The following is a 115,343-nucleotide window of genomic DNA, read 5'->3' on the forward strand; positions in this document are numbered from 1 at the left end:
AAACAGCAGAAACAAATATCCTCAATCTCTCCTTAATTGTGATAAATAAAAAAAGCCGATCAAGAGATCGGCCGTTAAATAAACGTATTTATAGAGATGCTTTAATCCGAAATGTGGGTAATAGCAAAAATAATGATGATAGCGGAATTATTATATCGTGATGGCTTACGGTGTTTCTTATCAATTAGTGCTAAAAATGAACTCCAGTTAATTCTTTGATTTTAATGTATTTTTTATTTTATCTTGATTTTTGGTGCTATAAATAATGTATTTTATAGTTCTGTGAAAGTTCGCTCGTATTTACATTATGAAACCCTTAGTTGCTGTATTGAAACATGTTCGGCTATTTAGTAGCATTTTCTGTATAGATTAATATTATTCTTATTACCACAATAGCAATACCCAATTGGGATAAATTGCTCGTCAGAGCAGTGGCGATAATAAGACATAATTACCGAGGATAATAACGATGAAACTTCGAGTTCTTTCTCTGCTGGTTCCAGCATTATTAGTAGCGGGTACCGCAGGCGCAGCTGAAATTTACAACAAAGACGGTAATAAACTGGATCTGTACGGAAAAATTGATGGCCTTCATTATTTTTCTGATAACAACGGTGTGGATGGCGATCAGTCTTACATGCGTTTTGGCCTGAAAGGCGAAACCCAAATTAGCGATCAACTGACTGGTTACGGCCAGTGGGAATATCAGGCAAACCTGAACAAAGCTGAAAGTGAAGATAACAAAAACTTCACTCGTGTCGGCTTTGCCGGTTTGAAGTTCGCTGACTTCGGTTCACTGGATTATGGCCGTAACTACGGCGTGGTTTATGACGTCACTTCCTGGACTGACGTACTGCCAGAATTCGGTGGCGACACTTACGGCCCGGATAACTTCCTGTCTCAGCGTGGCAACGGCATCCTAACCTACCGTAACAACAATTTCTTCGGTTTGGTTGATGGCCTGAACTTCGCTATGCAGTATCAAGGCAAAAACGGCAGTGGCACCGAAACCAATAATGGCCGTGATGTTCAGGGTCAAAATGGCGACGGCTACGGTATGTCCGTGTCCTACGATCTGGGCTGGGGCGTAAGCGCATCTGCGGCGTTCGCTAGTTCGAAACGGACTGACGACCAGAACGCTCCAGGTATCTATGGTCACGGCGACCGTGCGGATGCCTATACCGGTGGCCTGAAATATGACGCGAATAACGTTTATCTGGCGGCAAACTACACCCAAACTTACAACTTGACTCGTTTTGGTGATTTCAAAAACACCAGCGCTGACGCGGCTTACGGCTTCGCTAACAAAGCGCAAAACATTGAGTTAGTGGCTCAGTATCAATTTGATTTTGGTCTGCGTCCTTCCTTGGCTTACCTGCAATCCAAAGGTAAAGACATGGGTAACTACGGCGACCAGGATTTGGTTAAGTATGTTGACGTCGGCGCGACCTACTTCTTCAACAAAAACATGTCTACCTACGTTGATTACAAAATCAACCTGTTGGATGACACTGCCTTCACCAAAAATGCCGGTATCAACACTGATGATGTCGTCGCGGTTGGTTTGGTTTACCAGTTCTAATCCCGATGGTTCTGGGCAAGATCTGATGCAGAACGCGGCCAAATGGCCGCGTTTTTTACATACGCGCTCGGTGAGTCGGATTGGTTGAGGACATGCGTTGGGGCTGTAGGCGAAAATTTGGGGATAAACGGGTTCTTCAGCGCATTTTTATCGTTCCCGCTAAGATTTAGTCCGGTTTTGAACAAGATGGAATAAGTAAAAGAGTGAAGCGCTGCAACAGCAACGGGTTCAGTCACAAAAACAGAATTAATTTTGTTCAATCTGACTTTTTTTAATCAGATTCAGAACGAAGTTTGACCAAACGAATTAAATTCCCATTTTTTTTAAATGAAACACTAGACATATCATCGCGCTAAGATGATAATGCCGCCCATTGGAAGGATGGCTGAGTGGTTTAAGGCAGCGGTCTTGAAAACCGTCGACTGTAACAGGTCCTAGAGTTCGAATCTCTATCCTTCCGCCAAATTCGCCGGCATAGCTCAGTTGGTAGAGCAACTGACTTGTAATCAGTAGGTCCCGAGTTCGACTCTTGGTGCCGGCACCAGCAGTAAGAAAAAAGACATCTTCGGATGTCTTTTTTTTCGCCCAAAATTCACCTCCTGACCTTTGCCAACCTTCGGCTCTATCGAGCTAATCTCGGAAAGTCTTTATACTGAGCCATCGCCTATCGTGGGCATTATGCGGAATCACCTATGTTTCCCCCGTTAAAGACTCAGCGTTGTCGATTGCGAAAAATTCGCCCTACGGATATTAAACAGGTTTTTGCCGCACTGTCTGATCCGGCGGTAATTACCCACTACGGCGTGGCTTATTCCTCTCTGGCCGCCACGCAGATTCAGATGGATTGGTTTAGTAATATCTATGCGCAGCAGAGCGGTATCTGGTGGGGCATTTGCATTGCCGGAAACGATCGGGAAATTATCGGAGCCTGCGGGTTTAATCAATGGAATCACGACGTTCGCTCGCTGGAACTGGGCTATTGGCTACTGCCAGAATACTGGGGGCAGGGATTGACTCGCGAGTGCGTCAATATCATTTCCAGCCATGCCTTTACAGAAATGGGGATTCATCGTATTGAAGCCGTGGTCGAGCCGGAAAACCGCGCCAGTTGGCGACTATTGGAAAAATGTGGCTTTCATCATGAAGGCACGCGGCGGGAGTGCGAAATCAAAGATGGCAGGTTTATTAGCCTGAAAATTTACAGTCGCCTGGCAACCGATGAATATCCGGTAGGATTGCCCTGAGAAATGAAACGAAAGCATTGCTCGTTGTTGAACGCTGTATAAAGAAACTAAACATAACAAATTAATCATAAAAAACTGATCATAAGAAACTGAAGCCGCGAGCAGCCGTTTTAGCGATGCTGTCCTCGCAGATATGAAGCAGTCCGATCATTGATGGATTTTTGCTAATGAGTAAAAAGGGCATCGGTGAGATGCCCTTATGCCTACGAGTTATTGATCCGATAATGATTGGATCGTGATTTTAGCGACCATTGCTGGCTAAATCGGCTACCAGCTGGTTCACACCATCACTCATATTGGTGAATTTGGTCAGCTGTGTGCGCGTTACCACGACGAAAACACCGATGTTTTTTTCAGGAATCATCGCCATATAGGTAATAAAACCGCCGCCGCCGCCGGTTTTTTGAATAATTCCCGGCAAGCCATTTCTCGGAGCCATATACACCCAGCCTAAACCCAAGGCATCAGCCTGACCCGGTACGTCCATTCCTTTTAATGAAACCAGCTCATGCCGCTGGAAATACATCTTTTGTTCACGTTTCGCCGTGGCTTTTCTTGGACTGTTTTGCGTAGACAGGAACTGCTGCATCCAGCGTTGCATATCTTCTGGAGTGGAGTAAATTCCGCCGCTGCCTGCCGCCGCCGTAGTATTACGACAGGCACTTCCACCAACGCCAACCATCAGTCGATCGCATTGTTCAGCCGTCGGCGTCAGGGTGGTATTTTTCATACCCAGCGGGCCGGTGATTTTTTCTCGCAGCAGCGTGGTGTAAGGTTTTCCAGCCGCTTTAGAAAGCGCATCCGCCAGCAGGTCATAGGCCAGATTTGAATAAGCCGCCCGGACACCCGGCGGTACCGTAACTTTGGCGGTTTTCAGCCATTGCCAACGGTCGCTCTTAGTCGGCCAGGTAAATACCGGCCTTTTTTGCGGGCCACCGGGCTGTTCACGAGGAAATCCACTGGTGTGGCTAGCTAAGCTCAACAAGGTGACCGGCTGTTTAGCGTTATAGCCGGGGACATAGGCGCCTTTGGGGGCATATTTTTTTAGCGGATCGGTGAGCTTCAGTTTCCCTTCTTCAGCCAGTTTCACCATGATTTCGCTAGTCATTAATTTTGTAATAGAAGCAATACGGATCAGTGAGTCCTGACGTGGGCGGATGTTATTGCCCGGTCGGGTTTCGCCAAAACTACGATTGACCACCTGATTGTTATCTATCACCACCAGCGCCATTCCCATTGCGCCACTGTTATAAAAAATATGCTCGGCGTGTTGATCCACAACTTGTGCCGTTAAACGTTCCGTTTGTGCATAACTGTGTACCGGCAGAGTGAACAGAGCCGCCACCAGTAAGGAAGTAGAGAAAGCTTTCAACTGTTTTTATCCATTTTCAAAAGCAGAAGGGAAATTCACCCTGCTATATTAGTCAGTTATTGTCAGAAGAAAATGAAGAAAGGTGCAGTAGCGCAATATATTTATCGTGGTTGAATATATAGAAAGTCGGCAATGGCCATGTCACCCGAGCTTTTTTTACTGCAAATCAACACAACATGTTGATATTAAATAAATAAAATTTTCAAGGCCTGTATTCAGTTCTGAAAACGGTATCGGATTTTATTCGCACCATGAGCGCGCTGGTGTTTACCCGCAGAATTTACTTCAACGAAGGGAAGGGCGTTATCAAGGAGGAAACTTTGTACTACAGCCGGTTAGGCCGGAAGAATATACCGTATTGCTGAATGACCATGGTTCCCGCCTGTGGTGGCATCAATGGCCGCACCTGATTTCGACAAGAGGCCGGTATGGCTAACGGGTTCGTAAGCCCCTCATTCTTTAGGATGAAAGTCACCGCCCTTAATCAGCGACGGTTATCCTTGTGTCATTGGCTTTCCGCTATCGGTTTAATTAATATTGCGGCCGTTTCTTTAACACCCAACGGATTATTCCCCCAGCATTGCTCATATTGCCAACCGGTAAGCTCTTCAGCCACCGCGCGAGCGTGGGGAGGAATATCGGCTATAGCGCCACCGGCTTTGATGCGGGCAATCTCTTCTAACAAGATAGCGTGGTTTTTTCCTGTCTAATTTCATTTGCGTGGTATAAAAAATGGCGACCAACGCTAGCGCAATCACTCCAACAGCAAATACCCCAACAATGGCCTGAACCGCGATTTCTGGTTGTTCTGATTGGCCGGAAACAAAGCCGAAACTGCTGAGCCTCCAGCCCATGGAAAACACAATCACCGAACGCACCATCTTGCCGGCAAAAGTCATGGCACCGGCGTAAATCCCCTCGCGGCGGCGTCCGGTCAGCACTGCATCTACGTCGGCTAAAAAGGTATAAACCGTCCACGGAATGTAGTAAATGCCACCGGTACTCAGGGCGAATACGGCGGTAATGGCGAACAATACAACCACCGTGGTGGTTTCGGACCAACCGGTAAAATACAGCGCGGCGTAGGCGATTACGCTAACAATCACAACCCGTAATGCGATACGGAAAGGGCGGGCAAAGCCGATTTTGACGCAAACACCGATAAATATGGCGGTTGATATCAGTTGCATAATCGAACTGAAACTGTTGAGTTGAGAAACCAGTGTGGCATCTTGCCCCAGACCAAAAATAATAAAGTAGGTAAATGCTGAAGCGAATAACCATTCTGCACCGAAGCCAAACAGATACATTCCTAAATGCTTGCGGAAAATGCGCAGATGGACAGTGGACGCCATATCAACGCAGAGTTTTTTCAGCGCTTGTCCCAAGCTATTGGTGGTTTCTCTAAGAACTTCACTGGCCGGTCGTTCCCAGGAAGAAGAATACAGCGGGATCATTGCACTACACATAATCAAACCGTAGGCGATACCGGTATAAAGAAACGGCGTTGGCGAATCTTTCCCGTAGATAGCAATAAACTGGCCGGGGATAAAAGCCGACAGAAAGTTGGCCACTTTGCCAAAAATTGCTTTAGAACCAGTGAGTTTGGATCGTTTGGCAAAATCTGTCGTCATTTCGGTAGCCAGCGTTTCATAAGGCACCATAATTGAGGTATAGATAAGCTCGAACAGCGCGTAGGTCAGCAGGTAATACCAGAAACCAAAACCGCTCATCCACAATAAGGGATAAACCAATACTAGCGGGATACCGAGCAGGATAAAAAAGCGACGGCGGCCAAATAGACGACCCAGACGAGTGTTATAGAAATTATCCGTGATGTAGCCCATAACTGGGTTACTAATGGCATCCAGAATGCTGGCGATGGAGAAAATCGTCGCTGCTTCGACCACCGTTAACCCACAGAATATGCTATAGAAATACATCAACCAAGCGCCGCTTATAGCCAATGCGCCGCTGCCTAAGAGGTTGGCACTGCCGTAAGCCAAGGTATGCCGCGCTGAAATTTGTCTGTTCATTCTTATCGTCGAAAAAAATAAAACAATATTTTATTTATAGTGTTTTATTGTTTCTTTTATATGAGTTTACTTTGGTCAAAAATGAGTCAAGGATCACGAAACAGTGTTTTGAGTTTGAAAGAGACGAGTAACCTGATAAAAGTTGATATAAATCAACCTAGGCTATAGGCATGAAAAACATGGGTGACATCATATCGATGTGCCCAACGCGGCGTTAGAAAAGTACAGGCTAATGAGTGATGGCTATTTTTTCGCCGCAATACGGTGATGAACGCGGTAATTTTGAGAAATTGGATCGTGATTTTTAGTCAGGTTCCAATTAGCCAACCGATGGTTGGAGCGGGTAGAAATAACGTTAGCTGACGCTGCCTATGAGGCTGTAAGCCACATTTGAGGAAAGACATGGCCAGAAAAAATCCGTATTACGATGCCAGCAAGCCGCATCACACCGAATTCGGGTTTCAGAATCTGGAGCCGGTGGCCCATCATTCGCGGGATCTCAAACGTTGGCGCGAAGAACGGAAACGTCAATCATTGCCTAAGCCGCCGTCACAGGGGTATCCGGCGTTTATTGCCCAATGGTGGCAACAGGCCGAGTTTAGTGGTGAAGATGATGCTGCGTGGTGGTTAGGTCATGCCTGTGTCTTATTGCGTATCGGTGGGCGGACAGTGCTGTTTGATCCAGTGCTGTCATCGAGAGCCTCCCCACTGCATTTCTATGGCCCACATCGTAAAACGCCAGTCCCGACCAAGGTTGAAGGATTACCGAATATTGATGTGATTGTAATTTCGCATAATCATTACGATCATCTGGATGCCAGAACTGTCGCCCAGTTATTAAGACATTCTCCGCAGGTCAGTTTTATGGTTCCTCTAGGTTTAAAACCTTGGTTGCTGAATCACGGTGCCAAAATTATTCATGAATTGGATTGGTGGGAAAGTTATCAAATCGCCGATACCGAGTTTCATTGTGTTCCGGCTCGCCACTGGAGTATGCGCACGCCTTGGGATCGCAACCATTCGTTATGGTCTGGCTGGGTAGTGAAACAGCAGGGGATTAATTTTTACTTTTCTGGTGATACCGGCTATTGCCCGCAGTTGGTTGAAATTGGTGAACGGCTTGGTCCTTTTAACTATGCGGCTTTACCGATTGGAGCCTATGCGCCGAGATGGTTTATGCTGGCGCAGCATATGGATCCGCAGCAGTCGGTTCAGCTTTACCAGCAATTAAACGAACCTGTTACCATTCCAATTCACTGGGGCGTTTTTGAGTTAGCCGACGAATCCTTAGATGAACCGCCGGAACAGTTAGCGTTGGCGCTGGCTGCCGCTGATTGTGATAAAGACCACTTTAAACCGATTAAAATTGGCGGCCGTATCCCGTTAATAGCCTAACTCATTGAGGTCATAGCCAATGGCTTAGCGCGCTGTGGTTCCTTCAGATAACCAGGGTGAAGCAGTACTCCAGAAAATTACATTCGCACCTAAATAGTTCTCTGCATAATCGGTAAACTCAGCTTTGGTAAAGGGTTTGCCGGTTTTAGCATTGGTGTAGGTGAGGGTGGGTTCCTGGACGGCCATTCCAACCAGACTAAGCTTGCCTTTGTATTGATTAAAGAACGGATAGGCATTTTTCATCTGCGCTTTTTTATTTGGTACGATATCTGGCCCGCCCAGCCCCACCTTGTTTTTCGCAGCGAATTCAAACAGGCGTGACATGTATTGATGATCATTATTCCATTCACAAGGCCAAAAATTGACGTATTGCACCACATGAGATTTAGAGAAGACTTTACGGGCAAAGGCCATATTCTCCATCTCTGCGGCAAAGTATTTATCGCAGCTAAAGCCGGATTTATCCCTTTTAATATCGGGGTCAATGGCGGTTTCTGGCAGATTGACGCCAAATACCCGGCCGTCGAATTTTGTAGCTAATGCCGCCAGTAGTTTTTGATAGCGTTGTTGTACCGCCGGATTCCACTGCTGGGTTACCCAACCTGAACCCGCAGGCTTATTTTCGCCGGGATTATCATATTGCGGTACGATACCGCCGTTATAGCGCGGATCTTTCATTAGATAGGCAGGAACGTTTTTAGCTTGAGGCTCAAAGAAACGATCCTGAATTTGAATAAAAAGTTTCTTATTTAAACTATTAAGGTAGGCAAGGTCACGCTCGATCTGTGAAAAATCATACTGATCTTTGTCGGTTTCTAGCGCCTTCCAATTATAGACAATTTGTACTCCGCCAATATCAGGCCGCTGAATCAGAGAGGAAATAGTCGTTAAATCGTCTGAACCGGTATACAGAAAGTTTTGCGGTACAGCGCCAGTGGCAGCATAGGAAAATAACGTTATTAGCAGACCGGCGTGTAATAAAATATTTCCTGCTAGTTTCATATTCTTCCTTAAATAAGTTGGGCTAATTATTTTTCGCGAGTTAACGGCGATAACATTCGCAGCAATACATTCGCAGTAATAAAGGTAACGCAATTAAACACAGAGTAATTAAACGTAAAGTAATAAAACTGGCTGATAGCGTACACGGCTAGGTACCGGTATTCAGCCCTCGTAGCGCTCGAATAGCCTTAGGCTCAAGATAGACTACTGTTCTATGACTGCTAATAATACGGCTTACAATGACGTTGCGTGGCCCGGTTTGCCACGCCTCGCTGCGGTAGAACTGTGCCTGTTTGCGCTCAAGCTCTGCGAGATTGGCGTATGAGCGAATCAGATAATAACTGTCTTCCAGTTCTACGCCTTTGCCATAAGCCACTACGTCCATACCGGCTTTCTGATGCAGTGGAATACTAATATCCTGCATAACCCGATGGAATATATTGCCGCTATCGGGCTGTAATTTATATAGAAGAATTTCGACCGTTCGATACATGTCTATCTCCGGATAGATGCAGATCGACGGAGATTAGCTTTCCATAGTCAGCCATTCGTCCGCTTCTTCAAACATCTCTTCGATCAATCTGTTCAGAGCAGATTTTTCCAACTTGGTCACGCCCGATACGTTGAGACCGTTGGCCTGCATGGCCTTAACGTGGACGTCAGCCTCTGGATGAATCCGATGCACACGTTTGGTCAACTCTTCTTTGATCAAATCAGTGGCGTTGGTCAGACCGCCGACGTTTCTTTTGTCATAAATCAATTCAATACGCATATCTTCCCCTAAAAATGTCAGGATAACCCATTCAAAAACAACTGGGTTAATATACAGTATTGGCGCGTTGACACCAAGCCGGTTTTTTCTGCTGCCAGGAATTTAGGACAGTATGTAAGACTGAACCTAGCGATATGTCAGGGTAAAACTCGCTACGCTATTGGCCGCCCCCGGCGTGATTTTGACCCCGGTTTGGTAATAACGAGCAGTCATCGGGATTTCATTAGCTCCAACCGTGGTGCTATCGAGTAAATTCGTGGGCGCGCCCAGCGGAAGGGGATTGCCATCATACAGGATCTGAATTCCCAGACCGCTAGCCACCTGTTCTCCTGTATTGCCGTTTAACGGCAATACATTGTCGCTACTGCCGGAAGTCCCCAGAGTGAGTGAAACTTTGGTGTCAACTTGGCAGTCCAGCCCGATGGTAAATGGGACGGAGCGGCCATAGCTGCCGGGGCCGGAGAAAGAATGACTATTGACGGTACCCATAGGAACCTGAATGGACGGCGTGGTGGTGTTACAGCCGTTGACCTGAATATCTACCGCTGGGAAGGATATTTGACCTAAACCCTTGCCATTTGTGATACCCAGACAGGTGTAACTCACACTGACCGGGTTATATGCCGGCAACGTGCCAGAGGTTATATCGGCATATTTCACCAGGAAATATTCCAGATTGGTGCGCATCAAATAGCCTTCATAGGTGTACTGTGGTGCGTAAACATCTAGCAATCCGTCTCTACCGTCGGTTCTGTACGCGATGCCGACGCCTTCCTTTGAAGTTTTATACACTGGCATTGAATCGTAATAGATGCCCGTCCATTTAGTGGATGTTCGTGGTTGAAGAACGAAGTTCCCCGGTGCGCCGAACGAGTTGTTTTTTACTACTTTTACCGCATAGCTATAAACGCCAGAGGCAAGTAATGAGCCTATCGGGGCATTCATTGGAACGGTAACGGGTCCCTGGCTGGTACTGGGGTAGATATCCCACACCGCCCAGCATTCAGCTTCGGCATAACTTTTGGGTGTGAAAACCAACGTCAGCAGAAGAATGAGATAAATCCCTTTTTGTCTTATGGACAACATTTTCAATCTATTCAGCATAAATTTCTCCTGCTCCATGAGAGAGTTTCCCTCATTAAGATAACGGGGGAATAGTGGTTAGCGTTTTCTTTTCCACTTAACCTTCCCCGTCATCTCTCCATTGTGGCCAATAAATATTATAAATTTCAATCAATTAGTTTTTTTTGGCCGGATTTTAGCCAGCTTATCCAGTCGCGTATATTCCGGATTTAAATATCAATAATGGCGGCTTATTTTTCGCTGCGGCTGAAACTCTGGATCGGGCTGATGAGTAATACGGTTACGAATATCTCTTCTGAATATTTCGATAGTCCACATCCACACCACGTGACCGAACGTTTCGGATAAAAGCTCTTCAAAAGGCAGGTGCCACAGCGGTGGGCCCCAGCCGAAAAGTGGTAACAGCACGCCGTGGAAACCTAAAGTGACCAGAATGGCAAAAGCCGCGCCCTGCCAGAGTTTGATCGTCGGGAATATTTCAGCCACTAAGCAATAGAACAGGGCAAACAAGATGGAAAATAGCTGATGAACGCCCGCCACGCCCCAGTTAATAATATGGCCTGAATATTGATAGATCATATCGTTGACCTTGAAACCCAAATCTTGCAGCATCTCCGCCGGCGGAATGGCTCTGTCCGCTGTCCTTGGGGGAAAAGGGATCTCCGCTCCCCATTTGACGAAACTGGCAATATTCCCGCCTAAAAAACCGGCCCATAGGGCGGCGCTATAGTTCCTGTATTTTTTCTGTGTAGTAGCAAAACGTAATTCCATAAATATTCCTTGTTTAAAACGGCCAATACTTCGGTTTTTAGGCTGAATATTTTATTAAATTATATAATTTAATAAGTTAGAGCCTGTTGAATCACCCTTATTTAGAGAAAAGCGAAGATCGCCGGATGAGAAATAGTGTTCCGAGTGATGAAAAAATCGCTTTTATCTATCATCTTTTATCTATCATGCTGTGTTGCTCCTGTCCTCAATTTCCCGAAATGACAATATCTATCTGAAAAATATGAACTTTATATCAGTAATTCTCTCGTAGTGATTGACCAATCATCTGCTACCTGTAATTCAGCGTAATATTGGCCGTGCTGCTGGCTCGACCTGCGTTGATAAACTCTTCTTTCTGGTAATAACGGGCGGACAGTAGAATCTGCGCGCAGCCTGTTTCCGAGAATGAAATACCGCTAAACAGGTCCCCTAACGTGATAGGTTGCCCGCGGTATAACAGTTGAATGCCTATTCCTTGCGCCGTACCATTGCCGCTATCTAATGCCAGCAGGTCAGGCGAACCTTCAATGCCAGCGCCGCCGATCGCTATTTTGATTTTGTCCGTGGCGGTACAGTTGAGTGGGATTGAAAACGCCACTTCATTTGCAGTGCTATTCAGGCCGGAAAAGGCGCTTATTTTTACCCGTTCCAAAGGAATATGTAGCTTTGCCTTCTGAACGCCACAGGCTCGTACTCGAACTGAAGCCCCGTACATCAACCCATTCCAGTCGTAAAGGCCGTTTCCCCCGCTGGCGAAGCAGGAATAACCGATGTTGAATAATTTATGGCGTAATAGCTTTCCCCCCGAAATTGGCCCGTACTTAACCAGGTAATAATCAAGATTTGAGGATATGGCATCGCCCCTCAGGTTTTTACTGTTATGGGTTATTTGCCGCGTTTCGGCGCCACCTTTTGTTGGCGTCACGGTATAGGCCACGCCAACGCCCTCCAGATTGGTTTTAAATACACTGATTCCGCGATATTTAAGCCCGGTAAACTGAGTTAGCGGATTGATAGTGATAACAAAATCTCCCGCTGAACCCGCATACGAATTATCCATAATACGCGCCGCAATATGGGTTTGCCCTTGAGCCAGCAGGCTGCCTATGGGCGCACTTTTATCCACGTATACCGGTTTGGGAAAAACCAGAATCGGGGCGTGAGTGAGGAAAGAACGACATCCGGCCGCTCCCTCCCGCATTTCCCACATCATCAACATGAAAAATAAGGTGATATAGCCTAAATAGCGCGGTAATCTCCGAGCCCTCATCCTTGCTCCTTGCCTCAAAATGGCGGCCGCATACGTTTGACCGTCCTTTACTTAGCTATGTCATTACCGCTTTACAGCTGGCCTGTAGGGTCAGTACCGATGAACCGTTATCGTCAGAAGTTTCTGGTAGGATGTAGTCCGCCACGCACTTCTGCGGTGTGCCGTTGCTGTCCCATTCCACCAGTAAACTTCCCTTATCAGGGATACCGCTCAAATAAACCTCCGCATTATTGGCGACAATTCCGCTATTGATTGATAGGTCGTCATTATGTTTTAGCGATGCGTTGGCGCCGAACGGAATGGTTTTTCCATCGAAGTTCAGTTTGATTAACGCTCGTTTTCCCACGCGGGTTTTGAAATCAGCCAGTACAACGGCACCTTTGGTCGGCACCACGGTTTTGACACTGGTATCAATATCAATGTTTTCGCCCAAGGTTTGGGTGTCCAGCGCAATTCGGTTTTTACGATAAGTACTGACATAAGGAACGACCGCGTACCCTCGCCAGTCGGTATAGACGCCGCTGCTATTTTGCACCTTCACTCCGCTGGCTCCCGGCGCTTTAACCAATGCCAGTGTCTCACCTTGGGATTGCGAGAAAGTGACACCGAATGGATGCGCAACCACGCCTCCGCGCAGGTTATAGTTCAGGCGGCGGGAATCGTTGTCATAGCTGTAACCAGAGCCGATTTCGCCATAGGTGCCGCGATAGTTGGCGTTAAGGTTGCCGCTGGCACCGTTGCCCTGATTAGTATAATTCTGCTGAATGTTGTAATTCAGGTTGTTGTCCGCCAGCGCGGTGCCGCTCAAACCGAGCTGCTGGGTGGTACGCCCGGATTTGCTGTGGTTGACGTTGTAGGTAGACCAGCTGTTAGCTAACCAACGATCGAGAGGAACCTGCACGCTGAAAGCTAACACACTGTCGCTATTACCTACGCCCGGTGTCTGGGTGTGGCTATATGACAGACTGTAGTTAATGCCTCTATGATTCAGGTTATAACCGGTGCTGATATTGCGTTCATAACCAGATTGCCACCAATAATCCTGCTGATACCCAGAGATATAAAGATGACCGTATCCGCCCATAGACTGATTAAGGTTGAGCTGTATTTTGCTGCGTTTATTGTAGTTTGGGCGCCAGCCGTTGACATTTTCCCGATATTCATTAGTTTCACTTAAGGTATAAAAACCTTCAGTGGAATAGCGATAACCCGCCAAAGTAAAATTGGTATTAGTGGTACTAATATCTTTGGAATACTGGAACCGATAAGACTGCCCCTGGGTTTTTTTTCCTCCTCTATGAGAAGTATTAGCCTGAGTGGCATCGAGAGATATCGATCCTATATCGCCGAACCCATGACCGACTCCTAGCACGCCGGACGTGTATTTCTCTGCAGCCAATACTCCCCCGTACAAAGTGGTGTCTGCGGGCAACCCGTAAATCAGGGTTGACTGGGCAAAGTTCGGCGTTGCCGCAAAAGGGGTGGTAGTGCGATATTTCCCTGCCGTAACGGCATATTTCAACTGGCCTTCGCGCTGCATAATAGGCACGGCGGAGAAAGGCTGCACAAAGCTACGCTCAGTACCATCCGCTTCCCGAATAGTGACGTCCAACCCACCGCTGGATGAGGTTGGGTAGAGGTCGGTAATGGCAAAACTTCCGGGAGGAACATAGGTTTGGTAGATGATATAGCCGTTTTGTCGAATGATGACCTGAGCGTTACTCTGTGCGATACCGCGGACTACCGGGGCAAAACCGCGGCGGCTATCTGGCAGCATATTGGTATCGGAGGCTAACTGGACTCCGCGAAATTGAACGCTATCAAATACTTCGCCGGGCGTCGAACTGTCACCCAGGGTCAGTGCGCCTTTCAGCGGCTGAATATCCCGTTGTACGTAGGTATTAATGTTCTTCCACTCACGCCCACTCTTATTATTATCGGTGTAGGTGGAGTAGTTACGTAACCGCCAGGCACCTAAATTGGCTCCGCTACGCAAGTTAAGATAATAGTTACTGTTAGTCCCTTCACTACGCGAATCCCAGGTGTTAGAACCGGTAAAGCTGTAGTTAACCAGCGCGGCGGGAATCCCCTGATTCCATAACTTTGGGTCAATGGCATCGCGCGCTTCATTATTAAGCGCCGCTTGTGGAATGCTGATATCCAACCGCTGGCGGTTAAAGTTGAAACGAGTGAACGCTTCGGGAATATGTTGATCTAAATTGCTGAATGCTTGAGTCGGCGGTAACGTTTTAAGTGATGAAAAAGCCTCAATATTGACACCCATCGCAGCCAATTCTTTTGTGGTTAATTCCGGCAGAAGCTTGCCGTTACGATCCACAAAGGTCACCGAGCGTTCATCGACTTTGCTGTCGTTTAGGTAAATATCCACCCGATAGGTTCCGGGAATTTGCGAACCGGTGGTAGAAAACTGACCCAGACTGACGTTCTGAGGTGTACCTTCTTTCAATTCAAGCGCATAAGGATTGAAATAGTCTGCTGCCGAAACGTTGACTATCGGTGCAGCAGACGCGACAGAGACTAGAGTCCAAAGGATATGCCGGGTGAGTCCCGCTGGCTTGCAATGTTTTTCCATAACAAAATTCCTCCATTTGGGGCCGAAAAAAGCGTACGGATACCCCTTACCCGGTATGGATGGGCAAGATGTCATTTCAGTCAGGATTAGGTTTTGCGAATTAGAGAGAAACGGTCTCTTTGGCTGAAATGCCACCGTAATCGGTAATCGCCTGCCAGCTTATCTGCCCTGATGCGCCTGAAGGTAACGGCCAGCTGCGGCTGCTTTTCGGAGCGATCATATCCGCTTCTTTTATCTCTGATTTCCCAACGTTAAGTTCATAGAACGAAACGTAATAGGGCGTGGGATTAACCACTTCCAATTGATTACCTTTACGCTTGAACTGGAGAGATTTATAGGCATTTGCAGCCTGATTTCTCAGCAGCCCGGTTGGACGATAAAATAATTTGATACGCGATTGAACCGTGATTTGTAGCTGATTCTCATCGGTTTTATGCGTTGCCGGGATAGATTTAACGCTGAGCCAGAATACCGACTCGCGATCTTGCGGTAAGTTACCGCCGGCCCGAACAATACGCAGCGTATTCTCTTGCTCGGCATCCAATCGAAACAATGGTGGAGTGACGATAAAGGGAATCTTAGTCGTGTTTGATGCATCCAGATTATCGATCCAGGATTGAATCAGGTAAGGCCGATCCTTTTCCGGGTTGGTTACTGATAAAGAAGCCTCTTTTTTACTGCCATCGTATATGACGCGTGTGCTACCTATAACAATCCCAGCCTGAGCCTGATAGGTAATCGTTAGCAGGCAACATACAGAAATAAAAGAACGTATCCATGACATACCAGAATTCCTCATAACTAACTGCCCAGCAGATTCTCTGCCGGTAAAGATATTTTTCATGTAAAAATAAGCATCCTTGCCTCGCCCTTGAAACATGGGTGATCCTTTTGTTTGTATTTTTTAAATTTAATTAACCCTAACTAAAGCAGCGCTATTAGTTATAGGAAATACTAAACTGAGTGACTGCATTAGCTGGGCCGGTCGTGACAGTGGCATTGGTTGACATATATTTGGCAATGTAGCTAAAGACGGGATTCACACCTTTCGTCACGGCTTTTTGCGCGGAAGGAGCCGTCATGGGAATCAGAGTTGTACCGTCTGCTTCATAAATTGCGATACCCAACCCAGTAGCTACGCCAGTTTCAGTGGTCAACGCGAGCAGATTGGTATTATTTTCTGCAAAAGGACCATCAAACTTTACCAAGGCCTTTGTCACTGAATCTGGACAAGAGGTCAGGGTGATATCGAATTTTGCCGGCATGGCAGTGGCACCGACCGCTGGGAAAGCCTTGGCGCTGACATTACCTAAAGCAACCGTCTGGCTGGCGCTCGCTGTGCTAACGGTACAAGCTTCAGCAATAACTGTACCGGTGAAATTGATGGTGCCGTCTGCTGCATTTGCAGCATGAGAGAAAGAAGCAAATGCTGCGCTAGCGAGTAAAATAGTTGCGCGTAATTTAGTGTTCATAAAGGTCTCTCCATTTAAATAAATCACCCTAATTTACATCCTAATTTAGGGGCATTTTCTCAGCATTTAATCTCAGTGAAATAATAGGAGCCTTGTCTACTTAATAGTATTTGTAATAAAAATACTATTAATTTTTTTTGACTACCTATTCTCCGACTTACGTTGATATGACTCTGCGTAGGGTAGTTTCCATTTTCTCACGACGTAACATTTTTAACAATCACGTCACATTTGCAGTGTCATATTAACGGAGCATAGGTTTACACAAAAGATCAAAATGTAAAAACTTTATATCTTTTTTAAGTAAAATTAAGAATAAAAAACTGTTTTTATCAAATAACGCTGTTCCAATGAGGTCTCACACAGTTACATTTTGAAATATTGAGGTGATTATTCTGACTTAATTCAAATAAGCATTATTTATTAACGAATTATTATTAAATATTTGTCATTCCGATTGAATGAATTTATGGCGAATATTTAGACACCATGCAAAAAAAGTCTTAATGGATTTTAGTGGATTTAATGAACTTAAAAGAATAATTCCCCGTGCAGAGATCTCCGTTCTGATTAATTGATTTCGTATCTTCGCGATATAAAAACGGAGAAACTTGAGAATAAGATGTGATCTCAATTCTATTTTCCATAGCACGCTTTTCTGCCTAAAACTATTAAATAAATCATCTTGTTGATTTAATAGATAGGAGTGGGTTGTTAGTCATATATTTTGAATATTCTTCAAAATACCGAACTTAACAGGAAAAAAAATGAGTATGGGCGGATGAGTTAATCCAATGTCATTCGTAAACAGAGTTATGTGATTTTGAGTTTACAGGATGTTTGTCTCAATGAGAGTCGTTTTCATTGCAACCGATTATTTACACAAAGAGAGTATGGTTATCGTTCGCTTTTTCTAAGATTAATCTTAGATATCTATATAAAACAATCGCCATATTTAATTAATTCAATTAGTTACATTAATGAGCGTTAATTCAAAGGTTACAGGGAGGGCAATCCAGCCCAATCAGAAGAATCGGCCATAATATTGCTGCATAATCAGCACGATTGCCCAGATAATTTGATTGGATAAATATGCACTACGCAAAATGACCTCAATAGCTTGCCATCTTAAAGAAACCGGTTTCGGTAATTTCAATCGTCAGCGACTCACTATTGAATAGAAGTCGTTTACCAGTGCCTGAATCGGAGGCTGAGTGCATCATTTGACTGAAATGTAAGGTTACGGATGCCGAATCGCTCGCAGTAGCATGTTCTTTTCATCACACAAATAAACCTTGGGTAAAATGCGTTTTTTTTATACATTTCTGCTCTGTTGAATTGCTTCTGGTAGAAGTGAGGAAGTCGGCGCGAGATTCTGTCCGATACGGGTGCAAACCCTCAGATGAGGGAGTGTTAGCTTAAAAATTGTTCTACGTAGGCTTAACGCTGGCGAGAGGTTGTGAAAAAATCAGCAAACCAATCATCAAAAAGTTATTTGGCTAAGTCTCCTGTAGAGGCTGAAAAGCGCGTAGGCGAGTTTTGGCAAAATCTGCGTGTAACTTCTGCCAATCTTCTCCCAGATTCTTCGTAACGTCACCGGTGATAAAAGTGCTTACATATCAATACTTTAATTTATTTTTTCGACTTTATCTTGTCGCGTTTATCTAAGGTTTAATAATTTATGTTAAGAGTTGGCAAATTTTTTAGCACTAAATTCTGCTAAATATAGATTCATAGTTTATTTGACTGGCATGTTAAGTAACGGCTAATCGGGGTGTGTTTAGTAGCCACCGAGAGGGCTTATTCACTACGGGAACATTTAGGAGCCATAGAGATTTTTCTAACTCCATAAATGCGAGCTTCGGATAAAAGGTTATTTTCCTCTACTTCTCTACAAAAGTTCAAAAAACCATTGTCTGGTATAAAACCGGTGTAAATAACTACCTGAACATGTATTGGTGGTTTTATTACTTTATCTCTAAATTGAGATGTAGCGCATCGTATTGGCCTTGACTGAGTGTGGTTAATGCGAAACGCATAAGTCTTGAAAGTATCTTATGTGGGCTTAGAGGCGCTGTAAGCGAATGTTTGGCTGGTATTCACTCAAACTCTGACTATCGAAATACCTTCTTAAGGTTTTGCTAATGAATGTGGGGAAATGAGAACTTATTTCTCTTAGATTAAAAAGTATATTAGCACCACCGTAGCGAATATTTGTTCATTTTCAGCGCGTTAACGTTCGGTTCTGATTGCGCTGAAGCTCTAAGAGCGAAAATTGCAGCGAACTTGTTAGATTACTTTATTTTACCGTCTCGGTAGCGGTTATTTATTACCCGTCTATGGCCAGTGTTATACACAGGGAAAATAGAAGAACAGAATGTAGACATACCTGCCCGGAACTGAATATTGCGCGGCTATGCTCTGCTATTGTGAAGGTTTGTTATTTTTGTGGCGTATTGTGAGTATCCCAGATCCACAGGTGATCATGGGAATCTGGCTAATGACTGATGCAGCGGCTAGACGTGTGGCGTGGGTTGTCTATTGATGCTGACCTGAAGTTGGGGGCGTTATCCTACTCGCCATCTGAAATTTACATCGGTGTCTGGTTGCTAATTTCTTTGGCTGGCGGGCAAATTCTGGCGGCCATACTAACCTAACTGGGCACCTAGTGGCGGTGGGCATTACCTTTACGATTTTAGCGATTACCTGTTGTAACCTGCGGATCGTATCCAGGAGCTATTTTATCGTCGACCATCTTTAAGCCTAGGCAACTTTATCGACTTCAGGCTTTTCAATATCAATAGTGGGGATGAGGTGCAGGTAGAGTATTTCGCGTTACTGGATTCGGTCATTCCAATGTTTAAGTCTGATCAAACCGATCTTTTGCCGGTTGAACAGCCAGAGATTAAGTCATCATTAACTGGGGAGGGGCACGGTATAATTCAGAATGTCTGATGAAGGTTGGTTGACTCTACATGACGAGAAATTGCAGGGATAGCGAGCGAATACCGCTATTTTACCAATAGTATTGACCGGCGTTATTTGTGAAAGGCGTAAAAAAACCAACCACAATGGGTTGGTTTTAAAAAGATTCTTTGGTCGGCATGAGAGGATTTGAACCTCCGACCCCCGACACCCCATGACGGTGCGCTACCAGGCTGCGCTACATGCCGACGCAGTAAATTTATACTACATTTTCTCTCCGATATTGCAAGAGTCGGGCGTAACGTTCGCTTGATTATTAATCAGTTAGGCTAATGTCACCTAGTTGGCAATAAAGCGTTTTACGTCGGTTAGCACCTGCAATAACAGCGCCAGCTGCGGTTTCTCATCTTTCACTTCATGGCCTTGCAGGTCAAAGGTTCGATAATTTCCACTGTTGTCGAGCACAATAGTTTGGGTTGGCGTAGTAATAACCAGCATGCCGTTTTCACCGGTAGCAAGCCAATTATGAATCCGCTGAGCGGCAAATAAATCCTCACCCTGCGAGTAATCTTCTGGCGAAGTGCGTACATGCAGTAAACGCTGCATCAGCGTCGTCATAACATCTTCATGGCTGGTCAGTTTATTCACTTTTTGTGCTGGAGTACTCGGCCAGTGAATAATCAGCGGAACCTGTAATTGGTGACGGTTAAAGTTGCTGCCAGCCCCCCAATCACCGTTGCCACTATCATTAAATTCTACGCCGTGAGACGCGGTGATCACCACCACGGTTTTATCCAGCAACCCTTTGGTTTTCAAGGTATCAATGATAGTCGCAATTTGCTGATCGACGTTTTTGGCACCGTCCTGATAATGGCTGATAAAGTCATTTGGCGCGGCCGGATTGCCACCTTCCACCGGGTCCTGCGATTCTTGTGAACCAATCAGGTTAACGTAGGAGAACCAAGGCGCCGGGCTGGATAAATTATTCAACCATTGTTGCCATTCCAGCGTTGTCGCGCTGTCGCTCTGACGTTTTGGCTCCGGTAACGAAAAATCGGACAAAAGAGCCTGGCGATAGAGCGCCGACTGGAAGCCGTCAGAGGAGAACAGGCCGAACTGGTAGCCTTGATTACCCAAGGCATTAATAAAGGCCGAAGGTTCACGGGCGGCCAAAATGCCGTCCAAATACGTCGGGGAAATCCCGTAAAACAGACCAAATAGGCCGGTTTCTTTCCGGTTTCCCGCGCTGTAATGACGATTGAACTGAATATTATATTGAGCAAAATCATTCAGAGCTGGCATGTCCTGCTTCAAACTATCAGGGCGAATCCCGTCCACGACGATCATCAGTAGGTTATAGCCGCTGCCCTTATCGCTAAAGGTAATGGTATTGAGCGGATATTCCACGGTAACGGCTTCGGGATTTCCTTGTTCGATAATGCGGCGTTGATATTCCTGTTGATCCAGCAGGCCGTGTTTCTCCAGAAACTTACGCGCCGTCATAGGATAGGAAAGCGGCAGATTGGCACGCTGCATGGTGATTGGCCGATAGAAATTGGCGTCCGCCCAGATATAAATCAGGTGGGAGGCGAAAAACGCAGAAATAAACACGGCAACCAGCGGTTTAACGAACTTTTGCCGGTTCAGGCTACGCAGCTTTTGCCAGCACCAGGTGCCAAAAAGCATCTCAACCAAAAAGATAATAGGCACAGAAACAAAGATTAACTGCCAGTCCCTGGCCAACTCGCTTTGATCGGGGTTAACCACCAGCTCCCACACCACCGGATTGAGGTGCAAGTGGAAACGGGTAAAAACCTCACTGTCCACCAGTAATAGGGTCAGACCTGTAGTGGCAAATGCGGCGGAAAGGAACCTGAGTAACCGCTGCGACATCACGACAAAGGTGAGTGGGAAAATCACCAATAGATAGGCAGCGAATACGATAAAACTGAAATGCCCTAGCCAACTGACCAGGGCATAGGTACGGCCAACCAAAGAGGCTGGCCAATCGGAAACAAATAGATAGCGGCTGCCCAGCACCAGGCTAAACAGAATATTGAATAAGGCGAACCAGTGCCCCCAACTGATCATTTGGGACACTTTTTCACGATAGCGCTGACGATTTGTCACCATATAGAGATAGCAGTCTTAATTAAGTAATTAATGAGCTTTATCTTCACGTACCGAAGCCTGAAGAGCCTCGGCGAAAGATCGCGCCAATACCTTGCGTTGCGCTGGGGCAATGCTGGTATTGAGCAGATTTGTAACCATATTCCCCAAAACCATCAAGGAAAGATCGGTTGGGGTGCGGTGTTTTTCCAGTACTTGAACCAGTTCAGAAAGCAACTGTTCAACGTGTTCGTCACTGTAACGAGATGATTGTGGCATAAAAAGTGTGCTCAACGCCTGACAAAGTCCCACATCTTACCGTATAGAGCCGCGCTTTTCCGCTACTTTATAGCATTAAGAATCAATTGCAGAGGATTCGGCGTTCACGCCGCTTTTGAGTTGCGGCATCAGAGCATCGGTGTTTGAATACGCCCCTAGCTAAAAGGAGTATTTATCATGAGCCTTGATATCGACCAAATTGCTTTACATCAATTGATCAAACGTGACGAACAGACCCTGGATGTGATGTTGCGGGACTCTTTACTGCCGACTAATGCGGTAGTTGAAGAAATGATGACGGAACTGCATCGTGTTTATAGCGCCAAAAGCAAGGCGTATGGTTTGTTTAATGAGCAAAGCGAGTTGGCCGATGCCTTAAAACGCTGCCGTAAAGGAGACGAAGATTTTCTCGCCTTTAGCCGCGCGGCTACCGTGCGTCTGCGGGATGAACTGGCGAAATATCCTTTTGCCGAAGGCGGCGTGGTGTTGTTTTGTCAGTATCGCTATCTGGCGGTTGAGTATTTATTGATCTCAGTGCTAAGCAGTTGCAACAGCATGCGGGTTGATGAGCAGCTAGATTTGAGCACAACTCATTATCTGGATATCAATCGCGCTGATATTGTGGCTCGCATTGATCTGACCGAATGGGAAACCAATCCGGAGTCCAGCCGTTATCTGACCTTCCTGAAAGGGCGCGTTGGTCGTAAGGTTTCTGACTTCTTTATGGATTTCCTGTCTGCCGCCGAAGGCCTGGACACCAAGGCGCAAAACCGCGGTTTACTGCAAGCCCTTGATGACTATTGCGCCGATGCGCAGTTGGATAAAAATGAGCGTCAGGCATATCGTCAACAGGCTTATAGTTATTGCAACGAACAGTTGCAGGCCGGCGAAGAAATTGCGTTGCAGGAACTGGCTCAGGAATTGCCTAAACTGGGTGAGAAGGACTTTAAAGAGTTCTCCACCGAGCAGGGTTATGCGCTGGAAGAGACGTTCCCTGCCGATCGTAGCACTTTGCGACAGCTGACCAAATTTTCCGGCAGCGGCGGTGGTTTAAGCATTAACTTCGATGCATTATTGCTGGGCGAACGTATTTTCTGGGATCCGGCCACCGATACGTTAACGATTAAAGGCACGCCGCCGAATTTACGCGATCAGTTACAGCGGCGTTTGAGCGGCGGCGACAAATCCTAAAATAGCCGCTCACTGCTCAAGTGTTATCGACGTAACGCCACGGAGTCTGGAAACCTTTAACATTGGTTTCTAAACTCGGTGGCGTTATTTTTTTATTACATATCCATGAGGTGAGTTTATTGTTTGTTTTCTATGGTTAAATTTAAGTGAGCTTAAATCTTTATTATTACTTTTCATTAAATCCTATTAGTTAATAATTTTATTGGTGGCTTCATGGTAATTCCGGATGCCATTGTTTATTTATTCTAATTTGTTTTTTATTTCACTCAAGCATAGTCTTATTGCTCACCATGGTGATGTTTATTTTCATTTAACTTAACTTAATTTAATTACCGAGGATTTAAATATGAAGACAATTGAAGCTACTGAGTTAAATCTTATTTCAGGCGCATTAGCAGGAGATGTACCAACTCCTGCGATGGATATGACAATTGCTATCACCACGGCGACTGCGGCCGGTGCTACAACTGGCGCATTGTTTGGGCCGATTGGTGTAGCCGTTGGCTCTGCAATTGGTGCGGCAACTGGTGCTATTGCATCAATGGGATGGTAACAGTTTTATTAAAATACTTAATGCTATTGTTTTTTAAATAGACATTTAGTTTGTTATACCGGCTTCTCTGTTATTTATAGCAGAGAAGCTTTAATGCATGTAAAAATAATAAATCAGAAGTGAGGTAAATATTGCCTATTGGCTGATCTTTCGGGTGGTGTAGTATTTATTTCTTGAGTAGCACGCTATTTTAATTGGCTTTGTATGTGTTTTCGATCGAATCATTAATAGCCAGCAGCAGAAGGTAATAAAAATAGCAGCTAATAAAAATGCCAGTCAGAGTAAACCGACTGGCATCTCCCATCGCATCAGCGATGCTTTCTCATTTTCGGCGTCCCGAAATATCGATATCGCAGATTAAACGCGAACGAAATCGATATGAGTCAGTTTTGGTTTGAAAGCGTGACGCTGAACAGCCTGAACCTGAACTTTAACTTCTTTACCATCGATAACCAAAGAGATTGGCTCGTTGTAAAAACCTGGTTTGACTTCCATGTTTTTAGTGGTGTCATGGTCCAGAGCGATAGAAACCGCTGCTTCCTCGCCACCGTAAACGATAGCTGGGAATTTATTTGCTGCACGCAGGCGGCGGCTCGCACCCTTACCCTGGTCGTTACGTACTTCTGCATTGATAGTGATCATTTTGTTTTCTCTTAAAAGAAAATTTACCCTGCTACAGGCGACCCAGCAACAGGTTCGATAGTCGGCTTACTTTGGGCGAACCCAGAGTAAAGCGGGCGGCATTCTAGCGAAATATCGACCAGACAGCAAACAAAACCGCAAATAACTCAGGGCAGAAAGGCGCTAGCCAAGGGCGTTTGCCAGGCGAAAACGCCCCTGATAATCAAAAACCTTTTCGCGAATTTGCCACCCTTGGCCCCGTTTCCGGGCAACGACAAAATCGGGGTGACGCAGTAGCGCCTGCTGGGCGATCACGTCCGTCGCCGTTTGCCATTTTAAGGGGATTCCCGGCGCGCGTTGATGGGGACGCAGAAATATTTGCTCAAAGGCCATACGCTGTGCGGACGTGGTGAGGCGAAAGCGTTCGCTGGTACTGGTGCCGTCTTCATCGTAATAAGTGATTTTCAGCCATTCTCCTTTGGCATCCTTGCCTGATTCCAGCGCCATTCCTCCACAGCGCAGAACCAGTGCATCTTTCAGTCTTAGCGCGGCTTTGAGCATATCATCGGGATCGACCAGCACTTCCTGGCACTGATGACAGCGTCGGGCGGCAATGTCATTTTCTGCTCCGCAATGTGGACAGCTTTTAAACCGGAAACGATAGTCACATTGAGCGCGCTGGCCTTCATCATCTTCAAACCAGCCCTGACAGCGGCGGCCATAGTGTTCGATAATATCGCCGGATTCAGTGCATTTCCCCCAAAATACATTGGCAAAACCGCAGTCTGGGCAAAAGACCTGTACCGGCTGGCTGTCGCCATGAGGTTTACTGGTACCCACTTCGGGAGTGAACAGATCGTGTGGATTACCGGCGTAGTCGAGAATCAAGCAGTCTTCCTTTCCCGGTGATAATCGTAACCCGCGGCCGACGATTTGCTGATACAGGCTGACGGATTCGGTTGGGCGCAGAATGGCGATCAAATCCACGTGGGGCGCGTCAAAACCGGTAGTCAGTACCGCCACATTCACCAGATAACGTAATTCTTGTTGTTTAAACGCATTAATTAACGCGTCGCGTTCGGCGGCGGGGGTGACGGCGCTAATCAATGCCGCCTGTCCCGCGGGGAGCAGCCCGTACACCTCTTTAGCGTGCTCTACCGTAGCGGCAAAAATCATCACGCCTTTGCGAGTGGCTCCATATTCGACGATTTGGCTGACAATATGCGGCGTAATACGGCTTTGCTGTTTGATTTCCCGATCCAGGTCTTCCTCGCGAAACAGACCCTTGCTATTACTGGTCAGACGGCTGAAATCATACTGCACCACCGGCATATCCAGCCGTTCTGGCGGTACCAGGAAACCGTTTTTGATCATGTAGCGCAGGGGCAATTCATAGATGCAATCGCGGAATAAACTATTTTCATCACCACGGGTAATGCCGTGATAGTGGAATTGATAAATCCAGCCTTTGCCCAGACGATAGGGCGTTGCGGTCAAACCCAGTAAGCGAAGCTTCGGATTGTTTTTCCGTAAATGCTGAATGATTTGCTGATATTGGCTGTCGTCTTCATCGCTGATTCGATGGCATTCATCAATGATTAACAGGGAAAAGGCACTATCGAATAGTGAGAGATTACGTGCTACGGACTGCACGCTGCCAAAGACGACTTTGCCTTCGCTTTGTCGTTGCTGTAAACCTGCGGCAAAAATATCGGCATCCAGACCGTAAGCACAATATTTAGCGTGGTTTTGTGCCACTAGCTCTTTAACGTGGGCCAGAACCAATACTCGCCCGCGAGCCAGTTTAGCCAGCTCGGCAATGACCAAACTTTTACCCGCGCCGGTGGGCAGCACAATCAGAGCCGGTTCCGGGTGGCGGCGAAAGTGAGCAATAGTGGCGTCAACCGCTTCTTGCTGATAGGGGCGGAGTGTAAAAGCCATTGCTTAGGCTACCCCAAGCGGAACGGTGGTCATTTGCAACATATCCTTAAGGTTTTTAGCGAAATCTATCCGGTTAAACTCGACATTATTTTCTATTATTATGCCTATTCGGTGCCATAGGTGCGAGAACCTCTCGGTCGGGTGTAACTGTTCCTAGGATGATAGGACAACCCCCGTTATACTGATGTGTCTCATAGGCAGCAAATGATGTTCCTCCTACACGATTTTTACTGCTTCATTTAATTTCCAGCGTTGCTACTCCTCAAAGTGGCAAGGCAACGTGTTGATTAGCAACACGACCAGACAAACAGGCAAAGTAGATTCAATGCGATTGGACAAGTTTTTATCTCAGCAATTAGGGGTTAGCCGTGCGTTGGTTGCGCGCGAGCTACGGGCAAAACGTGTGACCGTGGACGGCGAAATCGTCAAAACCGGCGCGATGAAGCTGACGCCAGAACAGGAAGTGATGTTTGATGGCAATCTGCTGCAACAGCAGGTGGGGCCGCGTTACTTTATGCTGAACAAGCCTCAGGGCTATGTCTGCTCCACCGACGATCCCGATCATCCAACCGTGCTGTATTTCCTCGATGAGCCGGTGGCCTATAAATTGCATGCGGCGGGGCGTTTGGATATCGACACCACCGGTTTGGTTTTGATGACTGACGATGGTCAATGGTCACATAGAATTACCTCACCAAAGCACCACTGCGAGAAAACCTATCTGGTGACGCTGGAGCATCCGGTGGCTGAAGATACCGCCGAGCAGTTTGCCGTGGGCGTACAATTGCATAACGAGGCTACCTTGACCAAACCGGCGCAGCTGGAAGTGATAGAGCCGCAATTGGTTCGTTTAACGATCAGTGAAGGGCGTTACCATCAGGTAAAACGCATGTTTGGTGCGGTAGGTAATCGCGTAGCCGCGTTACACCGCGAACGTATTGGTGCCATTGTGATGGATGAAGATCTGGCACCCGGCGAATACCGCCCGTTGACTGAAGAAGAAATTGCCAGCGTTGGCGCTCCGCATCTGAGTTAACAGCGCCATCGTTTATCAAAGCGATTATGTGTGAACCTAAGAGGGAATCCCTTGATTTTAGGGATTCCCAACGTCTCGGGCGTTGCCAAAACGAACCATTTCCCCCGCCATCGTGGTACGACTGCTCTGTTCGATCTGAATAATTTATTTGGAACGAACGGCTGTTGAAGGAGTTGCAAAGCGTGCAAGAAAAACGAACATCTCATATTGGTTTGATCTTAATTCTGGGTTTGCTTTCCATGCTGATGCCGTTGGCCATCGATATGTACTTGCCCAGTATGCCGATTATCGCCAGAGAGTTTGGCGTGGAGGATGGTCGCGTACAAATGACGCTGAGCGCTTATGTGCTCGGGTTTGCTATTGGTCAAATGTTCTATGGCCCGATGGCAGACAGTATTGGCCGTAAGCCGGTTATCCTGTGGGGAACGGTAATTTTTGCTCTGGCAGGCGTAGCCTGCGCCATGGCGCAATCGGTAGAGCAACTGGTCAATATGCGCTTCCTGCACGGTTTATCCGCCGCTGCGGCCAGCGTCGTGATCAACGCATTGATGCGAGATATGTTCACGAAAGATGAATTCTCTAGAATGATGTCATTTGTGGTGTTGGTGATGACCATCGCGCCGCTATTGGCACCAATTATTGGTGGCGCTTTGCTGGTGTGGTTTAGCTGGCACGCCATTTTCTGGAGTATGGCCGGCGCAGCGCTGGTTGGTGCGGTGCTGGTAGCGTTCTTTATTAAAGAAACGCTACCGCGAGAACGGCGACAAAAGTTCCACCTTCGCACCACAATTGGCAACTTTGGTTCACTGTTCCGTCATAAACGCGTACTGAGCTATATGCTGGCCAGCGGATTTTCCTTCGCCGGTATGTTCTCTTTCCTCAGCGCCGGGCCTTTTGTTTACATTGATCTTAACGGAGTGTCCCCGCAGAACTTCGGTTATTACTTTGCGCTGAATATTGTCTTTCTATTCCTGATGACGTTGATCAATAGCCGAAATGTGCGGCGCGTCGGAGCCATTAAGATGTTCCGTTTCGGCCTGTTTGTGCAGTTGGTTATGGGCATCGGTTTAGTGGCCGTGTCAGCTTTGGGACTGGGATTCTGGGCGCTGGTGTTGTGCGTGGCAGCCTACGTGGGCTGTATCGCAATGATTACATCCAACGCCATGGCGGTCATTCTGGATGATTTCCCGCACATGGCAGGGACGGCTTCATCTCTGGCTGGCACCTTGCGTTTTGGTATCGGCGCGTTGGTCGGAACCATTTTGTCATTGGCTCCTTCCCGCAGTGCCTGGCCAATGGTTAGCTCAATGGCTTTCTGTATCATTGCGGCAGTATTCTTCTATCTGTACGCCAGTCGTCCGGGCAAAAAGGCGGCCTGATTTGGTTTATCACGCTGCCGGTTGTTTCGCCGGCAGCGTGATAAACCACTTTACCTCAATGATTTTTCCCCGCTCGGCTTTCCCTTTTTTGTTCTTCTGCACCAAATATTTATTTTACTGATAACTTTATATATTCAATCACCTTCTGAAATGACCCAATCAGAAATAAGGTGATATTAGTAAGCGCGCTTATTATCATGTTGATTACTTGTTAATGTTGGCTTGAAATAAGTTAAAATAAGGAAAATAACATTTCGAAGAATATGCGGTTTTCGCGATTATTTTCCATGCATTAAATCCTCACTTAATAATATATTTATCAATGAGATGTCGGTGTTTTCTTCCTGGTTTTCGGCGGGGAGGTGTTCCTTATTTGTAAAATATTAACGAAAAGTAGGTAACCGACTTGCAAGAAAAATGGTTGAGAAGACATGCGGAAAGGTATACATATAACGAAAAAATGAGATCTAAATCTCAAACTCGCTTTTTGGGTTAGTGTAGGGAAGCGGGAAAGACGTCAGAAATGGCCAAATAAATAACCTTGTTAGTGATAGGTTTATGTATTGTTATAAATTTACACTTTGATGAGGTTCTAATCAGGCATAATGGCGCTTTAGCGGCTATAACTTAGTTAGCATGTGACTTTGTTGTGCTTTTGTAATAGTTATTGTTAATTTTTTACTAGGAAAGACGCGTGAATAATATTCAACTTTCGGTGGTTCATCGCCTGCCGCAAAGTTACCGCTGGCTGTCAGGCTTTACCGGTGTCAAGGTTGAACCGATTCCGCTAGCGACGATAGATGAAAAGAACAACCTGATGGGGTTGAAATTACTGAGTCATGACGGTAGCGCCGCCAGGCAGGTAATGCAGCGCCTGCACCTTTCGTTGCAAGAAATTCAGGTTGATTCTGCTATTGTCGAATGGGAAGGGGAGCCTTGCCTGTTTGTACACTGTCATGATGAAAGCGCCGCTATGTGCCGCTTGAAAAATGTCGGTGTTGCCATCGCAGAAAAAATGACAGCTCTCTATCCTTTCTAATCCTCCGCGGCAGAACTGTCTCTGAGAAATTTTTGCATGCTCAAGGTTCCTGCGGCTTTTAATCGGCTAGTTGCAATAACTGTCGGGTATAAGGCTGCGCCGGTGCGGTGAGTACCCGTTGGCAATCCCCTTGTTCTATCACTTCTCCCTGTTTCAGTACGATCAGCTGGTGGCACAGTGATTTCACTACCTGCAAATCGTGGCTGATAAACAGATAGCTTAATTGATACCGTTGCTGAAGCGATTTGAGTAGCGCCAGAATCTGTGCCTGCACCGATTTATCCAGCGATGAGGTTGGTTCATCGAGAATCAATAGCTGAGGCTGCAATATCAGCGCTCTGGCAATGGCAATGCGTTGACGTTGCCCGCCGGAAAACTCAGTGGGATAGCGGTGGCGAGTGGTCGGGTCTAATCCCACTTCTTCCATGGCGGCAATCACACGCTGTTCCCGCTCGGCGGCGCTGAGCTTCTGATGAACCTCCAGCCCTTCAGCGATAATTTGCCAGACCGCCAGACGGGGATTGAGCGCCGAGTAAGGATCCTGAAATACCACCTGAATACGGCTGCGGAAAGGCAGCATCTGCTTGTTATTAAAGCTATGTAGTGGTTGACCGTCGAAACAGATCTCCCCGCTGGACGGTAATAAACGCAGCAATGCCAGCCCAGTGGTGCTTTTTCCCGATCCTGACTCGCCGACCAAACCGAGACTTTCCCCCGGACGTAAATCAAAGCTGATACCTTTCACCGCGTAGTGATGGCCAACCGTTCGACGCAGTAACCCTTTTTTGATAGGAAAACCTACCTGAAGATTTTTGACGCGCAGCAGGGGCGCTGCCATCGGCGGTAGCGGTATTGGCTCGCCTTGAGGCTCGGCGTCGAGCAATTGCCGTGTGTATGGGTGCTGAGGGTGACTAAACAGCGTCTGGCGGTCACTCAGCTCCACTCTGCGCCCTTCGCGCATCACCGCCACGTTATCGGCCAGACGGCGCACGATATTCAGGTTATGAGTGATAAACAGCAAACTCATTCCCATTTCTTGCTTTAACTCTTTCAGCAAACTTAAAATCTGCGCCTGTACCGACACGTCGAGGGCGGTAGTGGGTTCATCAGCAATCAACAGCTTAGGCTGGGTGAGTACCGCCATAGCGATCATCACTCGTTGCTGTTCGCCCCCGGAAAGTTGATGAGGGAAATCTCCGAGCCGCCCTTTGGCATGGCGAATACCGACGCGATCCAGACAGCTGATAATCTCTGCACGCGCGCTTTCCCGCCCCATTCCGCGGTGGAGGGACAACACTTCCGCCAGCTGTTTTTCGATAGTATGCAGCGGATTCAGCGAGACCATGGGTTCCTGAAAAATCATAGCGATCTGGTTACCGCGAATTTTGCGCAGCGTATTTTCATCGGCATGGAGCAGCGATTGACCGGAAAATAGAATGTCTCCGCTCGGATAAACCACCGGCGGTGAAGGTAGTAAACGAAGTACCGACAGGGCGGTGACGCTCTTGCCCGATCCGGATTCGCCGACCAGTGCCAGAGTTTCACCGGCTTCTACCTGCAGGGAAAGCTGGCTGACAACCTGACGTTCCTGTTGGTTCTGGCGGAAAGCAATACTGAGATCCTGAATATCCAGCAGAGGAGTCGCCATATCAATACGCCTTACTTGGGTCGAAAGCGTCACGCACCGCTTCGCCGATGAAAATTAATAGGGAAAGCAGCATCGCCAACGCGATAAATGCGGTTAATCCTAACCAAGGGGCTTGCAGATTGTTTTTCCCTTCCAACAAGAGCCCTCCCAACGATGGTGAGCCGATCGGCAGGCCAAATCCGAGAAAATCCAGTGAGGTTAGCGTGGTAATAGACCCACAAAGAATAAACGGCAGGAATGTCAGAGTTGCTACCATCGCATTTGGTAGCATATGGCGCGACATAATCACCCGATCGCGCACGCCCATCGCGCGGGCTGCCCGAATATAATCGTAGTTGCGGGCACGTAAAAACTCGGCGCGCACCACGCCAACCAGCGCCATCCAGCCGAATAAAACGGTAATCGCCAGCAGCCACCAGAAATTGGGTTGAATAATGCTGGACAGCAAAATCACTAAAAATAACGTTGGCATACCTGACCAAACTTCAATAAATCGTTGCCCCCATAAATCGATTTTTCCACCGTAATAGCCCTGCACCGCCCCGACGCAAATGCCTATCACGCTGGAAAATAGCGTCAGGGTTATGCCAAACAGCATGGAAATACGAAAGCCATAGATAACCTTAGCCAATACGTCACCGCCGTTGCTGTCCGTGCCTAATAAATTGTGGCGATCGGGCGGAGAAGGGAAGGGAACCTGCGTGGAGAAGTTTATGGTGTTATTACCAAAGCGAATCGGCGCCCATATTGCCCAGCCGTGGTCTTCGATACGGCCTATTACGTAAGGGTCTTGATAGTCGGCGGCGGTAGTTAGAATACCGCCAAAGGCGGTTTCATCGTAGTTCACCATAAAGGGCATATAGAGTTTGCCCTGATAGCTGACCAGCAGGGGCTTATCGTTAGCAATAAGTTCTGCGAATAAACTGATGATAAACAGCGTCAAAAAAATCCACAGTGACCAATAACCGCGTCGGTTGTGTTTGAAACGCGCCCAACGGGCACGATTGATGGCGCTGAGTGGTTTCATTGGCGGCCCTCGAAATCAATGCGTGGGTCAACCAGCGTGTACGTAATGTCACTGATAATATTCAGTAATAAGCCAATTAGCGTGAAAATATACAGAGTGCCAAACATGACCGGATAATCTCGTTGTAGCGTGGCGTCGTAGCCCAATAGGCCCAGACCATTCAGAGAAAACATCACTTCTATCAATAGTGAACCGGTGAAGAACATACTGATAAAGGTGGCGGGGAAACCGGCGATAACTAATAACATCGCATTGCGGAACACGTGACGATACAGAATTTTATCTTCGCTCAAACCTTTGGCGCGAGCGGTTACCACGTACTGCTTTCGAATTTCATCCAGAAAGGAATTCTTGGTCAACATGGTCAGAGTCGCAAAGCCGCCGATCACGGTAGCCAGCACCGGCAGTGTGATATGCCACAGATAATCAGTAATCTTCCCGTACCAAGGTAGGGTATCAAAATTACTGGATACCAGGCCGCGCAGCGGGAACCAATCGAAATAACTACCGCCGGCAAATACCACGATCAGCAAAATAGCGAACAGGAAGGAGGGAATGGCATAACCGATAATAATTAGCGTGCTGCTCCAAGTATCGAAGGCCGATCCGCTGCGCACCGCTTTTTTAATTCCCAACGGAATGGATACCAGGTAAATAATCAGGGTGCTCCATAACCCCAGGGTTATCGACACGGGCAGGCTGCTTTTTATCAACCCCATCACGGTTTCGCCGCGAAACAGGCTGTCGCCAAAATCAAAGCGGGCATAGCGCCAGAGCATATCGAAATAACGTTCATGCAGAGGCTTATCGAAACCGAAGCGCTGTTTAATTTCCGCTATGACTTCTGGGTCGAGTCCGCGTGAGCCGCGATATTGTCCTTCCCCTAATGGCCCGGCGTTCACGCCGACTTTCGCGCCGCCCAGATTCCCGTCTGAAGCACTGTTCAAACCGCTGTGCTGGCCAAATTCGATATTAGCTATGGCCTGATCCACCGGCCCGCCGGGAGCGATTTGCACAATAAAGAAATTGATAGTGATGATCGCCCACAGCGTTGGGATAACCAATAATAAACGACGTAATAAATAAGCGCCCATATGTTGCTCCTTAGCGCCGTTCAGCCGGCAAATGAGCCGCTTTATTTACGTCGAACCACCAGCTATCAAAGCCCAGAGAATAGGTTGGGCGCACCGCAGGCATAGAGAATTTATCCCAATAAGCAAAACGGGTGTGATTGGAATACCACATAGGAATCATAAAGTTATTCCATGTCAGCACTCGATCCAGCGCGCGACCAAGGGAGAGTAGGGCCTCCGGTTGCCCCTGATGGCTAATAATTTGCTGAATCAGAGAATCAATAGCCGGATCGCTGACGCCCGGACGGTTATACGTAGAATCAATATATTCTGAGCTCCAATATAGCCGCAGATAAGTGCTTGGGTAAGTGAAGGCGGGATAAACCGCCGGGAGCATATCGAAATCGCGGCTGCGCAGGCGGCTAAGGTACTGTGAACTATCTACCTCGCGAATATTCATGGTGATGCCCAAACGTTGCAGGTTATGTTTGAACGGCAGCACGTATTGGAAATTGCTGCCGCTGAGTAACAGCATTTCGAAGACAAAAGGTTGCCCCGTTTTGCTATTAATCAACCGCTGGTTTTTCACTTCCCAGCCGGCTTGCTGCAAGAGTTCGCGCGCTTTCAGCAGGTTATCCCGATCGTTGCCACTACCGTCGCTGGAAGGTGGTTGATAGATTTTGCTGAAAACTTCGTCGGGTATCTTGCCTTTTAGCGGTGCTAGCCAGGCTAATTCCGCGCTATCGGGATAACCGGTAGCCGCATAGTCGGTATTTTGGAAAAAACTGTTGGTGCGTTGGTAACTGTTGAAATAGAAAGCTTTATTCATCCAGTCGAAATCAAAGGCTAGGGTGAGCGCCTGACGTACGCGCCGATCGCTAAATAGCGGACGTTGGATATTAAAAGCCATCCAACGGGTATTTTGTGCCGATTTATCCTCTAAATCCTGCTTAATGATGTAGTTTTTGGCGAAATTGCTACCAACATACTGCGATGCCCAGCTTTTGGGCGACGTTTCTTCCCGCAGGTCAAAGGCACCGGATTTAAAGGCTTCCAGTGCGACTTTATCGTCTAAATAATAATCGTAACGGATGGAGTCAAAATTATACATTCCGCGATTGACGGGCAAATTGGCCGCCCAATAGTCGCGCACTCGTTGATAGGTAATATATTGGCCAATGCGGTAATCGCCAATGCGGTAAGGGCCGCTGCCTAGCGGCGGCTTGCTTAACGGCTCTCCCAGTTTACGGTTCTGCCAGTCGTGCGCGGGTAAAACCGGCAGCCCCAACATACTCAGCAACTTATCTTTACCCGGCTCTGGGAACTCAATGCGCACCGTCAGGCGGGAAATGGCTTTAACCTTCACGTCTTTATAAGCGATGCGAAATTGAGGAACGCCTTCGGTCATTAACTTATTAAAGGTAAATTCGACGTCGTTGGCGGTAATAGGAACATTGTCGTGGAAGCGAGCGTGAGGGTTGATATCAATTTCGACCCAGCGCATATCCGCAGGGTAGCGAGCAGATTCGGCAATCAGCGGATAATAGCTGCCGATTTCATCGTCAGAGCTGGTAAACAGGCTATCGTACAGGCGTTCAAAGCCAACCGCAGGCACGCCGCGTAGGGCAAAGCGGTTAAAGTTATCAAAGGTGCCAATGGCGGACAGCGTAATATTGCCGCCTTTGGGTGCCGCCGGATTAACATAATCAAAATGAGTGAAATCAGCGGAATATTTTGGCTCGCCCAAAATTGAGAATGCCACGCCTTCGTTTAGCGTTTCTGCATGCAATCCTAGACTGAAAGTAGCAAATATTAGTGCGGTGAATGCCCGTAATAGCATGATAACGGTGAACCCCTGCGACAAACCTACATAGCAACTGTTTCAAGTAAAACTACCAGCTGTCCGGGTACGAAGGCAAACATTAAAGAAATTTGTTTTCATTACAAAACTTCAGCAATTTCTCCAGCGTTAACGGCCTGCTGAGTAAATAACCTTGCAGGAAGTGAACGCCGTGAGCAATCAGATATTGTGCCTGTTGCTCGGTCTCAATTCCTTCGGCCACGGTTTCAATTTTCAAATTCTTCGCCAGTATCAATACGGAGTCTAAAACGGGCGCGGTAAGGGTTTCAAATCCGATATTATTGATAAATGCCCGATCGATCTTAATATAGTCTAGCGTGAAGCGTTCCAGATAAATTAGCGCGCTGTGTCCGGTACCAAAATCATCTACGGCAATTTTCACGCCGTGCTCACGCAGCCAGGCGAATTGGGAAATAGCTTGTTCTTCTTCTACCATCCCACGTTCGGTTATTTCAAATATAGGGTCGAAGGTATCTAAGGGTAACCGCGCTAACAAACTTAAAACATCCTCACGGAATGTCGGCTCACCTAAATGAAGTGGTGAAATATTAAACGCCAGTTTGGTGCCGGTGGGAATGGAACCAACCATTCTGGCCGCATCCGCAATAATTAAATCAAACAAATGCTGGGTTAGTTGTTGTATCAAACCCTGAGTTTCGACAACGGGAATAAACAAATCCGGCGGAATACGACCCTCAGTCGGGTGCTCCCAACGCACCAGCGCTTCCAGCCCGGACATTTTACGGCTGGTTGCTTCGAATACCGGTTGATATTCGATAAAGAATTCACCGCGCTTCATACCGCGCAGAATCTCGGCCTCGGGGTTTTGGCGGTTGGACATAATGTAATAGGCAGAAATTCCGACAAAGGCGGCCAATAATAATCCGCCAAGTAAAATTATCCGAATATCACTGGCTGTGAAATTGACGCTATACAATAGTAACTTGATGGGATAACCCGGAATCTGGATCTCGCGAGAGGCTGTGTCGGGCAGTTGTTCAATTGGAATGACTTTGGCATTAAAGGTTGTCACGGCCTGGTTGCCAATAATAATCGCCATACCGTTGACGCCCTTATCATTAAAGTTAAGCAATAAATAAGGACGCAGGTTTAACTCTAAAGTTGTCAATACGCCGGTATTTCCGCGGCCAGGCTGACGTAGCCAAACGGCGACCGCCGGTTTATCTGGCAGAATAGGCGTACCCTGCTGAAGCTTGAAATCCAGAGTCTGGTATAAATTAAGTTTTGGGTAAATAGCGTTACTGCTGACATGCATTTCGCCGGTAGCCGACGAGCAATAAGTGAAACCATTTCGTACCAGTAAGAATGTCCGCACGCCGTTCGTAAACGCTGCCTTATATTGCAGTGCAGGCTCCGCTAACTTGCAGGATTTCTCCGTTAATGGAATCAGCTGAGACATGGTGGTGGTTAAGTCATTTAAGAAATGCGAGGAGTAAGCGACTATTTGCTCGCTCTGGGCAGATAATCTTTTCTCACTGTTACGATAAAGAAAAGACAGAGTAACGGTAACAAAACAAATAAAGAATATCAGAGAAATAGTGGCACTTTTTTTAATCAGGCGGCGCGGGGATACAATATTGCGAAAGAACGCATTTTTTGAACCCATGATAACGCGACTCCCTGACCCGATGAAAAAAGTAATTATAAGTATAAATATCTTAGCGGTGAAGCGCTACTGGTTTGGTATTAGCCTCGATGCTTCAGAGCTGATATTAGACTAATAAATAAAATTTAATATTTTAAACTGACTTAATGGCAAAAATGTATTAAATAGACTTAATAATGTCTAACTTTAATTATTAATATGATTTTTACCTAAGCTAAGTTGGAACAATATGCTGCGGTTGGTTTAATCAACATCAAACAAGGAAACAGAGTAAGCCTTAGCTGTTTCTCGTCGGCGATTCTACAAGAGAATGAGGGATTGTGAACCCCATTGAGCAGAAAAAGGACGTTTCCTACAGCATAAGGGAACTAATCTGAAGGCGTTGCAGGTTCAACAGCAAAAAACGCTGCGACAAGGGCAGCGTTTTATCACTTCGTTTGGCATTTCTGAGCAAGCAGGGAACTGTCTCAATTAGCTTTGCGTGCGGTTACTCAGTACGCGGCGGCCATCTTGATAACGCTTATTCCAGTAAGTATCGGTCAGGTTCGAAATTGTCACACCGACACTGGTCGAAGCGTGGACAAATTTATCGTTACCCAGATAAATACCTACATGGCGTCCTGTCGAACCTGCGCGGAACAGCACAAGATCACCGGGGCGCAGTTTTGTACGCTGGATTTTTTTACCAATATCCTGCTGCTCTGAGGTTGAGCGCGGTAAATCCATGCCAAATTGTTCGCGGAAAGTCAGTTGTACAAAAGCGGAACAATCAATACCGCGTTTGCTGCTGCCGCCTAAGCGATAGCGAACCCCTTTCCAACCTGCGTACTGTTCTAAAATCTTTGACTTGATGTCAACGTTGCGAACCATCGCTTCGAATTCATCCTGAGAGGCTTGCAGTAAAAGACCGTTTTTATCATTAACTGCACGCATCTCAGTTTGCGTATTTTGTAGATTCGAAGCGTTGTTCGAGCTACACGCGGATAACATGACCGCGGCAGCTACTGCAGGTATTAACCGCAGAATGTATCTCATAATAGGTTGAGACTTGACCATTGTTATTGTTTTCCCTTGCTGTCCTTACGACGGATATCGCCACTAAAAAATGCCAAACGAAGTGAGACTAGGGTTCACACATCGATCAGACAATAACTTAAACGAATAAATGTGCAGAGACGCACAATTTTTATTGGATTAAGCGCAAAATGCTGATATTCGAGCGCAAACTTTTTCGAGGTTACCGGATTGACTTATAAAAGGCGAGTATTTTTGCACAGATTCTTATAAGAAATCCTGATGTAACATAATGTTATATTTTATTCCTTACTCGATTAGCAATCAGATACATCAAAAACCAGTTTAACTTATTGTTTTAAAGGTAAATAACTGGCTTATCATTGCTCTCCTCGTCATGACGAACTTTTGTACACTAATATAGCTCTCTAAAAATTATGCATGAATATGTACCAAAACAATTTGGGCAAGGGAAAAGTAAATCATGACCAGCAAGGCATTTAACTTGTAAACAAAAGCAGGTCTTTTTGGGAGTATTCCTAATTTATTGCCTCTGGAGGTATCTGACGAATCTTCTATTTGCGCATTGCGTGCATTGTTTATCCTGATATGGGTAACCTGATATAGATAAATAGCGCTGAGTATCCTTGGAAGGATATGTGCGTTCTAATGGCTAATTAGGCTGTCAGTAAAAGTGTAATGTGATTTGTGTCACCCTTTTAGGGTTTAATAACCACTTAATCAACTTCAGTCATAACCGTGGTTATCTGCGCAGGTTGCAGTTTTTCTATCACCTTGTTTCAGCGCTCAACGGTTTAATATTTGGAATATGATAACGAACATATTGGTTTATCTTTAAGGCGATCGATGCGATTTTCGTCGAAATAGCGGTTCTAAAATAGAAGAAATTTTTAATTCGACTCCTTTCTAACTTTGTTGTTCTTTGCACTGCTCTACCAAATAAAAAATGTACCGTTGAGCTGGGGAAATGTCTTGCGGTTTGGGTGTGACTCGCAGTGAATTTGTCACCAACGCTGGTAGCCATGGTGGGGAAGATACTTTGGTCAAGGTGATTAATTTTTTCGAAAAGAATCAATCCATTAATTAACCAACCGAGAGCCGTATGCTGTCACATAATCAAACCTTAAAACGTCAAGATGATCTCCATAAATTGCTGAAGGATCACTACTCGTTATTTATTCAAGGGATTAGCGAGACACGGCACATTTCTCCTCGTACAGTGCGACGGAATATCCGCTCCCTGGTCATAAAGTATCCGAACATTAACAGGTTCTATGGTCGGGTTGCTATAGATGCATGTGTCCCTGGAAGATTTTCCTCAGAGTCAAATCATCCTTATTAGGGGAAATATAGGGAATAGCTGCGAGTTTACCTATGGGGAAGAAACCATCTGGTAAATTGGCCGCTATAAGTTTGATGTGTCTTTTATTTCAAACGAGCACTTTGACTTGGTACACGGAGTTTCCGTGCCCCGTCTTGATAACGTAAGAATGAAGCAGCAGCTAATGCTTTGTTCAGAAAAAAGTTATTTGATTGCAGAAGGGATTAAGTTCAATAAGTTCTCATTCCATAAGGTTGCCGATTTGACGCAGTTTGACGGCGTGATAACCGATGGCGCTATTCCAAAAAAGACGATTGATATGTCGATCAGCAAAAATACGGAAATAGATTTAATCGAGATCTAACGGGGAGCGGCGACTCCCCGTGGCGTGGAAATACGTATCAGAGCCGTGGACGCTGTGCGCTCGGCAGACGTTGATTTATCCAGTCAATGATTCGATCGCTGGCTGGCGTGAGTAATATCCAACTGGCACCGACCAATACAACGGAAAGCGCGCCGACGGCAATATCAGTAAACCAATGGGCGCCGATCATTATTCTTGGCAGAGAGAACACGATGGCGATAATCAACGCAATGGCAAAAGCCCCGCGTGAGAAATAGCGCAGCATGAAGCAGGCGAATATGATTAACATCATGCCATGGTCGCCGGGGAAGCTATCGCTGGAGGCGTCTTTGGTTGGGATACCAATAAGCTCGCTAACGCGGTTGATATTCTCAAATACCAGCGTCGGGCTTGGGCGTTTAACCGGTAATAAATGTCCGAGCTGGTTAAGAAATACGGCCGTCAGTAACATCACAAAACCCATTACGATTAAACGACGGCGTCCTGCCGGATTTTCTTTTAAGAAAAAATACATGTACAGCGTGCCCATGCACAGCAGAGAAATAACGTCGAAGGCACGGTTATTGGTTACCGCCACCACATGTAGGAAGGTTGGGCTGGAAAGCAGGCGCTCATTGAAGTAATGGAAAATGGCGGAATCGGGGCCGAACCACCAACCATGATTTTCAGGTAAGTACCAGGATAGGAACAGGGCTATACCCAATAGGTTGAGCATCAAGATTGTCGGTAAATTGCGGCGGGTCATGCGAAGGCCTATATATAATTAGATGTTTAAAACAGTAACGCAGATAAAAATACGTCGGGCATTATACCTACTTATGTAAACGAATATTCAACAAATTGCCCTGTAGCTTATTCCAGTCGTTGTCTCCGGAAGAAATCACTTCAATTCGACTGTCTGGCGGCGGAGTGGGGCGGGTCTCAATTTGTAAATCATTTCCCTGCCGATTAACCACCAACGCGCCTTCGGGAATACGCATCACGCCTTTAACACGTTCTACCGGACTCAAACGAACCCATTCAAGCAACGGCACGGTGTCAAATATCGCCTCGCTGTTAAATACCCAACCGCAGCTAGTATAACCTTGCCCCTGGTTAAGCGCTCTGCGCCAGGGTTCGCTACCGTTCAGGTTTAATGCAGCCAGGCCTTTTTTTGGGGATGATTCTCCGTGATGATGGCGTGCATCCGGCAGTTGGGTCTTATTGGTATGCAGAATATCCAATACGGAAATAGCTATTTTTCCCGAATCAGAGAAATATAGCGGACGCTGCGAATTCTGAGCTTGCTGCCATTTTGCCAATGCCTGACGGTCGGTATCGATATAAGTATCTTGCTTACTGGCAATAATGACATCCGCTGCGGCTAGCTGGTCGCGGAAATTCTCGTTTTCAGTGTAGCGTTCATCATGTAATTGGCGGGCATCCAGCAGGCACAGCGTGGCGCTAAGACTAATCCAGGGCTGATAAATATCGGCGGTTAACAGAGACAAAATTTGCTTTGGATGACCCAAACCGGTGGGTTCGATTAATAACCGATCCGGTTTGGCCTGCTGTAGCAGCATATTCAATCCCACTTGCATAGGTAAACCATTCACGCAGCACATACAGCCGCCGGGGATTTCTTTTAGTATCGCGCCACTATCGGATAATAACGCGCCATCGATGCCAATTTCTCCAAACTCATTAACTAGCACCGCCCATTTTTCATGTTCGGGTTTTTGCGCCAATAACTGGCGAATCAGGGTGGTTTTACCGCTGCCAAGAAAACCGGTAATCAGATTGGTTTTTGTCACCACATGCTCCCAGTAAAAAAACGTTGCGTTAAGCATACCGAAAAATAAAGGCAGCGGAACTGTCACATCATGCGCTTAAAAATATAATTTATTAAGTAGCTTAATAATCAATCAGTTATTAAGACAACTCTTAATGCAGAGCCTGAATAGGCTAACGACTGACGTTGATAATTTAACTATTTTAATGGGTTATGCGCCGATTAAGGTAGTAAATAATGCCTTATCAACACCATTGTTTTGAGCGAAATCCTCTACTCTTTAATTGAGTCTTAGCGGATTTTGAGGTGAACATGGGTCAATATCGAGTACTCAGCGTCGCACTGGTTTTATTTTCATGGACCGCATTGGCTTATGGCACAGCCACCAGCGGTATCGTTCGCTTTACTGGCTCCATTGTAGATGCACCCTGCCAGATTGATTTTTCTGCACAAACTCTGGCAACCCGATGTTATAGCAACGGAAAAAACCTTTCTCAACGTCAAGTTATCACGACGGGCATGAACACAACTTCCAACTTACCGGGGAATCTGGGCACTTCAGAAGTTCAATGGCTGAATAAAGAACGCAATCTGGCTATTGTCACCATTAATTATCGCTGAAAGAATAGCTATTGCTAAAAGAACAGTCGTAGCTAAAAGAATAATTATCTCTGACAAACCAACGCTTATCCATTCAACGCTAGCAGCCCGATTTAATTAAATCGGGCTAATCTGTAGCATAATTCTTTGCCTTTCTGTGAGCCTCTGCGCAGCTCTGCCGATTTTTCTGTCGGACCAGATGTTATACTTCCAGTCACATATAGGGATATTATCGGTTAAACCCACCTTTTTGGTCAGGCCAATTCAGCTTGGTACTGTTAAACAGGCTAGATTCAGGTAATAAAATAATGCGTTTATACCAAGAAGTCGGCGGGAAACTGCGCGATGCACTGAATGCGGGTGAATATATCGCAGGCGATCGCCTACCGCCAGAGCGAGATATTGCAGAAACATTTCAGGTCAGCCGCAGTGTGGTGCGGGAAGCGCTCATTATGCTTGAGCTGGAACAACGGGTGGAAGTCCGGAAAGGCTCGGGCGTGTATGTGCTTAGCAAACCAGAAAAAAATGCTGATGATGAGCAGCCCGAAATTATTGATAGTGGGTATGGACCGTTTGAATTGCTACAGGCCAGGCAACTGCTGGAAAGTGAAGTTGCCGCTTTTGCTGCATTGCAGGCCACCAAGGCCGATATTCTCAAAATGCGGCAGGCGATAGAGCAGGAAAGGCTGTCGCTAGAAGCCGGACAAATAGATGAAAGTGCCGATGAGCTTTTTCATAATCTTCTGGCGCAATCGACACAAAATAGCGTATTGGCCAGTATGGTGCGGGAAGCTTGGCAGGCGAGGGATACCAGCGTGATGTGGCAGGGCGTTCACCTGCACGTTGCCGATTTCAGCTACCGTTGGCAATGGCTGGAGGATCATCAAAAGATCTTGCAAGCGGTGTTACGGCGGGACAGCAAGGCGGCCAAACAGGCTATGTGGCAGCATTTGGAAAACGTGAAGAATATTTTGTTAGAAATTTCCGATTCCGATCATCCTGATTTTGACGGTTTTTTGTTTGAATCGGTGCCAACATTATCAGATAACGGATAAATAACGGGCAGGGATAAGTTGGGGATAGATGGTGTGAATAAAATTAATAGCGCGGCTAAACAATAGCGGCTAAACAATAAATGGGAATGCTTTGCGACAATGCCACTGATCGCCTTAGACGGCCAGTGGCATTGGATTGATCAGGCTTTCTCTAACAGGACGCGCACCGTTTCTTTGGCGCCATTTTGTTGTAACTGAACATAAGCCTGAGTGACGGCAGCGACAAATTCAGCCCGCTGCGGCAGCTCTTCGCCGAAGATGCTTTTTAGTGCCAGCAAAGCCTGCACTCGTTCTGCGCCGTCTCTGGTTTCCGCGACGCAGGCTTTAAAACTTTCCAGCATTGGATCGCGAATATCAATTTCCTGACCTGCATCGTCAATACCGCCGACATAACGCATCCAGCCTGCAATGCCCAGCGCCAGACAGGCGTAAGGTCCGCCGTTTTTCAGATGCCAACGCACGGAATCCAGCATTCGCTGCGGCAGTTTTTGGCTGCCGTCCATCGCGATTTGCCAGGTGCGGTGTTTCAGCGAAGGATTGCGGTAACGTTCGATAAGGCTATCTGCATATGCACCTAGATCGGTATTTTCGACGCTAAGCGTTGGTGCCTGTTCTGCCATCATCAACTGACGAGCGGCACGCACATAGTTGGCATCGGTCATACAATCGCTAATATGTTGATAACCCGCCAGATAACCTAAGTAAGCCAAGAAAGAATGGCTGCCGTTCAGCATGCGCAATTTCATTTCTTCAAAGGGCAGTACATCAGCCACTAACTGAGCGCCGACGGCCTGCCAGTTTGGGTGTCCGGCAACAAATTTATCTTCGATAACCCATTGAATAAATGGCTCGCAGGCTATGCCGCAGGGATCGGCTACGCCCAGTTCGGCGGCGATTTCATGCAGCGTTTCATTGGTTGCGGCCGGTACGATGCGATCCACCATGGTATTGGGGAAAGTGACGTTCTGGCGGATCCATTCGGCCAGTTCCGGATCGCGAACGGCGGCGAGGCTCAGTACCGTACTGCGAGCCACATCGCCATTTTCTGGAATGTTATCGCAAGAAAGTACGGTGAAAGGCGGCAAACCGCGTAAACGACGCAGGCGCAGCGCTTCAACCAGCACGCCGGGTGCAGAGGTTGGCGCTTCCGGTACGGCCAGATCGGCCTGAACCATCGGATGATTGAGATCTAACTGACCGCTGCCGGGTTCAATGCAGTAGCCTTTTTCAGTGATAGTCAGGGAGACAATGGCGACCTGGGGTTCAGCCAATTTATCCAACACCGCCATGATACCGTCTAAACGGGCATGCAGAGATTCGCGTACTGCGCCAACCACTATGGCCTGATTGCCTTCGGCACCTTTTTCCAGCACGGAATACAGATGGTCTTGCTTACGTAAGTCCTGAATCAGGGTATCCCCGCCGAACAGACTGACTTCACAAATCCCCCAGTCACCGCCCAGCTGATTCAGCACCCGATCGGTCAATAACGCCTGATGAGCGCGATGGAAGGCACCGAAACCCAGGTGAACGATACGGCTTTTCAACTGGCTACGATCGTAAGTCGGAAGGCGGACGGCGCCGGGAAGCGGGCTATTGGCAAGGGTCTTCATACATAAGCTCCAGAATGGTTTACCTTCCCAAATGTTCGCCTGAGCGTCTGGGAACCGGTATCAAATATAGGCAAGCTGGAAAGGTGTTGGACCAGTTTGGTAAGTCTGCTTCTCTGGGCTAACCCTCTCTATCAGGGAGAGGTTTTTCCGCTGCTTGTCATGATTAGCGGCTTGCAGTGTAAAGCGATATGATAGAAATTAAAATTGGTTAGTCCAAAATTGGTCATATTCGTGAGGTGGATCAACCAATATACTTTTGCTTTTTGACACTTTTTCACTAAAGAGTAAGGTTAAAGCTGAGTGATATCTATTGATAATCGGTATAACAACATTTCGGTAAAAGGTTAGATACGTGAAATTATGACCGCTTGGATACCGGATTGAGCTTTAGATGATGAATAACCGTGAAAAAGAAGACAGTTTGACTCCCGCATCGCAGTTATTGCCGATGGTGCAGTAACACGGGGTAATTCAATGATGACAATGACGCAGGTGAGAAGGTAAAGCAGATGGAACAAACATGGCGTTGGTATGGCCCGAATGACCCAGTTTCGCTGGATGACATCCGTCAGGCTGGGGCAACAGGCGTAGTAACTGCACTGCACCATATTCCAAACGGCGAAGTGTGGCCGGTGGAAGAAATTAAACAACGTCAGGCAGAACTGGCGGCGAAAAGTCTGGTGTGGTCGGTAGTAGAAAGTGTGCCGGTACATGAAGAGATCAAAACTCATTCAGGTGAAGTCGATAGGCACATTGCCAACTACCAGCAGACGCTGCGGAATCTGGCTGCCTGCGGTATCGATACCGTGTGTTACAACTTCATGCCGGTGCTGGACTGGACTCGTACCGATCTGGAATACACGCTGCCAGACGGTTCTAAAGCGCTGCGTTTTGACCAGATTGCCTTTGTAACCTTCGAACTACACATTCTGAAACGTCCGGGCGCGGCTAAAGACTATACGGCGGAAGAACAGGCGCAGGCAGCGGATTATTTCGATTCGATGACCGAGGCGGAAATTGCCCGGCTGACCGGCAATATTATTGCGGGTCTACCGGGAGCCGAAGAAGGCTATACTCTGGACCAGTTCCGCGCTCGTCTGGCTGAATACGACGGCATCGACAAAGCCAAATTGCGTGAGAATATGGCCTATTTCCTGCGTGCAATTGTGCCGGTGGCGGAGCAGGTAGGTTTACGTATGGCGGTGCATCCGGACGATCCTCCGCGTCCGATTCTTGGCCTGCCGCGCATTGTTTCCACCATTGAAGATATGCAGTGGCTGAAAGAGACCGTAGACAGTATTCACAACGGTTTTACCATGTGCACCGGTTCCTACGGCGTGCGGGCGGATAACGATCTGGTCAAGATGATCGAAACCTTTGGCGATCGCATTCATTTCACGCATTTGCGTTCAACCTGTCGTGAAGGTAATCCGAAAACCTTCCACGAAGGCGGACATTTGCAGGGCGACGTAGATATGTATGAAGTCGTGAAGGCGATTCTGACGGAAGAACAGCGCCGTCAGCGAGCAGGGGATCGGCGTCCTATTCCGATGCGTCCGGATCACGGCCACCAAATGCTGGATGATTTGCACAAGAAAACCAATCCGGGCTACTCGGCAATTGGGCGTTTGAAAGGTTTGGCTGAAGTGCGCGGCTTAGAGTTAGCGCTGAAGCGAGCGTTTTTCCCTGAATTGCGTTAATTCAGTGAAATGATGGTTAGTGGAATAATGATGGTTAAGGGCCGGTTTTACCGGCTCTTAACGTTGAATCAGCAAAGATTAATCTGCGCGCCCCATATAACGGCGTTCTGCGATATGAATGCGGATTTTCTCACCCGGGCTGATGTACTCGGGCACCTGAATTGACAGGCCGGTACTCATGATTGCCGGTTTGTTACGAGCACTGGCTGAAGCGCCCTTGATGCTCGGCGCGGTTTCCACAATTTCCATATCGACCGTCTGCGGCAATTCGAGCGCCAGCAACTGGCCTTCCATCGTCAATACTTGCATTCCCGGCATACCACCTTCAGGAATAAACAGCAGTTCTTCTTCGATCTGCTCTTTTTTGAAGTTGTACGGCGTATAGTCTTCTTCATCCATAAAGACATATTCGTCGCCGTCAATATAAGAGAAGTTGACCGCGCGGCGGGTTAGAGTGATGGTGTCGAGAATATCATCGCCCTTAAAACGCTCTTCCACTTTCAAACCGGTACGCACGTCTGAAAAACGCATTTTGTATAAAGTACTCGCACCACGGGCGCTTGGGCTTTGTACATCAATATCTTTCACCAACAGCAATTTGCCGTTGTAGTTGACTGCCATACCGCGCTTAATTTCGTTAGCTCTTGCCATAAAAATAACCTGCCAATCAGGATTGAAGATAAGTTGCGACAAATTACCCGTGCTGCGGGCTACAGGCAAGCAGATAGCGTAAAAAGAATGAGGAAAAAGCGCGAAAACCTGGCTTGGAACAAGCAATGATTCGATGGCGGATTATTGCGGGAAAAAGAATGTGCCGCCGGAGAGGAATTGGCCCGGCGGCGCAGAAGATTGGAACCTATTGATAGACCGGCAGTAAGCCCATTAATGCACAGATATGAGCCACGGCGTTAATCAGGCCAAAGGCGATGATAAAGCCGATCATCAGGCTGCCGCCCGGTGCTCGGTAAGTGGCCTGCGGGAAGCGGCGGCGAGTTGCGCGCGCCATCAGTGCCGGAACAATAACGGCCCAAATAGTGGCGGCCAGACCGGCAAAACCAATGGCGTACAGGAAACCATTCGGAAACAGTAAGGCACCGATGGTGGGTGGCACAAAGGTCACTAACGCTGATTTTGCCCGGCCAATGCCGTCATCGGCGAATTTAAAGAAATCGGCGATATAGTCGAACAGTCCCAGTGATACCCCGAGGAAGGAACTGGCCAGCGCCATATAGGAGAAGGCATTCAGCAATTGACCGGTCAATGGGCCTGCGGAAACCGTATCCATCTGTTTTAACAGGCTGCCAATGTTGCCGCCGTCGGCAATCACCAGTTTGAAAGCATCGCGCGCGATGTTGCCCTGAATCACATACTGCCACAGGATATAAATCGCCAGAGCAATCAGCGTGCCGAATAACAGACTGCGCACCACGGATTTACTGTCTTTGCGATAATACTTCACCAAACCGGGCACGTTGCCGTGATAGCCAAATGAGGTCAGCAGATAAGGCAGAGCCGCGAGCGCGTAGGGCAGATAGCTGGCGTCGCTTTGGCTATGGTTAAACAGTACGTCGGCTTTTACATGGGTATACATATCACCAACGGACATAACGAATGTGATTACCATCCCGCCAATCAATATGGTACTCAAACGGTCTACCGCGCGAGTAGATAACCAAACGATAAAGGCCACCAGCACCGCGAAGACTAAGCCTGACGTGGTTTGCCCCACGCCGATAATGCCGTCCAGAGTGTGGGCGATAATGGAGCCACCCGCCGAGATATAGGCGTAAGTCAGGATATACAGCACAAAGGTAATGGACAGGCCGTTGATTGAGCTCCACATGCGCCCCAGCAAGTCCTGCACCACCGTATGGAAACTGGCGCCAGTCGGGTAGTTGAGGTTAGCTTCCAGGATCATCAGGCCGGAAATCAGCATACATGCCCAAGTGTAGATCAGCAGCGCGACAGAACCGCTAAACCAAACGCCGGCGGTCACGATAGGAATAGAGAACATTCCTGCGCCGACGGCGGTACCTGCTACGATCATCGCGCCGCCGAGAACCGACGGACGGGATAGGGACTGAGTAGAGTCCATTGACATGCATTGCTCCTGAAAGACCCGCTGAGGGTAAGGTTCTTTTGTACTAGCTCAATGGTACAGTGGTGGCGGGGCGCTGTAAATAGCTGAATATACTTAGACTGAATAATTAGCCGGTTAATACTTCGGCCATCAGCGTCATTAATATCGCTATATGATGCTTATAGTTTAGACTTTGGTTAAATAATCGACAGGTCGATTGAGTGATTCATCTCAGTTATTGAGGCGGAATCATCCGGGGGAAGGATAGTGCTGGTAGTTATTGACGGCGATTGCTATTGTCCGCCATCTACTCTGCCAGCCCACCGGAGAATCACTGATGGACTGTCGCTCAGATTGCGGTGCTTGTTGTATTGCCCCCTCGATTTCCAGCCCCATTCCGGGTATGCCTTTCGGCAAATCTGCCAATACCCGTTGTATTCATTTAGCCATTGATATGCGTTGCGCCATTTTCCACTCTCCGCAGCGGCCTAAAGTGTGTGCCAGCCTGCAGGCTCGACGGGATATGTGTTTTACCCACCGCGATGAGGCTTTGGTGTATCTGATTCAGTTGGAAGCCGCCACCGCGCCATAATGGGCAATAGCGCCTGGTTTTGGGCATAAAAAAGGCGATATTGAATATCGCCTTTCATGTTTTATCTGCGGAGCCAGAGGTACATCCTCTGGCTTCATGTTGTCACCATTAAGCGCCTTCTGGCACCGCATGTGCGGTATTTTTTAGCACCTGACCGGTATATTTCTCAATTTCCAACTGCGCCATCTGGCCACAGTTACCCTGAGCCAGACTGGATGAGCCGATATCGAAAGTCAGGCAGTTGATATTGCCGTTTTTACAGATAGAGCCCGGTTCCGCCGGTTCTGCCGGATCGAACCACGCTCCCTCACTGACGCGAATCACGCCCGGACGAACGTCTTCGGTCACCACTGCGCCCACCAGGATCTGACCGCGATCGTTAAAGGCACGAACCAGATCGCCGTTGGTAATACCGCGTGCGCTAGCATCCTGCGGGTTGATCAGAATAGCTTCACGATCGGCTACCGCATATTTTTTCCGCAGCGGGGTGTTATCCAACTGGGAGTGCAACCGGTTGATCGGATGAGCGGTATTGAGCGACAACGGGTATTTTTTCGCTTCCGGCCCGCGATACCACTCGTATGGCGGCATCCAGGTAGGAATTCCCCGACAATCGGCATAACCCATTTTGGCAATGGTATCTGAATAAATCTCGATCTTGCCGGATGGCGTCCCCAGCGGGTTTAACAGTGGATTTTCCCGATAATCGGCAAAACGAATCCATTGTTTATTGGCCTCTGGAATCGGGAAGCGAACGTAGTTATTCGACTGCCAGAACATATCAAACGGCGGCAGAGCGACTCGCGCCGTTCTGGCCTGAGATTTCATATCGTCGTACATGGATTTGAGCCACTGGGTTTCGTCTTTGCCGTCGGTAAAGGCATCGAGAACGCCCAGTCTGGCGGCCATGGCAGCGAAGATATCAAAATCGTTACGAGATTCATGCTGCGGCGGTACGCATTGATGCATCGGGAAAACATACAGTTGCGAGTAATCGCCGCCCATTTCCAGATCGTTACGTTCGTAGCTGGTGGTGGCAGGTAGCACGATGTCGGCGTACTTGGCGGTTGCGGTCCAGTAAGGTTCGTTCACCACGATGGTTTCCGGATGCTGCCAGGCTTTGATCAGCTTATTGGTATCCTGATGCTGGTGGAAGGTGTTACCGCCAGCCACGTAGACCATTTTCACATCGGGATAAGTTACCTTGGTGCCATTAAAATCAATGGTTTTACCTGGATTAGCCAGACATTCCGCAATACGCGCCACCGGAATTGGAGCCGGTGAGTTCTTCGGCGCATTACCGGCGGAAATCCCCGGTAAAATGCCGCCTTTGGCCGTTGGGCTACCGCCGGAAGAGTAGTGATAGCTGAAACCGAACCCGCCGCCCGGCAGGCCGATTTGGCCGAGCATTGCCGCCACGGTCACCAGCAACCAGTGCTGTTGTTCTCCGTGATGCTGACGCTGAATGCCCCAGCCGCCCATGATCATGGTGCGCTGTTTGGCCATATCCCGCGCTAGCTGACGCAGAACTTCAGCATCTACGCCACTGATATCAGCGGCCCATTCGGCATTTTTCGGTTGACCGTCATTTTCACCTAACAGGTAGGACTGGAATTTATCAAAGCCGACGGTGTAGGTCTTAACGAAGTCCGGGTCATACAATTTTTCAGTCAATAAGGTATGGGCGATACCGATCAGCATCGCGCTATCGGTATAAGGGCGCGGAGCGATCCATTGAGCGTTAGTGAATTTGGCGCTGTCGTTATACACCGGATCGATGCTGATAACTTTGGTGCCTTTTTTCTTCAGCGCTTCAAAACCGGTCTGGCCCACGTGATCCGGAATGTTCCAGCTATTTTTTAGCGTGATCATCGGGTTACAACCCCACAGGATCACTAGCTCGCTGTTTTCTACCACGTTTGGCCAGGCGGTTTGCTGCTCGTAAACCTCCATAGAGCCGACGACGTGGGACATAATCACTTGCGCGGCGCCGGTAGAATAGTCACCGGCATAGCCGAGGAAACCGCCGGTCAGGTTCATCAGGCGTTGTAACAGGGTGCGGCTGTTGTGCAGCATTCCCACGCTTTTCCAGCCGTAAGAACCGGCGTACAGTGCCTGCGGGCCGTGATCTTTCTGTACGCGGGTAATTTCGCCACACACCAGTTCAATCGCTTTATCCCAACTGACACGAACCCACTCATCGCGGCCACGTAGCTCAGTACGGCTACCCGGCCCGCCTTCCAGCCAGCTTTTACGCACCATAGGATATTTGATGCGGTTTTCCGCGTGCACCTGATAAGGTGCCATGGTGATCAGATCGTTAGGGTAGGGATCGTCTTTTACCGGCTGAACGGCGACCATACGGCCATTTTCGACAATAGCTTCAAACGCACCCCAGTGAGCGCCGGTCAGAATGCCTTTCTGTGCCTGGCGCAATGCCAAAAATTGAGGCAACGCCTGGCTAATAGCCTCTGCCAGCGCAGATTTAGGCCACAGGCCGGCCACTAAAGGTAACGCCGCTAACGCGCTGGTGCCCATCAGGAAACGGCGGCGGCTCATTTGTAACGGTTTTTGTTCGTATTTGCTCATTTTCGCCTCTCGTTTACGACTTGGCCGGCATATCACTGGCATGTTTTTGTACGTATTGTGTCAGTACGCGTAGCTGTTCCTGAGTCAGGGAAGTACGCGGTGCCATGCCTTTAATCACGCCAATCCACTGGTTAGCATTGAAACGATCCAGTGCAGTCAAACCGTGGCAACCGGTGCAGTTGGAAGACATCATATCGGCGGCGTAGCGCCAGATTTTTTGTTGATCGTCAACCAGCTGTTTCTTCGGTAACCAGACTTGTAGCGCCACCTGATGCCAGATCAGACCGGTTTCAGCATCGGTTTGTGAGGACGTGGTTTTCAGCGCTTTCTGCGCTTCTTCGCCCAGTAATACGCTGAGGATGCGTTTACCCTGAGCAGCGTAGAAGACTTCCGCTACGCCATCTTGCTGCCAGCCTTCCACGTCGACTAGCACCTGATCGCCTTGCTGTTTCACGACCTTAACTTCGGTAGATGGCATCAGATTACCGGCGTTATGGCTGTCACCCGCCTGCATAAAGAAAGGTTCGGTGGCAATGGTGTATAACGTGGTTGCGTCAGCCGGTGTTTGTGCTGCGGCGGTGGCTAGCTCGGCAGCCCCAGCTTGAGTCAGCTCGCTCATATCCGGCAGGATGTGGGCCACGCCTTTGTGGCAATCAATACAGGTTTCCCCGTTTTTGATGGCGACCGGATGCTGAACGCGGGCTTCAGCACTTTGCGCGGTGATGTCCATGGCGTCATAATTATGGCAGGAGCGGCAGGTGGCGGAGTCGTTCTCTTTGAGGGTTTTCCACACCGATTGCGCCATCGCCAGCTTATGGGCTTCGTACTTCTCTGGCGTGCTGATGGTCCCGACCATTTCGCCGTAGATATCTTTCACCGCCCGGATTTTAGTCCACAGGTAATCCAGTGGCTCATGGGGAACGTGGCAATCAGCACATTCGGCGCGGATGCCTTTCGGGTTCTGGAAGTGGACGCTGCCCTGATACTCGGCCAAAGGCTGCTGCATGGTATGGCAGGAAACGCAGAAGGTAGTATCACTGGTTTTATGGAAAACGGTGGCAGTACCAGCCAGAAGTGCAGCGCCAAGAATGATGCCGATCAGTAATAGCCATAGCCATCCCCACCGACGTCGTTTACCGAGTTCAGTCTGTTTTTTGCTCATATTACACCCATGTTATGTGTCTAATTGTTTTGGTAACGCTAGATTGGCGAACGTTGGGCAAGACAAAATCCGTTGCCCATAAAAATAGTGCGTCTATTGTAAATGGATTTTTTGCTGAAAACTAACCAGATAGAGGTATTTGCAAGATTAGATCAAATTTGCTGAGTATAAATACAGGAAACGCACAATTTTTTACCAAGCATAGACAATAAATACTTGAAATGCTTGGTTATATAACTTTTTATATAGCGCTATTTTTTAGTTGGAAGAGGTATAAAAACGGCGAGTTAACCAGAGATGAATGGCATTTTTACTTGCCTCAAAGTGTGGTTCGGGCAGTTCATTGGGGGGGCACCAAATCCATTGGCTACATTTCTCCGGCTCTTTATTTTCCACCTCGCCGCCGGGATACTCGGCCAGTAAACATACCGAAACCGTATGTTTGCCTTCGGCCTGCCAGGTGGCGATATTATTGGTCAGAGCAATAACCTGTGGCTGCTGAATCAGCAGACCGGTTTCTTCAGCCACTTCCCGCTGCGCGCACTGTTCAAAGGATTCACCAGCCTCTACATGCCCGCCGGGAATCGACCAGTAGGGTGCATGCTTACCGCAGCGTTTTCCCAGTAATACCGAACCTTGAGGGTTAACTATGATGACGCCAACGCCCACAACCACAGCCATATTTTTTCTCCATCAGCAAATCGTCAGCAAAGTATGCCATTTCTGCCTTAAACCCTACCAGTGAAAGCGTCTCCAGAGGTAAAATGTGCGTGACATCAAAAATCTGCTATGACAATTCGAAGAAAACTTGCATAAACCCAAATGTAGAAACACACTATTGAAACGTTTCAGCGTTATCTGCTTCACTGGGTGATAAAGGGTAACGCTCCTTTTTCTCATAAAAGCTGAAACGATTCAATTTCAGTAAGAGAGGAGACTTATGTTCCAGTTGTCACTGAAGGATATCCATTTGGCTGCCAACGCGGCCGATAAAAACGAAGCCATCAAGCAGGTAGCCGCAGCGCTGACCGACGCCGGTTGTGTCGATGCCGCCTATGTTGATGGGATGCTACAGCGCGAGCTGCAAACTTCTACTTACTTGGGTAACGGTATCGCCATTCCTCACGGCACCACCGATACCCGCGATCTGGTGCGCAACACAGGCGTGCAGGTATTTCAGTTTCCGCAGGGTATCGCTTGGGGCGAAGATCAAACCGCTTATATCGTCATAGGTATCGCGGCGCGTTCCGATGAGCATCTGGCGCTGCTACGCCAGCTGACTCACGTACTGAGTGACGATACGGTAGCGGCTCAGTTGGCAAAAACGACCTCACCAGAGGAATTGTGCAGCCTGTTGATGGGTGAGAAAAAAGCGGCTGAATTCCATTTCGATACTTCATTAATCGCCCTGGACATAGCGGCAGATAACCTGATTACCCTTCAGGCGCTGAACGCCGGTCGTTTACAGCAAATTGGTGCGGTTGATGCCAGCTTCGTTAGCGATGTGATTACTCGTTCGCCGCTGAATCTGGGGCAGGGGATCTGGCTGAGCGACAGCAGCGAAGGCAATCTGGTCAGTGCGGCAACCCTCAGCCGTCCGGCGGTGCCTTTTGAGCATAACGGTGAAAAAGTGGCGCTGTTGCTGACGCTGTCCGTAGCCGACCAACAGCCGCTGAACATGCTGAATTATTTAAGTGATTTACTGTTGGCGAAAAAAGCTGACGCCTTGCTGAACGCCGATGCCGCCACCGTGCTGGCATTGCTGACCAGCGAATATGTAGAACAGAGTCAGGTGTTAAGCGCGGAGTTTGTCATCCGCAACGAACATGGGCTGCATGCGCGCCCAGGGACAATGTTAGTGAATACAATCAAACAGTTTACCAGTGAAATTACCGTTACCAATCTGGACGGCACAGGTAAACCGGCAAATGGACGTAGTCTGATGAAAGTTGTGGCATTGGGTGTGAAAAAAGGGAATCGTCTGCGCTTTACCGCCAGCGGTGAAGATGCGCAGGCTGCGCTGGATGCCATTGGCACCGCGATCTCAGCCGGTCTTGGGGAGGGCGCAGCATGAGCAGAAGAGTCGCGACTATCACCCTAAATCCAGCCTACGACCTGGTCGGTTTTTGCCCAGAAATTGAACGTGGCGAAGTGAATCTGGTAAAAACTGCCGGTCTGCACGCCGCCGGTAAAGGCATTAACGTTGCCAAGGTACTGAAAGATTTAGGTATCGACGTTACCGTGGGCGGTTTCCTCGGTAAAGACAATCAGGATGGATTCCAGCATTTATTCAGCAATTTAGGTATCGCTAACCGTTTTCAGGTAGTGCCGGGGCGTACCCGTATTAATGTAAAACTGACCGAAAAAGACGGCGAAGTGACAGATTTCAACTTCTCCGGTTTCGACGTTAGCAAGCAGGATTGGGATCGTTTTGTGGTGGATTCCCTGAGCTGGCTGGGTCAGTTCGATATGGTTGCCGTAAGCGGTAGCCTGCCAGCAGGCGTTAATCCCGATGATTTTACCGATTGGATGTCGCGCCTGCGCAGCCAGTGTCCGTGCATTATTTTTGATAGCAGCCGCGAAGCGCTGGTTGCCGGTTTGAAAGCGTCGCCGTGGTTGGTGAAACCTAACCGCCGCGAGTTGGAAATCTGGGCCGGTCGTCCGTTGCCCGCTTTATCTGACGTCGTCGAGGCCGCACATGCCTTGCGCGATCAGGGAATTGCTCACGTGGTGATTTCTCTGGGTGCGGAAGGGGCGCTGTGGGTGAATGCTTCCGGAGCCTGGTTGGCCAAGCCGCCTGCCTGTGAAGTGGTTAGCACCGTGGGTGCCGGTGACTCTATGGTGGGCGGTTTGATCTATGGCCTGCTGATGCGCGAATCCAGTGAACATACGCTGCGATTGGCAACGGCAGTTGCTGCTTTGGCCGTCAGCCAGAGCAACGTTGGCGTTACCGATCGTCCGCAGTTGGCCGCAATGATGGCTCGTGTGGATCTGAAACCTTTTAATTGATATTCGGAGGCGAAATGAAAACGCTACTGATACTAGACAGCGCGCATGGACAGGCCAGCGGCCATCTGGCGACGTTAATGCTGGGCGCCGCGGCCAGCAAAGCCGGTCTTACATGGGTTGATAAAGCGGAAGACGCGGAGCTGGTGATTGTTACCGGTTCGGCAATACCGGCCGACGGCGCATTAAACGGCAAAAAAGTGTATCTCGGCGACCTGGCTAAAGCGGTTCGCGATCCGGATGCTTTTCTGGCAGATGCCATTGCAAAAGCGCAACCTTATCAGGCTAGCGTTGAAGCTCCTGCGGCAGCATCAGCCAAAGGGCCAAAACGTATTGTGGCGGTTACTGCCTGTCCAACCGGCGTGGCGCACACCTTTATGGCTGCTGAAGCTATTGAAAGTGAAGCTAAAAAACGCGGCTGGTGGGTGAAGGTCGAAACCCGTGGCTCCGTAGGCGCTGGCAATGCGATTACGCCGGAGGAAGTGGCGGCGGCTGATTTAGTGATTGTGGCAGCCGATATTGAAGTGGATCTGGATAAATTTGCCGGTAAACCGATGTATCGCACTTCTACCGGTCTGGCGTTGAAGAAAACCGTGCAGGAATTGGATAAAGCTTTGGTTGAGGCTGAAGTGTATCAGCCGAAATCTGCCGGTAGCGCCAATACCGGCGTGAAAAAATCTGAGGGCGGTGGTGCTTATCGCCACCTGTTGACCGGTGTTTCTTACATGCTGCCGATGGTGGTTGCCGGTGGTTTGTGTATCGCGCTGTCCTTCGTATTCGGTATTAAAGCCTTTGAAGAAAAAGGGACGTTGGCTGCGGCCCTGATGCAAATCGGTGGTGGCTCTGCCTTTGCCCTGATGGTGCCGGTATTGGCCGGTTTTATTGCCTTCTCCATCGCTGACCGCCCAGGTTTAACGCCGGGTCTGATAGGCGGGATGCTGGCCGTCAGCACTGGCGCCGGTTTCCTCGGTGGGATTATCGCCGGTTTCCTCGCCGGTTATGTGGCTAAAGCCATCAGTACCAAACTGCGTTTACCGCAAAGTATGGAGGCGCTTAAGCCGATACTGATTATCCCACTGGTGGCCAGCCTGATAGTTGGTTTAGTGATGATTTATGTGGTCGGTACGCCGGTGGCAAAAATCATGAGTGGCCTGACTGCCTGGCTGCAATCCATGGGGACGGCCAATGCGGTGCTGCTGGGAGCCATTCTGGGTGCCATGATGTGTACCGATATGGGGGGGCCGGTGAACAAAGCCGCTTACGCCTTTGGTGTAGCACTGCTGAGCTCGTCAGTTTATGCACCAATGGCTGCCATCATGGCAGCGGGAATGGTGCCACCACTGGCAATGGGTCTGGCAACTCTGCTGGCACGTCATAAGTTCGACAAAGGCCAGCAGGAAGGGGGCAAAGCGGCGCTGGTACTGGGTCTGTGCTTTATCTCTGAAGGTGCGATTCCCTTCGCCGCTCGCGACCCAATGCGTGTGTTGCCGTGCTGTATCGCTGGTGGCGCGCTGACCGGTGCACTTTCTATGGCATTCGGCGCACAACTGATGGCACCTCACGGTGGTCTGTTCGTGCTGCTGATCCCTGGGGCGATTCATCCGGTACTGCTGTATCTGGTGGCGATCATCGCCGGTACTGTTTTGGCCGGTGGCTTGTACGCGATGCTGAAACGCCCTGATGCTGCATTGGTGAAAGTGGCTTAATGCATTATTAGCAACACTTAAATAGCATTAAAATAAATTATCGATACCAGTCAGTTAACCCTGACTGGTATTTTTTTATTGGAAATATAGAGTTTTATATTTCAGACGGTTAATTTGTTACTGGCCCATTTATTAACTCGCCGTATGTATTGTTAGTCGAATAATAAATCTGACTTTGTTCAGTGTTTTTGACGTTTGATCAGAAGAATCGCAGCCCAATTCGTTATACCTCATCACTTATTTCGTCACCTTACTACGTTTTGTTTAATAAGGAGGGCGGGATGAATGGCTCTATTGTGTTAAACAAGCGTTAGAATTTGCTGACCATTAATGATGAATAATACGTCTTATCAATAAATAAGGTGTTATTACCGGAACACCTGTATCACCGCGCCGATGACGTGATTTCCCGCGATGATCTGCTCAGTACTTGCCGGCTGGATCGCGTGGTTTCGCCGGTATTTTTTCCGGGTACCATCAAACATATTCGCGATGTATTGCGCAAAACTACCTAGGCTGAAGTCATTACCCAGGCTGAAGTAATAAAGACGCATAAAAGGGGAGAGAAAGTCTATTTGAGTGGATTATCGGATAGCGGGCAGCTGCAATGGGGTAAGAATGCCAGCCAGCAGTATTGGGGGAGCGGCTCTCAACGGCGAAAAAGGCGCTGCCGAGCTGTATCTACTCAGTGGAGCTTGCCACTACAGCAAAATGCCCGTCGGGGTTAAACCCGCAGGCATACTTTAGATAATGGTGATGACTAGATTTCTTCCTGTGATTTCAGCCAGGCGATTTCTTCCGGCCAGATATCCGGGTTAACGGTTTCCAGAATCAGCGGAATATTGTCAAAACGCGGATCGCGCATAATGTAGCTGAAGACGGTTTTCCCGATGTTACCTTCGCCCAGACTGTGGTGGCGGTCGACCCGACTGTTAAATTCGCTTTTGGCATCATTCAAATGCATTCCACGTAAATATTCGAAACCGACGATCTCACCCAGCGCGGCAAAAGTATTCTGACAGTCTTCTTCTGTACGCAAATCATAGCCAGCGGCAAAGGCGTGGCAGGTATCAATACATACGCCGACGCGGCTTTTATCTTCTACACCGTCGATAATGGCGGCCAGATGTTCAAATTTGAACCCGAGATTACTGCCCTGACCAGCGGTGTTCTCGATGACGGCAGCCACGCCCTGAGTTGCATCCAGCGCGATATTGATCGATTCGGCAATGCGCGCCAGACAGCGGTCTTCATCGATTTGCATTAAATGGCTACCGGGGTGAAAGTTCAGCAAGGTCAGCCCCAGTTGCTGACAGCGCGTCAGCTCGTCGATGAAGGCTTCGCGAGATTTCTCCAGCGCTTCCGTGACCGGGTGGCCAAGGTTAATCAGGTAACTGTCGTGAGGCAAAATATGGGCGGGACTGTAGTTAAATTTCTCACAGGCTCGTTTGAATTTTTCAATCACATCTTCAGGAAGCGGAGCTGCACGCCATTGGCGCTGATTTTTAGTAAACAGGGCAAATGCGGTAGCCCCGATTTCGTTCGCCCGAATGACGGCTTGATCTACGCCGCCCGCAGCGCTGACATGTGCACCGACAAATTTCATTCAATTCTCCTTTAATCACTCGCTCATTATGACATTGATAACGACTTGATTGAATGGCTGAAGGCAGATTGCGGATAAAGGAATAAAAAACCCTCTGCCGAAGACCGGCAGAGGGTAGGATGTGACTTCAATGGGGAAATCAGCCAAGCCAATGTTGAACCAACAGATTAATGCCACCGCCGCCGATAATCAGCCAGACAAACAGCATGAGCGCCAGTAATAAAGGCTTCATTCCAGCCTGACGAATCGAGCCGATATGCGTGGTCAACCCTAGCGCGGCCATGGCCATTGCCAGCAAAATAGTGTCCAGCGTAATCAAATGGCTAACGACGGTTTCTGGCAGTAAATGCAGCGAATTGAAACCGGCCATGGCGATGAAAATCACCGCAAACCACGGAATGGTAATGGCACTTTTTTGATTCTGCGAACCGGATTCTGGCTGGCGACTGCGGCTGAGATAGGCTGACAGCACGAGCAGGAAAGGAGCCAGCATCATAACGCGAATCATTTTGGTGATGACTGCGGCATTTTCCGCATCCGAGCCGATAGCATGGCCAGCCGCGACGACCTGAGCCACTTCATGAATAGTTGAACCGGCAAAAATCCCAAAGGTTTCCTGACCGATCGGTAGCCATTGGTAGTGCAGATTTAGCTGATAAAACCACGGATAAATGAAAATGCACAAAGTACCGAAGATCACCACGGTTGCGACCGCCACCGCCACTTTACTGGCATCGGCTTTTAGCACCGGTTCGGTTGCCATCACCGCCGCAGCGCCGCAAATACTGCTACCGGCACCAATCAGCATCACGGTTTGCTGATCCAGCCCGAAAACTTTACGACCCAGCCAGCAAGCCAGCAGGAAGGTGGAGCTTAACGTCATCAGATCGATAAGCATGCCGGTTGCACCTACGTCAGCGACTTGCTGGAAGGTCAGACGAAAGCCATACAAAATGATACCCAGACGTAAAAGTTGTTGTTTTGCCAACAGCACGCCCGGTGAACAAGAAGGTTGTAGCCAGGGATACAGGGTATTGCCCACTAAAATACCGAACAATATGGCTAACGTGAGCGCCCCTAATCCCAGATTGATAAACCACGGCATATCGCCCACGTGAATCGCGGCGGCGGTCAGTGCTCCGGTTAGTACCAATCCGGGAACAAAACGCATCAGTGCCGCGGGCTGCGGCCGTTGTAGAGTCTGAATCTGGTGAGTTGCCATCGTTATCTCCTACATCCTGTAAACACGCCGAGATAGTACAGGATGTCAGAAGATTAGATAAATTGATTATATGGTTATAACTTATTTGTATAAGTGGTAAGGCGCGCGTTTTTCAACCGGAAAATAGATAAGCCGAAGTGGCCTACCCCAGTTTGAGCGCTTTCGTTGATTAATTATCCTATTGATAGAGTGTCAACTGCGGCTCGGGCGTGAGTCCCCATGCCTTTGGTCGAATGTTTGTCGGTTCATACTTTTTCCGAATATATAATCAAAAAAATGGTTACGACCTACTATCGCCTTACTGTTTATGCGTGAAAATAAATTCGCTGGTATACTGAGCATTGTAATTAGAGGTTTAACGTTTGAATGAAAAATACTAAAAAATATGAAAAATCGCTGCTGGCAATTATGTTGTTCACGGCAGTGTTATATCTTTTGATGCCTCCTGCGCTTATCGCCTATTTTTTCGGACTCTATAATCTGAATCCTTTTTCAATTGGCAACCTGCCGCATTTCAATCCGTTTAACACCGAACGTGGGTTGCCGCTGCACCAAATCTACTGTTATCTGCTGCTAGCCTGGCTGTTGCTGAATGGTCTGATAATTTTGGTTATCAACTTAATTCATCTGGTTTTTTTTCGATCTGGTGATGATGAATAACCACTGCATTAGCATTTATCAGTATTTTATTCGGCAATACCCGGCGCTTTTCTATAAAGGTGTTACCCTTAATACGATAATTATCAGCGGTAATACGGCACTAACTCGTAGCCACGCATCTTTATAACATTGTAAATTATAGGGTTGTGTTAAAACGCGGCGTTCAAAGCCAGCGTATTGAGGGCAGGGCTGCCAATTTCAATTACAGAGACTGTTATGCATATCACCTTGCGTCAGCTTGAAGTATTTACTGAGGTATTGAAAAGTGGTTCTACGACCCAGGCTTCGGTGGTTTTGGCATTGTCACAATCTGCTGTTAGCGCTGCGTTAGCTGATTTAGAAGGTCAATTAGGCGTGCAATTGTTCGACCGGGTGGGGAAACGCCTGGTGATAAACGAGCATGGGCGCCTGCTCTATCCTAAGGCTGTAGCCTTATTAGAGCAGACCAGTGAGATAGAAGAACTCTTCCGACAGGATGTTGGGTCACTCCGCATCGCTGCCAGTAGCACCATTGGCAATTATATGCTGCCCGCTATGTTGGCGCGCTATCGTCATGATTTTCCTGCAACTCCGTTAGAACTGAATATTGGCAACAGCCTGGATGTCATTACCGCCGTGGCTGATTTCCGTAGCGATCTTGGACTGATCGAAGGGCCGTGCCATATGCCTGAATTGGTCACCCAAACCTGGCTCAGTGACGAGCTGGTGGTGTTTGCTTCTCCAGATAATCCATTGTGCCATAAGCCGATTACGTTGGATGAACTGGCTGACGCCGTATGGATTTTGCGTGAGCGAGGTTCGGGAACGCGTGAGGTGTTGGATCACTTGCTGCTGACCCATTTGCCACACTTCACTTTACTGATGGAATTGGGCAATTCGGAAGCGATAAAGCATGCGGTGCGCTATGGCATGGGCATTAGCTGTCTTTCCCGACGAGTCATCGCCGAGCAGCTCGCGAACGGCAGTTTGGTGGAGATATCACTGCCGCTACCGCCGTTGGTGCGGACGCTATATCTGGTTCATCATCGGCAAAAGCATCTGTCCAACGCGCTGCAACGTTTCCTGAGTTACTGTACTGAGACAGAGTAATCCCGATTTCGGGTTATGGATATTCCAGAGGTTCCCCCGTGATTGTGTTGATATTTTAGACAAAACCGCCTTTTTCATTAGGATTTCACTAATAATCTGATGGCGATCATGAAGGTATCTTATATCAGCGCATTCAGACTACCCACGCTGGCGGGATTTGTTACAATTCCGCCTCGTTTTTTTCAGGGCAGATTAGGTAAGAATGGCTCAGACAGATAATAAAATCCCCGTGCAGCATGGCGCGCAGAGATTACGCCGCGAGCTGAAATCGCGGCATTTAGCCATGATCGCTATCGGTGGCTCTATTGGTACCGGCCTGTTTGTCGCCTCGGGCGCTACGGTTTCGCAGGCAGGGCCAGGCGGAGCATTGCTCTCGTACGCACTGATCGGCTTGATGGTGTATTTCCTGATGACCAGCCTGGGCGAATTAGCTGCCTTTATGCCGGTTTCAGGCTCATTTTCCACCTACGGTTCCAAATATGTAGAAGAAGGTTTCGGCTTCGCGCTGGGCTGGAACTATTGGTATAACTGGGCGGTCACTATCGCCGTGGATCTGGTTGCGGCGCAGTTAGTCATGAACTATTGGTTCCCGGAAACTCCCGGATGGATCTGGAGCGCACTGTTCCTGGGGCTGATGTTCCTGCTGAATTACATTTCCGTTAAAGGTTTTGGCGAAGCGGAATATTGGTTCTCACTGATTAAAGTCACTACGGTTATCGTGTTCATCATCATCGGCGTACTGATGATTGTGGGCATCATGAAAGGTGGTGAAAGTGCGGGTTGGCACAACTGGACGATTGGCGATGCACCGTTTGCCGGTGGCTTCTCTGCGATGATTGGCGTGGCGATGATTGTCGGTTTCTCTTTCCAGGGCACCGAATTGATCGGTATTGCTGCCGGTGAATCGAAAGATCCGGGTAAAAATATCCCGAGAGCCATTCGCAAAGTGTTCTGGCGTATTCTGCTGTTCTATATTCTGGCAATTCTGATTATCAGCCTCATTATTCCTTATACCGATCCGAACCTGTTGCGCAACGATGTCAAAGACATCAGCGTCAGTCCGTTCACTCTGGTATTCCAGAACGCCGGCCTGCTATCCGCTGCGGCGGTGATGAATGCGGTCATTCTGACGGCGGTATTGTCTGCGGGTAACTCGGGTATGTACGCTTCGACCCGTATGCTGTTCACGTTGGCCTCGGAAGGTAAAGCGCCGCGTATCTTCGCCAAACTGTCCAAAGGCGGTGTGCCGCGTAACGCGCTGTATGCCACCACGGTGGTCGCTGGTTTGTGCTTCCTGAGCTCAATGTTCGGTAACCAAACGGTTTATCTGTGGTTACTGAATACTTCAGGTATGACCGGCTTTATCGCTTGGTTGGGGATTGCTATCAGTCATTACCGTTTCCGTCGCGGTTATATGAAGCAGGGCCGTGATCTTAACGATTTGCCATACCAGTCCGGGTTTTTCCCGCTGGGGCCAATTTTCGCCTTCGTGCTGTGCCTGATTATCACTCTGGGCCAGAACTATCAGGCGTTCCTGCAAGATCGCATCGACTGGTACGGCGTGACCGCAACCTATATCGGCATTCCACTGTTCCTGGTTATCTGGTTTGGCTACAAGCTGACTCGTGGAACCAAAGTAGTAAAATACGATGAAATGGAATTCCCGAAATGGAAAGATGAACATTAAGGTTTATTGTTTGCTTCGCTGAAAGCGTTCGGCAATATAAATTAATGTGATAGAAGGGCGATTATTTAATCGCCCTTTTTTAATGGGAATAATTCTCACCTTATTGTTTTTATGAAATCTTGGGCAAAAATTTTCGTGAAGATTGGTCGGATCTGTTTATTTAAGCTGACGGAAATGAAACGGGTAGGTTAATTTATTTTTATAAAATAGGTATTTACAAAAGATTACATTCAATAACCTTTAGCAATCTTATTGATAAGTATTATCGTTTGTTTTATTGTTAGCGCCATCTTATAAAGACGACCAAGGATATCTGCGTGAAATCTGTATCACGGAAAATGGCTAAAGGTGTAAGTATCAGTCTTTTGATGGGCAGCACATTAATGGCGGGTTTTAGCGCCTGGGCTGAAAATATTACTGATATGGCAGGGCGTTCGGTAGAAATTCCGGCCAAAGTCGATCGCATTTTATTAGGTGAAGGACGCTTATTCTACGCAGTCTCTCTGCTGGAAGGCAAAAAGCCCTTCGACCGAATTGTCGGCTGGCAGGGTGACTTCCGTAAACTGGATACCCAAACCTACGCCGTTTATAAAGCCAAATTCCCGCAGGTTGATAATATTCCGTTGATAGGCAATACCACTGCCGACAGTATCAGCCCGGAAAAAGTCCTGACGCTGAATCCCGATATCGCTATTTTTGGTTTATCTGGTCACGGACCGGGTAAAAACAGCGAATTGGTCAACCAGTTAGAGAAAGCCGGTGTGCCGGTGGTGTTCGTTGATTTCCGCACTTCTCCGCTGAAAAATACCCTGCCAAGTATGCGTGTATTGGGGAAAGTGTTGCACCGCGAACAGCAAGCCAATGATTACATCAAATTCTATGAAGATAATGTCCGTAAAGTGACTGACATTACCAACACCGTTCCCGCCGAGAAAAAACCAAGCGTGTTCATCGAGCTGCGTGCTGGCGCGATGGAAGAGTGCTGCGGCACTGCCGGTAAAGGTAACATGGGTGACTTTATCGATCAGGCCGGCGGTAATAACATCGCTAAAAACCTGCTGCCGGGAGCACTGGGTACGGTAAATCTGGAGAAAGTGCTTTCGGCTAATCCTGATATCTATATTGCTAGTGGTGGTAAAGCGCCGGACAATAACGCACCGGGCATATCTTTGGGGGCGCAAGTAACCCAAGAACAGGCTCAGGCAAGTCTGCAAAAGATTCTGGATCGTAAAGGCATCAATACCCTAAGTGCGGTAAAAGAGGGGCGAAGCTACGGTATCTGGCACAATTTCTACAACTCTCCTTATAACGTTTTAGCGATTCAGAGTTTTGCTAAATGGTTCTATCCGGAACAATTTGCCGACCTCGATCCAAATAAAACCATGGACAGCCTGTATTCTCAGTTCCTGGCTATTGAGCCAACCGGGACATATTGGGTTGATTCAAAGAAATAGTCTGTAACAGGTAACTGAAACAATGAGTGTAACTGCGGAACCCTTACCAAAAGTGAAAAGTCAGACTGATACCGGCGTCATGGGGCGCTATCAAAACATAGTGCGCCATCGATTGTTAATTTTGGCGGTATTGGCTTTGGCAATCCTCGGCTGCCTGCTGTTGGATTTCACCATGGGACCTTCCGGGTTATCACTCTCCTCCCTGTGGCAGACGCTGGTTGACCCTGCCAGCGCCGATGCGGGCACCCGAGTTATCGTGTGGGATATTCGTTTGCCTTATGCATTGATGGCGGTAGTGATCGGGCTTTCCCTCGGTTTGGCCGGTGCTGAAATGCAAACCATCCTGAATAACCCGCTGGCGAGTCCCTTTACTCTTGGGGTTTCCTCAGCGGCGGCTTTCGGCGCTGCGCTGGCGATAGTCTCCGGCATTGGCATTCCGGGGGTTCCGGATCAGTGGTTTATCTCGGTTAACGCCTTTATCTTTGCGTTGTTCGCGGCGTTGATGCTGGACGGCATTACGCGTTGGACGCGGGTGGCGACCTCCGGCGTGGTGTTATTTGGTATCGCGCTGGTATTCACCTTTAACGCATTGGTTTCCATGATGCAGTTCATCGCCAGCGAAGATACGCTGCAAGGGCTGGTATTCTGGACCATGGGCAGCCTGGCGCGAGCCTCTTGGACCAAACTGGGCATTATGCTCGGCATTTTTGCTCTGATGTTGCCTCTTTCCATGATGAGTTCATGGAAACTGACCGCGCTGCGTTTGGGCGAAGATCGCGCCATTAGCTTTGGTATTGATGTGCGTCGCCTGCGTTTAGGCACTTTGTTGCGCATCAGTATGTTATCGGCTCTGGCGGTGGCATTCGTCGGCCCGATAGGCTTTATCGGTCTGGTTGCACCGCACATTGCCCGTATGATTTTCGGTGAAGATCACCGCTTTTATCTGCCAGCCAGCGCCCTGATTGGCGCATTGGTATTGTCTATGGCTTCCGTCGCATCGAAAAACCTGATTCCGGGCGTTATTATTCCCGTCGGCATCGTTACATCGCTGGTGGGCGTGCCGTTCTTCCTGAGTATTATTTTGCGCCATCGGGGGAATGTATGAATTCAGGTTTACGTATTGAGCATTTTAATGCCGGCTATCCAAAACGTCCGGTTATTCAGAATCTGAGCGTACCTTTGCTGCCGCGTGGCAAGATCACCGTGTTGCTGGGGCCAAACGGCAGCGGGAAGTCCACGTTATTGCGTTCTTTAGCCGGTTTGAACCGAGCGGAAGGGCAGCTATGGCTGGATGGTAAAGATTTGATGCAAATGCCTTTTGCGCAACGAGCCGAACAAGTGGTGTATTTGCCGCAGTCGTTACCGGCCGGCGTGCATTTGCACGTATTGGAATCGATTATTGTCGCGCAGCGGGCGTCCGGTGGCCGTAGTCATGCCAGCAGCGAAGCGGAAGTCATGGCGTTGCTGGAGCAACTGGGTATTTCCCATCTGGCTTTAAGTTATCTGGATCAACTTTCCGGCGGTCAGAAGCAGTTAGTGGGTTTGGCTCAGTCGTTGATCCGCCAGCCATCGCTGTTATTGCTGGATGAACCGCTGAGCGCCTTGGATCTTAACTACCAATTCCACGTTATGGACCTGGTGCGGCAGGAAACCCAAAAGCGCAACATTATTACCGTTGTGGTGGTGCACGATATCAATATCGCTTTGCGTCACGGTGACCACGTTTTGATGTTGCAAAACGGTAATCTGATTGCCGATGGCGTACCGGAAGACGTGATTACTCCAGCTAGTCTGGCGAAGGTGTATGGCGTTAAAGGGCGAATTGAACGCTGTTCCCAAGGCACACCTCAAGTATTAATTGATGGATTAGTCACCGAACCGACAATTTAATTATATATTCTCACCGCCTTATTAAATTATTTCACATAAATAAGGCGGTGATATTAAGCCGTGCCCCGAAGTTATTATAAAAATAAAATTCAAGTGGAAATTCCGGAAGCAGTATTTCTGTTTCAATGAGCAATGACTCTAAATATATAAAAATAATATTTATACATTTCAATACCTCATGGAGAATGGTAATGGCAGTCTTTAGCAAAACGAAAACAGCGGTATTGATTACTGCTGCGATATTATCTGCCCAATCGCAGGCAGATAATAAAAATACCGCATCGACAGATACTCTGGTTGTTACCGCAACCGGTTTCCAGCAGCGTATTCAGGATTCGGCCGCGTCTATCTCTGTAGTCACGCGTCAACAGATTGAGAATAAAGCCTATCGTGATGTGACCGATGCGTTGAAAGACGTTCCTGGCGTAGTTGTCACCGGCGGCGGCAGTAAAACTGATATCAGCATTCGTGGTATGGCGGCGAAATATACTCTGATTCTGGTGAACGGTAAACGGGTGGATACTCGCAGTACGCGCCCGAACAGCGATGGCTCCGGTATTGAGCAGGGCTGGTTACCACCGTTATCTGCCATTGAGCGCATTGAAGTGGTGCGCGGGCCGATGTCTTCCCTGTATGGCTCCGATGCCATGGGCGGGGTTATCAACATTATTACCCGTAAAGTTGGCAAAGAGTGGTCCGGTTCCCTGCGTGCGGATGCCACCTTGCAGGAAGATTCTAAATCCGGCGATATGTTCCAGACTAACGCCTATGCCTCCGGCCCGTTAATCGACGGTTTATTAGGATTAAAAGTCAGCGGTCTGCTTTCACATCGCAGCGAAGATAAAATCATTGACGGTTATAATGAACAGAGAATGCGTAATGGTGCTGCGACATTTAGTTTAACACCGGATGATAAAAACGAATTTGATTTTGAATTGGGTCATTATGTTCAAGATAGAAATGTGACGCCGGGTTATTCTGTCAAGAAAACAGATAAAAATAACGACGTTCAGTATGACCGAAATAACTATTCTATTACACATAATGGTTATTATGATTTCGGTAATTCAACCAGCTATGTTCAACGTGATGAAACGCGTAATCCATCGCGGAAAATGAAAAGCGTCGATAATGTCTTTAATACCCAAACGTCTTTCCTGCTAGATAATCACACATTAATTCTGGGCGGCCAATATCGCTTTGAAGAATTGTATGATGACAATAATCAGCTCAGCACGGCTAAAGATCTCAAGAAATTAAGCCGCTGGAGTTGGGCGCTGTTTGTCGAAGACGAATGGCAAATGACCAACGATTTCGCTCTGACCGGCGGTATTCGTATGGATCAGGATCAGAACTACGGGACTCACTGGACGCCGCGCTTGTATGGTGTATGGCATCTGGCTGAGGAATGGACGCTGAAAGGCGGCGTTTCTGCTGGTTATCGCTCACCTGATTTGCGTCAGGCAACGGATAATTGGGGACAATTAACGGGCGGTGGTAATGGTGCTCCGGCAATAATCATGGGGAACTCCAGCCTAAAACCGGAAAAAAGCGTGAGTGAAGAGATTGGCGTCCTTTGGGATAACCAGGATGATCTCAATGCCGGTATTACCGTCTTTAATACCCATTTCCGCGATAAAATAACGGAAAGTAGACAGTGTACTGATGTTGATGCAAGTGGCGAACCGAGTGGTGCGGCTTCTGGCCAGTGTAGGGTCAATGGTGAAAACTTCCAGTATATCAATGAGCGTCTTAACGTTGATGAAGCGACCATGCGCGGCGTTGAGGCGACATTCAATTGGGATATCAGCAAGGATTGGACTTTAGGTTCTAGCTATACATTTACTCAATCTAAGCAAAAAAGCGGCAAATTCTCTGGTCAACCGTTAAACCAAATGCCTAAACATATGGTAAACGCTACGCTGGACTGGAAAACGAGCGAAGACCTAGCGACCTGGATTCGGGCTAATTACCGTAGTAAAACCTCTGAATATCTGGATCGTACCAACCTGAAAGGCCGCACGCCGTCTTATACCTTTGTAGACCTAGGTGCTAACTATAAGCTCACTAAAGAACTCCGTTTAATGGGCGGTGTATACAACGTATTGGATAAGCGCGTTGATACCACGGTTAGCGACAAAGTGCTGGACGGTCGTCGTTATATGGTTGGTGTTAATTACGATTTCTGATTTTTTCTTAATTAAAGCGATTGATGAAGCCACTGAAAAGTGGCTTTTTTTATTCAATCTTGTCGTGGGGGAGCAGGTTGATGAATTTCTCGATTTTGCTTCCTTCGTGCTTTTTATGGTTTTCAAAATATGAACTTTGAACTTTGAACTTTGAACTTTGAACTTTGAACTTTGAACTTTGAAATCGGATCAGGTTTCAGTTGATATTTGCTTTGTGAATATTTCACTTCTACAGCCTCAACCAAGTCAAAGCGCGCAGGCGCGAGTCTTAACCATCCGCGCCTCCGCACAAAGCCGCTTGCTTTACAGGACACCTCGTTCATCACACCGGCTGACGGGCGCCTCCCTGCTAATGGCGTCTCGCTCCGCCGTCCACGGCGGGTTGCCCTATCCTCTGTTCTTCATTCAGCAGGCTGCGATGTGCTCTTATCTTAAAGGCCGAATTAAAAACACAGAAAACCGAACTATAAAGCTTTCAAAACATGATCCTGCCTGAATTATCGAAAACCCTCACCGCTTTTGTATATACGTCAACGCCAACGCTAGCGCCAAAACCAACCCTTTAATAATATCCATTGCATAGTAAGGCACTGAAAGCATCACCAAGCCATTTTGCAGCACGCCGAGAATCACCGCGCCAATCAGGGTGCCAAAGGCGTTTGGTTTGCCTGAGCCTGCCAGTGAAAAACCGATATAGGCCGCGGCCACCGCGTCCATCAGGTAACCGCTACCGGCGTTAACCTGTGAAGAACCGATGCGGGAAGCGAGCAAAATGCCGCCCAACGCAGCCAGCTGTGAGGAAAGCACATAGGCCAAAACCCGATAACGAACCGTGCGAATACCGGACAACCGTGCCGCTTCAGGATTGCCGCCAATGGCATACATACGACGGCCATGCTTGGTTAGCGATAGATAAAGCTGCACCACTAATGTCACAATGAGCATAATAATCACGATGACAGGGACTTGCCCCAACGCCGAAAACATCTCCGGAATCAGCCCTTCGGCCATATCGCCACTCGGCAACAGCATATTCTGGGTGATAGAACCGCCGTAGCTGTAGGTCATCGCCACGCCTTGAATGACAAATAAGCTGGCTAGCGTCGCCAACATATCGGGGATCTTCAGTACCACAATCAGGAAAGCGTTAAACAACCCGACCAAACCGCACACCAGCAAAGTCACAATGATAGCGCCGGTGGTACCGAAGCCGTACCAGACAAACAGCGACACCACTACTGCGTTGGCCAGTGAAGCGGTAGAGCCAACGGAAAGATCGAAACCGCCGATAGATAGTGATATCGATACGCCGATGGCGATCACCGTGACAATAGCGATAGATCGTAAAATATTGATGATATTGTTCGGATCAAGGAAGTTATCCGAAGCCAGACCAAACAGGGCGATCAACGCAACAACGGTAAGTAACATCCCCCACTTATACAGAAAATCAAATAGCTGATGACGCCAGGGCTGCACATTAGGTAGGGGCGAATCTTTACTCACGCGGGTGTTCCTCCGGTTGAAAATAGTAATAGCGTTTCTTCGTTAATTTCTGCGGCGTTCAGCTCGGCCACGATGCGACCATCCCACAGCACGCAAATTCGGTCACATAGGCCTACCAGTTCGGAGAATTCACCCGAGGCATAGATAATGCCTTTGCCCTGACGCGCCAAATCGTCGATCAGGCCGAATAGTTCCTGTTTGGCTTTGATATCAACGCCTTTGGTCGGTTCATCGAAAATCAGTATCTGTGCGTCTCCCCGTAGCCATTTACCGATAGCCACTTTTTGTTGATTGCCTCCGGAGAGTCGAGCCAATTTCTGCTGCGGCGCAGAGGTACGTATCCCTAAGCGCTGAATCAGTGTTTTAGCCCAGTTTAATTCCTGTCGGCGGCTGAAAATGCTCCAGCGGGAGAAACTGTCGTCGGCGCATACACTCAGATTCATAGGAATGCTTTCGTGAATAAAAATGCCTTCTTTGCGCCGTTCTTCCGGCACCAGCGCCAATCCTTGCGTCACTGAACGATCCGGCGAATGCGGTTGCCAGCGCTGACCACGTAATTCCGCCTGTTTCACCGTACAGGGCATCGCGCCAAACAGCGCTTTGCACAACTCGGTTTTTCCTGCGCCTGCCAAACCGGCAATGCCTAAAATTTCCCCTTGATTTAGCTGGAGGCTGATATCGCGCAGTTTATGTGGATCACGCAATCCACTGACGCTCAAAAGGGTTTTATCGCTGCAGGGCGGGCGGCGGGGAGGGAATATATCGTCTAGCTGATGACCCAGCATTTTCTCGACGATTTGCTCACTGCTCAGCCCGGCCATAGCGCCGTGGCTGATAAATCGCCCGTCTCGCAACACGGTAATCTGATCGCAAATCTCGCGTAATTCATGGATGCGGTGAGAAATAAATACGATAGCAATACCTTCCGATTTCAGGCGGCGTACCACCGTAAACAGACGGGCGCTTTCTTCCTGATCCAGCGGAGCCGTTGGCTCATCCAGAATCAAAAAACGACAGTGGTGGGAAAGGGCGCGCGCTAGCAGCACCTGCTGTTTTTCTGCCAGGGTGCAGGATTCCAAGCGCTGGCGAACGTTCAGCGGTAAACCCAATTGTTGGAGCAACTGCTCAGCCTGACGATAAAGCCGCGGCCAGTTGAACAGGTGGCCCGATTCTGCCAGCGTTGCCAGCATAATATTTTCTGCTACCGACAAGCTTGGCACCAAAGCAACATCTACCTCTTGCTGCACCACGTGAATTCCGAGCTGTTTAGCCTGAAGCGGCGAATGAATATCTACCCGCTGTCCGTCTATGAAAATTTCACCACTGTAGTGACCGTGCGCACCGGAAAGGATCGCCATTAGCGTTGATTTTCCCGCTCCGTTGGCTCCTACCAGTGCATGGGTTGATCCGCCTTCCAGCGAGAAATCGACCTGCTGTAAGGCATGAAAACCGGAAAACGAGAGTGAAATATTGCGCATTTCCAGGCGAGAAGGGGTGAGGGTAGGCATAAGTTTCTGTAACGGCCCCGCTAAATAGGTGAATACCGCCCAATAGTTAGCTTTATCGGTGGGGTAATAAAAACGTTTCGTCAGGCGAAAATCGTAAAAAAAACGTCAAAAAATGCGCTTGTTCTCGGTGTTTTTTAACATGTTTTAAATCATTAGTAATGAACTAATAGGGTTAAGCTATAGCAAATAATTATTAAACATCTTTGGCTTAGCCATTAAGATGAATCAGACCGGACAGGATTAAGACAGGTTAGAAAGTAATAATAATCGCCGTTGATAACAACTGAAAAAAAATTCATAACATCAGCAAGGAAATGGCATGAGTGCGAACACAATCCGCGTGCAGGTAGGGCCTGCCAACTATTATTCTTTTACCGGTGCTATCGATAAGCTGAGTGAATTCTATCCACAGCCCGTATTGGAAAAAGCGCTGTGGATTTATGGTGAACGAGCATTAAACGCCGCGCAGGATTATCTGCCAGCGGAATTTCATTCCGCCAATGCTATTAAGGCGCGCTTTAACAGCCATTGCAGTGAATCCACCGTGGCAGAACTGGTCAGTGTGGCCGGTTCCGAGCGCCAGGTGGTGATCGGCGTTGGCGGTGGTGGCGTCCTGGATACCGCTAAAGTGGTAGCACGACGCTTAGGCCTACCGCTGGTGGTCATTCCTACCATTGCCGCGACCTGCGCCGCCTGGACGCCTCTATCCGTGTGGTATACCGAGCAGGGGCAGGCGCTGAATTATGAAATTTTCAATGATGCTAACCATTTGGTTTTGGTTGAACCGCGTATTATTTTGCAGGCTCCTGTGGCCTATCTGCTGGCCGGTATCGGCGATACCTTGGCTAAATGGTATGAAGCCGTTGTATTAAGCAGCGATCCTAAATCCTTACCGTTGACGGTGCGTCTGGGTCTACAGGCGGCGCTGGATGTGCGTAATGTTCTATTGGAACAGAGCGAGGCGGCATTGCAGGCAGTCGCGCGGCGCGAATTAACGCAGGATTTCCTCGATGTAGTTGACGCAATTATTGCCGGTGGCGGCATGGTGGGGGGATTAGGCGAGCGTTTCACCCGCGTGGCGGCGGCGCATGCGGTACACAACGGATTGACGGTATTGCCGCAAACCGCACGTTTCCTGCATGGAACAAAAGTGGCCTACGGAATTCTGGTACAAACCGCTTTGCTGGGGCAGGAACAGGCGTTGAAAGACCTGATTGCTGCCTTTAAAGTCTGGGGCTTACCAACCCATCTGGCCGCGCTAGACGTCAATATTCGCGACCGTGATGCCATTGAACAAGTGATTACCCGAATTCTTAAGCCGGGAGAGTCCATCCACGCACTGCCAATTAGCCTGAATAAACAGAAAATACGGGCGGCAATTGAGCAGGTAGACATCGCTGCGCAGGCCTTATAAGGCGTGGTAAGGGCTTTTTTTCTTCGCAGAGCGAAATAAACTGGTTTGGGATGGTTTTAACGTCTTGTCTTTTCATCTCGGATTAGGGCAGAATACGCGCCAAGAAATAGCCGACGTTTTAAATAACTCGTCGGTTATTTTTTTGCATTCGTGTTTTCACAAATCAAGAGGCCGGGCATCGATCCGGATAGATAAATAGGTCCGCGTGCGATTATTCACACCATGAAATCGCCGTTATGAGGAAAGAAAGATGGGGCAATTGTTCACTTTAGCGTCGGTGCCTACCGGCATGCGCTGCACACGCAGCGATTATGGGGCAGCAGGCATTTTTTCAACCCGCTATTCCGCTTTCATTACCCCACTTGCGTATCCCAGGCAGATACGAAGTTTCCCCGTCACCTCTCGACTTTGTGGTACAAACACAAATCTGGTCGAAGGTATGGGGAGGCTGAATCATGTCGCTTAATACAGCTGTTCAGGTCGGCACCAATCAGACAGGCACCAACAATCGCGTCCAACTCAGAAAAACTCTGACGTTGGTTCAAGTGGTTATGATGGGGCTTGCTTATCTGCAGCCGATGACCATTTTTGATACTTTTGGTATTGTTTCAGGCTTGACCGATGGTCACGTCGCGACTTCTTACGCCATCGCTTTGATCGCGGTTCTCTTTACCGCCGTTAGCTATGGCAAATTGGTGAAACGCTTCCCGTCCGCGGGCTCGGCCTACACCTACGCGCAGAAATCCATTAGCCCACACGTTGGCTTTATGGTGGGTTGGTCGTCATTGCTGGACTATCTGTTCATGCCAATGATCAACATTCTGCTGGCAAAAATTTATCTGGAAGCCATCTTCCCCGGCGTGCCTTCGTGGATCTTCGTTGGGGCGTTGGTCAGCCTGATGACCTTGTTCAACCTGCGCGGCATCAACGTGGTTGCTAACCTGAACTCCATCATTGTGGTGGTACAGGTAGCGATTATGGTGGTATTCGTCGGGCTATTGATTCATGGCGTTTATCAGGGTGAAGGTGCGGGTACATTAGTTAGCACCAAGCCGTTCTATTCAGAGAACGCCCATTTGGTGCCGATGATAACCGGTGCGACGATACTCTGTTTCTCATTCCTTGGGTTTGACGGTATCAGCTCATTGTCTGAAGAAACGCCAAATGCCGGCAAAGTGATTCCGAAAGCCATTTTCCTGACGGCGTTAATCGGCGGCATTATCTTTATCGCGGTATCTTATTTCTTGCAGTTATATTTCCCGGACATCTCGCGCTTCAGCGATCCTGATGCGTCACAGCCGGAAATCATGCTGTTCGTGGCCGGTAAGTTCTTCCAGTCTGTGATTCTGTGCTTCTCTTGCGTCACGGTACTGGCTTCAGGCATGGCGGCGCACGCCGGGGTTTCCCGACTGCTGTACGTCATGGGCCGCGATGGTGTATTCCCAGAGAAAGTGTTCGGTTACGTGCATCCGAAATGGCGTACTCCGGCCATCAATGTGCTGTTGGTCGGTGGCGTAGCGTTGTCTGCGGTGTCTTTCGACCTGGTTACCGCAACGGCGTTGATTAACTTTGGTGCGCTGGTGGCGTTTACCTTTGTTAACCTGTCGGTTATCTCCCAGTTCTATATCCGGGAGCGCCTGAACCGTACCCTTAAGGATCACATCAACTACCTGATTCTGCCGGTAATTGGTGCAGGTACCGTCGGCGTGCTGTGGATGAACCTGGAAAGCAGCTCAATGACCTTAGGTCTGGTTTGGGGGGCGATTGGTCTGGCGTATATGCTGTGGAAAACCCGTGTTTTCCGTCAGGCATTACCGCAGTTCAATGAAGAACTTGCACGATAATAAAACTTGATTGATTTGTGATGAAAAGCGGAGCCGATTGGCTCCGTTTTTTTGTCCGCAATCTGCGGGTAAAAAGAATTGGCCGTTGGAATAGGGCGAAATACGCTGTTTTATTATCAGTGCTGATCTGCACGACTCGGCAACCTGATGTTCAATATTGGTGTTATCGGCGGACTGAATAGCACCGCCGGGTAATCATTTTGGCGAGAAGTTAACTCACTAATTCGCGAGCATAATCGTACAATGATTTTAATAGCTCCAATTTATCTTTATCACTTTCATACAGATTGTAGAATTGCTCCAATTGCTGCACATACTCCTGTACCCGCTCAGGGCTTAGCACTTCGCGGCGATGGTTAAGCCAGCGCTGCTGCTCGCTGTCATCCAGAGTATTGGGGTAGTTTCTGGCGCGAAAACGGAACAGCAACTCATCCAAACGTCGATCCTGAAAACTCAGATCCAGCGCAGGCAGATTTTGCGGCGCAGTTTGCTGAATAATCTTCATTGCCGCTCGATCGGCGTCACTAAAGAAGCCGTCATAAAGCTGGGCATCCACATCGTTGGATGCAGCAAAAGGCGGGGCTTCAGCAAACAGGGCAACTACTTTTTCGCGTATCTGCGGGTTTTGTCGCAATAATTGCAAATTTTGCAGGCAACGTTGGCGATCGATACCTAAACGTTCGGCATTCTCTGCCAGCAGAGTTTTCGCTGGAGCCAGCACTGGACACTTATTGATATGCACCAGTTTGATTGGCACAGACGATTGATTGGCAGAAAGCTGGTCTCGACGAGTATATAAGCGTTCACGCAAGGCGTCGGTATCCAGTTCCAGCAGCGGCGACATATCTCCGGCCAGATCGCACATGATGACGGCGTTTTTGTTATCCGGGTGCCAGGCCAGAGGTGCAACCCAGCTGGTGTTACCTCGCGCAGCACCAAACATGCCGGAAACGTGCACCAGCGGAGTCATCTCGGCAATGTCGATTAACGAATTGATTTTATGCTTATTACGATGCTGATAGAGATAATCAAACAACCGAGGTTGCGCCTGCTTAACCAGTTTTGCCATCGCAATGGTGGCATGTACGTCAGACATCGCGTCATGAGCCTGTAAATGTTCTACGCCATTGGCTTTGGTCAGATGTTCCAGTTTAAAGCTCGGCAGGCCGTCGTCATTTTCCGGCCAGATAATGCCTTCCGGACGCAAGGCATAACATGCGCGCATAACATCCAGTAAATCCCAACGAGAATTACCATTTTGCCAGCTGTAGGCGTAAGGATCGTAGAAGTTGCGATAAAAGATATTACGGCTGACTTCATCATCAAATCGAATATTGTTGTAACCCAAAATACAGGTTCCGGGCACGCTAAAAGCCTGATGAATCCGTTGGGAAAACTCAGCCTCGTTGACGCCTTTGGCCAGCGCGGTTTGCGGCGTAATGCCGGTAATCATCACCGCCTCGGGCTGTGGCAGATAATCGTCCGCCGGAGTGCAATACACCACCAATGGCTCTTCGATGATATTGAAATCCAGATCGGTTCGCACACCAGCAAACTGCGCCGGACGATCCAGCGCTGGATGTTGACCAAAAGTCTCGTAATCATGGACGTAAAACGTCGGTGATGAGGTTGGTTTTGCCATTCTTTTGTATTGACCTTTATTGACTCTGGCTTAGGGGCTGAGATTTACCCACGGCAGCCACTCACTTTGTAACAAGAATATCATCTCAGCATAGTTTTCACGTCAGTTTTATCATCACTAAAACCGAGGGGATCTCGGGTTACCCTAGTTAGATAAGATGAGAACGACCCCGCATGTGAATCGGAACATAATGATATTTATACTTAAAAAAATATTGAATCATTTATAAATTAAATAACTTTGACTTTAATGATTCATTAAACGAGTTATTTAACTTCCGTTTACTCAGCCCTTTATACAATGCTCGACATAAAATACTTAATAGGGTTTGAAACGGTGAAAACACTTTTATTGACCGGGGCAACGGGCTTTCTGGGCGGGGCAGTGCTGGAAAAGCTTCTGATAGAAAATTCGGATTTTAATTATTTATTATTGGTTCGGGCTAATACACCAGAGCAAGGCTTAGCCCGTATCAAACATAATTTAGAAAAATTTTATCTTTCGCCCCAAAATCTGAATAAAGTTACAGAACGACATATATTATTAGGTGATTTGGCTGAGCCAGAAAGTTTTATTTCCGATCCTCGGTTGGATGAGGTTACTCATGTTATCAACTGTGCGGCGGTAGCCTCTTTTGGCAATAATCCGTTAATCTGGAAGGTTAACGTTGAAGGCACACTGGCCTTTGCCAAACGTATGGCTCAGGTGACAGGTTTAAAACGCTTTGTACACGTTGGTACGGCGATGTCTTGTACGCCGGATGCAGGAAGTCTGGTTGATGAGCAGGTATTATCTCCGGCCAGTGAGGCGCATTTAGTCGAATACACCAAATCCAAATCAACCATTGAAAATCTGCTTTCAGAACAATGTCCTGATTTACCGCTGGTGTTCGCCCGACCGTCTATTGTTGTTGGCCATACCCGCTTAGGCTGCCAGCCTTCCAGCAGTATATTCTGGGTCTTCCGTATGGCATTAATGATGCGGAAGTTTATGTGTTCTCTGGACGATCATATTGACGTTATTCCTGTCGATTACTGCGCAGATGCATTGGTCTGCTTATTATTACATCCAGAATTACCTGACTATATTTATCATATCTCTGCCGGTGAAGAGAATAGCGTTAGTTTTGCCGAAATAGATAATGCGATGTCTCTGGCCGCGAAACAAAAACCAGTGGGAATAAATTATATGCAGGTTGATTACGGTGCCTTGGTACAAATGCGTAATCAGCTGAAAAATATATTTGGGCCTTGTAATGAACGCTTAATGCTAAAAGCTATGCGGTTATATGGCTCATTCGCCATGCTAAATGTGCGCTTTAATAATCAGCGATTATTGAGTTTGGGAATGGCAAAGCCGCCGCGCTTTACGGATTATGTCGCCTGTTGCGTAGAGTCCAGCCGCGGTTTAACCATTCAGGAACAAATGGCCATCGATTTTAAATAAAATTAGTACACCTTCTTACCCGGCAACAACAATTGCCAAGATTGTCATATTTTATCATGTTTGGCGGAGTGCCAGATGTTGGTTACTCCGCTAGAATTAGCCCTTTCCTGACGAATAGGGTGAGTGTGCTGTGCGCCTTGATAAAGCAATTACGCCACTGGATAATTTGATTTATAGCAATTACCGTATTGCCCACGCTTTACGAATTAGCGTGGCCTTTGTCCTAACCTTTCTTATCCTGCGTTTACTTGCCTTCCCGGATGCCACTTGGGCGCTAATTACTTTGGTCGTGGTGATGGGGCCGCTTTCCTATTGGGGAAACGTCTTTTCTCGCGCTATTCAACGTATTGGCGGAACTCTCTGCGGGGCAGCTTCGGGTCTGGTCGCGCTGTATCTTCAACAATATTCTCTAACCGCTATGCTCGCTTGGTGCTTTGTAGTGATGTTTGTCTGCGGTTATTTAACCTTGGGCAATCGGCCTTATATGGCTTTATTGATCGGTGTAACCTTGGCATTAGTTTGCGGTTCCGGCTCGGTCGATATGAGTACCGCTCTGTGGCGCAGCGCCGATGTTATTTTGGGTTCTTTACTCGCGTTGTTATTTACTAGCATTTATCCGCAGCGGGCTTTTACCCATTGGCGTATGCAATTAAGCACCAGCCTCCACGCCATCGGCACTATCTATGCTGCTTATTTATCACCTAATGTGGTCGATCGTCCTCGTTTAGAGGACAAAATGAAAAGCGAGTTAGCGCGATTGGTCAAAATGCGCGGTTATATCGCTTCGGCGACCAAAGAATCGGGTATTGATAAAGAGGTATTTAATGCGATTCAAACTCTGTATCGCAATGTGGTTTCTACGCTGGAACTGTTGGCCGATGCCTATTGGTCGTCTCGCGAAAGCCATTTTTTACTGCTGAATGTCCAAACTCTGCGCCATACTCAGTTGCTAACTATTCGTACTCTGGATAATTTAAGTCAGTGCCTGCTCAGCGGCCAGCCGGAGTATGAGGAGGTCGCCGCCAGCGAATTGAGTGAGATCAGCGTAGAATTGGAAAAACTGCTTGAAGTTGCTACCAAAAATCAGCAAATCGAGGCGCCTATTTATGGCTATGTGTGGTTGAGCATAGAAATTACCCGCCAATTGAAAGAACTGGGCGATTTGATTGAGATGACCATGCGACGCTAGCCGATTATTTGGACGCGAAAGGCGATGAAATTTCTGTCTGACGGGTAAAAAAGGTAAGATAAGTCAATGAATCTTGTCTCTGATGGCTGCTAACCTGTATTGTTAAGATCGCGTGTTGTCGCGACGTGATGGTGAACAGACAACCGGCCGTCAGCAATTGAATTTGTGTAAAACTTAGCTAAGGTGTGAAAATGGAAAATGTAAGCAAGCCAACTTTCCAGGACGTTTTGGAGTTCGTGCGTATGTTTCGTCGCAAAAATAAATTGCAGCGTGAAATTGTCGATAACGAAAAGAAAATTCGTGATAACCAAAAACGCGTTCTGTTGCTCGATAACTTGGGCGAATACATCAAACCTGGCATGAGTATTGAAGACGTGCAGGGCATTATCGCTAACATGCGCAGCGACTATGAAGATCGTGTTGATGATTACATCATCAAAAATGCCGATCTGTCGAAAGAACGTCGTGAACTGTCGAAAAAACTGAAAGCAATGGGCGAAGTTAAGTAACCTGAGCGATTTAGTTTAAAGATTGGAGAGCCAGATTGATGTCTGGCTCTTTTTTTATCTATTGAAAGTGAATATCCAAACCCGCGAGTTAGGAAAACCTTTGATTTAGCGTAATCATGGGCATAAATAATCGCCATTTAGCACATTTGAGCGATGGCGTTGTTGGGAATGCCTGGCAATGTTATTTGCCGGATAATTACATTATTTGCAATAGCAAAAAGCCCGACTAAGTTTCCTTAATCAGGCTTCTTTAATATGGCTCCTCTGACTGGACTCGAACCAGTGACATACGGATTAACAGTCCGCCGTTCTACCGACTGAACTACAGAGGAATCGTGTGAACGAGGCGAATAATAGCGAGGGCGGACGGGTTTGTCAAAGTAGAAAACCATTAAAAACGTGCGTTTGCTGAGAGAATGAGCTTATTGTCTTGTTTTTCAGCAAAATCAGCTCGTTATGGTGCAAGATTATGCTGTTTTATTTCTTTTCCCCTTTGCCTGTAACAAAGGGGAATGAGGTTGATAAGGAGAAATAAGAAAGAACAACGCTTAGGCTTTACTTCTGCGCAGTAATATTCGTGGGAAAAGATTATCTAAAACCCCTTTGCCACTGAGAGTGAAGGCCGAAAGCAGGGTAAAACTCAGAGCAATCGAGCCAAGAATGAAATAGGTATGGCTGAAACCGATCTGGTCATACATTTTGCCTGCAAAGGCCGAGAGAAATATCGCCGCTACCTGTTTGGAGAAGCAAAAACCAATTAAATAGATGGTGGCGGAAAATCGCACGTCAAATACTGAGGTAATGTATTTGAAGGAACCAATGAGCAGGAAGGGAACCTCAAAAGCGTGCAGCATCTTCAGGCAAATCACTTCCAGCGGCGTTGTGGCGAAAGCCGAGCCAAAAATACGGATCGACATAAACATCCCAGCCATCAGTAGCGCATTTTTGCTACCAATGCGGTTAATAATCCAGGGTGCGCAGAACATCAGCAGGGCGTTGGCCAATTCTCCAAGCGTGGTGACATAGCCAAATATTTCGGTGCCACGTTGTTTCGACTCAAAGAAGGACTTAAAGAAATTGGCAAACTGTTGATCGAAAACGTCATAGACGCAGGCAACGCCGATGATATACAGAATAAATAGCCACAGCTTGGGCATTTTAAACAGTTCGCCGACCATTTTCAGGTTAAATAGCGATTCGTTGGCGCCTAATTGATTCATTACTTCGGCGGAGCGGTTTTTATGAGGTTTGGCTATTAACAGTAATGTGGCCAATATCAGAGCGCTGCCTGATCCCATCCAAAACACCAGGTCCGGATTGACGTTAAACAGTATTCCGGCGGTAGAGGCGCAGATTCCCCAGCCAAAACAGCCAAACATCCGCGCTTGTCCGTATTCAAATCCGCTGGTACGGCTAACTCGCTCGACATAAGCTTCGATAGCGCCGGAGCCGCCGGAGAAAACAAAACCCAGATAGGCTCCGCCAACCAAGGATCCGAGCAGCGTGTTGTATTTCAGCAGCGGCGCGAAGATATACAGGAAGAAAGGAGCAAAGAAGATTAGCAGTAGGGTAATCGTCCAGAGTAGATGCTTTTTCAGCCCCAGTTTATCTGAAAGCACGCCGAATACCGGTTGAAAGCAAATGGCGAATAACGATAGAGAGGAAAAGACGATTCCGGTATCGGTTTTGCTCAGGCCAATCACGTCGGCTAACCAAATCGGCAGGAAAGGGAAACAGGCTGCCATAATAAAAAAATAGAAAAAGACAAACCAACCAAAAATCCAAAAGTTAGAGTTATTCTTATTAAAGAATGGGCTACTTTGCATACAACCCCCGTAAGGTACTCAATATGTTCTGCACAGGTTCGCTGGTTATCGTTCTCGGCCAGGTGCCTGCCAGGGTTATTCATCAGGGAAAGCGCGACGAACCTCGCCGCGCATTACCAACGGGAATTACAATTGTTCGAACTTGATCAAAATGGCACTTTCAGGATCCAGCACCGGTAAAGCTAAACCAACCTGTGCCAGCCATTCTCCATTGGCTTCGATCGGCTGAATCATCCATGGGGGTAATACTTTCATGGTATGCCCGCCTTGCTCGACGCTAATCAGTTCCGGTACGTCCAGCAGGCTAACGCGGTAACGAGCCTCTGGACGTAGATAAGGCATACGTAACTGACCAGGCAGAGACCAGGTTGGCATCGCCAGTTGGCTGACAATCAGTAGCGCCTGATCCTGCGATTCGCTGACTACGCCGTGCAGCAGGGTCGTGGGATCGTGGCTATCCAGCCGCACTACGTTGCCACTGTGTAATAAAGGTCGCAAAGATTTGTGCAGGGCGATATAGCGGGCAAAACCGCGCTGTTCTTCGCTGCTTTCTTTCACCGGATCCAATTCCACGCCCATATGGCCAAATAGCGCAGTCAGTCCACGAAAAGCGATATTGTGCTGCCGATAAGTGGTGTGGCAGAGTTTGCCACCAATATGGCTTCCCATGACTTCCGGCGGGAAGAAATAACTCATACCGCGTTGAATTTTCTGGCGTTCCAATGCGTCATTGTTATCTGAAGGCCAGAAGCGATGGGTGCGTTTGAGAATTTCATAGTCAATACGACCGCCGCCGGAGGCGCAGGATTCAAATTCGACGTGAGGATGATGCAATTGCAAAGTATCAAGTAGACGATACAGCGCTTCGGCTTGCCCGGTTGACCCCGCGCGCCCCTGATGACCGGGCTGAACGATTTCCCGATTCATATCCCATTTTACATAATCGATGTCATGCTCACCCAGCAGCCAGTCCATTCGCGCTAGCAGATAATCGAAGACCGCCGGATTTTGTAAATCCAACACGTATTGCCAGCGTCCGGTCGGCTGTTGATAGCCGGGAAGCGCCAATAGCCAGTCCGGGTGTGCACGATATAAATCAGAGTTCGGATTAACCATTTCGGGTTCGACCCAGATACCGAACTCCATGCCCAGATCTTTCACCTGCTGGATAACAGGTTGCAAGCCGTTGGGGTATTTCTTTTCATCCAGATACCAGTCTCCCAACGCCGCTCTATCGTGATTTCTTCCTTGGAACCAGCCATCGTCGATAATAAAGCGCTCGACGCCTAGGTCGGCCGCCTGCCGAGCCATCGACATAATGTACTGCGGGTTGTGATCGAAATAGATGCCTTCCCAGGTATTTAGATGCACCGGCCGGGCTTTGGGCTGCGGGAAGTGGACAATGTGTTGACGCACGAAGCGGTGTAACTGTTGGCTCATGCCATTCAGCCCGTGATTAGAATGGCTGGCATACAGCCAAGGCGTGGACTGGCTTTCTCCTTCCGCCAAACTGACTTCACCCGGTAAATATAGCGCTTCGGCCTGAAGCAGGCGACGTCCATCGGTTTTCACATCGGCGCGCAGACGATGGTTGCCGCTCCAGCCCAAATGAATACCCCAAACTTTACCTTGTTGTTCACTATAACCGTGGCAGCCGAGCACCATGCCGGGGAAATACTCGTGGGAGCTACGACCCCGGCGGTTTTCCTGCTGATAGCTACCGTGCTGCAAGGTCACGCGGTGGGGCTGGAACTCTTTTACCCAGCGACCATGGAAAGCCATCACTTCATCGGCCGTTTCATTGACTGGCAGCGTCAGTGCCAGACGATCCAGCCAGTAATTTTCGCAGCCCAAATTGGTTAAGCTGTTACGCAGGCTAAGAACGCCACTGGCGCTATCCAGATTCAGCTCTGAGGTCAGGCGCAGTCCCGCGATATCATCTTCGCCAATAATCGTTAGCTGATTATTTTTATGCTCGATTTGGGTGGTAACAAACACCGGCGACCAGTCCTTTCCGTCTCGATGTCCTTCCACGCTGGGGCTTCCGAACAGGCCATGCCCCAGTTCTGCCGCCAGCGTTAGCGGTACGTCAACGTCTAAACGTCCGTGTGGCACTGCCCGATTCAGGGTTTGAATATCTTCGGCATTGAAACTGTGCAGGTGCGGTCCCCAATAAAGAATTTCTGCATATGGCTGGCAACGAATGATGACGTCAGTGGCTGGGCTTTCCAGTCGCAGGATGCTTGGTTCCATATAATCCTCTCGGTAAGCTAGGAATGAATCAGTGAGGATTAGCATTGATCCGAAACGTTTCGGCTTAAACCGAAACGTTTCGGATCTGTGATGAAGTTAGAATAATATCGAGTCAACAAACATCGGATACATTAAATTTAGCGATGGAGTTAAGTGAAAAGAATGGTTTTTTTCTTTTTAAATCAGAGTATTAATTTGCTTTGTGCAGTGTGTCCCCAACGCCTAACTTTGGTTGCCACAAAACCTGTAGCTGTTCTACTGGCGCACCTTCAATTAAGGCCAACGTCATATCGGCGATTTTTTCTCCAACCGCAGCACGAGTCTCTTGAACAATCGGCGTGACGGTGGTTTCAACCAAAGAATCAGCCGGTAATCCATCAAATACAATCAATGAAATCCCTTGAGAACCCAGCAGGTTATGTTGCTGTAACGCCATTGCTGCGCCGTCTCCCAGCATATTACTGTCGGTTACTATGGCGGTAGGGGGCTGCGGCAACGCCAGCAAGTGCAGAGTGGCCAGATAGCCGGCGCGGCGGTTGCTATCAATTGGCTGCTGGTAACCCTCGTCCAGCGGAATCTGGTGGTTAGCCAATCCATCTAGATAACCTTGTAAGCGTTGATTAACATAGGTTTGCTGGCTATTTCCCCCCAGATAGGCAATACGTCGATGGCCAAGTTCCACCAGCTTTTCTACTGCCAGTAGCGTTCCGGCGCGATTATCAAAATCGAACCAGGCATAAGGGCTATCCAGTGAGCTGCGGCCCATCGCTAAAAAGGGTAAATGATGCTGAGCCAGATAGCGTAAACGACGGTCATTCTGCTGCGTGTGTGCCACGATCAACGCGTCAACCCGCTGGCTTTCTATCAGGCGGATAAACGACGGATGTTGGTCATGAGATACATCTGAAACCAGCAATAAATCAATATTATGCAGTGCCAGCGCGGCGCTGATGGTACTGATGGTTTCCAGAAAGGAGGCGTCGTTAAGCACGTTAGGTTGAAACGGATAAACTAGCCCAATCGCATCGGTTTTACCCATTTTCAAGCGCCTTGCCAAAGCATTAGGACGATAGCCCAAACGTTCGGCTACGGCTTCCACCCGCTGGCGAGTAATGGCGGATACATCGCTGTAGCCGTTCAGCGCCCGACTCACCGTCGTGGTGGACAGCTTTAATTCTTTGGCAATCATTTTTAACGACATAGGGATCTCGGCAGGAAGAAGAAAGGAATTATCCCATTGATTCAATATGGTAATAATTTAGGGCGTTGGGCAGTGAAATACCAGAGGAAATGCCCTTATTTGCGTGCCAGACCGCAGGGAAATAAGCGGTAATCGCTGTGTATTACCGCTTCAGGAGATGAACGAAAGCCTGCAGGACGCAGATTAAAGCGATTGAGTCTGGCTAATTTGAGCCCCGCTATCGTCAAAATAACTGTATGTCAGCGTGGCTCCGTGAGCGTTGGCGGGCAGGGGGTTTTCGGTGCTGTACTCACGTTCGCTGAATGGTGGGGTCATCATATCCATTTCCTGCAGGATATTAATCTTTTTCCCTTTGAGACTCAGCGTCATTTGCCCGAAAGAGACGTGATACGGCGTGGGATTGTGGCTCCGCAGCCGTGTTTCACCCGCGTTCTGTATCAGCGTGAAATTCACTTTCTTCATCGCAGCTTCGGGGGAGTGAGTCAGTCCTTTTGGGCGATAAAACACTTTCATTTGGGTGTTCATCGCCATGGCGACCTGCGGATTATCTTCATTATTGGAACGCTCTTTCGGCGGGATCTCGTACAAATTCAGCCAATAAACGGATTCTCGATCGCTGGCGGGTTGATTACCTTTGCTAATGATACGCAGGCTTTGCATTGATCCCGGCTGCATTTTAAAAACCGCAGGCAGCGGCAGGAAAGGGGCTTTGGCCTGATCCGGCGTGTTGTCTACGTCACCATCATCAATCCAGCTTTGTACCACTACGGGATATTTATTGGTATTAGCCAGCATTAGGGTATTTTCTCTTTCTCCCTGGAGAAAGATTATTCTGGTGGCGGAGGCCACAATACCGGCATCCGCATTGAGACTGATGATAAATAGCAGCAACATGGTTAGTGCGGATAACAGGTTTTTCCGCGTGCAGAGCGTATGAAATCGGATCATTGTACTTTCACCAAAACGTATGCGGTGGCATCGATTTTACCGGCGGTTGGTGCGCTCCCCGGCAGTTTTTTCAGCGTAGCGGTAAATTGGGTGGTGTAATTGTTATAACCGGCGGCGCTGCTGCCGTTGGCATTGGCGCCCGCGAGAATGGGATACCACCCAGCATTAGCAGTGGAGGTACAGTTACCGCTGCATCCTCCCCAGCCGACAAAATTCATCGGCGCACCGCTACTGTCTTCCAGCGTGATACCGACACCGGTGGCGATGCGGCTGTCGGTGCCGTACAGATCGGAAAGCAAATAGCTCACGCCGCCCGCCGTATTCACCAAACCTAATCCCTGCGCTTTCAAATACCCCGGTAAAGAGGTTTGGATACCGATTGAGGTTTGGCCGCTATTGATACCGGAAATGGTTCCCGTCTGGCATTCCACATCGACATTGATGCTGGCACTGCGGGTTTGGTCTTGCGCCAGTTCGCTAACGGTAATCGTGGGAAAAACCACATAAGGGGTGACATTGCGCACCACGCAGGTGTTTTTACGGCTCAGGGATGAGACCGGCGCGGTATTCATGCCAAAAGCCATATAGCGACCGGAACCCCAGGTATCGAAGCGGGTGGAGGAGTCATAGCCCGTTTCCGGCACATCGGCTCCCGGCCCTTTGAACACCACATAGCCATTTGGCTGATTACAGGTGTAATTACCGGAATATGTGTCTGCCGCCGGGCCGGGACAGCCCCAGGTTGAGGGGCCGGGAGTGCGATCCACCGCGGCGACTTTTTTTAGCTCTGCGCGTATCTGGCTGAAATGTTTGCCTTTGATTTGAATTTTATTACCGAGTATGTCGTATTTAGTCAGACGAACCTGCTGCCAGATTCGGGTGAATTCCATGCCGGAATCCACGTGAATCAGTTTCAGCGCGGTGTAAGGGAAAAAGGTTTGGAAATAGTTATCCCCCATATTGGTATAGCCGCCGACGTTACTGTCGCCATTGGTTGCAAAAACCTCGTACAGACTGTCTTTATCCGCCAGATCGCACTCGTAGAGCACCGTTTCCGGATTGGCTAACGCTCGCGCCGGAACCAGACTGATAATGCTAGAAGCCAGAATAGAATCTACTGGCTGAATATAATTACTGGTCATATTGATATTGCCAAAGCGTAGGGGCGCGCCGTTGCTGTCGCCGCCCAGGTTGTATCCTTTCCAGACGCATTTGGCATAGCCGGGCAGGCTCAGTGTGAGCGAGACGGAAAATAGCGCCAGCGGGAGAAAATAGCGTTTAAGCGTAATTTTTTGGCAATACGAGGTTGATGACATCATATAACTTCCTGAATTAGTGCATATCATTGGCACAAAGTGCGTCAAAAGCGATCAGCGGCTGTTTATCATCAACGCCGTCCAAATCGTAAGGCAGAATGCAGCGCTGGTGGTCGCCATCGCCCCATTTAATCGTGAGTTTTCCCTGTCGTTCATCGGCACGCAGATAAGCCTGACCGGCCTGTCCAACCATGCCCACCACGATATTTTCTCGGTTATACACGTTGGCTCCCATCGGAACGATGCTGGTATCCGGACGCTTGATGGTAATGAGCAACGGATAGCCGTTTAGGGTACGGAAAGTGACTTTCACCGCGGAACCGGCATAAGGCGCGATGCGGCGTTCGCCGTCCTGTAATTCGGTTTTGAAATCCATTCCCTGCGGATCCAGGGAAATAGTGTTGTAGCGATAAGGGGTTAAAGTCGGCACCAATGCATAGCCGAAGCGATCGATACTGGCACCTTGCCCGTACATCACTTTGGCTCCTTCGGCACCTTTGGCTTCCACTAACGCAAAGGTTTCACTGAGATAGGGGCCTAGGGTGACGCCACCGCCGTGCACGGCGACAGCACCGCGCGCGCTGCCAGAGGCCTGCCAGTAACCGGTACTGAGTGAGGCGCTGCCGCTCAGGCTGGTGACCGGCAACCGTTGTTGCAGACTGCCGCTCCAGGTGTTTTCTTTATTGCGTTGGCTGCGCGAGAAATCCAGGCTGTAGCTGGCAGACTGATCTTCACCGGTGACGCCTGAAAGAGAGGTTTGATAATTGGTACCGCTACTATTGCTGTGAATTGCGCCGATGGAAACATAAGGTGCACTCGGGCTGCTTCCCAGAGGGAATGACAGAGACAGCTGTGCCAGCGTTTCTTTTCCGGCGGGCGTTTGTAAGCCGCTTTCGATCGGCATACCTGTTATCGGATCTTCAAAATTGCCGCTGCCGGTCGAGCCGCCGGTCGTCTGGCGTGAAACGGAGAGATTCACATTGACCTGATTCCAGAGCAGCGTGGCGTAACCTAGCTGCAATTGGTTATCCCGACTGCGGCCATCGCGGTAATCCTGCGACGAGGCGGTGAAATACAGCGAGCCATAGTCCTGCAAACTCTGATTCATCGACATTTCAACCCGCGAGCGCTGCTGGTAGCTACCGGACTGCCAGGTTTCACCGCGACTGGTTGCTCGAACGCCAATGACATCGCCTAAATCACGATAGCCTTCGGTGGAATAACGATAGCCTGCCAGAGATAACGTGGTGCCCGTCGGCTGAAAGGTGCGGCTAAAGGAGGCGCGCACCATCCAGCCGTCTTGATGTTCATCATTAGGCAGTTGCGCGCTGGAGTAAGTGGTGTCGAAGCCCAGAGCGCCAATATAGTGAGCGAACACGCCGCCGAGCATAACGCCTTGATAACCTGAGGCTAAACGCAGGCCTCCGTTAGCGGTCAGGGCGTTACTGATACCGTACTGATAGGTTAGCTCGCTAAATGTTTCGCCATTCCCCACATCGCGTATCTGGCCGCTGGAAAAACTGTAGCGTGAAAAACCGGGGCGCAGTGATTCTGGCACCGAAGAAAAAGGTACGCGAAAGCTGCTGGTGGAACCGTCGGCTTCGGCGATGATGATCGTTAAATCGCCACCAAAGTTGGTGGCTGAAAGATCGGTTATTTCGAATTGCCCCGCAGACACGGCAGTTTGATAAATAGGACGATCATTCTGATAAACCGTTACGTTGGCATTGGTTTTAGCGATGCCTCGCACCACCGGCGCATAGCCGCGAAGGGAATCGGGCAGCATTCGGTCGTCGGTTGCCATGGTCACGCCTCTAAAACCCAGACTGGAAAAAAACTGGCCGGATGAAAACCCCTCGCCCAGCGTGATTTCGCTGCGCAGGCTTGGCAATGCGCGTTGAGCGTAAACCCGCGTGGTCGTCCAGTTTCCGCCGCGATTATTGTCATAGCGAAAGGAGCCCTGTTGGCGTAAACGCCACATGCCGGCGTTTACGCCGTTGGTTAGCCCAAGATAAGTGGAATCGGTATTCTGCGTGACGCCGTTGCGGTTATAAGCTACGTGATATTGGTTCAGATTATAATTACTGAAGCCTATGCTATCGCCGACGTTGAGGTTTTTCGGATCGACATAACCCCGAGGCACCTGCTTCACAAAACTTTGGGGTACGCCCAGATCGAAGCGTAATAAAGAATAATCAAAGTGCTGAGTGTTGCCCGGTAATAAAATTTCCAGAGGCTGACAATCTGTTTGTTTCTTGGCCTCTGCCAGTGCTTTATCGGCAATGCCCGCCTGAGCCAATTGTTCGAGAGAAAAACAGGCCTGAACCCCAGCGGTTTGCTGCGTGAATTTCAGATCTATTCTGTCGATAAAATGATTATTCATATAGAGATCGACCTGATAGATGCCGATCTCCAGATTATTCGCTTTATTAAATCTGGCGAGTGATCCTTCGCCTAGTGGGGAGCCACGTAATAAGGCTTCTTCAAAAACGTATTCATCTCTATTGCCATCATTAGGCACTGAGGCAAAGGCGGAGTGCGTTATCAGCAAACCCGGCCCCAGCGTATAAGACAACCAAGAGATTAATTTCACTTTCTATACCCACTGATTTCTTGATTAAACATAAACCAGTTATAAGCTATAAATGGTTGAGATATTCGCTCCGTAGTCGTTCACTAACGTAAGGGTAAGTTGCTGACCTTTAATCGCTTTTATTCCTTCTGGAATCGTCAGAATCGACGAAGATTTTGGGGATACCATCTCACTGCTGGCGAAAGAAATGATTTTATTATTCACCGTCATCTGCGCGTCTCGTAAGCTAATGAAATATCCGGTTGGGTTATTTATGATTATTTTCTGTCCGGTATTATCACTGAGGCTAACTTGTATTTTTTCATGCAGGTTATCGGTGTTTTCATTAAGCGCGGTTGGTCGATAAAATACCTTCAGGCGATTTTTTACAATCAGCACTAATTTATTATTGGCCTGTTTATCCGCTTTCATGGCGGGAATCTGTAGAAAGTTAAGATAGAAAACGGATTCGCGATCTTTGGGGAGATTACGTTCGATATAGGCCAGACGAACTACCTGACCGCTTTGTGGCTCCATACGAAATATTTGCGGAGTCAGTAAAAAAGGCACGTCGTCTTTGGTTGGTGATGACTGGTTATTACCATCATCCATCCAGATTTGCACCAAATTCGGATTATCGTCTTTGTTGCTGAGCTGTAATATTTTTTCCCGCGTGCCTTCCGGATAAACCACCCGCGTGCCTGTCATTACAACGCTTGCCTGCGCTGCAAAAGAAACAATGCTGGCCAAGGCCAGCAAGATGCAGGCAATGATGTTTTTAGCGTATATCGTCATTGGTATCTCATATTCTTGGCGTGTTGAATTAATTAGCCTGAACGGGTAGGCCAGCATCACTGGAATTATCAGGGGTAAGTAATGGCGTATTGTGCCGAAGCCATCACGCTACCGGCGACCGCATTTCCGCTTTCCGAAATATATTGCACGGAGAGATCCTGAGAGGCCGAAGTTGCGCCTGTTGCTAGCGTAATTCCCGGAACCTCAACGGGGCCGGAAGTTAAAATGACCGGGCGATCGGTTGAGTCTAATAGTTGGATTGCCACAAACTGAGCGGTACCGGTGTTACCCAAATTTCCGGCTGGGGTGACGTTCATTCCCTGGAATACCGAACTGATTTTGGTTTCTTTGCTGGCGACATTACAGCCGGTCAGGTTGATGGTGAAATTGGTTTTACCAGCGACGCTATTGGGGCCGGACAGACTGGCGGAAGCGACGGTGGGCAGTAATACAATCGGCGTATTTGCCGAGCCATTTATATCGACCTGACAGGTTTGTTCAGCTACCTCACCCTGAAACTTAATGGTGTTATTAGACGTGGCAGCCAATGCAACACCGGGCAAGGTGAATAGCAGGGCCATCAGTAGCGTTTTATTCATTCTGATCTCACTTACTTTATATGATTTAAGGACACAGACTTGTTCGGGGGGGAGGGCAAGATCTGCGAGGCACGGACGATGGCGATATCAACGACCGTGGTTAATCAGCGCGTAGTGTAGGTGGGATGACCTGCAAGCAGAATGAGAGGCGTCTTTGATTTCTATAGGAAACGTCCTACAAGCTTTGTAGGATAAAGGCTACTAGAGCTAAATAGGCTATTTTTTAGGAGGTTGGGTATTAATAAAACGGCGATTGGCGCTGAGCTTTGTTTTGTTATAGAGAAGCGTCATAGAGAGTAGGCAGAATTAAACGGGTAAAACGCCCTCTTTCGGTGATGGCGTTATTATCAGGCGCGGGTACAGGCCGTTTGCCCGAATTACCGGGCAGCGGCTTTGGCAATTTGCTCATTGGTTTGTATCAATAACGCCTGCCATATTGGCCAGTGTTCGGTTATTGCATGATGATTCCGACTGGATAACAAATCCTCAAACAGAATACAGCTTGCGACTAAATCCTCCGCGGCGACAAATTGAACGCCGCCTTTTATGCGATGTATCAGATTGGCAATTTCCTTGTAATCTGTTTCCCGTTCGAGGGGATTGTCACTTAGCTGAGTCATAATTTGCTGTAGGCGCGCCAAATCCAACTGATTACTGCTCAACAACGAGGCCAATAGCTCTTTTTCCACACCAGCGTTGCCACCGGAAAGCTGGCGGAGTTTACTGTGCATTGCGCGCGTATCTTCAGCCGCCTGCATCAACTCAGTCGGGACTTGGGCGGTGATAAAACCTTGCTGTGCCAGAATCATACGTAGGGAATCCAGCGTGACGGGTTTAATGAGGCAGGTATCCATTCCGGCTTTTTGACACTGCAACACGCTTTCTTCACGAGCATCGGCGGTACAGCCAATCACAATAATATGACTTAGCCGCTCATCGTTACGAATGCGATAAGTCAGCTCAAAACCATTCATTACCGGCATATTGTAATCGGTAATGACCAGATCGAACGTTTGTTCTTGCAGCAGCGCCCATGCTTGCGCACCATCATTGGCGGCGACTACCTGCTTCAGGCCGATGAACGCCAGTTGCTGGCGTAATACTTTACGATTCACCTCCATGTCGTCCACCACCAAAATATTCAGATGGCTGACTTGTTGCGGCATCGCGGAAAGTCTCGGTGGATTATCGGTTGCCACCGGTGTCAGTTCCGCCAGCGTCAGAGGCAGCGTGATAAACAGGCTGGTTCCTTTGCCCAGTTCACTTTCCATAGAAATATCGCCGCCCATCTTCATCACCAGTTGGCGACAAATCCACAGGCCTAAACCGGAGCCGCCAAAACGCGGCGATCCACCCTCATTGGCCTGACTGAATGGCTGGAACAGTGAAGCCTGCGCCGTATCGGAAATACCGATTCCAGTATCGGTAATATCTATGCTTATTATTCCCTGCTGAGGGGCGGTGGTTTCCCAGGTCACATCAATGGAAACGCCGCCTTGCTCGGTAAATTTCAGAGCGTTGCCCAACAGATTGCCAACAACCTGTTTCACCCGCAGCATATCTACCAACAATAATGGCGGTATTTGATCGTCAATCCAGCTGGAAAAGCGCAATTGACGCTCACTGGCGATAGGCTGATAAATTTGCAACAACCGCTCGAATTCAGCGCGAAAATCGGTCGCAACCGGATGTACGCTAAGTTGGCCAGCTTCAATTTTTGCCGAGTCGATAATGTCATCCAGCAGGCGAAGCAGCGATTGAGCAGAATTAGACACGGTTTTTAACGTTTCTTTTTGTACTGGCTGTTGGCCACGAATTTCCAGTTCCAGTAGCCCTAAAATGGCGTACATCGGCGTGCGTAGCTCATGGCTAATGGTTGCCAGGAAGGTACTTTTGGCTCGGTTGGCGCTTTCAGCCTCTAATCTGGCGGCTTCCAACTGGCGCTCGATGTTTTTACGCTGGCTAATATCCAGCCAGCCGCCTAATAGCCCTTTTTCAGCGCTATTTAATGGGATAATCCACAGGAAGATATCCCGCAGCTCGCCGCCAATTTCGATTGAAATATCCAGCATTTGCGGCTGCATATCCTGTAATACCTGTTGGCATAAATCATCAATTTGTCTATCCAGCGGAGTAATGAGCGGCCAGTCGGCATTGTCGCCATTTTGATTAAGCAGATCTTTTAGCTCATCTTCACGATCGGCGGCAAAGTAACGGTTGTAGGTCGCTAACTGCCCGTCGGCGGTGCGGATAAACACAGCGAACGGCAGGGCATTAATGATCGATTCCTGCTGTAATAATCGGGTATGTAATTGGCTGGCTTGACGCCGTTTATTAAATACCAGGTACCCAAGGTATAAACCGCATAGCAACAGCACCGCAGAGCTAATTTTAAGCAACAGCATCAGCCATTGGCTTTCAATAGAATCATCCGAGGCATACACAGGTTTGGGTTTATAAACGCTCCATTCGCTAATAATGCTATCCAGATCTTCCGGTGCAATGGAATCCAGCACTTTATCGATAATCGCTTTTAACTCTGGCACTTCCGGCCGGATAGCAAAAGCCATACCTAGGGGCTCTTCACTCGCGACCGCAACGATTTTAATATTGGGTTTGAAATCCTGCGAAGCAATAAAGTTGGCGGTCATCATATTTTTCAAAATAGCGTCAACTTTGCCCTGCTGTAACCAGCGCACCAGCGTCATGGTATCCGGCGCTTCGATAAAATTAATTTTCTGATTTAAGAATGGGTTGGAAATAATATTATTAGAGACGCTCCCGGCCTGTAATCCCACGCGTTTACCGGCCAGATCGGCGACATTATTAATATCCGTTCGGTCTTCACGCACTAATATTCCCCATAATGACTGGGAAAAGGGCGTGCTGAATAGCGCATCGTTATAAAGGCCATCGCGAACTGCCACGCCGGGCAGCATATCTATTTTCCCAGCGCGGAAATCTTGCAGCCCTTCACCGGTATTAGTGATAAAAACGGGTTCAAATTTAAGACCGGTACGGCGGGCAATCAAATTAATGAGTTCGACAGATAATCCTGCCATTTTCCCGGTACGACGATCGCGGAATATAATGGGAGCCAGATCGAGCGGAGCCAGATAAGTCACAATCGGATGACTATGAATCCAGTCTATTTCCTGCTCGGTGAGCAGCATTTTGGCATCGATATTGTAGTGATGTCGACTCCCAAACCAGCGCTGTTGAATATCGCCGGTTGCCCGGCTGGGCAGCAATTCCAGCACTACATTGAGATCGTCTATCAGCTTTTGATTGCTGGCTTTTGCCAGAAAGGAATAAGGCGCCGGGTGATAGGGGGCGAAATTGCGGATTTGTAACGTCAGCAGCTGTAGCTGATCGATTAAGTAGTTGGCTGAGGTCGCGTTAGCGACAAAAACATCGGCGTTACCATAGGCCACCGCCAATAATCCTTGTAGTTGGTTGGGATAGGCGACGATATTATCATTATGATAATTAAATAAAAATTCTGGTGATAGCGGTTCATTATTTACAATCGCTACGGTTTCAGGATGGCGGCGTTGGGTTGGGTCCCAATCTTTGCTGCGGACTTCGACGTGACGGTTAGTGAAGAAAGCGTGGGAGGCAATTAGCCCCGGCTGCGCCAGCATCGGCGTTCCTGCCATTAAATCAATCTGACCGTTTTCTAACGCATTGAGCACCAGCCCGTAATCGCAGTATCCGATCATCTGGAATGATAACTGACTGGAATCACTAATTATTTTTAGATAGTCGGCAACGATGCCTTCGATTGAATTATCATCGCGATTCACGACGAAAGGGGTGTTAGCGTCGATCACCACGCCCACTCTCAGGGTGCGGCGGCTGGATTGGCGCGTATCGATTTCTGGCGTTAACAGCAGGTCATCGCTGTAATTCTTGGCGATGCTATGTAACGTTAGCGGTTGGCCGGTATCACATCCCAGCCGGCTATTTATCGGTGCGGCCAGCGCAGGCGCGACAAGTATAAATAGCAGGAAAAACAGCCATGTAGATGGCTGGCTACACCAGATTGTGGGTATGCGCATAGTCAGCCAGCTCAATCACTGAGGATAGCCCCAGCTTGGTTAAAATGCGGGTTTTGTAGGTGCTGACCGTTTTATTACTAATAAACATCTCATCGGCGATTTGTTTATTGGACAATCCATTGACCAGATAACGCAAAACGTTAATTTCCCGTTCAGACAACATGCGCGCGCGGTTGACCGAATCATGGCTGGAAGGTTGCCCAGCGAGCTGGCTTAAGGCCTCGGATGGGAAGAACGAATAACCCCGCAGGACGTTTTGAGCGGCGAAGAGTATTTCGCTAATGTCTTTGTTTTTGCTGATAAAACCGTTGGCACCAGCTTGCAGTGCGCGCACGGCAAAAACCTGTTCGTTTTTGGCTGACAAGAACAACGACTTGCCGGTGAATCCACGCTGTTGCAGTTTTTTCAACAAAGAGAAACCGTCGAAGTTGGGTAATTCGATATCAATAATCACTAAATCAACAGGCTGGGCATTTAACATTGCCAGCGCTTCATTACCGTCGGCGGATTCATAAATCGCTGAGAATTCATTGTTCTGCGATAATAAGGCGCGGATAGCGACGCGAATTGCGGGATGATCATCGATTATCATTACAGACTTCATAAATACTCTCCAAAAAACGTTATTTTAAGGATATATCAAGCATAGCATGCTGAATTTCCCGGCTGACAGAGACACGAATAGTAAGATAAAAGAGACCACAATTAATGACTACCAATCCGCAATCAAACAGATTCTAATCACTGCTAACATATTATCAAGAAAAGAATTTTTTGATTACAATCCGTTATTGTTTCATCGCGATAGCCAGCTTCTGATCTAAAGAAAAATGAATGTATTCGGCGTTGGGATTTATCTTAGCTTAATCATAATGCTAGATTTTAAATTGGAAGGAATATATAAACTTATTGATAATGAATACTATTATTCAGCGATTGTGATGCGTTTAAATTTTCCCGTCGGGTTTCGTGTAAACGTAAATAAACCGCACAAAAAGATCCTAACGTAAAACACATAAGCAAAAAACCCGACTAAGTTTCCTTAATCGGGCTTCTCTAATATGGCTCCTCTGACTGGACTCGAACCAGTGACATACGGATTAACAGTCCGCCGTTCTACCGACTGAACTACAGAGGAATCGTGTGAACGGGGCGAATAATAGCGAGGTGAGAGGGGGATGTCAAAGGGGAATACGTTAATTTCGATCGTTTGCTCATAGAATGCGCAACTTATTGAGATTTTGTCATTTTTCGCACCATAACCCGCCTTTTTTTGCATATCAAGCAGATTGTAATCCCTTTGCGAGCGCCGTTAAGGCTGGCCATCGTGTATGGCCAATGAGCAAATAGGCTTTTTGGTCGGTTAAAACGAACATGCCGTAGGGATGAATCTGCAGAAAATAACTGTCCCCCGGTGCGGGTTGAAGTTGACGATATAGCGACTGTGGAGCGCCAATTTGCATGATTTTGCCTTTATTCATCACCAATACGGTGTCTGAAACGGCAAAGGGTTCGCTTTGAACGTGAGTAACATGCAGTGAAGGGATATTAAACTGCTGCTGCAATTCACGAATTTTATCGCGCATGCTGAGGCGCCGGTTGGCACCCAGATTACTAGCGGCTCGTTGAATAACAGTACCTTGGGTTTTAGGAGCAAAGCGCGAGCCAGGGTCACACGCTGTTGCTGGCTGCCAGAAATTTGAACGACATAACGATCGGCAAAACCGCCCACACCCGCCAGCGCTTCTTTCACCCGATCGTTAATTTCAGCCTTTGGGCGACCAAGCATTTTCAGACCGTAACCAATGTTTTCCCCTAGAGACATATGCGGGAACAGGGCGTAGGACTGGAATACCACACCAATATCCCGTTGCTGGATGGAACGGTCAGTCACATCCTCACCGTCAATAAAAGTTTGTTCGTCGCTGAAGCCCCGACCTAATAGCTGAGTAAAGTTATTCAGCGGCAGAGTGTCATCCGCGCACCAGTGGATGGTGAAACTGCCGTAGAAAATACTGCCGGACAGCAAGATGTTAAAGGCGATCCCGACATACAGCATCGCCGTGGTACCCCAAACCAGTATCACCGGTAGCGGTTGTACGTCTGCGCGAGAGGAGTTACCGGAAATGGTGACGTAGGAACGTTTAGCTATCCACATATAAGATCAGCGGCGCCAAACGTAACCCTTGCGGTAGCAGTATAGTGGCGTTCTGGCTCTCATCGCTCAGGTAAAAACTGATGGTCCAAAGAGCCAGTCAACTGAGGGTGAAGGATCTCGCTAAGAATAGCGAAATCCCCAGTGAGCGGAGCCGTAGCATGTCAGTGAGCGGTCAGCAGTTGATGGTGTAGTGCAAAGTGAACCAGTTCGACCGTTGTTTCACAGTTCAACTTACCCAAAATATTGGCGCGATGAACGTGAATGGTTTTATGGCTGAGAGCGAGCTGATCGGCAATGGACTTTACGCTAACGCCGCTGACCAGAAGTTGAAACACCTCCTTTTCCCGAGGCGTTAAGACATTCAACTGCTTAGGTTGCTGAGGCATGTGGCGCAGCGCTTGCAGCGCATTGGCACACAGATACAGCCCGCCGCCGCTAACGGATCGCACTGCCTGCACCAGTTCTTCCGGGCCGCAGCGCTTAGTTAGGTAACCGCTGGCTCCGGCATCGACCGCACTTTGCACAAAGGCGGTGGTGTCATAAATGCTCAGAATAATGGCGCGAAACTGCGGATGCTGTTGGCGCAGACGCTTGAGCAGGCTCAACCCACTTTCATCCGGCATAGAGATATCCAGAACCGCAACGTCAACATTGGTGGTTAGCAGATTTTGCCAGGCTTCAGCGGCGCTGCCGTACTCGCCGACAATGCGAATATCCTTTTCTAAAGATAATAATTGAGCAAACCCGGAACGAACCACTACGTGGTCGTCAATCAGCGCGACGTTTATCATAACTTTGTAATAATTTGGGAGAGTTATAAACATCATGCTTATCAATTCTTGTTTGGGCAATAATTGTTAGTGAAAATGTTGAGAGGTTAACAATTTAAAATGAAGAATGATCGAAGGGGAGAGGCACCCCCCTCTGGCGTCCGTAGGATTTCGGCACTTGCCGGAGAGGGATGGAAGGGCGATCAACCCAGCGTTTTGGCGCGATAAATTCGCTGTGGACGTCCAACCTTGCCGTAAATGATTTCCGCCTGTAGCGCATTGTTTGCAGAGCAGAATTCCAGATAACGCCGAGCGGTTGTGCGGCTGAGCCCTAAGGTCACGGCCACGTTTTCGGCGGTATACTCGGCATCACTATCGGCGAATAAAGCCTGAATTTTATCCAAAGTGAGCTGATCGATACCCTGGGGCAATACCGATTTTTGCGTACCCCGGGCGTAGGTGTTGTACATTGCGTCAATTTGGCGCTGGCTGACTTTATCGCCTTCCTGCAAAGCATGATGCCGGTGACTAAAGCGTTCCAGAGAGTGCTCTAGCCGCTCGTAAGCCACGGGTTTTATCAGGTAATCGAATACGCCGTAGCGTAATGCTTCAGCAACGGTGTCCATATCGCTGGCTGCGGTGACGAAAATGACACCGAAATTGCTGCCTTCAAGAGCCAGTTCCCTCAGGAATTCTAGCCCAGAGCCGTCGGGCAGGTAGTTATCCAGCAGGATCAAGTCCGGTTTAAAACGTGCCGCCATGCTACGCGCCTGCTGTAGATTTCCGGCTAACCATACCTGGCGGCAATAATTGCTTTGCTTGATAAACTCCGCGTGCATTTCTGCCAGTGGCGTTTCATCTTCCACCACTAAAATGTTAAGCCATTCCATGGGATCCCCTAGCTTTTGAGATCATAGGTCTTTGGAATAAAGACCGTGAATAAAGTACCCTGCGGTGGGTTCTTCTCAACGGTGATGGTGCCACCGCTCTGATGAACATAAGTCGCGACCAAATATAAGCCGATACCGTGTTCCTCTGAGTGTTTGGAACTGACACCGCGCTCAAACAGGCTGTCTTGCAGCTCAGGGTCAATACCGCAACCGTGATCGGCGACTTCTAGAATCAACTCATGGCCTTCATCGGATAAATACATTTCAATATTTTTATCTCCATCAGGGTTCTTCAGACTGGCTTCAAAAGCGTTATCCAGCAGGTTACCGATGATTGCCGCTAGCTCATTTTCACCGAGAGTTACAGGCAGTATGCCCAACTGACAGCCGGGAATAAAGGTTAAGCTCAGCCCCAACTCTTTGGCTCGATGGTATTTTCCAAACAACAGTGCCGCAATTTGCCGGTTTTTAAAGGTATCGCGCAGGGTATCAATGAGCGCCTGCTGGGAGGACGATTCGGTTTTTACCATCTCCAGCGCGCGATCAAACTCCTTCATTTGCAATAATCCGCTCAGAGTGGACATCCAGTTGAGATGTTCATGGCGAACGGTACGTAAATTTTCAACATACTGCTTTATCTGGCTGAGCTGTGCGCTGAGGGTATAAATATCATCCTGACTGCGGAAGCTGACCACCCAGCCTTGAAAAATATCATCAGTCCAAATACCGGCACGGTTTGCGATGATATTTAACCCATTAAAGGTACACAACTCATCCTGTCGGTTTCCGCCTTCCCGATCGAGGAAGAAATGATCCGGAGAAACCACTTCGCTAACGCTACGGCCAACCAATTGATATGGCGTGGCTGATACCCGTAACATTTTACGAGCGTTTTGGTTGATTGCCGTGATCTTGCCCTCAGGATCTACCGCCAATAGTCCTTCAAACACCGCCCCAAACAGGGCTTCCTGCTGACGAAGTACCCGCGCGATCTCCTTTGGTTCCATTCCCATCATTTGACGACGAATATGATTGGAAAACAACCAGGCAAGAAACAACAGGGTAATCAAAATAATAACAAAATAACTGGTGAGGGGAGTGAGATAACTCAAACGCCAGTGATCGATTTTACTGATTAGATAGCCGAGGGACACTACGCCGATAACTTTGCCATCGCTATCAAAGATCGGCGTTTTAGCCCGCATGGCTTTCCCCATCGATCCTTTGCCATAGATGATGTAGCTCTCGCCGCGTTCCAGTGCGCCTTCTTTAGTCCACTGCATCGGCAGGCCGATTTTGTCCGGATTAGGATGGTAAAGACGACGGGAATTGGCATCGCCAATCACAATGTAGTCAAAATCGGAGCTGGTGCCTAGCCGTGTAACAATTTGGGCTAAGCGTTGTTGGTCTCGCTGCTTGACCGCAGAAACCACGGAGTCCATAGAGGCAACAATTTTGGCCTGATTCATGGCCATTTTACTGACCTGATTGATCAGATATTGTTCGAAACTATGGGTTAGAAAGCGATCCATTGCCCCGATCAGGATAACGGAGAAAACCAATAGCATTAAAAATATGCGCAGCGGGAAGGCAATGTTCTTTAATCCACGCCATTTAAAAAAATGGGCTTTACCAGAAAGCACGTTATTCACCTTTTATGGCTGAATCAAATAAAACGACGAGTAACATAATTTAAATTAAATGATTAATGCAAATAAAAAATCATTATCTCTAATTAAATCAATTAAAATCATAAAATAAATTATATTTACTAAATTAACTGTGAATTAGGTCAATTAACCGAGAAGTTTTTATGTTTAGCATATATTTCTGAACAGGGCTTTCAAAAAGTAAGAATAAGAATTTATAAGAATTTTAATGCGTTAATTGCATTTATACTTTTAATAAAAAGTCATGATTCATCTGTTAATTGCATATGTTTATTGTGTTTTATTTGTTATTTAATGGTTATTCCAGAGAGAAAATTATGGATAGGGTATTTAGGATAATTAAGCGTTCAGACCATCAAAGGATTGTGGAAATAACGCATTTTTTACGTGAAAACGACTTAAATATTGATACTTCCGTTGAGGTGTTTATTACCGTCTCAGTAGATGAAAGATTGGTAGCCTGCGGTGGAATTGCTGGGAATATTATTAAATGTGTTGCCATTAGCGAGCAGGTGAGAGGGGAAGGGCTGGCGCTAACGCTGGCAACTGAACTCGTCAACCTGGCCTATGAACGGCACCACAGCCACTTATTTATCTACACCAAAATTGAGAATCAGTCCTTATTTAAACAGTGTGGATTCTACCCGATTGCCAGTGTGCCCGGCATTGTGGTGTTGATGGAAAACAGTTCCTGCCGTCTGTCTCGCTATGCGCGCCAGCTCTCGACCTTACGCCAGCCGGGCAAGAAAATAGGTTCCATCGTTATGAATGCCAACCCTTTTACTTTGGGGCATCAATATTTGGTACGGCAAGCGGCGGCGCAGTGCGATTGGTTACATCTATTTTTAGTCAAAGAAGATAACTCTCGTTTTCCTTATCAAGATCGCCTGCAACTGGTACTGAACGGCACAAAAGATATTGCCAATTTAACCGTGCACGCCGGTTCGGAATATATGATTTCCCGCGCTACTTTCCCCTGCTATTTCATAAAAGATCAGGGGGTGGCCGACGATTGTTATACCGAAATCGATCTGAAAATCTTTCGTCAATATTTGGCTCCGGCCTTGGGAATAACTCACCGCTTTGTCGGCACTGAGCCATTTTGCACCGTAACCGCCAAATATAACCGGGATATGAGTTACTGGCTGGAAACCCCCGATTTACCTTATCCGTCCATCGAGCTGGTGGAGATCGAGCGCCTGAAATATGGCGCAACCGCTATTTCTGCCTCGTGGGTACGCAAATTACTGGCGCAGGGGGATAAGGACACCATTAGCAAGCTGGTACCTGCCGCGACCTGCCACTACTTACAACGACTGCTGGCTCAGCCTGCAAAAGCGCCGGTCAGCGCGGTCAACAAATCTGTATTTCAATTAGGTGAATAATGAAAATTATCCGAGAAGCGGTCGCCGGCACTTTGGAGTCGAGCGATGTCATGGTGCGAATTGCCCCCCACGATCTGCCAGAAGTGGATTTGCTGATCAACAGCAGTGTGGAGAAACAGTTCGGAGAAGCCATTCGCGCCAGCGTATTGGCATTACTGGATCAACTGGGATTAACCCAGGTGCAAGTGATTATTGACGATAAAGGGGCGTTGGATTGCGTACTTCGCGCCCGTTTGGAGACAGCCTTGCTAAGAGCCTGTGACCTGCCGCACCTGCCCTGGAGCCAAAAATCATGAAACCAGAGATGAAGCAAAGAATGCGTCGCAGCATGCTGTTTGTTCCCGGCGCCAATGCGGCGATGGTCAGTAATGCTTTTATTTATCAGGCAGATGCCATCATGTTCGATCTGGAAGATTCGGTGATTCTGCGGGAAAAGGATGCAGCACGCCGTTTGGTCTTCCATGCCTTACAGCATCCTTTATATCAGGAGGTTGAAACCATTGTTCGAGTCAATGCGTTGGATTCGCTTTACGGGCTGGACGATCTGGAGGCGGTCGTTCGCGGTGGCACCGATATCGTCCGTTTGCCGAAAACCGATGATGCGCAAGATGTGATTGATATGGAAAGTGAAATTGCACGTATCGAAGCGGAGTGCGGCCGGGAACCCGGCAGTACCGGTATGCTGGCGGCTATCGAATCCGCTCAGGGGATTACTCAGGCGTTGGCGATTGCCCAATCTTCTCCTCGTTTGATAGGTATTGCTCTGGGCGCTGAGGATTACGTGCGCAATTTGCGTACCGAACGTTCCGCAGAAGGTGTTGAACTGTTGTTTGCCCGCTGCTCCATTTTGCAGGCGGCGCGAGCGGTGGGAATTCAGGCCTTCGATACCGTGTATTCCGATGCCAATAACGAAGCCGGTTTTCTACAAGAAGCGGCGTTAATCAAACAGTTGGGTTTTGACGGCAAATCACTGATTAACCCTCGCCAAATCGAATTGCTCCATAACCTATATGCCCCGACACAAAAAGAAGTGCGCCATGCGCAAGCGGTGGTGGACGCCGCTGAAGCGGCAGAAGCCGAAGGGCGGGGTGTGGTTTCGCTGAACGGCAAAATGGTGGATAGCCCGGTGATTGAACGCGCTAGGGCAGTCTTGCAACGAGCTGTGCTTTCCGGTTTACGCGACGAATAAGAGGGAATTAATCATGAAACGCCAACAACGGGTTGATGCCCTAAGTCAAAACCCAAATCTGACCGTCACGTCCTATCGGGAAGCGTCTAAAGCCAATTTGCAGGCTCAAAAACCGAGGGATATCAAGCTGTGTAGCTCACTGGAAAAGGCGATTCGTCGCTCTGGTTTGCAGGATGGCATGACCATTTCGTTCCACCATGCTTTTCGCGCGGGCGATATGACATTGAATCTGGTGATGGATGCCATCGCTGCGATGGGATTCAAAAATCTGACGCTGGCATCCAGTTCTCTGAGTGAGTGCCATGCGCCGCTGGTGGATCACATCCGTAAAGGTGTGGTTAGCCGCATTTATACCTCGGGGTTACGTGGCCCACTGGCAGAGGCCATTTCGCGCGGGTTGCTAGCAGAACCGGTACAAATTCATTCCCACGGTGGGCGGGTCAATTTGATCGAATCCGGCGAGCTGGCGATCGACGTGGCTTTCCTCGGTGTTCCTGCCTGCGACGCGTTCGGTAACGCCAACGGTTACACAGGCAATGCCTGTTGCGGTTCGCTGGGGTACGCCAAGGTGGATGCCGATTACGCCGGTAAAGTGGTGTTATTGACAGAAGTTATTGTTCCTTATCCACATAATCCAGCCAGCATAGGCCAGGATCGGGTTGATCTGATCGTACAGGTGGAACAGGTAGGGGATGCCGATAAGATCGGCGCAGATGCTACCCGTATGACCTCGAATCCTCGGGAACTGCTGATTGCTCGCCGTGCGGCGGAGGTGATCGCTGGCTCCGGCTATTTTAACGATGGCTTTTCTGTGCAAACCGGCACCGGCGGAGCATCGCTGGCGGTAAGCCGCTTCCTCGAGGATAAAATGCGCCGCCGCAATATTAAGGCCGGTTTCGCTCTTGGCGGCATCACCTCCACCATGGTGGACCTGCACGAAAAAGGGCTGATCGAAAAGCTGCTCGATGTGCAGAGTTTCGATCGCATGGCCGCATCCTCACTGGCGAGAAATCCCAATCACATTGAAATCAGCGCTAATCAATATGCCAATTTCAGCTCCAAAGGCGCGTCTGTCGATCGGCTGGACGTGGTGATTTTGAGTGCGCTGGAGATCGATACCGATTTTAACGTCAATGTGTTGACCGGCTCTGACGGTGTGCTGCGCGGAGCCTCTGGCGGGCACTGCGATACCGCCGCGGCTGCACGGCTGGCGATTATCGTTGCGCCATTGGTTCGCGGGCGTATTCCTACGCTGGTTGATGCTGTGACCACCTGCGTTACGCCAGGCTCCAGCGTAGATATTTTGGTTACCGATCATGGTATTGCTGTCAATCCTGCGCGCCCCGAGCTAGCCGAGCGTTTGCAGCAGGCTGGGCTGGAGGTCGTCACTATTGATTGGTTATATCAACGAGCGTTGCTACTCACCGGTCAACCGAAAGCCATTGCTTACACCGACAAAGTGGTGGCGGTGGTGCGCTATCGCGACGGCAGCGTTATCGACGTTGTGCATCAGATTCAGGAATAAGCGATGGATATCTTTTCACCGGGTTTGGCGGCGAATCGGAATATCAGCCTGCCGGAGTTATTAACTAGCCGGGAGGCACGCTATGCCCGCCAGCGAGCATGGCTGATGCGTTATGGCACTACGTTGATTTCACTCACCGTGGTTGCCCCCGGGGCGTTGAAAGACAGCCCGTTAACTCGCCGAATTTTTGGGCGGGCATGGCAAACGGTGACGGAGCTGACGCGGCAACAAGGTTGGGAATCCTTGGCGCAGGAGGCTTTCCCGCTACCGACCGGTTGTGAAGGGTTAATTGCTCTGAATCAACCCGCTGAAGCGGTAAAAGATGCGGCGCTACTGCTTGAGATGAAGCACCCGTTGGGGCGGCTGTGGGATATCGATGTGTTAGATAGCCACGGACGGATTTTGTCCCGTGGGGATGTGGGGTTGGCTCCGCGTCGTTGTCTGTTGTGCAACCGCCCGGCCAACGTGTGTGGTCGGGAGCGAACACATTCAGTGGATGAATTGTTAGTTCAAATGGAGTGGATGCTCGATGCCGCTATTGCCTGTTGATAACGCATTCCCGCTGACTTTTCAGCTACAGGACTATGCCGATCTGGCCTATTTCGCGCTATTGGCTGAGGTCAATCTAACGCCGAAGCCGGGGTTGGTGGATCGCTTTAACACCGGTGCGCATAAGGATATGAATCTGGATGATTTCTATCGCAGCGCCGAGGCTATTGCACCTTGGTTTTCTCGCTTTATCGAGCAAGGGATAGCCACTGAGCACCTGCAGGGAGAGGCGGCATTGTCTGCGCTGCGCCCGCTCGGATTAGCCTGCGAAAATGCCATGTTCCAGGCTACCGGTGGGGTTAATACCCATAAAGGTAGTGTGTTTTCCCTCGGGCTTCTGTGCTGTGCTCTGGGGCGTTTGTCCGCCAGAGGCGTGGCTATCAGCGCAGATGCCGTTTGCCAGGAAGCCGCCCAACTGTGCTGCGGACTGACGGAAAGGGAATTACAACGCAGAAATCTGCAACAAACTGCAGGTCAACGTCTGTTTACTCAACACGGTCTAACAGGGGCCAGAGGAGAGGCAGAATCCGGCTTTACTACCGTATTAACCCACGGATTGCCGGTGTATCAACGCTTGTTAAATCAAGGGATAGATCAGGAGTGCGCCTTGCTGGAAACCCTGCTGCAACTGATGGCGGTTAACGGTGATACCAATGTGGTGTCTCGTGGCGGCATGGCGGGGCTGTACTGGCTGCAACATCAGGCTGCGGAGATTCTGGCTAACGGTGGCATTAAAACGCCATTGGCAAAGGCTCGGCTGCGCCTGTTCGATGCCCAATGTATCGCTCGAAATTTGAGTCCGGGAGGAAGTGCCGATCTGCTGATTTTAACCTGGTTTTTGGCTCATATTCCCGATCGTCCACCTTACAAACACAATAATAACAATGCTATAGGAGTATCTCTATGTTGAAGTCACAAGAGAAGATATGGAAAGCCCTTGCTCCCTTTATTGTTCTAGGGATCTTGTTATTAATTCCCACACCAGAAGGTATGCCACCGCAAGCCTGGCGCTATTTTGCTATTTTTGTTGCCATGATTGTCGGGATGATTTTAGAGCCAATTCCTGCGACGGCGATAAGCTTTATCGCTGTGACGGTCTGCGTATTATCTGCCGACTGGGTGCTATTCTCGCCGGCTGAAGTGGCCGATAGTAGCTTTAAATCCGGTAAAGAAGCGCTGAAATGGGGGCTGGCCGGTTTCTCCAGTACCACGGTGTGGTTAGTTTTCGGTGCCTTTATCTTCGCCCTCGGCTATGAGGCAACCGGATTAGGCCGACGCATTGCTCTGTATATGGTCAAATTTATGGGGAAACGCACGCTGACGCTGGGTTATGCCATCGTCATCATCGATATTCTGCTGGCGCCGTTCACGCCATCGAATACGGCCCGAACCGGTGGTACGGTGTTTCCGGTAGTGAAAAACCTACCGCCGCTGTTTGATTCATTCCCCAACGATCCGTCCTCGCGCCGTATCGGCGGTTATTTGATGTGGATGATGGTTATCGGCACCAGTATCAGTTCTTCCATGTTTGTAACCGGTGCGGCACCTAACGTTTTAGGCATTGAATTTGTTGGTAAAATAGCCGGTGTTCATATTGGCTGGATGCAATGGTTCCTCGCTTTCCTACCGGTAGGCTTGATTTTGTTGATCGTAGCTCCGTGGTTATCTTACGTGCTGTACAAACCGGGCGTGACTAAAAGCAGCGAAGTGTCTACCTGGGCCAATACCGCTTTACAGGAAATGGGTTCGCTGACGCGTAAGGAAATGACGTTAATAGGATTGGTATTGCTGAGTTTGTGTTTATGGGTCTTCGGTGCCAAGGCCATTAATGCGACGGCAGTGTGCCTGCTGGCGGTTTCCCTAATGCTGGCGTTGCAGGTGGTGTCGTGGAAGGCGATTACGCAATATTCGAGCGCCTGGAACACGCTGGTCAATCTGGCGACGTTAGTTGTTATGGCTAGCGGGCTAACTCGTTCCGGTTTTATTGATTGGTTTGCCGATACCATGAGCACGCATCTGGACGGTTTCTCACCCAAAATGACCGTGGCGGCGTTAGTGCTGGTGTTCTACTTCTCACATTATCTGTTTGCCAGCCTGTCGGCACACACCGCAACCATGCTGCCGGTCATTCTGGCGGTAGGGAAAGGTTTGTTCGGCGTACCTATGGATCATCTGTCGATGTTACTGGTGTTATCCATCGGTATTATGGGTGTATTAACGCCTTATGCGACCGGCCCCGGCGTGATTATTTACGGCTGCGGCTACGTTAAATCCAAAGATTACTGGCGATTAGGCGGCATTATGGGGCTGTTATATATCTCCATGCTACTGCTGGTAGGCTGGCCATTAATGAGTTTGTGGATGTAACTCGCAAACAGAAATTACGGGCGTTGGTGTGTATCCAGCGCCCGTTTGGCGTTCAGACTTGCATTCAGTGTTTCATTAAGAGTATTTATGCGAACTTTAACGCCTTATAGCCATGTTATAAAAGTGGTTATGTCGGTGTCAAAGCGCAAACTTAGTGCTAAACGGGTAATTAATCTTTAAAACGCGGCATAAATCACGGCATGTTTATTGTGACCATCCTCCTCAGCTACTACTATAAAATCCCTTTTGGCGATTTGGTCTGATTATCCTGTGAACCCTGTTTTTATTCGGAACTTTGCCTTCTCCTCCATCCCGGCTGTCGGCCTAAATGGTCAGGCACCTTATGAGGGATTACTGGGGAAATGTGATTTTGATGTCCATGCCTATCAGGACAATCTGTTTGCTGTATACGGCATTGCCTTTCCTCCCAGCCTGCAAAAGGCGGTCACCAAGCGGCGAGCGGAGTATCTGGCCGGGCGCTTTGTTGCCAGGCAGGTACTCAATATGCTTGGCCCGAGGGACTACCATTTGGAAAACGGCCCCGACCGCGCGCCCTGCTGGCCAGACGGCATCCAAGGCACCCTGAGCCATAATGACAACCGGGTATTGTGCGCGGCACAAATTATTCCGTTACGCCTTTCTGCCGGCGGTAGTGGCATAGGGTTAGATGTAGAAAGCTGGATTGGTTCGGATCGGATTGACGAAATCTGGCCGGGCATTATTAACGATGCAGAGCACCATCAATTACAACGTGGACCTCTGCCGTTTAATAAAATGCTGACGCTGACGTTTTCTGCCAAAGAAAGTCTGTTTAAAGCGATTTATCCGCAGTTACGCTGCTATTTTGATTTTTTGGATGTGCGTCTGGTGGGATGTTCACTGGAGTCAGGCCGCTTTGAACTGGAGTTATTGCGAGAACTGAGTCCGGAATTTAAGGCAGGGCGTCGTTTTCAAGGCTGTTTTAAATTGATGGAAACTGACGTGCGTACTTTTGTGGCCTATTAACCGCGATTGTCTCCTCTTTTTGCGCCCGTGTTTTTCCTCATGGGTTCAATTAAGCCGAAACCTTGTGGTCTCGGCTTTTTTAATGCCAAAACTAAATCGTTAAGCTCTATGGGCTGATATAAACTGGACTCAGAGTTTCTATTCCTGAAGCTCCGGTGTCTCTGCGTGGGTACGGCAGAAGATGAATTAATGTCTGGCGTCATTCCGAACCCTCTGTTTTAAACGTTTCACACTGGATAATAAATTTACAAGGACACAAGTGGTGTTCATCCTGTCACTGCGATGGGGTAGTCTGGTGTTGTTAATGAATGCTGTTAGCCAATCTCATTCTAGATTTGACTTTTTATTGTTATAGGTAATCATCGAAAAATCAGCGATGTAACTGGAGGTTCTCCCTAGGTTTTCCCTTGAATGCTTATAATAAGTTAACATACGTTTTTATCTCCCTGGCTGCTCAACACCTTATAAAATCGCGGAAACAATTAACTCTATTGCGATAATTAAAGTGTGTCGGCATTATCCCGAAAAGTATTTCGTCTAAAAATTTTCCTATATAGTGAAAATATAACCTTGATGGATCTGTAAAAGATAGAGTTGTGATTAATATAACGAACGGACATGTTCTTCTTGTTGTTTACTTTGTAAGATTTCCCTCGCAAAGATTGTAATTCAAAATCATCACTAATTAGAACGACTTTCTTTTTTAATCGACTGAATAGTTGATGGATGTTGTTATTGTTTATCGTCATCTCTCTTTCTGGCCAAACCAAAGTGAGTAAATCATCCCTATCTATTAGCTGACCGTTTGACGCATGATTAACCAGTGCGATAAATAATAAATACTCTTTATTCGTTAACTCTACACTACCTTTCAGGCTATACACAATCTTTTCATCTGCCACTACAAAATACATCATAACTACTCCTCCTTAAAATTAGAATGCCCGCAATATATCGCAACAAAAGTAATTTTGTAAGGCTACCCTTGGTTATTGTTTGTTAATATTGATGAGCTTCATATTTTTACCAAATATAACGTAATAAGTTGTTGTTGTAATGCTTTGCTGCTATTTTTTTATATTTCTTTAGCCAGTGTAATTAGCTTATTATTTAATTAAACATAGCGATATTGAGCTTATCTTATTGATCCTTCTTATTCGATTGAACTAATTGTTCAATAATATGAACAAATACATGTGCAAAAATAGAACGCTTGTCCCCTGTGTTTACAGAGTTTCTCTGTCATTTCGAAGATTCAGATATTACTTCATTGCTGCTTTTATCATCAGGTAAGTGTGGGTGAGTAGAGTGATTATCTTCATAAATGACTAAATCCAATAGACGCAGATTTATATTAATCTTGAGCCTGCGTCATTCTGACGTTAACTGCGGCTTAGCATCAATAATAGAGAGTAATATAATTCTTATATTGCTATTCAAGCTGATTATAAAGTATTTAATTTTACACATATAATTAATTAAGTTGCTTATAGATGGTGAGGTTGGTTTGTTGTCTTTATGTAATTAATCACAAAAATAAAATTCAATTACTAAGTATCAAAAAACTATAAATATCGATTAGATTATGTTCGTTAGCTCAAATCAACGGGCTTGAGGTTACCTGGATGAATAAAATGGATGTTCAATGAAAACCTTCAGTTAGACAAAATAAATTCTTTGTTCTTTGTATTTAAAACACCAACGGAATCCGTTAATGGCAGCGAGCAGGATTTATATTTTTGCTGCTTTTATCTGCTTTCTCAGCATCCAAGATCTATTTATCACGAATGGGGAGGGCTATGAAAAATTATCAGGAAAAAGGCTGGTGACGGCCAGATTAAAGGGACGAGGCCGTAATGGCGAATGATCCTCAGTGGTTTAAACAGTACGGAAATCAGAAAAACACGATTGTTCGCTGGCCCGTAAGGCCGTGAAGAACAGGATGGGGAGGGGATATGACGTTAAAGATTCCGACTGATACACAGGCAATTACCTGGTTAATTATTGGCCTTTTTTCAGCTTGGGGAGGTGTTGTGAGATATCTCATGGATATGCAAGGGCACAGGGGGAGTTGGAGTTGGATGGGAATAATAAGTCAGATCATTATTTCAAGCTTCACTGGCCTTTTGGGGGGATTACTCAGCTTTGAAAATGGCAGTAGTCATTACATGACTTTTGCTATTGCAGGCTTATTTGGCACCTTGGGGAGTACGGCGTTGAGTTACCTGTGGCGGCGTTTCTTGGGGAGTCCGGAGAAAAATCGTGGGTAACTTTACTTTTAGTCAAATCAGTCAACGCAATCTACAAGGCATACACCCGGATCTCGTTCGGGTGGTGTACCTGGCACTCAAATTGTCCGAGGTGGATTTTCGCGTTATCGAAGGGCTGCGTGATAGCGCACGTCAACGGCAAATGGTGCTTAATGGCAAGAGCCAAACGCTCAATAGCCGGCATCTTACCGGTCATGCGGTCGATTTGGCGCCTTGGTTCAACAACACGATTCCCTGGAACGATTGGGGAGCGTTTGCTCAGGTTGCAGCGGCGATGAAACAGGCGGCGAAGCAACTACAAATTCCTGTGATCTGGGGCGGTGACTGGACGACGCTTAAGGATGGGCCGCACTTTGAGTTGCCGAGGATGCAGTATCCATGAGTCTGCTCAGTGTTTTGAAACGTGGTCTGCTACTTGCCACGCTATTTGCGGTTTTGGTTGGCGGGCTGTGGGTTGCTCAACTGAAAAAGACCGCGACATTACTGAATTCTGAAAATATCAGTCTGACGCAGCAGAATCAGCTTTATCTGCAACGGTTGCAAGGATATGACCAGCAGATGAAAACACTGGATGAGGCGTTAACCACTAATGCCATAACTCAGCGTCAGGCAGAGGAGAAATATCATGCGATCGAACAACAAATGCGGCGGCTGCTGGCTAATAGCCGCTGCGCTCGGGAGCCTGTGCCTGATGCTGTTATCCGGTTGCAGCAACGAGCACTTGGCCAAAGCCTGCCCGGTGCAGCCAATAGTACCGAAAGCGCTGCTATTGCCCCATGATCCCCCGTTATTTAACGTCACAAAGTGGGGGGACTATCCCGGTTATGTGGAAGAATTAAATCTATCGTTGGCGCGTTGTAATGCAGATAAAACGGCGGTGGCCCAAATAATGTCTCCCCAAAAAGGATAAATCTCTCTTTTAGTCAATTCAGACAAGGGCATTGACTCTATAAGATTGGCAAACATGGATTTACCGATTTTGTACTCAATATCGAGGCGCTGCCGTAAGCATGCCTGGCAAAAGCAGGATAATAGGTTATTGGTTGCGAAAGAAACACGGCGGTTAGGGGCGCTCTTCGCTAGGATGACAGTCAAGCTTACTGCAAAAAGAAATCTATGCTGGCACAAATCCGATGGCAAAAAGTAGGCGCGTTATGTTTCGCTCTTGGTGGGCTGCAATATATTTTTGCTTTCTTTTTTCTTATCAGAACAAGGTTTCATCAAATCGCTTGAAAGAGTACTTAACATAAGTTATCGAGAGCGTGTATATAGTATTATATATGATAACTTACACGCGGGGTGTAACTTAAATAAGGCTGCAGACTTATTAGGTATAAGTTCTGCAACCTTAAAACGTAAGTTGCAAATGGAGAATACAACATTCACAGCAATATTATTAGATGTAAGAATGAACCATGCTTTAAGTTTATTAAGAAATTCATCTCTTTCAATTTCACAAGTGTCTTATAAAAGTGGGTTTTATTCTGTATCGAATTTTTGTTCAAAATTTAAACGATATTTTGGTTTGTCACCAAAGCAAGTTTCGAAGAAATTAACCAAGAACATTAAACTTGAAGTTTTGAAGTTTTGAAGTTTTGAAGTTTTGACATCCTTCCTGCCCTAAATGATAGGGATTCCTACTGCGTTCAGGCTATCACCTGAATTATTTCGGTGGGTTTACTAGAGGCGAGAACAGAGATGCTTAAACTGAAAGCGCAGCCTAAACTTGCTGAGGAAGAACGAGATATTCTGAAAAAGGTAGCGCGGTACTTTGCAAGAGAGCCAGACTAAGGTACCGCTTCATCAACGATCACCAAGATGTCTGGTCGATCGCAGCTACGCGCACCTGGCAAGGCTGGCTCTACATGTTCGTGGTCATCGATCTTTTCTTTGCGTGTAATTTGGTAGGTTGCTCAATGAAACCGACGCTGTCACGTGAACTTGCACTGGACGTATTGCTGATGGCCGTCTGGCGGCGTATACCTGCGGAAAGCGTCATTTTACACAGGATCCCAGAACTGTCAGTATGGTAGCGATGACTGGCAACGGTTCAGCTGGGACAATAACCGGATCCGAGTATAAGTCGACGTGGCAGCTGCTGGGATAATTGCTGTGGTAGAATTGTTCTTCAGCCCCTAAAAAAAGAACGTATCAGAAATCGAATCTCTAAAACCAGAGACATGGCCCAGGCGGATAGCTTCGATTATATCGAATTGTTCTACAACCTTACCGACGCCACCGTCATGTCGAGAGCTTTTAATAACTTTCATTAGTGCTCAGAAAAGCAAGATAATACTTTATTTCAAACTCTTAAAGTGTTTCACCACAGGCCAGTTGTTCAGCGATGCATTTAGGTGTATTCCCTTGGCCTGTCCACGTCCTTTTCTCACCTTTTTCATCGAGATACTCATATTTTTACGGGCTCCGGGGCTTCCTATATTTATGGGTAATGCCAACGCCAGCAACCAATGCTAACGGGTCAGTTCCGTCTTAACTGTGTCTGAAAGTATGGGGATATGCTGTCAATGGAGAACTCAATACCTAGATTGCGGGTATTACCTAAGGCTTCTTTCAGCCAGTTGCGCGCGGTGTCGTCGGAGATCTCCCATACTGGTTCCGTCCCATAGCGTGTGAAGGTCGCTAAGTGGTCGCGCCGCCGTCGTGAAAACTGGCATCGAGCAGAGGTATCGTTCTTTTCACAGGCGTATCTTTGCCGTGCGGCCGGGTTTACCGGCCGTATGATTTTTCTGTTTCAAATAGCGCAGGCTTTCGGTATAACCGATGAAAAGCAAAAAACCCGACTAAGTTTCCTTAATCGGGCTTCTCTAATATGGCTCCTCTGACTGGACTCGAACCAGTGACATACGGATTAACAGTCCGCCGTTCTACCGACTGAACTACAGAGGAATCGTGTGAACGGGGCGCATAATATCCAGAGGCACCTGAACTGTCAACGCTAAATTCAGTAGAAATGCGCGTTTGCTCAGCATCTGAGCAAAAAATGCAGATTCGGTTGGAAAAACAAATGCTAGCGTTGAAAAATTCGTCAATATATTGAAATCAGATGAAAAATTACCGTTAGCTCTCTGTCAGCTGGCTTTCCCATCTTTTCAGACGGGCGAGGGGGTCTTGCAAATAAAACCGACAGAAATGGTGATAAACTGCCGGGAAGCGTGAGGCTAAAAGCTCCGGCGCGCTAAAGAAATATTCTGAAAGCACAGCGAAACATTCCGCCGGATCGCTAGCGGCATAGGCATCCATACTGGCTCCCTCAACGCCGACCATATCAATCTCGTCCTGAATATTATCCATTGCGCGGTGTAAATCGAATTCCCACGCCGCGACGTCACGCATGGGAATGGGAGGGACGCCGTTGGAATTACCGCCGTTGCGCATATCCAATTTGTGAGCCGCCTCGTGAATCACCAGATTAAAGCCGGAGAGATCGAAAGAATCTTGAATATCCTGCCAGTTTAAAACAATCGGCCCCTGTTCCCAGCTTTGTCCCGACTGCACCGTTTGGCCGCTGTGCACCAGCCCCAGATCATCCTGCCAGTCGTCTTCTACGATAAATGGGGCAGGGTAGATCAGGACTTCGTGAAAACCATCTAACCACCGCGCACCGAGTTCCATCACCGGCAGAG

The 115,343-nt window shown here is 48.1% G+C and carries 92 protein-coding genes, 6 tRNA genes and 7 pseudogenes (1 of these 105 cut by a window edge); 48 read left to right on the plus strand and 57 right to left on the minus strand.

Annotated features, from left to right (window positions below; genetic code table 11):
• Window positions 1-469 precede the first annotated feature (469 nt).
• The 4 genes from ompC to PL78_RS16975 all read left to right on the plus strand — a co-directional run bounded on the left by ompC (window position 470) and on the right by PL78_RS16975 (window position 2,826).
• Window positions 470-1,582 (plus strand): porin OmpC, encoded by a 1,113-nt coding sequence (ompC, locus tag PL78_RS16960; protein WP_064517338.1) that lies wholly within the window; start codon window positions 470-472, stop codon window positions 1,580-1,582.
• A gap of 375 nt (window positions 1,583-1,957) precedes the next feature.
• Window positions 1,958-2,045, plus strand: a tRNA-Ser gene (locus PL78_RS16965).
• Window positions 2,046-2,050: 5 nt separating this feature from the next.
• Window positions 2,051-2,126: transfer RNA gene (locus tag PL78_RS16970), tRNA-Thr, on the plus strand.
• Between the two features lie 148 nt (window positions 2,127-2,274).
• Window positions 2,275-2,826, plus strand: a complete 552-nt coding sequence (locus PL78_RS16975; RefSeq protein ID WP_064517342.1) for a GNAT family N-acetyltransferase — start codon at window positions 2,275-2,277, stop codon at window positions 2,824-2,826.
• A 241-nt stretch (window positions 2,827-3,067) separates the two neighbouring features.
• On the opposite strand, the gene ampH is transcribed toward PL78_RS16975, so the two are convergent.
• Window positions 3,068-4,198, minus strand: coding sequence for a D-alanyl-D-alanine-carboxypeptidase/endopeptidase AmpH (ampH, locus tag PL78_RS16980; protein ID WP_064517344.1), 1,131 nt, complete (start codon window positions 4,196-4,198; stop codon window positions 3,068-3,070).
• Window positions 4,199-4,703: 505 nt separating this feature from the next.
• A pseudogene (locus tag PL78_RS16985) lies at window positions 4,704-6,234 on the minus strand (MFS transporter).
• Window positions 6,235-6,636: 402 nt separating this feature from the next.
• On the opposite strand from PL78_RS16985, the gene PL78_RS16990 reads away from it, so the two are divergent.
• Complete coding sequence (locus PL78_RS16990) at window positions 6,637-7,629, plus strand: MBL fold metallo-hydrolase (protein ID WP_064517347.1); 993 nt, start codon at window positions 6,637-6,639, stop codon at window positions 7,627-7,629.
• Between the two features lie 24 nt (window positions 7,630-7,653).
• Here PL78_RS16990 and PL78_RS16995 read toward each other — a convergent pair whose 3' ends face one another.
• The 9 genes from PL78_RS16995 to PL78_RS17035 form a co-directional block, all read right to left on the minus strand.
• Window positions 7,654-8,631, minus strand: a complete 978-nt coding sequence (locus PL78_RS16995) for a hypothetical protein (RefSeq protein ID WP_064517350.1) — start codon at window positions 8,629-8,631, stop codon at window positions 7,654-7,656.
• Window positions 8,632-8,779: 148 nt separating this feature from the next.
• Window positions 8,780-9,124, minus strand: coding sequence for an NIPSNAP family protein (locus tag PL78_RS17000; protein WP_064517353.1), 345 nt, complete (start codon window positions 9,122-9,124; stop codon window positions 8,780-8,782).
• A 33-nt stretch (window positions 9,125-9,157) separates the two neighbouring features.
• Complete coding sequence (locus tag PL78_RS17005) at window positions 9,158-9,403, minus strand: DinI-like family protein (RefSeq protein WP_049597078.1); 246 nt, start codon at window positions 9,401-9,403, stop codon at window positions 9,158-9,160.
• 126 nt (window positions 9,404-9,529) lie between these two features.
• Window positions 9,530-10,507 (minus strand): fimbrial protein, encoded by a 978-nt coding sequence (locus PL78_RS17010; RefSeq protein WP_158513770.1) that lies wholly within the window; start codon window positions 10,505-10,507, stop codon window positions 9,530-9,532.
• Window positions 10,508-10,702: 195 nt separating this feature from the next.
• Window positions 10,703-11,257, minus strand: a complete 555-nt coding sequence (locus tag PL78_RS17015) for a YagU family protein (RefSeq protein WP_064517359.1) — start codon at window positions 11,255-11,257, stop codon at window positions 10,703-10,705.
• Window positions 11,258-11,546: 289 nt separating this feature from the next.
• Window positions 11,547-12,527, minus strand: coding sequence for a fimbrial protein (locus PL78_RS17020; protein ID WP_064517370.1), 981 nt, complete (start codon window positions 12,525-12,527; stop codon window positions 11,547-11,549).
• Between the two features lie 55 nt (window positions 12,528-12,582).
• The gene (locus tag PL78_RS17025) at window positions 12,583-15,120 is read right to left on the minus strand and encodes a fimbria/pilus outer membrane usher protein (RefSeq protein ID WP_084414346.1); all 2,538 of its coding nucleotides are present in this window, start codon (window positions 15,118-15,120) and stop codon (window positions 12,583-12,585) included.
• Window positions 15,121-15,220: 100 nt separating this feature from the next.
• A complete protein-coding gene (locus PL78_RS17030; protein WP_064518520.1) occupies window positions 15,221-15,904 on the minus strand; it encodes a fimbrial biogenesis chaperone in 684 nt (227 codons plus the stop codon).
• Between the two features lie 154 nt (window positions 15,905-16,058).
• Window positions 16,059-16,592: a fimbrial protein gene (locus tag PL78_RS17035; protein WP_064517373.1), complete on the minus strand. Its 534-nt coding sequence runs from the start codon at window positions 16,590-16,592 to the stop codon at window positions 16,059-16,061.
• 2,507 nt (window positions 16,593-19,099) lie between these two features.
• Between PL78_RS17035 and PL78_RS20490 the strand changes: the two genes are divergently transcribed.
• On the plus strand, window positions 19,100-19,249 hold the full coding sequence (locus PL78_RS20490) for a hypothetical protein (protein WP_158513771.1): 150 nt from the start codon (window positions 19,100-19,102) through the stop codon (window positions 19,247-19,249).
• Window positions 19,250-19,688: 439 nt separating this feature from the next.
• Here PL78_RS20490 and PL78_RS17040 read toward each other — a convergent pair.
• The 3 genes from PL78_RS17040 to PL78_RS17050 form a co-directional block, all read right to left on the minus strand.
• A tRNA-Pro gene (locus PL78_RS17040) sits at window positions 19,689-19,765 on the minus strand.
• A 91-nt stretch (window positions 19,766-19,856) separates the two neighbouring features.
• Window positions 19,857-21,650, minus strand: coding sequence for an LPS biosynthesis-modulating metalloenzyme YejM (yejM, locus tag PL78_RS17045; RefSeq protein WP_064517376.1), 1,794 nt, complete (start codon window positions 21,648-21,650; stop codon window positions 19,857-19,859).
• Window positions 21,651-21,677: 27 nt separating this feature from the next.
• Window positions 21,678-21,905 carry a YejL family protein gene (locus PL78_RS17050; protein WP_049597085.1) on the minus strand — a complete coding sequence of 76 codons (228 nt, stop codon included), beginning with the start codon at window positions 21,903-21,905 and terminating at the stop codon, window positions 21,678-21,680.
• 177 nt (window positions 21,906-22,082) lie between these two features.
• Between PL78_RS17050 and yejK the strand changes: the two genes are divergently transcribed.
• Window positions 22,083-23,096 carry a nucleoid-associated protein YejK gene (gene yejK, locus PL78_RS17055; RefSeq protein ID WP_049597086.1) on the plus strand — a complete coding sequence of 338 codons (1,014 nt, stop codon included), beginning with the start codon at window positions 22,083-22,085 and terminating at the stop codon, window positions 23,094-23,096.
• A 346-nt stretch (window positions 23,097-23,442) separates the two neighbouring features.
• Window positions 23,443-23,649, plus strand: a complete 207-nt coding sequence (locus tag PL78_RS17060; RefSeq protein WP_064517380.1) for a hypothetical protein — start codon at window positions 23,443-23,445, stop codon at window positions 23,647-23,649.
• Window positions 23,650-24,006: 357 nt separating this feature from the next.
• On the opposite strand, the gene rplY is transcribed toward PL78_RS17060, so the two are convergent.
• Window positions 24,007-24,291, minus strand: a complete 285-nt coding sequence (rplY, locus tag PL78_RS17065; protein WP_064517383.1) for a 50S ribosomal protein L25 — start codon at window positions 24,289-24,291, stop codon at window positions 24,007-24,009.
• 162 nt (window positions 24,292-24,453) lie between these two features.
• Window positions 24,454-26,211, minus strand: coding sequence for a DNA repair helicase RadD (gene radD / locus PL78_RS17070; protein ID WP_064517386.1), 1,758 nt, complete (start codon window positions 26,209-26,211; stop codon window positions 24,454-24,456).
• Between the two features lie 325 nt (window positions 26,212-26,536).
• On the opposite strand from radD, the gene rsuA reads away from it, so the two are divergent.
• The 3 genes from rsuA (at window position 26,537) to PL78_RS17085 (ending at window position 29,665) form a co-directional block, all read left to right on the plus strand.
• Window positions 26,537-27,247, plus strand: coding sequence for a 16S rRNA pseudouridine(516) synthase RsuA (gene rsuA, locus PL78_RS17075; RefSeq protein WP_064517389.1), 711 nt, complete (start codon window positions 26,537-26,539; stop codon window positions 27,245-27,247).
• 182 nt (window positions 27,248-27,429) lie between these two features.
• Window positions 27,430-28,626 (plus strand): Bcr/CflA family multidrug efflux MFS transporter, encoded by a 1,197-nt coding sequence (locus tag PL78_RS17080; protein ID WP_064517392.1) that lies wholly within the window; start codon window positions 27,430-27,432, stop codon window positions 28,624-28,626.
• 694 nt (window positions 28,627-29,320) lie between these two features.
• A complete protein-coding gene (locus tag PL78_RS17085; protein ID WP_064517396.1) occupies window positions 29,321-29,665 on the plus strand; it encodes a YejG family protein in 345 nt (114 codons plus the stop codon).
• Window positions 29,666-29,723: 58 nt separating this feature from the next.
• Here the strand turns inward: PL78_RS17085 and yejF are convergent, their stop codons facing one another.
• From yejF to mepS, 6 genes are all read right to left on the minus strand, one after another.
• The gene (gene yejF / locus PL78_RS17090; RefSeq protein WP_064517399.1) at window positions 29,724-31,313 is read right to left on the minus strand and encodes a microcin C ABC transporter ATP-binding protein YejF; all 1,590 of its coding nucleotides are present in this window, start codon (window positions 31,311-31,313) and stop codon (window positions 29,724-29,726) included.
• Window position 31,314: 1 nt separating this feature from the next.
• Window positions 31,315-32,340 carry an ABC transporter permease gene (locus PL78_RS17095; protein WP_064517402.1) on the minus strand — a complete coding sequence of 342 codons (1,026 nt, stop codon included), beginning with the start codon at window positions 32,338-32,340 and terminating at the stop codon, window positions 31,315-31,317.
• On the minus strand, window positions 32,337-33,434 hold the full coding sequence (locus PL78_RS17100; protein ID WP_064517405.1) for a microcin C ABC transporter permease YejB: 1,098 nt from the start codon (window positions 33,432-33,434) through the stop codon (window positions 32,337-32,339). The genes PL78_RS17095 and PL78_RS17100 overlap by 4 nt, the downstream gene beginning before the upstream one ends.
• 10 nt (window positions 33,435-33,444) lie before the next feature.
• On the minus strand, window positions 33,445-35,253 hold the full coding sequence (locus PL78_RS17105; protein WP_064517407.1) for an extracellular solute-binding protein: 1,809 nt from the start codon (window positions 35,251-35,253) through the stop codon (window positions 33,445-33,447).
• 82 nt (window positions 35,254-35,335) lie between these two features.
• Window positions 35,336-36,901: a cyclic di-GMP phosphodiesterase gene (locus PL78_RS17110; protein ID WP_064517409.1), complete on the minus strand. Its 1,566-nt coding sequence runs from the start codon at window positions 36,899-36,901 to the stop codon at window positions 35,336-35,338.
• A 471-nt stretch (window positions 36,902-37,372) separates the two neighbouring features.
• On the minus strand, window positions 37,373-37,957 hold the full coding sequence (mepS, locus tag PL78_RS17115) for a bifunctional murein DD-endopeptidase/murein LD-carboxypeptidase (protein WP_064517412.1): 585 nt from the start codon (window positions 37,955-37,957) through the stop codon (window positions 37,373-37,375).
• A 1,081-nt stretch (window positions 37,958-39,038) separates the two neighbouring features.
• Here mepS and PL78_RS20830 point away from each other — a divergent pair.
• The gene (locus PL78_RS20830) at window positions 39,039-39,278 is read left to right on the plus strand and encodes a DeoR family transcriptional regulator (RefSeq protein ID WP_071925609.1); all 240 of its coding nucleotides are present in this window, start codon (window positions 39,039-39,041) and stop codon (window positions 39,276-39,278) included.
• Between the two features lie 76 nt (window positions 39,279-39,354).
• A complete protein-coding gene (locus tag PL78_RS20835; protein WP_071925610.1) occupies window positions 39,355-39,621 on the plus strand; it encodes a DeoR/GlpR family DNA-binding transcription regulator in 267 nt (88 codons plus the stop codon).
• Window positions 39,622-39,658: 37 nt separating this feature from the next.
• Here the strand turns inward: PL78_RS20835 and PL78_RS17125 are convergent, their stop codons facing one another.
• Window positions 39,659-40,366 carry a phosphatase PAP2 family protein gene (locus PL78_RS17125; RefSeq protein WP_064517417.1) on the minus strand — a complete coding sequence of 236 codons (708 nt, stop codon included), beginning with the start codon at window positions 40,364-40,366 and terminating at the stop codon, window positions 39,659-39,661.
• Between the two features lie 67 nt (window positions 40,367-40,433).
• Window positions 40,434-41,414: a CobW family GTP-binding protein gene (locus tag PL78_RS17130; RefSeq protein ID WP_064518523.1), complete on the minus strand. Its 981-nt coding sequence runs from the start codon at window positions 41,412-41,414 to the stop codon at window positions 40,434-40,436.
• A 290-nt stretch (window positions 41,415-41,704) separates the two neighbouring features.
• On the opposite strand from PL78_RS17130, the gene PL78_RS17135 reads away from it, so the two are divergent.
• Window positions 41,705-42,013 (plus strand): fimbrial protein, encoded by a 309-nt coding sequence (locus PL78_RS17135; RefSeq protein ID WP_064517420.1) that lies wholly within the window; start codon window positions 41,705-41,707, stop codon window positions 42,011-42,013.
• A 287-nt stretch (window positions 42,014-42,300) separates the two neighbouring features.
• Complete coding sequence (locus PL78_RS17140) at window positions 42,301-43,047, plus strand: FCD domain-containing protein (protein ID WP_064517423.1); 747 nt, start codon at window positions 42,301-42,303, stop codon at window positions 43,045-43,047.
• 140 nt (window positions 43,048-43,187) lie between these two features.
• On the opposite strand, the gene PL78_RS17145 is transcribed toward PL78_RS17140, so the two are convergent.
• Complete coding sequence (locus PL78_RS17145) at window positions 43,188-44,660, minus strand: mannitol dehydrogenase family protein (protein WP_064517425.1); 1,473 nt, start codon at window positions 44,658-44,660, stop codon at window positions 43,188-43,190.
• Window positions 44,661-45,169: 509 nt separating this feature from the next.
• Between PL78_RS17145 and uxuA the strand changes: the two genes are divergently transcribed.
• On the plus strand, window positions 45,170-46,360 hold the full coding sequence (uxuA, locus tag PL78_RS17150; protein ID WP_064517428.1) for a mannonate dehydratase: 1,191 nt from the start codon (window positions 45,170-45,172) through the stop codon (window positions 46,358-46,360).
• A 78-nt stretch (window positions 46,361-46,438) separates the two neighbouring features.
• Here the strand turns inward: uxuA and yeiP are convergent, their stop codons facing one another.
• Window positions 46,439-47,011, minus strand: coding sequence for an elongation factor P-like protein YeiP (gene yeiP / locus PL78_RS17155; protein WP_049597106.1), 573 nt, complete (start codon window positions 47,009-47,011; stop codon window positions 46,439-46,441).
• Window positions 47,012-47,216: 205 nt separating this feature from the next.
• Window positions 47,217-48,461, minus strand: coding sequence for a tryptophan permease (mtr, locus tag PL78_RS17160; RefSeq protein WP_064517430.1), 1,245 nt, complete (start codon window positions 48,459-48,461; stop codon window positions 47,217-47,219).
• 316 nt (window positions 48,462-48,777) lie between these two features.
• Between mtr and PL78_RS17165 the strand changes: the two genes are divergently transcribed.
• On the plus strand, window positions 48,778-49,032 hold the full coding sequence (locus PL78_RS17165; protein ID WP_064517433.1) for a YkgJ family cysteine cluster protein: 255 nt from the start codon (window positions 48,778-48,780) through the stop codon (window positions 49,030-49,032).
• 108 nt (window positions 49,033-49,140) lie between these two features.
• Here PL78_RS17165 and torA read toward each other — a convergent pair whose 3' ends face one another.
• From torA to PL78_RS17180, 3 genes are all read right to left on the minus strand, one after another.
• Window positions 49,141-51,621 (minus strand): trimethylamine-N-oxide reductase TorA, encoded by a 2,481-nt coding sequence (gene torA, locus PL78_RS17170; protein WP_064517436.1) that lies wholly within the window; start codon window positions 51,619-51,621, stop codon window positions 49,141-49,143.
• 13 nt (window positions 51,622-51,634) lie between these two features.
• Entirely contained in the window at window positions 51,635-52,783 is a 1,149-nt protein-coding gene (locus tag PL78_RS17175) for a NapC/NirT family cytochrome c (protein ID WP_064517439.1), read from the minus strand.
• Between the two features lie 258 nt (window positions 52,784-53,041).
• Complete coding sequence (locus PL78_RS17180; RefSeq protein WP_064517442.1) at window positions 53,042-53,464, minus strand: nucleotide triphosphate diphosphatase NUDT15; 423 nt, start codon at window positions 53,462-53,464, stop codon at window positions 53,042-53,044.
• A gap of 259 nt (window positions 53,465-53,723) precedes the next feature.
• Between PL78_RS17180 and fruB the strand changes: the two genes are divergently transcribed.
• The 5 genes and pseudogenes from fruB to PL78_RS20910 all read left to right on the plus strand — a co-directional run bounded on the left by fruB (window position 53,724) and on the right by PL78_RS20910 (window position 58,242).
• A complete protein-coding gene (gene fruB / locus PL78_RS17185; RefSeq protein ID WP_064517445.1) occupies window positions 53,724-54,857 on the plus strand; it encodes a fused PTS fructose transporter subunit IIA/HPr protein in 1,134 nt (377 codons plus the stop codon).
• Window positions 54,854-55,792, plus strand: a complete 939-nt coding sequence (gene fruK, locus PL78_RS17190; RefSeq protein WP_064517448.1) for a 1-phosphofructokinase — start codon at window positions 54,854-54,856, stop codon at window positions 55,790-55,792. The genes fruB and fruK overlap by 4 nt, the downstream gene beginning before the upstream one ends.
• A gap of 14 nt (window positions 55,793-55,806) precedes the next feature.
• The gene (gene fruA / locus PL78_RS17195) at window positions 55,807-57,495 is read left to right on the plus strand and encodes a PTS fructose transporter subunit IIBC (protein WP_064517451.1); all 1,689 of its coding nucleotides are present in this window, start codon (window positions 55,807-55,809) and stop codon (window positions 57,493-57,495) included.
• A gap of 341 nt (window positions 57,496-57,836) precedes the next feature.
• Window positions 57,837-58,007: pseudogene (locus PL78_RS21125) on the plus strand (winged helix-turn-helix domain-containing protein); the annotation flags it as partial.
• Window positions 58,008-58,113: 106 nt separating this feature from the next.
• Window positions 58,114-58,242: a hypothetical protein gene (locus tag PL78_RS20910; protein WP_256966685.1), complete on the plus strand. Its 129-nt coding sequence runs from the start codon at window positions 58,114-58,116 to the stop codon at window positions 58,240-58,242.
• 13 nt (window positions 58,243-58,255) lie between these two features.
• On the opposite strand, the gene nfo is transcribed toward PL78_RS20910, so the two are convergent.
• Together nfo and PL78_RS17205 are read right to left on the minus strand one after the other, a co-directional pair.
• Window positions 58,256-59,101 carry a deoxyribonuclease IV gene (gene nfo / locus PL78_RS17200; protein WP_064517454.1) on the minus strand — a complete coding sequence of 282 codons (846 nt, stop codon included), beginning with the start codon at window positions 59,099-59,101 and terminating at the stop codon, window positions 58,256-58,258.
• A 139-nt stretch (window positions 59,102-59,240) separates the two neighbouring features.
• Complete coding sequence (locus tag PL78_RS17205) at window positions 59,241-60,323, minus strand: YeiH family protein (RefSeq protein WP_064517457.1); 1,083 nt, start codon at window positions 60,321-60,323, stop codon at window positions 59,241-59,243.
• Between the two features lie 366 nt (window positions 60,324-60,689).
• Here PL78_RS17205 and PL78_RS17210 point away from each other — a divergent pair, with 366 nt between their 5' ends.
• From PL78_RS17210 to PL78_RS17240, 7 genes are all read left to right on the plus strand, one after another.
• Window positions 60,690-60,983: a hypothetical protein gene (locus PL78_RS17210; protein WP_064517460.1), complete on the plus strand. Its 294-nt coding sequence runs from the start codon at window positions 60,690-60,692 to the stop codon at window positions 60,981-60,983.
• Between the two features lie 216 nt (window positions 60,984-61,199).
• Window positions 61,200-62,072 (plus strand): DNA-binding transcriptional regulator YeiE, encoded by an 873-nt coding sequence (yieE, locus tag PL78_RS17215; RefSeq protein ID WP_064517463.1) that lies wholly within the window; start codon window positions 61,200-61,202, stop codon window positions 62,070-62,072.
• 202 nt (window positions 62,073-62,274) lie between these two features.
• Window positions 62,275-63,759, plus strand: coding sequence for an amino acid permease (locus PL78_RS17220; RefSeq protein WP_064517466.1), 1,485 nt, complete (start codon window positions 62,275-62,277; stop codon window positions 63,757-63,759).
• A 338-nt stretch (window positions 63,760-64,097) separates the two neighbouring features.
• Window positions 64,098-65,213: an ABC transporter substrate-binding protein gene (locus PL78_RS17225; RefSeq protein ID WP_371112910.1), complete on the plus strand. Its 1,116-nt coding sequence runs from the start codon at window positions 64,098-64,100 to the stop codon at window positions 65,211-65,213.
• Between the two features lie 22 nt (window positions 65,214-65,235).
• A complete protein-coding gene (locus tag PL78_RS17230; protein WP_064517472.1) occupies window positions 65,236-66,318 on the plus strand; it encodes a FecCD family ABC transporter permease in 1,083 nt (360 codons plus the stop codon).
• Entirely contained in the window at window positions 66,315-67,103 is a 789-nt protein-coding gene (locus tag PL78_RS17235) for an ABC transporter ATP-binding protein (RefSeq protein ID WP_064517475.1), read from the plus strand. The genes PL78_RS17230 and PL78_RS17235 overlap by 4 nt, the downstream gene beginning before the upstream one ends.
• Before the next feature lie 185 nt (window positions 67,104-67,288).
• Window positions 67,289-69,292, plus strand: a complete 2,004-nt coding sequence (locus PL78_RS17240) for a ligand-gated channel protein (RefSeq protein WP_064517477.1) — start codon at window positions 67,289-67,291, stop codon at window positions 69,290-69,292.
• 510 nt (window positions 69,293-69,802) lie between these two features.
• On the opposite strand, the gene PL78_RS17245 is transcribed toward PL78_RS17240, so the two are convergent.
• The gene (locus tag PL78_RS17245) at window positions 69,803-70,723 is read right to left on the minus strand and encodes an ABC transporter permease (RefSeq protein WP_371112914.1); all 921 of its coding nucleotides are present in this window, start codon (window positions 70,721-70,723) and stop codon (window positions 69,803-69,805) included.
• Between the two features lie 71 nt (window positions 70,724-70,794).
• Window positions 70,795-72,306: a sugar ABC transporter ATP-binding protein gene (locus PL78_RS17250; protein ID WP_064517483.1), complete on the minus strand. Its 1,512-nt coding sequence runs from the start codon at window positions 72,304-72,306 to the stop codon at window positions 70,795-70,797.
• Window positions 72,307-72,625: 319 nt separating this feature from the next.
• On the opposite strand from PL78_RS17250, the gene PL78_RS17255 reads away from it, so the two are divergent.
• Together PL78_RS17255 and PL78_RS17260 are read left to right on the plus strand one after the other, a co-directional pair.
• On the plus strand, window positions 72,626-73,720 hold the full coding sequence (locus PL78_RS17255) for an oxidoreductase (protein ID WP_064517486.1): 1,095 nt from the start codon (window positions 72,626-72,628) through the stop codon (window positions 73,718-73,720).
• 455 nt (window positions 73,721-74,175) lie between these two features.
• On the plus strand, window positions 74,176-75,564 hold the full coding sequence (locus PL78_RS17260) for an APC family permease (RefSeq protein ID WP_064517489.1): 1,389 nt from the start codon (window positions 74,176-74,178) through the stop codon (window positions 75,562-75,564).
• A gap of 211 nt (window positions 75,565-75,775) precedes the next feature.
• Here PL78_RS17260 and sbcB read toward each other — a convergent pair whose 3' ends face one another.
• Window positions 75,776-77,206: an exodeoxyribonuclease I gene (sbcB, locus tag PL78_RS17265; RefSeq protein WP_064517492.1), complete on the minus strand. Its 1,431-nt coding sequence runs from the start codon at window positions 77,204-77,206 to the stop codon at window positions 75,776-75,778.
• A 336-nt stretch (window positions 77,207-77,542) separates the two neighbouring features.
• On the opposite strand from sbcB, the gene PL78_RS17270 reads away from it, so the two are divergent.
• From PL78_RS17270 to tmaR, 3 genes are all read left to right on the plus strand, one after another.
• Window positions 77,543-78,652, plus strand: a complete 1,110-nt coding sequence (locus PL78_RS17270; RefSeq protein WP_064517494.1) for an SDR family oxidoreductase — start codon at window positions 77,543-77,545, stop codon at window positions 78,650-78,652.
• A gap of 130 nt (window positions 78,653-78,782) precedes the next feature.
• Window positions 78,783-79,841, plus strand: a complete 1,059-nt coding sequence (locus tag PL78_RS17275; protein WP_064517496.1) for an FUSC family protein — start codon at window positions 78,783-78,785, stop codon at window positions 79,839-79,841.
• Window positions 79,842-80,032: 191 nt separating this feature from the next.
• Entirely contained in the window at window positions 80,033-80,350 is a 318-nt protein-coding gene (tmaR, locus tag PL78_RS17280) for a PTS system regulator TmaR (protein ID WP_064517499.1), read from the plus strand.
• A 256-nt stretch (window positions 80,351-80,606) separates the two neighbouring features.
• On the opposite strand, the gene PL78_RS17285 is transcribed toward tmaR, so the two are convergent.
• The 18 genes and pseudogenes from PL78_RS17285 to dpiB all read right to left on the minus strand — a co-directional run bounded on the left by PL78_RS17285 (window position 80,607) and on the right by dpiB (window position 101,382).
• A tRNA-Asn gene (locus PL78_RS17285) sits at window positions 80,607-80,682 on the minus strand.
• Between the two features lie 216 nt (window positions 80,683-80,898).
• On the minus strand, window positions 80,899-82,176 hold the full coding sequence (locus tag PL78_RS17290) for an MFS transporter (RefSeq protein ID WP_064517502.1): 1,278 nt from the start codon (window positions 82,174-82,176) through the stop codon (window positions 80,899-80,901).
• A 126-nt stretch (window positions 82,177-82,302) separates the two neighbouring features.
• Window positions 82,303-84,429: an alpha-galactosidase gene (locus PL78_RS17295; protein ID WP_064517505.1), complete on the minus strand. Its 2,127-nt coding sequence runs from the start codon at window positions 84,427-84,429 to the stop codon at window positions 82,303-82,305.
• Window positions 84,430-84,619: 190 nt separating this feature from the next.
• Window positions 84,620-85,630, minus strand: a complete 1,011-nt coding sequence (locus PL78_RS17300; protein WP_064517508.1) for a substrate-binding domain-containing protein — start codon at window positions 85,628-85,630, stop codon at window positions 84,620-84,622.
• Between the two features lie 183 nt (window positions 85,631-85,813).
• A complete protein-coding gene (locus tag PL78_RS17305) occupies window positions 85,814-86,578 on the minus strand; it encodes a fimbrial biogenesis chaperone (RefSeq protein WP_084414347.1) in 765 nt (254 codons plus the stop codon).
• Window positions 86,575-87,894 (minus strand): fimbrial protein, encoded by a 1,320-nt coding sequence (locus PL78_RS17310; protein ID WP_084414387.1) that lies wholly within the window; start codon window positions 87,892-87,894, stop codon window positions 86,575-86,577. The genes PL78_RS17305 and PL78_RS17310 overlap by 4 nt, the downstream gene beginning before the upstream one ends.
• Window positions 87,895-87,910: 16 nt before the next feature.
• Complete coding sequence (locus PL78_RS17315) at window positions 87,911-90,487, minus strand: fimbria/pilus outer membrane usher protein (RefSeq protein ID WP_064517510.1); 2,577 nt, start codon at window positions 90,485-90,487, stop codon at window positions 87,911-87,913.
• A gap of 39 nt (window positions 90,488-90,526) precedes the next feature.
• Window positions 90,527-91,261: a fimbrial biogenesis chaperone gene (locus PL78_RS17320; RefSeq protein WP_064517513.1), complete on the minus strand. Its 735-nt coding sequence runs from the start codon at window positions 91,259-91,261 to the stop codon at window positions 90,527-90,529.
• Between the two features lie 68 nt (window positions 91,262-91,329).
• Window positions 91,330-91,860, minus strand: a complete 531-nt coding sequence (locus PL78_RS17325) for a fimbrial protein (RefSeq protein WP_064517515.1) — start codon at window positions 91,858-91,860, stop codon at window positions 91,330-91,332.
• 377 nt (window positions 91,861-92,237) lie between these two features.
• Window positions 92,238-95,921 (minus strand): ATP-binding protein, encoded by a 3,684-nt coding sequence (locus PL78_RS17330; RefSeq protein WP_084414348.1) that lies wholly within the window; start codon window positions 95,919-95,921, stop codon window positions 92,238-92,240.
• Window positions 95,896-96,525 (minus strand): response regulator, encoded by a 630-nt coding sequence (locus PL78_RS17335; RefSeq protein ID WP_064517517.1) that lies wholly within the window; start codon window positions 96,523-96,525, stop codon window positions 95,896-95,898. The genes PL78_RS17330 and PL78_RS17335 overlap by 26 nt, the downstream gene beginning before the upstream one ends.
• 458 nt (window positions 96,526-96,983) lie before the next feature.
• Window positions 96,984-97,059, minus strand: a tRNA-Asn gene (locus PL78_RS17345).
• A gap of 217 nt (window positions 97,060-97,276) precedes the next feature.
• Window positions 97,277-97,848, minus strand: a pseudogene (locus tag PL78_RS17355) (ATP-binding cassette domain-containing protein); the annotation flags it as partial.
• A pseudogene (locus PL78_RS20840) lies at window positions 97,843-98,082 on the minus strand (iron ABC transporter permease); the annotation flags it as partial. The pseudogenes PL78_RS17355 and PL78_RS20840, both read right to left, overlap by 6 nt.
• Window positions 98,081-98,239, minus strand: a pseudogene (locus PL78_RS20845) (MASE1 sensor histidine kinase); the annotation flags it as partial. The pseudogenes PL78_RS20845 and PL78_RS20840, both read right to left, overlap by 2 nt.
• A 1-nt stretch (window position 98,240) precedes the next feature.
• Entirely contained in the window at window positions 98,241-98,870 is a 630-nt protein-coding gene (locus PL78_RS17360; protein WP_064518533.1) for a response regulator transcription factor, read from the minus strand.
• A gap of 182 nt (window positions 98,871-99,052) precedes the next feature.
• Complete coding sequence (gene dpiA, locus PL78_RS17365) at window positions 99,053-99,739, minus strand: two-component response regulator DpiA (protein WP_064517528.1); 687 nt, start codon at window positions 99,737-99,739, stop codon at window positions 99,053-99,055.
• An 8-nt stretch (window positions 99,740-99,747) separates the two neighbouring features.
• Window positions 99,748-101,382: a sensor histidine kinase DpiB gene (gene dpiB, locus PL78_RS17370; RefSeq protein WP_071925612.1), complete on the minus strand. Its 1,635-nt coding sequence runs from the start codon at window positions 101,380-101,382 to the stop codon at window positions 99,748-99,750.
• Window positions 101,383-101,726: 344 nt separating this feature from the next.
• Between dpiB and citC the strand changes: the two genes are divergently transcribed.
• The 8 genes from citC to PL78_RS17410 all read left to right on the plus strand — a co-directional run bounded on the left by citC (window position 101,727) and on the right by PL78_RS17410 (window position 109,429).
• Window positions 101,727-102,794, plus strand: coding sequence for a [citrate (pro-3S)-lyase] ligase (citC, locus tag PL78_RS17375; RefSeq protein ID WP_064518541.1), 1,068 nt, complete (start codon window positions 101,727-101,729; stop codon window positions 102,792-102,794).
• The gene (gene citD, locus PL78_RS17380; RefSeq protein WP_064517531.1) at window positions 102,794-103,090 is read left to right on the plus strand and encodes a citrate lyase acyl carrier protein; all 297 of its coding nucleotides are present in this window, start codon (window positions 102,794-102,796) and stop codon (window positions 103,088-103,090) included. Before citC ends, citD begins: the two co-directional genes overlap by 1 nt.
• Window positions 103,087-103,983: an aldolase/citrate lyase family protein gene (locus PL78_RS17385; RefSeq protein ID WP_064517534.1), complete on the plus strand. Its 897-nt coding sequence runs from the start codon at window positions 103,087-103,089 to the stop codon at window positions 103,981-103,983. Before citD ends, PL78_RS17385 begins: the two co-directional genes overlap by 4 nt.
• 13 nt (window positions 103,984-103,996) lie before the next feature.
• Window positions 103,997-105,508 carry a citrate lyase subunit alpha gene (gene citF, locus PL78_RS17390; RefSeq protein ID WP_064517537.1) on the plus strand — a complete coding sequence of 504 codons (1,512 nt, stop codon included), beginning with the start codon at window positions 103,997-103,999 and terminating at the stop codon, window positions 105,506-105,508.
• A gap of 3 nt (window positions 105,509-105,511) precedes the next feature.
• Window positions 105,512-106,057, plus strand: a complete 546-nt coding sequence (gene citX, locus PL78_RS17395) for a citrate lyase holo-[acyl-carrier protein] synthase (protein WP_064517540.1) — start codon at window positions 105,512-105,514, stop codon at window positions 106,055-106,057.
• Entirely contained in the window at window positions 106,038-106,967 is a 930-nt protein-coding gene (gene citG / locus PL78_RS17400; protein ID WP_064517545.1) for a triphosphoribosyl-dephospho-CoA synthase CitG, read from the plus strand. The genes citX and citG overlap by 20 nt, the downstream gene beginning before the upstream one ends.
• Entirely contained in the window at window positions 106,961-108,424 is a 1,464-nt protein-coding gene (locus PL78_RS17405) for an anion permease (RefSeq protein WP_064517549.1), read from the plus strand. Before citG ends, PL78_RS17405 begins: the two co-directional genes overlap by 7 nt.
• Before the next feature lie 270 nt (window positions 108,425-108,694).
• Window positions 108,695-109,429, plus strand: coding sequence for a 4'-phosphopantetheinyl transferase family protein (locus PL78_RS17410; protein ID WP_064517552.1), 735 nt, complete (start codon window positions 108,695-108,697; stop codon window positions 109,427-109,429).
• Window positions 109,430-109,929: 500 nt separating this feature from the next.
• Here the strand turns inward: PL78_RS17410 and PL78_RS17415 are convergent, their stop codons facing one another.
• Window positions 109,930-110,346, minus strand: a complete 417-nt coding sequence (locus tag PL78_RS17415) for a helix-turn-helix domain-containing protein (protein ID WP_064517554.1) — start codon at window positions 110,344-110,346, stop codon at window positions 109,930-109,932.
• A 1,038-nt stretch (window positions 110,347-111,384) separates the two neighbouring features.
• Here PL78_RS17415 and PL78_RS17420 point away from each other — a divergent pair.
• The 6 genes and pseudogenes from PL78_RS17420 to PL78_RS20025 form a co-directional block, all read left to right on the plus strand.
• The gene (locus PL78_RS17420; RefSeq protein ID WP_064517557.1) at window positions 111,385-111,699 is read left to right on the plus strand and encodes a phage holin family protein; all 315 of its coding nucleotides are present in this window, start codon (window positions 111,385-111,387) and stop codon (window positions 111,697-111,699) included.
• On the plus strand, window positions 111,692-112,081 hold the full coding sequence (locus tag PL78_RS17425) for a M15 family metallopeptidase (protein ID WP_064517560.1): 390 nt from the start codon (window positions 111,692-111,694) through the stop codon (window positions 112,079-112,081). Before PL78_RS17420 ends, PL78_RS17425 begins: the two co-directional genes overlap by 8 nt.
• Window positions 112,078-112,479, plus strand: coding sequence for a DUF2570 domain-containing protein (locus PL78_RS17430; RefSeq protein WP_064517562.1), 402 nt, complete (start codon window positions 112,078-112,080; stop codon window positions 112,477-112,479). The genes PL78_RS17425 and PL78_RS17430 overlap by 4 nt, the downstream gene beginning before the upstream one ends.
• Window positions 112,391-112,609: an Rz1-like lysis system protein LysC gene (gene lysC / locus PL78_RS21130; protein ID WP_420822912.1), complete on the plus strand. Its 219-nt coding sequence runs from the start codon at window positions 112,391-112,393 to the stop codon at window positions 112,607-112,609. The genes PL78_RS17430 and lysC overlap by 89 nt, the downstream gene beginning before the upstream one ends.
• A 456-nt stretch (window positions 112,610-113,065) precedes the next feature.
• Window positions 113,066-113,290, plus strand: coding sequence for a helix-turn-helix domain-containing protein (locus PL78_RS21135; RefSeq protein WP_420822913.1), 225 nt, complete (start codon window positions 113,066-113,068; stop codon window positions 113,288-113,290).
• Between the two features lie 86 nt (window positions 113,291-113,376).
• A pseudogene (locus PL78_RS20025) lies at window positions 113,377-113,959 on the plus strand (DDE-type integrase/transposase/recombinase); the annotation flags it as partial.
• A 50-nt stretch (window positions 113,960-114,009) separates the two neighbouring features.
• Here the strand turns inward: PL78_RS20025 and PL78_RS20915 are convergent.
• From PL78_RS20915 to mtfA, 3 genes and pseudogenes are all read right to left on the minus strand, one after another.
• A pseudogene (locus tag PL78_RS20915) lies at window positions 114,010-114,069 on the minus strand (hypothetical protein); the annotation flags it as partial.
• A gap of 461 nt (window positions 114,070-114,530) precedes the next feature.
• Window positions 114,531-114,606, minus strand: a tRNA-Asn gene (locus PL78_RS17440).
• A gap of 171 nt (window positions 114,607-114,777) precedes the next feature.
• A protein-coding gene (gene mtfA, locus PL78_RS17445) for a DgsA anti-repressor MtfA (protein WP_064517565.1) crosses the window boundary here: on the minus strand, window positions 114,778-115,343 show its 3' portion. The gene runs 217 nt beyond the window's last position; only the last 566 of its 783 coding nucleotides appear in the window; the start codon falls outside the window, past its right edge — the gene reads right to left on this strand; its stop codon occupies window positions 114,778-114,780.

This window comes from Yersinia entomophaga (genome assembly GCF_001656035.1).
In the GTDB taxonomy this organism is placed as follows: domain Bacteria; phylum Pseudomonadota; class Gammaproteobacteria; order Enterobacterales; family Enterobacteriaceae; genus Yersinia; species Yersinia entomophaga.

What these genes read in the sequence shown, in the direction of transcription:
- PL78_RS17165 (WP_064517433.1), top strand. Translation starts at nt 48,778, where the DNA reads ATGGACTGTCGCTCAGATTGCGGTGCTTGTTGTATTGCCCCCTCGATT.
- PL78_RS17240 (WP_064517477.1), top strand. Translation starts at nt 67,289, where the DNA reads ATGGTAATGGCAGTCTTTAGCAAAACGAAAACAGCGGTATTGATTACT.
- torA (WP_064517436.1), bottom strand. Translation starts at nt 51,621, where the DNA reads ATGAGCAAATACGAACAAAAACCGTTACAAATGAGCCGCCGCCGTTTC.
- PL78_RS20830 (WP_071925609.1), top strand. Translation starts at nt 39,039, where the DNA reads ATGCTGTCACATAATCAAACCTTAAAACGTCAAGATGATCTCCATAAA.
- PL78_RS17005 (WP_049597078.1), bottom strand. Translation starts at nt 9,403, where the DNA reads ATGCGTATTGAATTGATTTATGACAAAAGAAACGTCGGCGGTCTGACC.
- PL78_RS17300 (WP_064517508.1), bottom strand. Translation starts at nt 85,630, where the DNA reads ATGTCGTTAAAAATGATTGCCAAAGAATTAAAGCTGTCCACCACGACG.
- PL78_RS21135 (WP_420822913.1), top strand. Translation starts at nt 113,066, where the DNA reads ATGGAGAATACAACATTCACAGCAATATTATTAGATGTAAGAATGAAC.
- citG (WP_064517545.1), top strand. Translation starts at nt 106,038, where the DNA reads ATGCCGCTATTGCCTGTTGATAACGCATTCCCGCTGACTTTTCAGCTA.
- PL78_RS16975 (WP_064517342.1), top strand. Translation starts at nt 2,275, where the DNA reads ATGTTTCCCCCGTTAAAGACTCAGCGTTGTCGATTGCGAAAAATTCGC.
- fruB (WP_064517445.1), top strand. Translation starts at nt 53,724, where the DNA reads ATGTTCCAGTTGTCACTGAAGGATATCCATTTGGCTGCCAACGCGGCC.
- PL78_RS17405 (WP_064517549.1), top strand. Translation starts at nt 106,961, where the DNA reads ATGTTGAAGTCACAAGAGAAGATATGGAAAGCCCTTGCTCCCTTTATT.
- yejM (WP_064517376.1), bottom strand. Translation starts at nt 21,650, where the DNA reads ATGGTGACAAATCGTCAGCGCTATCGTGAAAAAGTGTCCCAAATGATC.
- citD (WP_064517531.1), top strand. Translation starts at nt 102,794, where the DNA reads ATGAAAATTATCCGAGAAGCGGTCGCCGGCACTTTGGAGTCGAGCGAT.
- PL78_RS17320 (WP_064517513.1), bottom strand. Translation starts at nt 91,261, where the DNA reads ATGACGATATACGCTAAAAACATCATTGCCTGCATCTTGCTGGCCTTG.
- PL78_RS17245 (WP_371112914.1), bottom strand. Translation starts at nt 70,723, where the DNA reads ATGTTACTTACCGTTGTTGCGTTGATCGCCCTGTTTGGTCTGGCTTCG.
- PL78_RS17020 (WP_064517370.1), bottom strand. Translation starts at nt 12,527, where the DNA reads ATGAGGGCTCGGAGATTACCGCGCTATTTAGGCTATATCACCTTATTT.
- PL78_RS17290 (WP_064517502.1), bottom strand. Translation starts at nt 82,176, where the DNA reads ATGCAAAGTAGCCCATTCTTTAATAAGAATAACTCTAACTTTTGGATT.
- PL78_RS17430 (WP_064517562.1), top strand. Translation starts at nt 112,078, where the DNA reads ATGAGTCTGCTCAGTGTTTTGAAACGTGGTCTGCTACTTGCCACGCTA.
- uxuA (WP_064517428.1), top strand. Translation starts at nt 45,170, where the DNA reads ATGGAACAAACATGGCGTTGGTATGGCCCGAATGACCCAGTTTCGCTG.
- PL78_RS17110 (WP_064517409.1), bottom strand. Translation starts at nt 36,901, where the DNA reads ATGGGTTCAAAAAATGCGTTCTTTCGCAATATTGTATCCCCGCGCCGC.
- PL78_RS17260 (WP_064517489.1), top strand. Translation starts at nt 74,176, where the DNA reads ATGTCGCTTAATACAGCTGTTCAGGTCGGCACCAATCAGACAGGCACC.
- PL78_RS17310 (WP_084414387.1), bottom strand. Translation starts at nt 87,894, where the DNA reads ATGTCATCAACCTCGTATTGCCAAAAAATTACGCTTAAACGCTATTTT.
- PL78_RS17140 (WP_064517423.1), top strand. Translation starts at nt 42,301, where the DNA reads ATGCGTTTATACCAAGAAGTCGGCGGGAAACTGCGCGATGCACTGAAT.
- PL78_RS16990 (WP_064517347.1), top strand. Translation starts at nt 6,637, where the DNA reads ATGGCCAGAAAAAATCCGTATTACGATGCCAGCAAGCCGCATCACACC.
- citX (WP_064517540.1), top strand. Translation starts at nt 105,512, where the DNA reads ATGGATATCTTTTCACCGGGTTTGGCGGCGAATCGGAATATCAGCCTG.
- ompC (WP_064517338.1), top strand. Translation starts at nt 470, where the DNA reads ATGAAACTTCGAGTTCTTTCTCTGCTGGTTCCAGCATTATTAGTAGCG.
- PL78_RS16995 (WP_064517350.1), bottom strand. Translation starts at nt 8,631, where the DNA reads ATGAAACTAGCAGGAAATATTTTATTACACGCCGGTCTGCTAATAACG.
- citC (WP_064518541.1), top strand. Translation starts at nt 101,727, where the DNA reads ATGGATAGGGTATTTAGGATAATTAAGCGTTCAGACCATCAAAGGATT.
- yejK (WP_049597086.1), top strand. Translation starts at nt 22,083, where the DNA reads ATGAGCCTTGATATCGACCAAATTGCTTTACATCAATTGATCAAACGT.
- mtr (WP_064517430.1), bottom strand. Translation starts at nt 48,461, where the DNA reads ATGTCAATGGACTCTACTCAGTCCCTATCCCGTCCGTCGGTTCTCGGC.
- yieE (WP_064517463.1), top strand. Translation starts at nt 61,200, where the DNA reads ATGCATATCACCTTGCGTCAGCTTGAAGTATTTACTGAGGTATTGAAA.
- PL78_RS17135 (WP_064517420.1), top strand. Translation starts at nt 41,705, where the DNA reads ATGGGTCAATATCGAGTACTCAGCGTCGCACTGGTTTTATTTTCATGG.
- citF (WP_064517537.1), top strand. Translation starts at nt 103,997, where the DNA reads ATGAAACGCCAACAACGGGTTGATGCCCTAAGTCAAAACCCAAATCTG.
- PL78_RS17295 (WP_064517505.1), bottom strand. Translation starts at nt 84,429, where the DNA reads ATGGAACCAAGCATCCTGCGACTGGAAAGCCCAGCCACTGACGTCATC.
- PL78_RS17015 (WP_064517359.1), bottom strand. Translation starts at nt 11,257, where the DNA reads ATGGAATTACGTTTTGCTACTACACAGAAAAAATACAGGAACTATAGC.
- PL78_RS17145 (WP_064517425.1), bottom strand. Translation starts at nt 44,660, where the DNA reads ATGAAGACCCTTGCCAATAGCCCGCTTCCCGGCGCCGTCCGCCTTCCG.
- fruK (WP_064517448.1), top strand. Translation starts at nt 54,854, where the DNA reads ATGAGCAGAAGAGTCGCGACTATCACCCTAAATCCAGCCTACGACCTG.
- PL78_RS17010 (WP_158513770.1), bottom strand. Translation starts at nt 10,507, where the DNA reads ATGCTGAATAGATTGAAAATGTTGTCCATAAGACAAAAAGGGATTTAT.
- yejF (WP_064517399.1), bottom strand. Translation starts at nt 31,313, where the DNA reads ATGGCGACTCCTCTGCTGGATATTCAGGATCTCAGTATTGCTTTCCGC.
- PL78_RS17415 (WP_064517554.1), bottom strand. Translation starts at nt 110,346, where the DNA reads ATGATGTATTTTGTAGTGGCAGATGAAAAGATTGTGTATAGCCTGAAA.
- PL78_RS17235 (WP_064517475.1), top strand. Translation starts at nt 66,315, where the DNA reads ATGAATTCAGGTTTACGTATTGAGCATTTTAATGCCGGCTATCCAAAA.
- PL78_RS17360 (WP_064518533.1), bottom strand. Translation starts at nt 98,870, where the DNA reads ATGATAAACGTCGCGCTGATTGACGACCACGTAGTGGTTCGTTCCGGG.
- PL78_RS17025 (WP_084414346.1), bottom strand. Translation starts at nt 15,120, where the DNA reads ATGGAAAAACATTGCAAGCCAGCGGGACTCACCCGGCATATCCTTTGG.
- PL78_RS17175 (WP_064517439.1), bottom strand. Translation starts at nt 52,783, where the DNA reads ATGAGCAAAAAACAGACTGAACTCGGTAAACGACGTCGGTGGGGATGG.
- PL78_RS17335 (WP_064517517.1), bottom strand. Translation starts at nt 96,525, where the DNA reads ATGAAGTCTGTAATGATAATCGATGATCATCCCGCAATTCGCGTCGCT.
- PL78_RS17105 (WP_064517407.1), bottom strand. Translation starts at nt 35,253, where the DNA reads ATGCTATTACGGGCATTCACCGCACTAATATTTGCTACTTTCAGTCTA.
- PL78_RS20910 (WP_256966685.1), top strand. Translation starts at nt 58,114, where the DNA reads ATGCCAGCCAGCAGTATTGGGGGAGCGGCTCTCAACGGCGAAAAAGGC.
- rsuA (WP_064517389.1), top strand. Translation starts at nt 26,537, where the DNA reads ATGCGATTGGACAAGTTTTTATCTCAGCAATTAGGGGTTAGCCGTGCG.
- PL78_RS17030 (WP_064518520.1), bottom strand. Translation starts at nt 15,904, where the DNA reads ATGTCATGGATACGTTCTTTTATTTCTGTATGTTGCCTGCTAACGATT.
- sbcB (WP_064517492.1), bottom strand. Translation starts at nt 77,206, where the DNA reads ATGGCAAAACCAACCTCATCACCGACGTTTTACGTCCATGATTACGAG.
- PL78_RS17230 (WP_064517472.1), top strand. Translation starts at nt 65,236, where the DNA reads ATGAGTGTAACTGCGGAACCCTTACCAAAAGTGAAAAGTCAGACTGAT.
- PL78_RS17060 (WP_064517380.1), top strand. Translation starts at nt 23,443, where the DNA reads ATGAAGACAATTGAAGCTACTGAGTTAAATCTTATTTCAGGCGCATTA.
- PL78_RS17255 (WP_064517486.1), top strand. Translation starts at nt 72,626, where the DNA reads ATGAGTGCGAACACAATCCGCGTGCAGGTAGGGCCTGCCAACTATTAT.
- PL78_RS17050 (WP_049597085.1), bottom strand. Translation starts at nt 21,905, where the DNA reads ATGCCACAATCATCTCGTTACAGTGACGAACACGTTGAACAGTTGCTT.
- rplY (WP_064517383.1), bottom strand. Translation starts at nt 24,291, where the DNA reads ATGATCACTATCAATGCAGAAGTACGTAACGACCAGGGTAAGGGTGCG.
- PL78_RS17000 (WP_064517353.1), bottom strand. Translation starts at nt 9,124, where the DNA reads ATGTATCGAACGGTCGAAATTCTTCTATATAAATTACAGCCCGATAGC.
- fruA (WP_064517451.1), top strand. Translation starts at nt 55,807, where the DNA reads ATGAAAACGCTACTGATACTAGACAGCGCGCATGGACAGGCCAGCGGC.
- radD (WP_064517386.1), bottom strand. Translation starts at nt 26,211, where the DNA reads ATGGCTTTTACACTCCGCCCCTATCAGCAAGAAGCGGTTGACGCCACT.
- mepS (WP_064517412.1), bottom strand. Translation starts at nt 37,957, where the DNA reads ATGGTCAAGTCTCAACCTATTATGAGATACATTCTGCGGTTAATACCT.
- PL78_RS17180 (WP_064517442.1), bottom strand. Translation starts at nt 53,464, where the DNA reads ATGGCTGTGGTTGTGGGCGTTGGCGTCATCATAGTTAACCCTCAAGGT.
- tmaR (WP_064517499.1), top strand. Translation starts at nt 80,033, where the DNA reads ATGGAAAATGTAAGCAAGCCAACTTTCCAGGACGTTTTGGAGTTCGTG.
- PL78_RS17210 (WP_064517460.1), top strand. Translation starts at nt 60,690, where the DNA reads ATGAAAAATACTAAAAAATATGAAAAATCGCTGCTGGCAATTATGTTG.
- PL78_RS17325 (WP_064517515.1), bottom strand. Translation starts at nt 91,860, where the DNA reads ATGAATAAAACGCTACTGATGGCCCTGCTATTCACCTTGCCCGGTGTT.
- PL78_RS17205 (WP_064517457.1), bottom strand. Translation starts at nt 60,323, where the DNA reads ATGGCAACTCACCAGATTCAGACTCTACAACGGCCGCAGCCCGCGGCA.
- PL78_RS17095 (WP_064517402.1), bottom strand. Translation starts at nt 32,340, where the DNA reads ATGAAACCACTCAGCGCCATCAATCGTGCCCGTTGGGCGCGTTTCAAA.
- PL78_RS17250 (WP_064517483.1), bottom strand. Translation starts at nt 72,306, where the DNA reads ATGCCTACCCTCACCCCTTCTCGCCTGGAAATGCGCAATATTTCACTC.
- PL78_RS17035 (WP_064517373.1), bottom strand. Translation starts at nt 16,592, where the DNA reads ATGAACACTAAATTACGCGCAACTATTTTACTCGCTAGCGCAGCATTT.
- PL78_RS17420 (WP_064517557.1), top strand. Translation starts at nt 111,385, where the DNA reads ATGACGTTAAAGATTCCGACTGATACACAGGCAATTACCTGGTTAATT.
- PL78_RS17385 (WP_064517534.1), top strand. Translation starts at nt 103,087, where the DNA reads ATGAAACCAGAGATGAAGCAAAGAATGCGTCGCAGCATGCTGTTTGTT.
- lysC (WP_420822912.1), top strand. Translation starts at nt 112,391, where the DNA reads ATGCTGTTATCCGGTTGCAGCAACGAGCACTTGGCCAAAGCCTGCCCG.
- PL78_RS17100 (WP_064517405.1), bottom strand. Translation starts at nt 33,434, where the DNA reads ATGGGCGCTTATTTATTACGTCGTTTATTATTGGTTATCCCAACGCTG.
- nfo (WP_064517454.1), bottom strand. Translation starts at nt 59,101, where the DNA reads ATGAAATTTGTCGGTGCACATGTCAGCGCTGCGGGCGGCGTAGATCAA.
- PL78_RS17330 (WP_084414348.1), bottom strand. Translation starts at nt 95,921, where the DNA reads ATGCGCATACCCACAATCTGGTGTAGCCAGCCATCTACATGGCTGTTT.
- PL78_RS17125 (WP_064517417.1), bottom strand. Translation starts at nt 40,366, where the DNA reads ATGACCCGCCGCAATTTACCGACAATCTTGATGCTCAACCTATTGGGT.
- PL78_RS17225 (WP_371112910.1), top strand. Translation starts at nt 64,098, where the DNA reads ATGGCTAAAGGTGTAAGTATCAGTCTTTTGATGGGCAGCACATTAATG.
- PL78_RS17305 (WP_084414347.1), bottom strand. Translation starts at nt 86,578, where the DNA reads ATGATCCGATTTCATACGCTCTGCACGCGGAAAAACCTGTTATCCGCA.
- dpiA (WP_064517528.1), bottom strand. Translation starts at nt 99,739, where the DNA reads ATGGAATGGCTTAACATTTTAGTGGTGGAAGATGAAACGCCACTGGCA.
- yeiP (WP_049597106.1), bottom strand. Translation starts at nt 47,011, where the DNA reads ATGGCAAGAGCTAACGAAATTAAGCGCGGTATGGCAGTCAACTACAAC.
- PL78_RS20490 (WP_158513771.1), top strand. Translation starts at nt 19,100, where the DNA reads ATGCAGCGGCTAGACGTGTGGCGTGGGTTGTCTATTGATGCTGACCTG.
- PL78_RS17220 (WP_064517466.1), top strand. Translation starts at nt 62,275, where the DNA reads ATGGCTCAGACAGATAATAAAATCCCCGTGCAGCATGGCGCGCAGAGA.